Origin of the sequence: Dysgonomonas termitidis, from assembly GCF_042654545.1 — a bacterium.
In the GTDB taxonomy this organism is placed as follows: domain Bacteria; phylum Bacteroidota; class Bacteroidia; order Bacteroidales; family Dysgonomonadaceae; genus Dysgonomonas; species Dysgonomonas termitidis.
Map to the genome: position 1 here is coordinate 57,672 of NZ_JBHSGN010000050.1, position 86,984 is coordinate 144,655.

Sequence of the window (86,984 nt, forward strand, 5' to 3'; positions counted from 1 at the left end):
AAGGGCTATCTTATCACCTTTTTTTATCTGAGCTTCTTCCAAAATAATGTGTATACGGGCTATTTCGCAGGCTAGGTCCTTATAATACAGTGTTTTTTGTTCCGAGTAATCGGATAATCCTTTCAGTTCCCAGTTATTTTTGAAGCTGTTGGCATATAAATCGATCAGGTTTTCTTTAATCATGAAAATTGCTCATTTTAGGTGAATTTGTGCAAAAATAAATAGTCTCCTTATATTCTACAAGTATTTTATCGCTAAAATTGCGACAATTGTTGTAATTTTGTACTCTTTTAAAATGCGGGTTCATTCGAATTTGGCGCTATATGGTTTAATGCCAGATGGATGTATGATTTTCCCGGAATTTTATCTGTATGGTAAACAGCCTGATATTTTCGGATGTTTAATTTATGGTTCTTTGAAAGTTGGAAAAAGTAATAATATAAAGTCTGTATTTCGTGTTACTTTTGTTACTTTTTGATATAGTTACGAGTTACTTCGCCCTTCGGGCAGTTACAAGATACGAGTAGACAAGATACGAGATACAAGATACGAGTTGTTAACTGATGACTGTTCACTGTTTTCTGTAAAGTCGCTTCCTGCCATTGGCACACCGGCATATTATTAGTTAATCAGTGCATCGATTTCTGTTACTTTTGTTACCTTTTAACTATATATTGCAAAAGAAGGTTAATTTAATGAAGGTTTTGGCAGGTTGATAGTTAACATACAGGTAGCTCGTAATTTGAACCTGTTACCTTGTTTATATAAGATTTTTATGGTTTTTTAGATATACAATACTGGAGTTGACAATGGAAACTTGTCAGCTAAAAGCTAAATACAATGATAGATAATTCGATATTTGAAAATAAAAAGGCAGCCTATCTCACATTAGGATGTAAATTGAACTTTGCCGAGACCTCGGCCATCGGGAAACAGCTTTCGCAGGTTGGTGTCCGTCGGGCAAGAGAGGGGGAAACAGCGGAGATATGTGTAATAAATACCTGTTCGGTTACTGAATTTGCAGATAAAAAATGCCGTCAGGCCGTTCGGAAATTAATTAAAGAGAATCCCGGGGCATATGTGATCGTGACGGGCTGTTATGCTCAGCTCAAGCCTGAAGATATAGCCGGGATCGAGGGCGTCGATATCGTGTTGGGTTCTGAACAGAAGCTTGACGTAGTTGCTTATCTGGATGAATTGAAGAAGAAAGATAAAGGAGTAGTCCATACGTCGAAAACGAATAAAATAAAATCTTTTGTACCTTCCTGCTCGCAGGACGACCGTACCCGCTATTTTCTGAAAGTGCAGGATGGCTGTGATTATTTCTGTTCTTTCTGTACCATACCTTTTGCCCGTGGGCGTAGCCGTAATGGTACAATTGAGAGTATGGTAAAACAGGCTCAGGAAGTGGCGGCAAAAGGAGGAAAAGAAATTGTGCTTACGGGGGTGAATATCGGTGATTTCGGACGTACGACCGGAGAAACGTTTTTCGACCTGGTTAAAGCGTTAGATGAGGTGGATGGCATTGAGCGTTATCGTATATCTTCTATTGAACCTAATTTGCTGACGGATGAAATTATAGATTTTGTGTCAAAATCGAAGCGTTTTGCGCCACATTTCCATATTCCGCTGCAATCAGGCTCCGATGCTGTATTGAAATTGATGCGCCGCCGGTATGATACAGCACTGTTTCGTCACAAAGTGGAAAAAATTAAAGAGATTATGCCCGATGCATTTATCGGGGTGGATGTAATTGTAGGTACAAGGGGAGAAACGGATGAATATTTCGAAGAAACCAGACGGTTTCTGGAAGGTCTTGATTTTTCTCAGCTACATGTTTTTACATATTCTGAACGCCCGAATACACAAGCCTTGAAGATAGAGCACGAGGTAGACCCCAGGACAAAACATGCCCGATGCAAGGTTTTGCTGGATCTATCGGATAATAAACTGGAAGCGTTTTACCAGTCGCAGCAGGGCACACAGCGTAAGGTGTTGTTTGAGCATGCACAACATGATAATATGATGTATGGATTTACCGAGAATTATGTGAAAATAGAGACGCCGTATCAGGCGGGTAAGGCAAATGAAATAAAAATAGTTACCTTAGGGGACTTTAATAAAGTAAAAACAGCACTGGTAGAAAATTAAGGAATGAACAGACTGTTATATTATATACTATATATATGGATGTATTTACATGCCCTTCTGCCATTCAGGGTATTGTATATATTATCCGACATGCTTTATTTTTTCGTCTATAAAATAGCCGGTTATCGCTTGAAGGTAGTCAGGCTCAATCTGGAAGCCAGTTTTCCGGAGAAAACAAAACAGGAAAGATTGGCCATAGAGCAGGAGTTCTATCATCACTTTTGTGATTATTTTGTTGAAACATTGAAGATGCTGCATATATCTGATGAAGAAATGCAAGCGCGGATGCAGTTTGAGAATGTGGAGCAAATAAAAGAGTTGATGAAAGATGGAAATTCTGTTTTGATGTATCTTGGACATTATTGCAACTGGGAATGGGTCACATCTATAAATCTGGTCTTTAGGCAAGAAGGTAAAATCCTGGGTGAGATTTATAAGACATTGAAAAATAAAGCGATGGATGATTTGTTTCTCAAAATACGTAGTCGCTTCGGATCTCTGGCTATTGCCAAACAAGATACATTCCGGGTTATTGTAAAACTCAGGAACGAAGGAAAACAGATCTTGATCGGTTTTATGGCAGATCAAACACCTGCATGGCGGAATATTCACTACTGGACTCCTTTTCTAAATCAGGAAACCCCTGTATTTACAGGAGTGGAGCGTATTGCAAAGCAAACCGGTTTTGCGGTTGTTTATCTGGATATGGAGAAAATAAAGAGAGGGCATTATAAGGCTACCGTTCGTCTGATTACAGATGATCCTAGGGAAGAACCGGAAAATAATATTACAGAGACATATATCAGGGCTATGGAAAAGACCATCCTTCGCAATCCGGCTTACTGGCTCTGGACTCATAAGCGTTGGAAACGTACACGTGAAGAAGTGGAAGCAATGCAGCAACAAAAATGAATAAAGTAGCAGTTGTTATTCTTAACTGGAACGGCAGGGCGCTTTTAGAGCAATTCCTGCCTTCCGTGGTACAATATACTACATATGCCGATGTGGAGCTCATGGTGGCTGATAATGGTTCTACAGACGGTTCTATTGCATTTCTTCAATCTGTATATCCTCAGATTACCCGGATAGTCTTGCCCGGGAATTACGGCTTCGCCGGTGGATATAACAAGGCTTTACAGGAGGTGAATGCCGAATACTATGTCCTGCTCAATTCGGATGTAGAAGTAACTGAAGGCTGGCTGTTGCCGATAATAAATCATTTGGATAATAATAAAGATATCGTTGCGGCCCAACCCAAAATTCTTGCCCAGAGAAATAAAGCGTACTTCGAATATGCAGGGGCATCGGGGGGATTTCTCGATAAATACGGTTATCCTTTTTGCCGTGGGCGTATCTTTATGCATGTGGAGGAAGATAAGGGGCAATATGATGAGCCTGTTGACGTGCTTTGGGCTACAGGTGCCTGTTTGTTTATCCGCTCTAAAGATTTTTTTGAGGCAGGAGGCTTTGATGCTTCGTTTTTCGCTCATATGGAAGAAATAGATCTTTGCTGGCGTTTGAATTGCCGTGGAAAACGGATTGTATGCCTGCCCTCATCGGTTGTTTACCACGTAGGTGCTGCTACATTGAAGAAAGAAAGTCCGCGCAAGACTTTTCTCAACTTTCGTAACAATCTGATTATGCTCTATAAGAACCTGCCGCAGGAAAAGTTGAAGAGAGTGATGGTAGCCCGTCTCATTCTTGATTATATAGCGGCTGTTCAATTTGCTATTACCGGAAAATATGCCAATGCCAAAGAGGTTATCCGCGCACACAAAGACTTTTATGATAACAGAAGGTCATATCGTCAGGCGCGTCTCGAGAATCTGCAAAAGAGGGTGACGGAGGAGATCGAAGCCATTTACCCGAAAAGTATTCTTTCTGCATATTACCTGAAATGGGTGAGAACTTTCTCTAAACTACAGGGTTTTTGATTAACTTATAATTATTCTGCATATCAGGATTGTTTATATGCACTTTTTCAGAGAATCTTTATCTATAGTTGTGAGCGTATGACTTTTATACAGGCTCCTCGTTCTTTGAAAAATTGATATACCATACATATGATGAAAAAAACGGTAATGATCTGCCTTCTGTTATATTCTGGAGGGAAATAATTCGCCTGCGCCCTTAATTTATTCTAAAATTGATATCTCTGTTTATTTTTCTTGTATATTTGAATGTTTTTATTAACTGAAATATGAAAAGGGTTTTCTCTGTACTATGTTTACTTCTGTTTCTTTCTGTATCGGTTAAGTCCCAGGAAGAGAAGCCCAAGACGTATATAGATATAGCCGCTATATATGAAGGTGATACCATTGCCGTGGTTCAGTTGAAGCCTGTTTATATTTTTGGACAGATCAAATTTAAAAATAATAAGGAAAGGCAGGAATACTCTAAATTGGTACGGGATGTAAAGATAGCATATCCTTATGCCAAAACAATAGCATACTCCATCGTTGAGACTTATGAATATATGGAGACCTTACCTACTGAAAAGGCTAAGCAAAAATATCTGGAAGATGTGCAAAAGTACATGATGGACGAGTATAAGCCTAAGATGAAAAAGATGACCAAGAATCAGGGTAAAATATTGGTAAAGCTTATCGACCGTGAATGCAATACTCCTTCTTACAATATTGTAAAAGCTCTTGTCGGCAGTTTCAAGGCGGGAGTATATAACGCTTTTGCGGGGCTTTTTGGTAATAGCCTGAAAACGAGGTATGACCCTAATGATAAGGATGCATCAATAGAAGCTATTGTTATCCAGATAGAACAGGGTACTATTGACTATAATTACGCCCGTAATTATCACGGATTCAGATAAAACTGCAAATAAGACAAAATAAAAGAGAGTAAGTTTCCTTGCTCTCCTTATCCATTGAACTTTCGGTTAAGAACCTTTTTAACCTAAGTAGCTTTTTAATAATTTGCTTCGTGAATTCTGACGCAGGCGCTTGATCGCTTTTTCCTTGATTTGACGTACACGTTCCCGTGTGAGTTGGAATTTATCACCAATTTCTTCCAGGGTCATTTCCTGATATCCGATACCGAAGAACATTTTGATAATTTCACTTTCTCTTTCTGTCAATGTTGATAATGCACGCTCGATTTCTTGTTGAAGCGATTCGTTTATCAACATACGGTCAGCAATTGGGGCGTCGTCATTTACAAGTACATCCAACAAGCTGTTGTCCTCACCTTCGACAAAAGGTGCGTCCATAGAAATGTGTCGTCCTGAAACTTTCAGCGAATCGGCGATTTTATCAACCGGTATGTCCAATTGCTCGGCAAGTTCTTCTGCTGACGGTTTGCGTTCGTTTTCCTGCTCGAATTTGGAGAAAGCCTTGCTGATTTTGTTCAGCGAACCCACCTGATTGAGAGGAAGGCGTACGATACGCGATTGTTCTGCTAATGCCTGCAATATAGATTGGCGAATCCACCATACTGCGTAACTGATAAATTTAAACCCTCTGGTTTCGTCGAATTTTTCTGCAGCTTTGATAAGTCCCAGATTTCCCTCGTTGATTAAGTCGGGTAAGCTTAACCCTTGATTTTGGTATTGTTTTGCAACAGATACAACAAATCTAAGGTTAGCCCTTGTGAGTTTTTCGAGTGCGGCCCTGTCACCTTTTTTTATGGCTTGAGCCAACTCTACTTCTTCCTCGACTGTAATCAGGTCTTCACGACCAATTTCTTGCAAATACTTATCCAGAGATGCACTCTCACGATTTGTAATTGACTTCGTAATCTTTAACTGCCTCATATATAAATATATATGTTAAAATGTCCCAAAAATGTTTGCAAATATAGTAAAAATAATGCTATATATGGCTATCTGTTTGGGCCGAATGTCAGATAGCTTTAGTTAATAATACTCAATTGTTGTTTTTGCTTACTTACTTAAAGTTTATATCTAAGTTATATACAAAATAAATAACGCTTAAGTAAGATGTTTAGTTTTTACTTAAGCGTTATTTGATATTTGTTAAGTTAATATTACTCGCTTAAGTCGACAGCGTAATATTTCCTTGATCCGTTAGCAGTTATTCCGGTTATGAATAGCGCCTTATCCTGGCTGTTGGCTGTTGTGGTGATAATGCGTTCCACTTCGCTGGCCGAAGATACTGGTTGATTGTTGATTTTCTGTATGATAAATCCTTTGGCAATACCTTCTTTATGGAATTTGCCGCTACTATCTACACCGGCCACTTCTACGCCGTAGCTAACACCCAAAGCTTTCTTCCTTTCGGCAGTAAGATCTTTGAATGCCGCCCCTACGATGGCTATGCCGTCTTCTTTCTTTACAACCGAAGTGCTGCCGGCACTGTTTTTGAGGGTTACATCGAATGTCTTGGTTGAAGCTCCGCGTACTATATCTACTTTAACTTTGTCTCCCGGACGGAACCTGTTTACTTGTTCCTGTAATTCGCTTACTGTTTTTACCTTCACGCCGTTCACTGCTGTGATAACATCACCTTCTTCTATTCCGGCCTGTTTGGCAGGGCTCATATCTGCAAATCCCCCAACATAAGCACCTTCGTTTATTTTCAGGTTCTTTGTTTTTTCAGGATCAGCTTCTTTTGCCGCAGCAACTTCGCCTATCTGTACGCCAAGAACAGCACGTTGGACGGCACCGTATTCTTTGATGTCGGCCACTACTTTTCCGGCAATCGAAATAGGTACGGCAAATCCATATCCGGAAAAGTCACCGGTCTGAGAGTAGATAGCAGTATTGATGCCTATCAGTTCACCATTGGTGTTGACTAATGCTCCACCGCTGTTACCCCTGTTGATGGCTGCGTCGGTTTGTATATACGACTGGATACTCATATCTACGCCGTTGCGGCTCCCTCCACTTATGTTGCCACGGCCTTTGGCACTAACAATTCCGGCTGTAACGGTAGATGTCAGGTTGAATGGATTTCCTACTGCCAATACCCACTCCCCAACTTTCAGATTGTCGGAGTTCCCGAATGGGATATATGGAAACTCTTTGCCTTCGATCTTCAGTAGTGCTATATCGGTCACAGGGTCTGTTCCTACCAGTTTTGCCGTATATTTACTGTTGTCGTTCAAAGTAACTTCTATCTCGTCGGCTTTATCGATAACGTGATTATTAGTGATTATAAACCCGTCGGCAGAGATTATAACACCCGATCCGAAGCCTACGCTTGGCTGAGGTTGTCCGTAACCCTGTTCCCCACGGTCACCGAATCCGAAGAAATATTCGAATGGGTCGATCATCCGTTGGCGTCCCTGACCTTGTGAAGCCTGAGCCTTCACTGTAGACTTGATGTGTACTACTGCATGAATAGAATTTTCTGCAGCTTTTGTAAAATCAGGATAGCCGTCAGCAGTCAGGCTTGCCAGATGTATGCCTTTCTGATCAAATTCGGTTCCGTAATTATAAGTATCAGCAGCGCTGTATCCTCTTTTGTAGTCCATGAAGCTATACATGCCATATGTAGCTCCTATACTCACTAATGCAACCACAACATAGGTTGAAATATTCTTCCAAAATTTTTTCATATGCAAGTATCGTTTAAATTGTTTATTAATTCACTTTATTTTTATTTCAAATGTAAACACAAAAAGTGTACACTTAGTGTGGGGTAACTCTATTTTTTAACACTTTTAACCGAGACGAAAATCTTTATTGCAATTTTAACAATTCGACCGGACTTTTTGTCAGTTTAACGTAAATGTTCTAAAGGAAAAGATGGCAATCTTTTGAAAAAACGTATCTTTGCGCCCAAAATAAGGATGCAGATTTTTTGTCTGACCTTAAGGGATAATTCATTCAGTTAATGAAATTTTTAAATGAGAAAAACTTTACATACTTTCCTTATATTGATAACGGTATTGCTCATATTATTCCTATTGTCAATAGTTTCTATAAAAATAGGCTTCTTTCCTCTGGAAAATCAGTCTTTCAAAGAACTTTTTCAGATAGCAAACGCACTGTCGGGAGTCAATTATATCATTTTCTTACTTATATTGGTCATCTCTATCTTTATCAGTGTTTACCATATAATAAAGATAAATTTATTTTATCTTCATATGGTATCTTTCTGTTCGTACATCGGCAGGGCGATAAAGAGTATATGGAACGATTTGAAGGACAGGTATGTGTTGTTGATATTGCTTCCGCCCCTTATCGCATCCATCTATTTCGCTATTGTATTGCCGATATCGTATGACGAGGCACTTACCTATGTCGATTTTACAAATAATCCTGTCTTATATTGTATATCGTCTTATCCGGCACCGAACAACCATGTCTTTCATTCTATAATAACGCATATAACCAAGCATATTCCGTTTTTTGATATCTTATTCCGCTTACGGATATCATCGGTTGTTGTCTCTATTCTGACATGGGTTATTGCTTATTCTTTTGTCAAAAGATACTATTCGAGGAAAGTGGCATTGTTTTCTGTTGCCATTTCTTCCATGTTATTCATGTCCATCTATTATAGTTATATGTCGAGGGGATATGCTTTGGTAGCTTTCTTCTTTGTCATATCTCTGTATGCTACATTTAATATAATAAAGTACGGCAGCCGGAATAAAGATTGGGCTATATTCTCTATATGCAGTGTTCTCGGATTTTATGCTGTGCCATCTTATCTTTATCCCTTTGTTACCCTTAACTTTGTTATTTTGCTCTATAACTATAGGAATATAAGGCAGCAATTTGTATTCAATGTATTTATAACATTGGCGACACTGCTTTGCTATATGCCGATTATATTGCATCAGGGTTTCGGAGTGTTATCCATTACTCCGGGAGACCGTATGGGGGTATTAAGCTTGTTTCCTCTTTTCTTTAGGAATACATTCAGTGAGATTTATGGCCTGCACCTCATATACACTTTTATTGCCATCGGTATACCGTTTATAGTTGCCCTGTTGAAAAAAAAGAAGGAAATTCTTAAACTTTGGATTATTTTTGGTTTGGCCCCGGTTGTCCTGTTGGCAATACATTCGGTGATCCCTTTCCCGCGTACGTTTATATACTATGGCTTTATCGTTGTTTTCCTGATGGGGATATCGGTGTCGGAATATATAGAAAAGATACCTGTAAAATGGCTTACTGTTATGCTTCTCGTATTGCAGGCAGGGTTGTTTTATAACTTCAAAAATAATATTGAAGAATACGAAAGTTTTAATATCGGCTTTCACGATGTAAGCGAGAAATTTATCGAAGAAGGTAAAACTTTTTATGTACTTAGCGGACTGAATATAGAGAGCCATAAATTTGAGATGATGCTGAGGGGATACGATTACAGTAAATCAAAATATGACAGGATATTCACAGACTTTGAAAACTTCAGGCTGGTGAATACAGATACCCTGAAGGGCAATTTTGATTATATCGTTATCGACAGGCCCTGGGATAAGACAGAGAAGAGAAAGCCTGTTTATTCCAATAAGACATTGAATGTATATATAATGGAATAATTAGATATATGGGGGCTTCTATCCTGTTTATTATAGCTGTATATTTTGCGGTACTTTTGCTGATATCCCACATTGTGAGCAGAAAAGACAGCAATAATGACGCGTTCTTCCTTGGGAACAAAAAATCTCCCTGGTATATCGTTGCTATAGGTATGCTGGGCGACTCTATTTCGGGAGTGACTTTTGTCTCTGTTCCCGGCATGGTGGGGCAATTCGACATGACATACATGCAGATGGTCTTAGGCTTTTTCCCCGGATATCTCATTGTGGCCTTTGTGTTATTACCCTTATATTACAAACTCAACCTGACTTCTATTTATGGCTACCTGCAACAGCGTTTTGGCTTGTTCTCATATAAAACAGGGGCGTCATTCTTTATATTATCGCGAATTGTAGGAGCGGCCTCTAAATTATATCTAATCGTATTGATCCTGCAGACATTGGTTTTCGACCAGTGGAATATTCCGTTTTATGTAACGGTTATCGTTATTGTAGCCCTGATATGGACTTACACGCACCGAAGCGGGATGAAGACAATCGTCTGGACCGATGCCTTGCAAACTATATGCCTGCTGGCGGCATTAGGCCTTATCATCTGGCAGGTGGCTTCGAAGATAGGATTCGATATTTCGCAGGTTGCTGATACTATTCAGAGTAGCAGACATAGCCGCATCTTTGTTTTTGATGACTGGGTGTCGAAGCAAAACTTTTTTAAGCAGTTCTTTAGCGGAATACTCATTGTGATAGTCATGACGGGTCTGGATCAGAATATGATGCAGAAAAATCTGACATGCAAGACCCTTAAAGATGCCCGGAAAAATATGGTCAGTTACGGATTTGGCTTTATTCCTATGAATTATCTGTTTCTGTCGCTGGGTATATTGTTGCTCGCATTTGCAACCCAATATGGGATTACACTTCCGGATAATCCGGACCAGATATTACCGATGTTAGCGACCGAATATTTAGGTATGCCTGTACTGATCTGTTTTACCATCGGTATTATCGCCGCGTCTTTTTCCAATGCAGATTCTGCGTTGACTTCTCTTACTACCTCAGTGTGTGTGGATCTGCTGAATGTGGAGAAGAAGGAGGCCGAAGAGGCTAAAAAGATAAGGGGTAGGGTGCATCTGCTTGTCTGTATTGTATTTTTACTGGCTATCTTCTTTATTGACCATATAAATCAGACGAGCATACTGGATACTATTTATAAAGCGGCGTCATATACTTACGGACCTTTGCTGGGACTATTCTTTTTCGGTCTGTTTACAAAGATAAATATAAAGGACAGGTTTGTCCCTGTTGTCTGTATTCTTGCCCCTCTGTTAAGTTATGCCTTAGAATATACTTTACTACATACTTTGGACTACAGGGTGGGATATGAGATACTTCTTCTGAATGGTTTACTGACCGCAGCCGGATTATTCCTCTTGTCAAAAAAGGGTAATGAGATCAAAATTGGGTTGAATTGAAAAAGTAACAAAGGTAACAGATATATCAGTGAACAGTGAACAGTAAACAGTAATGTAGCTTTCTCAACTTATGACTTACTACTTATTACTTAAAATTTACTACTTGTTAAAAGGTAACAAAAGTAACAGTCTTTTTAGCCTTTGTGCCCTTTGTGATTCCCTTCGTGTACTTAGTGGTTAAAACTCTTCCACAAGGGGCACAAAGATTTACACAAAGAGCACTATATAAAAAGTAACAAAAGTAACAGATATATCAGTGAACAGTGAACAGTCATCAGTCAACAACTTGTATCTCGTGTCTTGTCTACTCGTATCTCATATAACTTTCAACTTACTACTTGTTAAAAGGTAACAAAGGTAACACTTATTTCAGTTAACAGTCAGCAGTTAACAACTCGTATCTCGTATCTTGTCTACTCGTAACGCGTAACTGCCCTAGGGCGAAGTAACTTGTAACTATAAAAAAGGTAACAAAAGTAACACCTTTTTAGATATTTTTCCGGTGTTACTTTTCTGCAATCTTATAATTGATAATAAATAATTTCAAAGAACGACAAGATTATCGTTGTCTTTAATCTTATTATATAGATAAACCTTTTTACTTTTCTCAATGCAAATATAAAATAAGTAGGGACGGTAATTTACCGTCCCTAATAACTATTTAATAGAATAAATATCACTTTATCTTTTCCATTATCTCATGCAATGCATTCGACAAGCCTTCTATATTCTTTCCTCCTGCAGTAGCAAAATGAGGTTGCCCGCCTCCGCCGCCTTGGATATGTTTAGCTGCATCACGGATTATCTGAGAAGCATTTAGTTCGTGATCCTTCACCAGATCGTCACTAATCATCAATGTAAGCATCGGCTTATTTTCATATTGGGTAGCCCCAACGAAAACTGAATTGACAGGGAACTGGCTCCTGATCTGGAATGCTATATCTTTTGCAATATCAGCAGGGAATGGTCCGGCTAAAGAATATATATCTATACCGTTGATAACCTGTTTTTTCTTTATTAAAGCGTCCTTTACCTGAACGATTTTTTCCTTGACGTATTCATCCACCTGTTTTTTAAGTTCTGAATTTTCTTCGAGGAATTTCTGGAGAGCCTGAGTCAGATTAGGCGTATTGTTGAAGAATGATCTCACTTCGGTCAATATATCCTGTTGCGTATAGAAGTAGTTTTCACACGCCTCGGCTGTAATAGCCTCTATGCGGCGTACACCGGCGGCAATAGAGCTTTCATTCACAATACGGAATGATCCGATACGGCCCGTAGATGAAATATGTGTACCCCCGCAAAGCTCTACGGAGTCACCGAAGCGTATAACCCGTACGTCATCACCGTATTTTTCGCCAAACAGGGCCATCGCTCCCATTGCCCTGGCTTCGGAGATAGGGACATGGCGTTTCTCATCGCGGGTAATATCCTCGCGTATTTTTGCTGTTACAAACCGCTCCACTTTACGTATCTCCTTATCCGTCAGTTTCTGGAAATGTGAGAAGTCGAAACGCAGAACACCGGGAGATACATATGAACCTTTCTGTTCCACATGGTTTCCCAGTATTTCGCGAAGGCCTTCGTGCAATAAGTGTGTCGCGGTATGATTACACTCGGTAGCGGTACGGTTCTTCGTGTTGATGCGTGCAATAAATGTAGCTGTCACATCTTCGGGTAATTTAGCAGAGAGATGAACCGCCAGGTTGTTCTCACGTTTTGTATCAGTGATTTCTATTTTCTCATCATCATGTATCAACCAGCCGCTGTCGCCGACCTGTCCGCCCATTTCGGCATAGAAAGGTGTGCGGTTAAGCACTATCTGGTAAAATTCATGATTCTTTTGTTTTACTTTCCGGTAGCGGAGTATCTCCGTTTCACATTCCGTGAAATCGTATCCGAAGAATTCCGGGTCGCCTTCTTTCAGAACTACCCAGTCGCCTGTTTCCACAGCGGCGGCATTACGGGCACGGTCTTTTTGCTTCTGCATCTCCGCCTTAAAGCCGTCGTTGTCTACGGTCATACCGTTTTCGCGAAGGATAAGCTCTGTAAGGTCGAGCGGGAAGCCGAATGTATCATATAGTGTAAAAGCGTCGGCGCCATTCAGTTCCGTTTTATTTTTCGCTTTTGTATCGGATATTTGCTTGTCGAGTAATTTAATACCTGTCTCGAGTGTGCGCAGGAATGATTCTTCCTCCTCCTTTATCACTTTCTCTATCAGCGTTTGTTGTTGGATAAGTTCCGGATAAGCCCCGCCCATAGTCTCTATCAGGGCAGAAATGAGCTTGTACATAAATGCCTTATGCTGGTCGAGGAATGTATATCCGTAGCGAACGGCACGGCGGAGAATACGCCGGATTACATAACCTGCTTTAGCATTCGATGGTAATTGCCCGTCGGTAATTGAGAACGCGATGGTCCGGATATGGTCAGCAATGACACGCATAGCGATGTCTTGTTTTTCATCCTGTCCGTAAGTGCTTCCGGTTAATCCCCCGATAGCTTTTATAATGGTCTGGAATACATCAGTATCATAATTGGAAGTTTTCCCCTGTACTGCCATACATAGCCGTTCGAATCCCATACCGGTGTCGATTACTTTTGCAGGTAGCGGTTCCAGTGATTTGTCAGCTTTACGGTTAAATTGCATGAATACAAGATTCCATATTTCAATCACTTGCGGATGGCTTTCATTTACAAGGGTCAGTGCGTCAACCTTTGCGCGTTCTTCGTCGGGACGTAAATCTATATGTATTTCCGAACATGGACCACACGGTCCGGTATCTCCCATTTCCCAGAAATTGTCTTTCTTATTTCCGTTTATAATGCGGTCTTTGGATAGGTATTGCTCCCAGTATCCGGCAGCTTCGTCGTCGCGTGACAGGCCTTCTTCGGGACTGCCTTCGAATACCGTTACATATAAACGGTTCTTATCCAGCTTGATAACTTTAGTCAGATATTCCCATGCCCATTCTATAGCCTCTTTTTTGAAATAGTCGCCAAAAGACCAGTTGCCAAGCATTTCGAACATCGTATGGTGATATGTATCGTGGCCGACTTCTTCAAGGTCGTTATGCTTGCCGCTAACACGAAGGCATTTCTGTGAGTCCGCCACACGTGGATATTTAATAGGCGCATTTCCCAGAATAATGTCTTTGAACTGGTTCATACCCGCGTTTGTAAACATCAGAGTAGGGTCATCCTTGATAACCATCGGGGCTGACGATACTATCTGGTGTCCTTTGGAAGCAAAGAAAGATTTGAAAGAGTCACGAATTTCTTTAGAAGTCATCATAGTTTTAATGAGTCAATTTATAATATGCCGATGTGCCGATTTATTCTACCTGATAACTTATAATATTGGCATATTGGCACATTTTCACATTAGCATATTTATATTAGTAATTTCAATTTGCAAAAATAGTTCAAAAACTTTACTTTTGTCGAACTCTCTAAACAAAATATCGGAGAAGTACTAAAAATGAAGCGAAAAGTATACTATCGTTACAATCCGCAAACTCTCACATATGAACGGATTTATCCTGGCATGAAGGATAAAGTTATCACCGTTTTCCGTCATTTGATATCGGGCATAGTGGTTGGGATAGGAGCTTTGATAGCATTTGTTTATTTCTTTGGTACCCCTTGGGGAGAGGCTCAGAAAAAAGAAAATCAACTCATACTTACACAGTATGAAGTATTGTCGAGGCGGGCCGACGAGATGTCTAAAGTTTTGAGGGATATACAGCAGCGTGACGATAATCTGTACAGGGCTATTTTCCATGCCGATCCTATTCCTACATCTATAAGGACATCGGGAGTAGGTGCCCCGGGCAGATATGATTACCTGACGGAATTGTCCAGTCCGGAGCTTATTATTCAGACAACGAAGAAGATAGACTATATTTCAAAGCAGATCTATATCCAGTCGAATTCTTTCGATGAAGTACTGGGTATGGCAAAAAATCAGAAAGACCGTCTTAAACATATACCAAGCATTCAGCCGGTTCCTGATAAATTTCTGAAACAGATAGCGTCAGGATATGGTACGCGTATAGACCCTATTTACGGAACAGCCCGTTTCCATGCGGGAATGGACTTTGCATCCAATATAGGTACTCCCGTATATGTCACGGGTGACGGGGTGGTTACCCTTGCCGACTGGAAGCAAGGTTACGGTAAGTGTATTATAGTTGACCACGGTTACGGCTATGAGACTTTGTATGCGCATTTGAATGATTATAAAGTGCGTTATGGCCAGAAGGTTACACGTGGGGAGCAAATCGGTGAGGTAGGGAATACCGGAAAGTCTACCGGCCCGCATCTTCACTACGAGGTTCATGTAAGGGGTGTTCCCGACAATCCGGCAAAGTATTACTTTATGGACTTATCTCCGGAAGAGTATGACAAGATGTTGCAGATAGCCGCTAACCACGGACAGGTAATGGATTGATGTCAGTTAACAGTTAGCAGTAAACAGTAAAAAAAAGCTAAGAGCTATCGGCTAATAGCTAACGGCTAAAATATGAAAATTGATTTAGAAAATAGTAACCGTTTGTACTATTCCATCAAAGAGGTTGCAGTCCACTTTGGTGTAAATGAATCATTGCTTCGTTTTTGGGAGACCGAATTTGATATAATCAATCCACGGAAGACAGATGGCGGCGCCCGCCAATATACCAGGAAGAATATTGAAGATATTGCAGTCGTATATCATCTTGTAAAAGAAAAAGGGCTGACCCTGGAGGGCGCCCGTCAGACTTTGAAACAAAGAAAAGATGAGGAAACACGCAAGGTACAGGTCATACAGAAACTGGAACAGATAAAGAAGGAACTGGAAGACCTGGAGCGTGAGTTCGATAATACCCTTGACTGAAAACGTTCTATACCGGTTTTATAAAAGACCAGTGATTATGGATAATCTTCCATTCATTTGCTACTAACTTATAAACCTCAGTACAGTTCCACTTATATACCGTTTCCCCTGTGTATGATAGCAGATTATAAGTTAAGACCGCCATTTCATCTGTAGCCTGTACCACAGGTTCGATCATTTCATACTTATCTACCAGCACCTTACCTCTCATTTCCTCGTAAAGAGTTTCTATTTTATCGAAGCCATCCGATCTTTTCTCCAGAAAAGGGTCGAAATAAGTGAAGTCCGGAGTGTATAGCTCCAGATAGCCCGACGGATTACCGTTGTTCCATTTCTCTAATGCGGCTGTTTCCAGTGCGATAATCTTTGTTGCGATGTTTTTGTGATTCATGTTTGTAATGATTTAAATTATTTCATTACAAAGGTATTATCTCGCTGTAGAATGCTGGTAATGCATATGCTGGGGAAAATAGCACTTTTTATGGTTTATTGGTATTTCGGTATTGTAAAGGTGTATGGCCTGTTTGTTTCCTGAAAAAACGGATAAAGTATGATGTATTTTCGTAATTGAGAGACGCAGCTATGTCTGATATGGAATCGGATGTATATAAGAGCATTTTTTTTGCTTCTTGTATAAGCTTATTCTGAATAACTTGTTTGGCGCTAATCCCCATTGCCGATTTTATCAGTTCGTTCAGATAATTTGGAGTAATACAGAGTTTGTCTGCATAATGACGGATAGAATGGTTTTGCTTATATCCGATGTCTACAAGTTTTATAAAAGTGTCGGCATGTCTGTTTTTTACGTTTTCGGTATTACCGGAAGATGAATTTCTAAGGATATAAATTCTGTCCAGTGATTTCAGTATCTGATATAGTAACGCTCTTAGTATATGCTTATCTTTTTCTTTATAAGAGTCTATTTCCTGTTTGATCTCATTTATCAGCCGGATAATGTGCGCGGCTTCTTCTTTAAGGCTTAATTTATTAAAAGCATGCGAGCCTTTGAAATATGATAAGTGCTCCAGAAAATCAGGATCATTAAAGAAGGTGAGCAGAAATTCTTTTTCAAATATGAGGGCGTAACCGTCTGTAATATTATCGATGTCCCACCAGCGTATCTGATTGGGTGAGGAGAATATGATATCCCCTTTCCGGACATAATATTCCTTTTCATCAATTTTAAACTTGCCATAGCCATCTGTAATCAGGGTAATGTCATAGTATCCCAACCTATGGATTGCATCCTCTTTCAAATATTTCTTTATATTCTTTAGCCGGACAACATCAATTAACAGCTCTTCGCCATATTTGGTTTTATGGAAGGCGTATTGTTTGATCCGGTACATAAGATATACGTTTAATGGCTTTTGTAATGCCTTTTAAAATTGGAAATAGATAAACGGCTGAGGGCCGCTCGACATTGTAGCATACACCAGCCAGAATGCTAATCCGGCCAATCCTGCTTTGAATACCAACGGAGTACTGTTGAACCCGGCTTTTACCAGATTTACAAACTTCTCAGGTAAGAAATGCATAACATATCCTATGGCGACAAGGATAAATACATTCTTGTATCCTTCGAGAACAACCAGCCAGTCGTGTGGTGCGAATGTCAGGTTGCCGATACTCATAATCACGTCACCGGCCAGTTCGAAACTACCCGCGCGGAAGAATATCCAGCAGAAGGCCACGAAGTGGAATGTGAGCAATATGCAGATGATACGGGTAAAACGGTTGTCCGGTACTTTTATAAATTGTTTGAAGAAACGCTCTACCACCAATATTCCCCCATGTAATCCGCCCCACATGACGAATTTCCATGATGCCCCATGCCAAAGGCCACCGATAAGCATTGTGAGGAACAGATTTATATAGGTTCTTATTTTCCCCTTCCGGTTACCTCCCAAAGAAATGTACAGATAGTCGCGTAACCATGACGATAGAGATATATGCCAGCGGCGCCAGAATTCTGTGATGGATTGTGATTTATACGGAGTCAGGAAGTTGGGTGGAATGGTGAATCCCATCAGTAAGGCCAGCCCGATTGCCATATCTGAATACCCCGAAAAGTCACAATATATTTGCAATGTATAGCCATATACAGCCATTAGGTTTTCGAATGCCGTATAGCTCAATGGAGAATCAAATACACGGTCGACAAAGTTGGTAGATATATAGTCCGATATGACGGCCTTTTTTATCAGACCTATCAGTATAAGGAATATGGCTGTACTGGTTTCCTCTCTGGTCAAATGTAATTTTTTGTACATCTGCGGGAGAAAGTCCTTTGCCCTGATGATAGGCCCTGCTACCAGTTTAGGGAAAAAGCTGATATAGAAGCAGAAATCGAGGGTAGACCTGGCCGGTTCCATCTGCCTGCGGTAAAGATCTACGGCATAGCTGATGGCCTCGAATACGAAGAATGAAATACCGATGGGCAATATTATATTCCGGAAAGATAAATCACCGTGAAATATCGCGTTAATGTTATCAATCAGGAAGTTTGTGTATTTATAATACGACAGCATCCCCAGATTGGCTACAATGATGAGTGTAAGCAACAGTTTCCGTGAAGAAGGTTTCTCTACCTCATACATCTTTTTTGATAACAGATGGGTAACAACAGCGCAAACAAGCAGCAGTATATAGTAATTCCCTCCTGCTTTATAATAGAAGAATAGCGAGAAAACAATAATATATATCTTACGGAAAAGCTCATGCTTCTGAGACTTTGTGAGCACATATATAATATAGAATACAAGGAAAAGCCCAAGGAACAGCGCACTGTTGAATAACAGGGGATGCTCGGGGTTATATACAAACCACGAATAAATGTCCAGATTTCCAAATAGTTTAGATATGTAATCGGGAAGATATATGTCGGTTATATTTAATAGTGTTTTCAATTTATCTTTTTCTTCTTAAAATTATTATATGCGTCAATAAAGTCGGAAGCGAATAATTGACCTTGAGCCTGGTATCCACTGCTTGTGTAGTGGACCTTGTCCCGGGCAATCAGACGTGCATACTCTCCTTTGGGCGCGATACCTGATGCTCCCCCCATACGTGTATATAAATCCCATACAGGCAGGTTACTTAATCCCATAAGGGCATTGCTGTAGTCTGTGATATAGGTATTTACGCGACGGCGCCGAAACATGGATGGTGGCGGGGTCATAACCAACACCGTTGCGAAAGGATTCAACCTTTTTATATTTTCTGCGAACTCCTGTATCTGATAAATATACTCCGTATCGGATAGTTTTCCGAATGACTCATTTGTGCCAAAAGACAAGATCACCAGATCGGGGCGGAGGATAGGCAGCTGTTCAAAAAACAACGGATATTTATTATAATCCGATAGTTTTGCACCATTAACTCCTATCGAATGGTATATGACACCTGGCTTGTCATTTTCTATGACAAACCCGTTGAGGTTATACATCGGTTGCTTTTCAGCCGGTAAAATAGTTATACGGCTCATCAATGTATCGCTGGTATAGGATGAGTAATATGGTTTGGTTACCATATTCACATAGTCTATACTGTCTTTCGCTATATTGGATGTCTGGGCTTTGGTCTGTACAGGCCTGGTACTTCTGGCTCCTGCTTTTACCGGAATTTTAAGCCTCTGCTTTGGTCTTATCATATTCGACTTCATCCCGTTGGCATTCTTTATCTGCGCTACGGTAACTCCATATTTCCGTCCTATTACCGATAAGCTTTCCCCGCTTTTCACGGTGTGGTATCTCATCCCTATAGTAGATGCCGTGACGGTACCCGATGAAGAAACCTGTAATGGCTCGGCTGTTACGGACATTCTGTATTGGGGTTCTTTGGTCGGATATATGATTTTTACATTATTAAACTCGTATCCTTCCTGCGTAGACAGTTGCAGAACGAAGTCTTCGGCAGAAGTGTATAGGGCTATCCCGCTCAGTCCCACACCTACATCGGCAACAGGATATACATTCAACAGGCTCTGCCATGTGGCATTACATGCATATTTTACATAACGGGGACCGTTTGTCCTCACCAGACTGTAAGGGAATGTAAATCCGAACCCTCCGTTCCCGAACTTGATCTGTAGGGCTTCACGGATTGCATTGGTGAAAAAGTCAGCCTGAATATGTGAATCGCCTATATGCACTATATTAACTTTACCTTGCTTGTTTTTCTCTAAATTGTATAATTTCTCAAAAATGGCTGAGAGTAATGCCTGATTAGCAAAAATATTGTCACCGTTATCCTTTGTCTCCTTGCTGTCGTATCTGCCTTTGGCAGAGAGCATCAATGCAGGCAATAATAAAAACAGGAAGAATAGGGGTAGTATTTTCTTTGCAAACTTCATCGGCAGGTTATTTTCTTTATTGTTTCGCTTTAAATTTCGTGTATCCTTTATCTATTTCACTATATATCAGTTTGGCCACTTTCTTTGAGCCGGAGCCGTTGAAGTGGGTATAATCCTTATTGGCCAGTTTATTATCTACCCAGGTTACCATCGAACCTTTGCCTCCCATCACTTCATACAGGGATATAAAGCCGGAATTGGTCTTGCGTGCATAATTCCGTTGCGCATTGGCGAGAGGAACCACAGCTGGGTCGGTTTGCATAGTCCCGTCTATCTTCAATGCCCTGTCTGCTGTGGAAATGACTAATATATCGGCATTCGGGAAGCATTCATGCAGATTGTTCACTACTGTTGTCATATTCCGTTCGTACCAGTTGTAATTCAATGAACCATAGCCTAATACATTTGCTCCATAGTGAAGGATTATCAAATCATAATTCAGTACCTTATCGAAAGCATTCATCAATGCCGGGTTTAGGATGGACAGGGGCAGACCCGAATTTCCACGGGTAGAAAAATTATCCACATGCACACCTTCTCCGTTATCGAAATTGAATCCGTAGATAGGTATGGAATCTGCATTATGGAAATTGACCTGTATCGATTTGGCATTGTGAGACGAAAGGGACAGTGTATTTAGCAGATTTACAGGATTCAGGATCTTGCTGGATACCGAATCTTTATCTGCCGCAACCGTTACATAGGCTTTGCTGTTATTACCCCTGCCGTATAATAATACGGGATTATTCAGTTGGGTCGAATGTTTCTGTGACTGTGCTTTATATCTTACCCAATATGTTTGAGCAGGATCTTTTGCAAAGAAAACCTGCCCGTCTATACCAAATGGTTTCATCGGTTTCTTCACTTTTACAAATGATTGGGAAAACCAGTTTTTAGAATACTGGTGCGATATAGACCCTCTGGCCCCTGCCGAGAGTGAGGATACGGCCACATAGCCGACACCTTCTCCTCCATAATTTTCCTGAAACTCACTGCGGACGTCTTGCACTATGTAGTCCCCGTCGTTCATGGAGTCTCCAAAATAGGCGATTCTGACCTTACCTGTTTTTGTCTCTTGCAGTTCATGCAGCTTGGTGTAGAAACGATTGAGGTTTTGGTATCCGTCAGCTGTCAATGCAGGATTAAAGTTGGCATCTACTTCTTCATAAGCCTGAACTTTTGTACTATCCGGCTCTATAACCGGTATGTCATGTATTTCTGTTGTATCGCTCTGAGCCATAAGAGCCATGCTATCCATCAGGATATTTTCGTTCGCTTCCACATGTTCCGAAAACAAGCGTTCAGGCAAAACTTCCTTGAAAACTAAAAAGGCTGCTATGGATAAGGCTACGAATAAAATTGCCTTACCAAAATACGAATTATTAGATGTACTCACAATCAACAATTTAATCTAATGTTTTATTTGATTCTGAAACTGTTTTTCTAAAGTTGTGCAAAGCTACTTACTTTTCGCTAAAATATATTATGAGAGAAAATATTTTAGTGATATTTTACTTTTATGTCAACGTATCCGGTTCCGATGATCAGATAAAACAATAGCTGTTTACAGATACAAAAGTATATTCTATCTTTCGTATTTTGTCATTGTTTCAGTACGTTTGTACCAAATACGGCGTTTACTGTATGAAATTTGGATTTCTTATGGTGAAATAGAGCGGTTAATATTTTGCTTTTGCCGTAATGTGTTCTATTTCTATTTTGAATGTGGCTGTCCGGCTCCATGATTTATCCATATACTTTTCACCGAGTTCTTCATAGTCCGGTGAATATTTACGGACCAGCAGGCGCAAGGCCTTTCGCTTCTCATCATCTGACATATCTATGCCGGCTTTGCCGAATACGATAACACTTTCGAAGAGGGTTGTAAACTGTTCGGCAATAGGTTTGGTAACACCTACGACGCAGAATGAAACTTTATCGTTTTCTCTTAATATATCCAGTTTCTGCCCCTCCGGCGCACAATGGAAATAGAGGCTGTTACTTTCTTTGTCAAACGCATAGCTGATGGGTATCCCATAAGCATAACCATTCTCTGTTGTTCCTAAGCTCAGGAATCCGTATTCGGAAGTTTGCAGTAGTTCGGTAATGCGAACCTCATCTTCCAGTATTCTGTTTTGTCGTCTTACTTCTCTGAACATTTGGCCTCCCCAACCCCTCCAAAGGAGGGGCCTTTGGTTTATATTTATAAATTACCCACTCTGTTCACCTCCCTTTCGGAAGGTTGGGAGGGGGCTTAGTATCCGTTCCAATAATTATTCTTCGCCTTCTCTCTTGGTCTTTTCACGCTCTCGATAGGAAAGCCGATTACGAAACTATTGGTATAGTGGTGGGTTTGTATATCATGTACTTTCGTCTGATACCACGAACCAAGATAGCCTACGCGGATAGTATATTTATGTATCGGTACATCTACTGTCAGGTAATTGCGCAACGCCCGCTGATTATGCAATGAAGCGAAATTGACTACCCCGACGGAGTTACCTAACGAAATCTCATAATAAGATTGTCCGTATTTGGGAGAGAACAGCATACCCATAAAAGGCGTATCCATTTGCCAGCGTACGGCAAACCATTTGAATTTATAGGATGCTGTAAGCGACAGGTTCAGATTGGTATATCCACGTGCAGTGGCAGGATTATTCCCGTTGCGCTCATTATAAAGTACGCCTGCATTGATATCCCACAGCCCACCGACACCGAAGCGGAATGCATCGGTATTATACAGGCTGTAATGTCCGCCGATACGGTAATTTGCCAAAGCCCAGTATTCAGTGGCGTTCTTTGCCGGATTGTCCCCTTTGGAAAAGTCCAGTTCAAAGACCTGTTGTTTGTAGAATTTATAATTGAGCCACGTGGTACGGCGCATTTGCTCATACATCAGATGTATGGAAAATCCTTTGTATTCTAATGGTGACAAGTATGTGTCGTACATATTGGCAGAGCCAATGGATGCAGTGATGGTGTTGTTGGTGATAAGAGGTTTTGGAATACTTAGACCGGAGTCATCAATAATTATTGATACTTGTTTTATTGCATCAGCTTCAATGACTACAGTTTTCAGAGTATCTTCTTTAATTTGAGAAGAAATACTGCTGCAAAGAAGTAAGCAGCATGTCAAATACAGATATCTACTCTTCCTTATCTCCATCTTTAAACAATGATTGTTGCCCGGTTATTTCATCTATGATATCCGATATAGGCCGGTTGTCGATTTCGTCATCGTCGTCATCTATCTGTACTTCGAATTTCTTTTCTTCTTCCTCTGCTACTTCGGGGAAACGGATAGGTTCCAGTTCCCTGATCTCTCCGATTTCGAATGTCGACAGGCGTTTGCCTTTTGCTTTAAAGCCTTTTACTGCGATGAATTCATCGGCATCTATTTCCAATGCTTCACGGTAATTATCACGACCACCGAATGTAACCTGTATCCGCGGATAAACAATATCGGTCAGTATATGTAATTTCGATTCATGATTTTCTCCAAGGAAATTCTGTTTCTTTGCTGAGGCTTCGAATGCAAAACGTTTCAGATACATGAACTGCTGGTCAGCATCAAACAGTACGGCTGTCCAGGTCTTATTCGCGTCGAATTTCTCTATACGGATAATACCTGCTTCGTAGTGATTGGTTACATCAAAATTTGAAGTATAGAACTCCCCGTTTTGATTAACTACCAATATCAGGTCATCGCTCTGAAATTCTCCGAGGAATTTGCCGCGTCCGTCATAGTTAAGGCGTAATACATCCTGGTCGAACCAGACTTTGCGTCCTCCGAGGGTCGAGCCTCCTTTCTGTTTCAACGATATTTTATGCACTTCTGCTTTTGTGAGAATATTACCCATCGACTGGCGTCCTTTGATGGCTATATCGCTGAAGTCTTTTTCGAAAACGAGTATTTTCTGGCGTGGTTTGGGTTTCAGTATTACACGTATTGTTTCCGCCTCTCCGTTAGGATTCGCGCTGAAATATACAATCCGTGAGCCTTCCTTACCCTGTGTTACATCGTATTCCTTATCGCGGGTGATACCTGTTACAGCAAAGCGTTTAATATAATCGGGCCCATGCTTTCCATGACGGTATACCACATTGTAAATTGTACGGTTGTCGTTACGGCGGAAGACATAAAGATACAGTACGTTTTTGCCGACGAACATTTTATCACTGACTTTTACAATCTTATATTTCCCGTCCTTATAGAAAATAATAATATCGTCAATGTCGGAGCAATTACATACATATTCGTCTTTCTTTAGCCCTGTCCCGATAAAGCCTTCTTCGCGGTTGATGTAAAGCTTTTCGTTGGCTTCCACAACCTTTGTAGCCTCAATGGTATCGAAACTCCGTATCTCCGTTTTACGGGGATAGTTCTTGCCGTATTTCTCTTTCAACATCATATACCATGAAATGGTATAGTCTACGATGTTTTCGATATCATGCTTTATTTCTTCTATTTCTTCTTTATATCTGGCGATCAGTTCATCCGCCTTGTCGGAGTTGAATTTGAGGATACGGCCCATTCTTATTTCCATCAGTTTCATGATGTCTTCACGGGTTACCTCGCGGATAAACAGTTTGGCAAATTTAGACAGGCGTTTGTCGATATGTTCGACAGCGGCATCCATGTTCACGGCGTTTTCAAACTCTTTATCTTTATAGATGCGTTCTTCGATAAATATTTTTTCGAGAGACGAGAAATGGAGTGTTTCTTCCAGTTCGCTCTTTTGTATTTCCAACTCAAGTTTGAGTAACCTTTGTGTATTTTCGGTCGTATCTTTGAGTATTTTGCTGACAGCGAGGAAATACGGCTTGTTATCTTCAATTACGCAGCAGTTTGGAGAAATGCTGATCTCACAATCAGTGAAGGCATAGAGCGCGTCTATTGTTTTATCAGACGAAACACCGGCAGCCAAATGTACATGAATTTCTACATTCTGGGCTGTGATATCGTCTACCTTACGGATTTTTATCTTGCCTTTGTCATTTGCCTTCAGGATAGATTCTACGACCGAAGACGATGTCCTTCCATAAGGAATATCACTTATGACAAGTGTTTTATTGTCCAGTTTGGATATTTTGGCACGTACTTTTACCGAACCGCCGCGTTCTCCGTCATTATATTTGCTTATATCTATATATCCCCCTGTCTGAAAATCAGGATATAAAGTAAATTCTTCTCCTTGCAGATGCGCTACGGCAGCATCGCATAATTCGTTGAAGTTGTGAGGGAGTATTTTAGAAGATAACCCTACGGCAATACCTTCAGCACCCTGTGCCAGCAATAAAGGGAATTTTACGGGCAGGGTAATGGGTTCTTTGTTACGCCCGTCATACGATGGTTTCCATTCGGTTGTCTTAGGATTAAAAAGCACTTCCAGTGCAAATTTAGAGAGGCGGGCTTCTATATAACGGGGAGCGGCTGCACCATCCCCGGTGAAGACATTTCCCCAGTTTCCCTGACAATCGACCAGTAAATCTTTTTGGCCCAGCTGTACCAAAGCGTCACCTATAGATGCGTCTCCATGCGGGTGGAACTGCATGGTGTGGCCTATGATATTTGCCACCTTGTTGTAACGTCCGTCATCCATTCGCTTCATCGAATGCATGATTCGTCGTTGTACGGGTTTTAACCCGTCGGTAATATGCGGAACGGCACGTTCGAGTATAACATAAGAAGCATAGTCCAAAAACCAGTTTTGGAACATGCCTGACAAATGTAGCTGATTGTCGCCCGAGTCTTTCACTGGTACCTTATAATCGGAATGGCTGCTGTCATTCTCCGATTCCTCATCCATAACGGGTTCGTCGTTCTCTAAATTCTCTGGTTCGTCGATAATATCTTCGGGGAACATGTGTAATATCTGATTTTAAGTAAAAGATAGAATTTAATGATACATTCCGGATTGCAAGCTGTTTCTTTACTACCCAAAGTAATAAACAGGTCTGCGATCATAGCTATTTCAAAACTCGTTCAAAGATAGTTTTTTTTGCTGTGAAATCAAAATTGATAAATGAATATGGAGAGGGTAATTTATTATTATATTTCGCTCTCTTATCTTGTATGTTTTTTGATATTTTATATCCCGCAAAACAACTGCAGGAGATCTGTTAACTTACAATTGATACTATTAAAATCCTATATTTGTATTTGAATAGTATGAAGATTACAATGATACATATTAGACATATATATTTCATACAACAGATCGCCTGTTTAATACATAAAGTATCTTTGGATAGTGGATTATATCAGGAATAATCTATTTTTGTATTAAATTAATGAGGTAATGCAGAGATATCTTGTATTGGCAAACAGTAACGACCTGGTGAGGGTCTCTCCCGAGAGGATAGTCTATATATCTTCCGACGGGAATTATTCCACTATGGTGCTGGTCAATAAGGAAGAGCATCTGTTTTCGTTCAATCTGGGGACTTTCGAAAAGGTTATTGAGCAACAGCTGGCCAACGATGCAGGTACTTTTATACGTCTGGGTAAAAGCCTGATTATAAATGCACAATATATCTATTACGTGAACGTTTCCAAGCAGCAGATTATTCTTTCAGATATCAGCTTTCCTCATAAATTTGCACTTTCTGCTTCGAAAGAAGCTTTGAAAGCATTGAAGACAGTATTGGAAAATAGTATAAAAAGCAGGAGATCCGAACAATGAGCAAGAAAGATATACAAACAGAAAACGAAGTCTACTTTCTTGGCTCAAAAGAAAGTAGGGATAAAAAGCCCGCCTCCAAAAAGAGGTGGTGGCTCATAGCTGTGGCTTGTGTAGTGATAGCAATAATAGTAGCATTGTTGATATTGCTATTGCGCAAACCGGATGCCGATTATTATTTCGAACCTGAAACGGAAGAGGCTGTGCATACGGCTGGTATAACTCCTGATACGATAAAGGCTATATCCGGTGATACCATAAAAGGCTATGTGGAAATATTGGAAGAAACGGTTAACGATGTGCCTATGTTTGTTTACGTACCTCATCATGCAACACTGTCATTATCTGTAGGTATGCCGGATAAGTCAGATTCAACGATTGTTCTCATCACACAGGCTGCCGATATCAGGGGTGATAATTACGAGATAGTAGGCGATTTTGTCCTTGCCGGGGAAAAACTATCGCGGGGTGTTGCCAAAACAGGATTTTGCGCGGTCATTGACGGTGAAGTTACTATCGGGGTTTCGGATAATACTCCATTGTTGCAAAAGGCGATTGAATCGAAAGGCTATTTTTTCAGGCAATACCCATTGGTAGATAATGGTGTACTGATAGAAAACAATCCGAAGAATAAATCGATCCGCAGGGCGCTGGCTACACGTTCCGGTAAGGTGATAATGGTAGAAAGCCGCAGCGCCGAGTCATTCCATGATTTTGCGCAGGCGCTGGTCGATATAGGGGTAATTGATGCGATATATCTGGTTGGAAGCAATACTGCATTTGGCTGGTACTATGACAAATACCACGTAAAGACTGAATACGGAAGTACCCAGTCTGAAGAGCTTAAGAATATATCTTATATCGTTTGGCGTTCGCAATGAGATACCTGTACGGAAATCACTCCCATCCCTCGTATCCGCCATCGATGCTATACACATCTTCAAAACCCTGCTCTGTAAGGAATTGGGCTACCATTTGGCTGCTATTTCCATGATAGCACATGACTAATATGGGATAGGTCTTATTTGTCATTGACACAAATCCGGGTATGCTCAGGTGGGTAAGATGTGTCGCTCCTTTTACGTGTCCTTGCCGGAAGCTCTCTTCATCTCTGATATCTACCAGTATTGTTTCGGGATTCAATAGTTTTTCTTTGGCCTGATGCGGTGTAATTCTCTTTAACGGCATTCTTTTCTATTGTTATTAGTTTATTCTATATATTATTTGATGTTATAGATTGAACAAATTCAACTGGTTTTTGTTTTTAGTCTTAAAATCACAAATAAAGGACACTGACGTGCAAAAGAAACTATTACTTGCCTTATTGGCAATTATTCAATCATCCCTGATACTCGCTCAATCCGGACCTGCCTATAGGAAAGGAACATTCTTCGCCCTGTGGGGCTGGAACAGGGATGCCTATACGAACTCCGATATTCATTTCAAGGGTAATGATTATGACTTTACTCTCCATAAAGTGAAAGCATCAGATAAACAAAATAAGATCAGCTATTTCAATTACCTGCGTCTTGATCGGATAACCATTCCTCAAACAAACTTGCGCCTGGGGTATTTTATAAAAGATAATATGGCTATAACTTTAGGTGTAGATCATATGAAATACGTTATGGACCAGAATCAGACCGTAGATATAGACGGACATGTAAAGCCTGAATACCAGTCTCATGTGAATGACGACGGTTCTATAAAACTGACTGACGACTTCCTCACATTTGAGCATACCGACGGGCTTAACTATATAAATGCAGAACTGGAATATTATAAGAATTTCTTCCATAAAGGTATTCTTAACGTGAATGGTCTGATCGGCGGTGGAGCCGGATTTCTTATGCCCCGGAGTAATGTTATGATGATGGGGAACGAACGGCACGACGCTTTTCATCTCGCAGGATTCGGGTTGAATGCGAAAGCCGGGCTGGACCTAAATCTGTGGAACTTGTTTTTTATACGTTCCGAAGTGAAAGAGGGATATATTAATATGCCAAGTATAAGGACGACCGTATCGTCGGACGACAAAGCTCATCAGGCATTCTGGTTTGCAGAACTGACTTATGCATTTGGGTTTAACTGGCATTTTTAGAAGGATATAAGTGCCTGTAGAATAGATTTATATATACTCGGTGTAGTATTTAAAAAGTGTTTGTTGATTTTAGAGTAACCAGAAGTAAGTATTAATTAAGTGTCTGATAACCGGTTACTGTTAACAGCATCCCCCTTTCGGGCCCTGGGGGACTGTTAACTTAAAAAAATCATAACTCATAACCTATAACTCATAACTAAATCATAACTTTGCATACTTGATTTGTAAAAGCTATAGACCATGCCAGTTAATATACCTAACAATCTTCCGGCGATTGAGATTCTGAAGAAAGAGAACATCTTTGTAATGAACCAACTCAGGGCAAACGAACAGGATATCCGTCCTTTGCGTGTGCTCATTCTCAATCTGATGCCTATTAAGATAATGACGGAGACTGATTTGATAAGGTTACTGTCAAACAATCCGTTGCAGGTAGAAGTAGAGTTCCTGAAGCTGGAAACCCATACTTCTAAGAACACTTCGGAAGAGCACCTTGAAATGTTTTACAAGAACTTCAGTGAGGTGAAGGATGATTTCTATGATGGTATGATAATAACAGGTGCACCTGTGGAACTGTATGAATTTGAAGAAGTGACTTACTGGCCCGAAATATCTTCTATATTCGACTGGGCGCGTACTCATGTGACATCTACATTATATATATGCTGGGCGGCACAGGCTGCCATGTATCATTTCTACGGAGTGAAAAAATATCCGCTACCGGAGAAAATGTTCGGTGTATTCAAGCATATTGCCCATGATAAGAAGTTCCCGTTATTCAGGGGGTTCGACGACGAGTTTTATATACCTCATAGCCGCCATACAACCGTAACACGGGAAGATGTGCTTCGGCATCATGAGTTGAAAATACTGTCGGAGTCGGATGATTCCGGTGTCGGAATAGTTGCATCCCGCGGAGGACGTGAATTTTACCTGACAGGACATTCCGAATATGCACCATATACACTTCATAACGAATATATACGGGATGCGGAAAAAGGCTTACCTATAAAGATTCCGCTCAATTATTATAAAAATGATAATCCTGAGAACGGGCCGGTGGTACGATGGTCGGGGCATGGTAATCTTTTATTTAATAATTGGCTCAACTACTTTGTATATCAGGAAACTCCGTATGATAAAACGAGAATCAAAGACTTGGGTAATATAGACCCTATGAACGAGGGGTATATGTACCATATCTAAGTTCAATCAATAAACAAATATTATAAGAAAATAAGCTTTGCTGAAAGCGCGCAAAATAGAGCTGCTTGCTCCTGCTAAGAATCTGGAATGCGGTATTGAAGCCATCAATCACGGAGCGGACGCGGTGTACATCGGCGCACCGAGATTCAGTGCGCGTGCAGCTGCCGGAAATACACTTGATGATATCAGGTCGCTGGCGGAGTACGCACATCAGTTCGGAGCAAAAGTGTATGTCGCCCTGAATACCATATTGACAGATAGCGAATTGCAGGACGCCGAAAAACTCATCTGGCAGTTATATGCCGATGCCAAAATAGATGCGCTGATAATTCAGGATATGGGTATCACTATGCTTAATCTTCCACCGGTTGCATTGCATGCAAGCACACAAATGGATAACCGGAGCGCGGAGAAGGTGAAGTTTCTCGAAGATGCAGGATTTAAGCAAATCGTATTGCCCCGGGAATTGACAATAGATGAAATAGGCGAAATTGCCGCCCATGTAAAAACTCCTATCGAAGTCTTTGTGCATGGCGCATTGTGCGTATGTTACAGCGGGCAGTGTTATCTCAGTCAGGCTTTGTCGGGGCGAAGTGCGAACAAAGGAGCATGCGCCCAGTATTGCCGTTTACCGTACACGCTGGTTGACGCTGACGGAGAAGAGATAATGCAGAAGAAGCATTTTCTGTCGATGAAAGATCTCAATCTGTCGGATAATCTGGAAGAATTACTGGAGGCTGGCGTCAGTTCCCTGAAGATAGAAGGACGGTTGAAAGATGTTTCCTATGTAAAAAATATCGTTGCCTATTACCGTATGAAGCTGGCTGCAGTCATGGAGGGAAATCCCCAATATATAAGGGCCTCGTCGGGCAAATCTGTCTATACATTCGAACCCAGTCCGGAGAAAAGTTTCAACAGGGGCTTTACCAGATACTTTCTGCACGAACGCAGTCGTAATATGTGGTCGGTAGACTCACCCAAGTCGATAGGTGAACCGATCGGGAAGATTACTGAGATTACCACAAAATATATAAAGGTTAATGGTGCCAAAAAGATACACAACGGCGATGGCCTTTGCTATTTCAATAATAAAAAAGAGCTGGAGGGTATCCATGTTAACCGTGTAGAAGGAGAGCTTATTTTTCCGGCAACGATTCCCGATGTTAAGCGTGGTACTTTTGTGTACCGCAATTATGACCATGAGTTTGAAAAGTTGTTGTCGAAGAAATCGGCGGAACGCCGTATAAGCACGACTATTGAACTGAATGAAATTTCGTTCGGCTTTTCTTTAGAAATTACCGATGAAGACGACAATTATGCCATCCTCAATTTTGAAACAGAGAAGCAAACGGCTCTGAAAGACCAAACTGAAAATATCCGGAATAATCTGAGCAAGACGGGTAATACGATATTTAAAGTGGAACAGGTCAATATAAACTGGAACGATAGTTGGTTTGTCCCGGTGTCGCTGTTGTCGGAATGGAGAAGACAACTGACAGATAAACTATTATCCGTAAGGAAAATCAGATATCAACAGGAAGTTGTCCCTCATAAACGGACCTCGCATGCTTTTCCTGTTAAAGATATTACATATCTGGGGAATGTGATGAACGAAAAGAGCAGGCAATTTTATACGCAACATCAATCGTCGGTGATACAGCCTGCGTTTGAAAAACAGGGACAAAAAGATGTCCCTCTGATGTTTACTCGTCATTGTATCAAACAGTCATTAGGTTGGTGCCCGAAAGAAGGAAGCGAAAAACATCCTTACAAAGAACCTTTCTTTTTGATATATAACAATACGAAATTGCGTCTTTGGTTCGATTGCCGGAATTGTGAGATGAAAGTATTTAACGATTCGTACGCAGAATAATATATATATTGATATTTTCTGTATCTTTGAACCTGTATTGGAAATACCTGATATGAGTAATGCATGCAATTCAATGGGATACTCTCAAGTCTTAACCTGCTGTTGTTGTTTTACTTATCAATGTAATAAATAGGTCTGCGACCTTATTCATGCTATGCTGAAAAGAATTGTAAGATATACCTGGCCCCCTGCGGTCATTGCTGTTATCATTTTTTATCTATGTTGCCTTATCCCTACGGATGATATACCTGATGTCGGGTTTCAGTTCTTTATCCCTGCCGATAAGATTGTGCATTTCCTGATGTATTTCGGTCTGGCCGGAGTGGCATCTTTCAATTATATCTTTTACAAAAAAGGGCATATTATTATATTGAAGCTTGTTGTTTTCGCCATACTGGTCCCAATAATTTACGGGGGAGTAATAGAGATAATACAAGCGGAATATTTCCCGGGAAGGAGTGGGGATTGGTACGATTTTCTGGCTGATGCGCTGGGTGTACTGGCATCCTTACCTATTTCCCTTTGGTTTAGGCGTTTTATGTTAAACAGGCAATTACAGGAAGAAGACATATGAAAAAGTCAATCGTTATTTTGTTCGTGTTATTTTTCTCAATGAGCATATTTTCTCAGGAAGAAAATTACCAATATAAAGTAAAAGTGGGAGATATTGCTCCCGATTTTGAAATGAGTTTGCCTTCGGGGCAAAAGGTGAAATTATCCTCTCTGAGAGGTAAGGTTGTTATGTTACAGTTTACTGCCAGCTGGTGTGGAGTTTGCCGTAAGGAAATGCCTCATATAGAGAAAGAGATATGGCAGAAGCATAAGGATAATCCGAATTTTGCGTTATATGGCATAGACCGCGAAGAGCCTGCCGAAACAGTATTGAAATTTGCCAAAGCGACAGGAGTGACTTATCCTATCGGTTTAGACCCGCAAGCGGATATCTTTGGCACTTACGCGGAAAAAGAAGCGGGGATCACAAGGAATATCATCATTGATAAGAATGGAAAGATAGTAATGCTTACCCGGCTTTTCAAGATGGAGGAGTTCAACGAAATGGTTGCCCTGATTGATTCTTTACTTTAACAGTGAGCAGTAAACAGTAAACAGTTATCAACTTGTATCTCGTATCTTGTTTACTTGTAACTCGTAACTTTTTTATTAAAAAATGAGTATCGTTATTATAAAATATAATGCAGGGAATATCTTTTCGGTAGAACATGCTTTCAAACGTTTGGGCGTTGAAGCTATTGTATCTGCTGACAAAGAATTGATAAGGACTGCTGACAAAGTGATTTTCCCGGGGGTAGGAGAGGCCAGTTCTACGATGCATCATTTGCGTCAAACAGGATTGGATAAGCTTATTCCCGATTTGGAGCAGCCTGTGCTGGGTATTTGTCTGGGCATGCAGTTGATGTGCGCCCATTCCGAAGAAGGCGATGTGGATTGTTTGAATATATTTGGTGCGGAAGTAAAGCGCTTTGCATCCGAAAGACACGAAGATAAAGTGCCTCATATGGGATGGAATACAATTACAAATCTGAAAAGTGAGGTTTTTGACGATTCACTGGAGGGGGAATTTGTATATTTTGTACATAGCTATTATGTAGCCAGTTGCAAGCATACGGCAGCAACAACAGATTATATCCTTCCATTTAGCGCGGCCATCCATAAAGATAATTTTTATGCAACCCAGTTCCATCCCGAAAAGAGTGGGGGAGTGGGCGAAAAAATATTAAAGAACTTTTTGTTGAATACCTAATACCAATTTATCATGGATAAGTACGATGAATTAAGGAAGCTGGAGGAGCTTAGGGCTCAGGGAGCAATTTCGGAAGAAGAATTTCAGCAGGAAAAGCACCGGATATTGAACCCCGGCAGCTATGGAAACGATGGAAGGGGATTAGGTGGTATACAGAAAGATACATATATCGTGCTGATGCACCTGTCGCAGTTTGCAGGCTTCCTGGTTCCGGGATTAGGCTTTATCCTTCCCATTGTGCTGTGGCTGGTAAACGCAAAAGAATATCCGGAAGTAGACAGGCATGGAAAGAATATCGCGAATTTCATGATAAGTATGCTTATTTATGCGACAATAGCCGGTATCTTCTGTATCACGATCATAGGGATTATAATAGGGCTTCCGATGCTTATCATCATCGCGGTACTCGAAATCGTATTCATAATCATTGCAGCAATAAAGGCCAGTAACGGAGAATATTGGAAGTATCCGTTATCAATCACCTTTTTTTCTTAAATAAACAGAGCATGATAGAGATTATCCCTGCTATAGATATTATTGACGGTAAGTGTGTTCGCCTGTCGCAAGGCGATTATAATGCAAAGAAAGTATATAACGAAGATCCGCTGGAGGTAGCGAAAATGTTTGAAGGCGCGGGTATCCGCCGTCTTCATCTGGTGGACCTCGATGGCGCGAAGGCAAAGAGGGTCGTCAATCAGGCTGTTCTGGAAAAGATAGCGTCAAATACATCCCTCGTCATTGATTTTGGCGGAGGGGTACAAAGTGATTCCGATCTGGATATTGTTTTCGATTCGGGAGCTTCTATGGTTACCGGAGGGAGTATCGCAGTGAGGGATAGAGATTTATTTATCTCCTGGATAGCGAAATACGGCAGTGAAAAGATAATCTTGGGGGCTGATTGTAAGGACGGTAAAATCGCTGTTTCCGGTTGGCAGGAGTCTACATCGGTTGATATTATTCCTTTTATAAAAGATTATAAAGCGGAGGGTATAAAAAAAGTTGTCTGTACCGATATCAGCAAGGATGGCATGCTTCAAGGTCCGTCTATCGACTTGTATAAGGAAATCCTGAAATCTTTTCCGGATCTCTGTTTAATTGCAAGTGGCGGGGTCGGTAGCTTTCAGGATATACTCGATTTGGAGAGTGCGGGTGTGCCTGCTGTTATTTTAGGAAAAGCTATTTATGAGAAACGGGTGACGTTGGACGAATTAAGGGTTAAAAGTTATGAGTTATAAATTCTTAATCCTTCATTCTTAATTTTTCATTTTTAATTAAAATACGTGTTAGCGAAAAGAATAATACCTTGTCTTGATGTAAAAGACGGGATGACCGTGAAAGGAACCAATTTTGTGAACCTCCGGGAAGCCGGAGATCCGGTGGAACTCGGTGTGCGTTACAGCGAACAGGGAGCCGATGAACTGGTATTTCTTGATATTACGGCATCGCACGAGGAGCGTAAGACATTTACCGAATTGGTAAAACGTATTGCCGCAAATATAAATATACCTTTTACCATCGGTGGAGGTATCAATGAATTATCGGATGTAGACCGCTTGTTGAATGCCGGAGCGGATAAGGTTTCTGTAAATTCCACAGCCATAAGAAATCCGGAGATAATTGAGAAAATAGCCAAAAACTTCGGTTCACAGGTTTGTGTTTGCGCAATAGATGCTAACTTTGAAGACGGGATATGGTCATGTTACACCAGCGGTGGACGTAACAAAACAGATAAAGAACTTTTCTCCTGGGCTAAGGAAGCTGAAAATCTCGGCGCAGGTGAAATCCTTTTTACCAGTATGAATCATGACGGAGTGAAGACCGGATATGCGAATGAGGCATTACGCCGGTTGTCCGAAACATTGAATATCCCTGTTATTGCCTCCGGCGGGGCCGGGAATATGGAACATTTTCGCGATGTATTTGTTAATGGTAAAGCAGACGCAGCCTTGGCAGCCAGTGTTTTTCATTTTGGCGAGATAGCGATAAAAGATTTAAAGGATTATTTGAAAAAAGAAAATATAAACGTAAGATAGTTTACGTGAATCAGTATTTGAGAACTTTATCTATATAATAATAAGCTATTAGCTGTTAGCCGTTAGCTTATAGTTCTTTGAAAAGTTGAAAAGGCCCCCTGGCCTCCGAAGTGAAAAGAGAATGAACCCTTCAATCCTCCAAGGGGCAGGGCTGTTAAGTTCTCCACTTTGTTCTGTTATTTTCGGCTGTCATTGGCTCCGCTTCGCTCTGCCGAACGTTGTTTCTGAGTGGAACGAAGGATCTCTTTCGATTAAAGAGATGTTTCACTTCGTTCAACATGACAAAGAGGATATAAGAATGCAGAACTTAACAGCCCTCCCCCAAAGGGGACTTACAGAGAGGGGGAAAAAAACAGATAAAAAATAGTGGAAAAAGTGTAACTTTTGTAACTTTTTTGATATAGTTACGAGTTATTTCGCCCTGTGGGCAGTTACGAGTTACGAGTAGACAAGATACGAGATACGAGTTGTTAACTGTTTACTGATATATCTGTTACCTTTGTTACTTTTTGAAGGAGATGCTTCGCTCCACTCAAGCATGACAGGGTATAATAGTTCTCAAAAGCGAACGGTTAATAGCTATCAGCTAATAGCTAAAAACTGTTACTTCTGTTACCTTTTAACAATATATAGTTAATAAATATAAAAATAATAAGACAAAAACAGTAAAAAAAGTGTCAGATATGTCAGGTTTTAACTAAACGTAGTTAATAAACGTAAACAAGGTGATAAGTGATGAGTTAGACTTTGCATCTTTGCGAGAGAAACTTTTTAAGGAAGAGATGCTTCGTTCCGCTCAACATGGCAGAATATGAAGGTTCTCAAAAAGCTAACGGCTAAAAGCTATCAGCTAATAGCTAAAAAACTGTTACTTTTGTTACTTTTTAACTATGTATTGTCAATAAATGTGAAAATTAAACACGACTAAAATTAAAAATATGAATCTCGATTTTGACAAAGTAGGCGGACTGATACCAGCCATTATACAAGATAATGAGACAAATAAAGTGTTGATGCTTGGTTATATGAATGCTGAGGCTTTGCAGAAAACACAGGAAACGGGAAAGGTGACATTCTTTAGCCGTACAAAGCAGCGGCTTTGGACAAAAGGCGAAGAAAGCGGGAACTTTCTGAACGTAATCAGTATAAAAGAAGATTGCGATAAGGATACGCTCCTGATTAAAGTGAATCCGGTTGGCCCGGTTTGCCATACAGGAGCAGATACTTGCTTCGAAGAAGAGAATAAGGAAGATATCCTGTTTTTTAAATATCTTCAGCATTTTATTGAAAAACGTTACAAAGAGATGCCGGAAGGCTCTTATACGACATCACTTTTCGAGTCAGGAATAAACCGTATGGCTCAGAAAGTGGGCGAAGAGGCTCTGGAATCGGTAATAGAGGCATGTAATGGTACCGACGACCGTTTGATATATGAATCAGCAGATATGCTTTATCACCTGATTGTATTGTTAACATCAAAAGGTTTAAGTCTCGAAGACCTTGCAAGGGAGCTTCAAAAACGTCATAAGAAAAACTAAAAACTAAAGGTGAAAAGTGAAAAATGTTTATCAATCTTCATTTTTAATTTTTCACTTTTCGTTCTTCACTTTTCACTTTGTACTGACATAGTTATGGATAAGGATGTAATTATAAAATATGAAGGAGTTGATTTGGACAGGGATGGCAATAACATCCTCAGTGATATCAACATTTCTATAAATGAAGGTGAATTTATATACCTCATTGGGAAGGTCGGTTCGGGAAAAAGCACATTCCTGAAAAGTCTTTATCATGAAATACCTATCGAAAAAGGTCATGGCCGTATCTTCGATTATGAACTTGAAAGTATAAAGAAGAAGCAAATCCCTTTTTTAAGACGGAAAGTGGGAATTGTATTTCAGGATTTCCAATTGCTTATCGACCGTACAGCTGCCAAGAACCTTGAATTTGTTCTTCGCGCTACCGGATGGAAGAATAAAGATCTGATAGATATACGGATCGGGGAAGTTCTTACGCAGGTAGGCATGCAGAATAAAGGTTATAAGATGCCTCATGAATTATCGGGAGGAGAACAGCAACGTATCGTTATAGCGCGTGCCCTCCTTAATTCACCTGAAATTATACTTGCTGACGAGCCGACGGGGAATCTCGATCCCGAAACGGGAAACCAGATCGTACAACTTCTGCATACAATATCGCAAGGTGATACTGCTGTTATAATGTCGACACATAATTATGCTGTTGTGCAAAAATATCCTGGAAGAATCATCAAGTGCGAAGATGGATATTTGAAAGATGTGAAAATGGGGAACCAGATACAGTCACATAATAACCATGATAACTGAGTAATAATATAATAGAGGGAATTATGGAAATAAGAGAATTAGATCTGACAAGAGGTAACGAAGTTTCATTTATTGAAAACCTGTATATAGAATCCTTTCCACTAAGTGAACGCCGCCCGGTGGAAACAATGCTGGACCTATATAAAGGAGATTCGCCTTTTGTTATTGCCGTAACCCTCGAAGACAATAATATAGTGGGATTCCTCACTTACTGGGATCTAGATGAATTTATATTTGCCGAGCATTTTGCTATTTCGCCCGAGTTCCGCAATGGAGGATATGGGCGTGAAGTGATGGATTTATTTATAAAAGATATCGCCAAACCCATTATTCTTGAGGTGGAATTGCCCACCACTATACTGTCGGAGCGCCGTATCGGATTTTATCAGCGTATCGGATTCAGGTTGTGGGAAAATGTACAATATCAGCAGCCGGCATATCATAAAGATGGTATTGCCATTCCTATGAAGTTGATGACATACGGAAGTTTGGATGTAGAGAAGAATTTAATCGATATCAGAAGCAAGCTGTACAGCGTGGTGTATAATTGCTAAATAAGAGCAGATAGCAGGCCTATAGTGTAAAAAACCTTCTTTTCAATTGAAAATAATAAGCAAAAATTTTGAAAAATTAAAAATAGCCTATATATTTGCACTCTCAATTGCGAAAGTAGCTCAGTTGGTAGAGCACGACCTTGCCAAGGTCGGGGTCGCGGGTTCGAATCCCGTCTTTCGCTCAACCTCTGAAAGACATCAGAGAGAAAAATGAGGATAATAGCTTCCAAATCAACAGATTGGAAGCTATTTTTTTTGAATATCCATTCCAGTTAACAGACTAAGAAAAGCCACTAACAGACACCGAATCGGTACTCGCTGGGTACCTATTCGAATTCACCTAAAATTGGTACCGATTCGCCTACTTAAGTCATTGATTTGTCGCATAATGTCCGTCAATCTGTCCTTCTTTCAGGACAAATTGAAACTATTTTTGCAATTTTAAATTAATGAGTATGAAACGAAGCACTTTTAGAATCCTCTTTTATATAAAAAGAGGTAACCCAAAGAAAAATGGGAATGTTGTTATCATGGGACGTATCACTATCGATGGAGAGCGTTCTCAGTTCAGCACCAAGTTAGAAATCAATCCTACTGTCTGGGATAACAAATCCGGCAAAGTAAAAGGCAATAACGCAAAAGCTGTAAGCATAAATAATGCGTTAGACAATTTTCGGGGTAAAGCTACCATGCATTACAACAAACAGATGGATGTAAATGGGTATGCCCACCCCGAAAAGATTAAAAATGCCTTGTTCGGTTTGGAAGAAAAGAGTAAAACGATCATGTATTACTTCAACAAATTCAATGAACAGTACAAGTCAAAAGTAGGAGCAGTTGTAACACGAACCACTTATTTGAGATATGAACTGGCTCAAAAAAGGTTGGGTGAATTTATGGAAGAAACACGCAAGGTAAAAGATATGCCTTACCGTGAAATTACTACGGTTTTCCTTCAGGACTTTTATTTATTCCTGCGGAATAAATATAAATCAGGAAATAATAATGCAATGAAGACTATTCAACATGTCAGAGCAGTATTTTTTTATATCAAAAACACAGGGGAGCATTTTGCAGATCCATTCGCCAATTTTAAAATCAGTTTTGAAAAAATCGAACGCTCCTACCTGACTAAAGAAGAACTGGAAATATTATACAATAAAAAATTCGGCTCGGAACGACTTGAAAGAGTCCGGGATGTTTTTCTTTTTTGCTGCTACAGCGGTTTATCTTATTCTGATCTGTATAATCTGACAAAAGAAGAAATAAAGACAGGTATTGACGGTAACTTATGGATTATGGATACAAGGAATAAAACCGGAGTGCCCTATAAAGTACGCCTGTTGGATATACCTGTAGCTATCCTGAAAAAGTATGAGTATTTGCAGGAAGATGGCAAGTTGCTGCCTGTAATCAGCAATCAAAAGATGAACGAATATTTATTGGAAATTGCTAATCTTTGCGGTATAAATAAAAAAATCACCTGCCACGTAGCCCGACACTCGTTCGCAACCCTCTGTCTAACAGAAGGAATGTCTATTGAAAGCGTTTCAAAATTATTGGGCCATACAAAAATAAAAACGACACAAATCTATGCCCGAATAATTGATAGAAAACTAAGTGATGATATGGATCAACTGGCAAAGAGGCTTAAAGGTCCGGACCCAGATTGTTCTACCCTAGCTGTTTAAGCGAATCAATACAAATTCAATTTAAGAATAAAAGCTATGGACTTAGAAAATATAAAAGATAAAATTGTCATTGTCAGAGGACAACAAACCATTTTAGATAGTGATGTCGCAATGTTGTATGGCGTTGAAACAAAGCGTGTCAATGAAGCTGTAAAGAATAATCCGGATAAATTCCCTGAAGGATATATTATTTACCTGTCAAATGATGAAGCAGATTCTTTAAGGTCGAAATTTTCGACCTTAAAGAATCCGGGACGTGGAGGGCATTCTAAATATTCTCCGAAAGCATTTACAGAAAAGGCTCTATATATGATTGCCACAATCCTGAAATCGCCAAAGGCAACCGAAACAACAATATCTATCATTGAAACTTTTGCTAAAGTAAGAGAACTTTCAAGAAATATCTCTGAATTACATCAGCAGGAAGACAACAATACCCGTCAATCCATGTTGCAGAAAAGCGGAGAGATCATTGCTGATATAATTTCCAGCGACTTTGAAACAACGGACACGGAGACGACCGTAGAACTTAATCTTGCGATACTCTCTGTAAAACACACCATAAAACGAAAGCCGAAGAAATGAAAAATTGAGTAACTAAAATAAAAACAATATAGTATGAAACGAAGCATCATCACAATAGTCGAAAATTTGGCATCAACACCTACAGTCAGGATTATTTCTGATGCAGGCTCAGAGATATGGATGTCTAAACCTGAAATAGCCCGACTACTTATGGTTTATCAAAATACCATAAGCAATAATTTACGGGCAATTTTCAAGGCTGGTATTTTGAATGAAAAAGATGTTATCAGAGAGTACAGATACAAAAGGCAAAATACTGAATGCATTGCGGTTTATTATAATTTTGAAGTTATTATTGCATTATGTTACCGCATTTGTTCGTTTGGAGCACAGGTGATTCGGCAATACGTTAAAAGTAGGTTAAATGTTGAGGACGATAATAAAACAGCGTTTAATCAACTTCATAAATTATCCCTTTTCTCTTTAAATTAAAAGGTATGAAATCTAGCGATTCTGTTATTATGCCCGTTACTCCCAAAAGAGTAACGGGCATATTTATTTGTAATTTATTATTCTGGGAATAGCCTCTTTTTCATAATTGGTTGCAGAAATTTCTTGTTTTCATTGAGGTATAAGCTAAAAGTCACTTTTCTTCTTGATCTATTGCTATTAAAATAGCTTCCATATTTTCGTCTCCCTTCTTTTTATATTCCTCAAAGAACTGCTGCATTCTTTTGACTACCGGAATATGAATAAAGTTATCAAAGTATTTTTCCTTAAGACTAATGATGACCTTCTTGTTTATAAAATCGATATAGTCACATTCAAAAAAGAAAGGCAGATAGCTCTTATCAATCTCATTGACTTTTGAATCCACCGTGTATTTTAAGATAATACGCCCATCTTCACGTCTGGGAGGCATAAACAAATTTAGTTCCGGGAAAAAGCATACCTCAAATTCATAAAATATTTCAACATCTGTACAATCATCGAGAAAGCTGTAGTGTCCATTCCATCTGCTACGTAAATCAGAAGCAATAAGAGGCATTTGTATTTTCTTGTTAATTCTTTCCATAAGGCTTTATATTAGATTATTATAGGCTTATTACATTAATCACCAATCTATTTTCATAATTATTTTCCCAACAGTGCGGGATTGCTCCATCTCTTTGTGAGCTTCGATAACATCATTGATCGGATAAACTTTAGCAATATGGGTTTTGAGCTTTCCCGTTTCTGCCATCTGTACAATCTCTTGCAATACCTTTCGGTCAGGATGCACCGATACGAATTTTACCTGTTTGTGTATCAATAGGTCTTTTATAAGGCTCAAAGACATGTTCGTATCTATATAGATGCCATTGGGAGCCAATATTGGCTTTATCGCATGAAATGAAGAATTAGATACCACATCGAATATGATATTATACTGTTCCGCTTTTTCGGTAAATTTTTCGTTTTGGTAATTTACCGTATTGTCAGCACCCAATTCTCTACAGAAAGCCTCATTTTTCCCACTCGTTACAGCCGTAACTTCCGCTCCGTAGTATTTAGCTATCTGTACGGCATAATGACCGACTCCGCTACTTCCCCCATTAATCAAGACTTTATCCCCCTGTTTTATTTTACCGAGACTTACCAATGCCATCCAAGCGGTAGAGGCTGCCATTGGCAAGCCGGCGAAGATCGTTTCATCAGCAGAAGGATCTATCTTAATTGCATATCCAGCATTTATTATTACATACTGGCTGAATGCCCCTCCTTTAAGGGTTCCCAGCAATGAAAGAATCTTGTCTCCAATCTCCAGGTCATTAACATCATCCGATTTGTCCACTATACTTCCGACAATATCGAATCCCGGTTGAGAGCGAGGAGAAAACCATCCTGAGAATATACGGAACAAGCCTTTCCTGTTTTTCCAATCAATCGCATTCAGGGACGAATATTGTACTTTTACCAATACTTGTCGTTTGCTTGTTAACCGGGGTTTGTCACAATCTATAATTTTGAGAACAGAAGTATCCCCATATTGATTTTGTGTTACCTTTTTCATATCTGTATTATATTTTGTTGTTTGGCTGTGTTCTTGTTTATTTTCCATAGAAAGTAAATAAATCCCAACGATATACACAAATCTATAATGCCTATTATTACGAAAAGGAAAAGTAAATCAGCCGTTATGTGGTAATAGATGGTAAATATGGTAAATAATGTCCGTCCTATAGCATTCATAATAATAATCCCCTTATTGCGAAGTGGATCTTTCGATACGTAAAGGATGATAGCTCCTATCAGAACCAGATCAATGCCCGCCGTATTGATGAATAGTGCATGGAACGGATCGGTAGGAATTGTGATTAGTGCATTTTCAAATCCACATAAGGAGTTCAGCGTATTCCAAAATTGAAGGTAATGTTCGAAGAGAACCGGAAATATAAATAAACCCGCAGCGATGATATTAAATGAACCGCTAAATCTCAATAATGCTTTAAACTGATTTAAAGTCCTGAATTGTTCTTTCTCCATAATTTTGATATTTATAAATATAATTTAGTCAAATGACTAAATAGGATTAAATAAAATTATAACTTGATATTGTTTACTATAGTTTCTGTAATATGCTTCACACGTTCTTTCAGCATCCGGTTGTAAGAACGCTTATCTGAATAAATAGAATGAAGCAGGCAATTTCTTGCAATAAACGGATATAATGACAGGGATTGTATGTCGGTACATATATCGCTTGGGTTAATCTTCTTAATAAGTCCGTTGGCTATCGCTGTTTCGAGTTCAAGATAGAATAGCTCGAAATTGCTATTTAAAGTCGATTTATCCTTATGACTGTTTATGATTGACAGCATCAGGTCTGTATTTACGGACAATTCATGCATGACGAATGAAGGTAACTGCGGATATTTCATACCCATAGAAACATAACCTTCAACCATCATTTCTATTTTCTCAAATAGGCTTTTATCAGAAATAAGTGCTTTGTTAAGTTTGCCGAACAATAATGAAAGGGCTTCCTGAAAAACGATCTCAAAGATTTTGTCTTTTGTTCTGAAATAATAATGCAGCAAAGCTAAGTTTACCCCTGCTTTGCCCGCAATATCCCGCACAGTCGTACCCGAAAATCCTTTTTCATAAAAGAGTTCACGGGCAGCGTCTATCAGTTTCTGTTCTACTTCTTTATTCATGCTGAAAATTTTAGTCAACCGACTAAACCTATGCAAAGATAGAAAGACTATTTGAAATCGTAAAATATCAGTCTTCTAATTTTAAAATACAGTTTTTTACATTTTTATTATCCTGAAAAAGTAGATAAGGAGCTTGTTATTCGTATTTATATGAATGTATCCTGCGAAAATATTCTCCGCTTGCTATGCTTTCTCACAGCAGAAAGATATACTATTACTATATCTTCCGGCTGCATCCGCATAATCAATCACTACAAATACATTCTCGGATAAGAGAGCAAGAGTACATCCGGTAGGTGTACACTTGCCTATAGCCTGTTAATAAGGGTTGCTAATGCTTTTCGTATTTTTAATGATGCCGTGAAACTGAGCTACTTGTTTCACGGCCATTTTTTCCGCCCTTCTCTAATAACCATCTCCTCATTAGGCTAGGAACAGGCCAGTTGAGATTTCTATTTTTCATAGGCAAAGGTATTCCATATTCCCGGTACAACTAAAATTCTGAAGCCCTGAAGGGTTTTGTGAAAAATCTTCCTCTTCCTTCCCTCCGGGCGAGCGTATTTATTCCCAAAAAATTTTGTCATACCGCCAATCTGACCTTTTGCCGCCTATAAAACAATAGAAACCTCACTGGCTCCGTCCCGGCATAAAAAAAAAGTCGATGATTATGAGAAGAACAGAAAAAAATAAAGAAAACAATATTTCCTACTTTCCATCTAGCATAAAATTGGTGTTGGTGGTAGCGTTGGTAGGTGTCCTTGTGTGGGCTTTAGCTTCCGTTACAGTGTCTTTCGGGTGGGTGGTGGCTCTGTTTGCCTTTTATCTCCTATTCCGTCTGATATGGCATATAATAAAGCTGATTATCAAACTGATATTCTCTATCCTTTTTCTACTTCTTCTGATTTCATTGATCGCATTATTTATCCTTTAAAACCAACAGATATGTATTACACAGAACCATACAGGAAAATAGAATTTACTGCCAAATACCAACAGCAGGAGAAAGTATATCAACTATTTGTGACAGCACTAAAAGCCATTAAACCCATAATTGCCCAATATGACGGTAAAGTGGTAAATGTCAGGTTGGTAAAATCAGCAAAAGAAGTTATCAAAGGTGTGTATATCAGCTTGTCGGGTAACACGATCAGTATTAGTGTAGATAGCCTGACAAGGATGTACAAAAGTGGGAATACTCCGGGCAACGGTAATATAGATAAGTCCAACTGTGACTTTACCATCTCAACAGATGAAAACAAACGGTTGGATAGTGTCAAGACCATTGAAACCATTAACGAAGAAATAAACTACCTGATAAGCGAAATCACAGCTATTCTAAACGATATATCATTCAACTATGATAAGGAAGTCGAAGAATACAAGAAGCTAAAGCAAGCGATAAAAGACTATGAGCAAAGGTTTTCCAACAGACTAAAGAGATATATCAGAATAGATTAATTACCCCTTAAAAACTTAAAAAGCAAATTATCATGACAAAATTATATTCATTATTCGGTGGTACAACAACCGATACAAACATAAAAGCAGTAGAAGTAAACCAAGTCGTTCAGATGCAAGGCTACAGTTATGACCGCTATGTAATCCACAAGATTATCCACAACGATTACGGCTACCAATATCATTTGATAAACCTCCGCACCCTTGATATGCAACAGTCAAGAATCATCAAACCATTGAGCCAAAAGTTTGGTATCGGGATGTATTACGATGAAAACAATATCGAATTTATGCCCGAAGCAGAAGTAGCAGAACTTTATGCCAAAGCAGACGCAAAAAGAGAAGCGAAGAGGGATGCTCAGAAGAAAGAGGAGGAACGCAGGGAAGCAGTAAGGGTAATCGGTCGCAAATGGCTACAGGAGAATCTGCCCGATGATGCACAGGCACTCATTGTTGCCCGATTGAAGCAGGACGAAAGCGACAGCCAAAGCGATTACTATGCAAGCAGTACACAATGCACCGTCATTCTAGGCTTTTCCAAGCATAAAAGAGACAGCAATAAAGTCGGCAAGCCTTTGAAGTCATCTGTTTTCGGTAAAACAGTTGGCTTTGATGGTTTGGAAAAGCGTATGACAGAATCTTCTCTGAAGATAAAAGAGGGAAAGGTTCGGGATCAGACACGTAAAATAGTATCCGGTGCATTGACTACATCACAAGATGAATGGGAATTCAGACGAAAACTCCAATCCTCAAATATTGATCTGGTATTGAGGCGTAATGATGAAGGAAGAATATACGGTGCTACCTTTATCAATCATAACAACCGATGCGTACTCAATGGATCACGGCTCGGTAAGGAGTTTTCTGCCAATGTGTTGAATGAAAAATTCAGTAGCAATGAGTATATAGATAATACACAACCACAAACTATCCAACCGGCAGATGTGTCAACGATAAACAGTCCGGTCAATTTGGAGAGTATAGGAAGCCTGGTCGATTCGGTGTTGGATATTCCTGTATTTGACAACTCGGCTAACCCGGATGCCAATAATCGACAGTTGAAGAAGAGGAAGAAAAAAAGACGTTACGGCAGACAGATGTAAAGACTTGGAAGCCTATAATTTTCGCATGAAAATATTTGTTTACGATAGGTTCTACTCACCGGAACCTATCTTCTTCATACCATTTCCCTTCTTTGTTCTGATATAAGCTCCCGACAGCATAACCGCTATACTCTTTTCTATAAAAAGAATATCTTCCATCTCCATCATCAAATCCATAAAGGTCAACTTCGCTCATTCTGGCGATAATGGGAAAACCATAGCCGTTATTTTCATGACAGTGGCATTTCATTTGAGGGCGTTCGTTATTAAATGTACCAAATACAGTGCGAGCCAGAAAATCTTCATCCTGCACGGACCCGCAATGTTGGCATTTATTACTCCAATATTTAATCGGTCTTTTCGGGGACAGCAAATAATCCCATTGAGGAAATACTTTCTGGATAAGCCGGGCTGTGGGAAACGGTATAAAGCGGATATGATCGAAAGAATATAAGCCGTCGCCTTCATCCCAACGTTCTCCCTTTTTATTCTGTTCCTTCTTTATATGGAGGGATTGGGAAGCTAGAGATATTACAGAAGTTCTGTTACGGCATTGGTTGCATATTACCGGAGCTTCATGGATATAAAACCCTTCGCTAATAATGGCAACGGTATTTTCAGGGAGCCAATGATCAAAAGTTTCGGGAGTGTCATCGTCTGTAAAATAGAAACATTTGAAATCAGGGTCGAATTTTCCACCTTCTGAAAAGAACAACTTTTCTTTTCCTTTGGGGACACTTACAATTGTTCCTTTATATCCGGCTGTATACATGATAGGTTCTGTTAATGTAACTTTTGTAAAGATATAATTAAAATAAAGTAGTTGATTGCTTTTACTTTAACTTTTCAGTTTTTGTGCCACTAACTGCCATACTAACGCCACTTACTACAAGCGAGCTATAAGTAACTGCATAATAGCATGTTAATCCCTCATTTTTGCATTTTACCAATTAAAAGTACATAGTATGCAACAAGAAGATGATTTAAGAGGACTCGCAAAAGTCATGGACTTTATGCGGGCCATTAGTATTTTATTTGTCGTTATCCATATTTATTGGTTCTGTTATGAGTCAATAGTCGAATGGAAAATCAACATTGATGTAGTAGATAGAATTCTACTGAACTTTAACCGAACAACTGGATTATTTAAAGCATTATTGTTCACAAAGCTTTTCTCTGTTTTATTCCTTGCTCTTTCCTGTCTGGGAACCAAAGGAGTAAAAGAAGAAAAGATTACATGGAATAAGATTTATGTGCTGCTTGTGATCGGCTTCCTGTTATTTTTTGTGAACTGGTGGCTATTGGAACTACCTTTTCCATCCACTTCCGGTAGCCTTATTTATATTTTTACGCTTGCCTGTGGCTATTTGTGTTTACTGGTAGCAGGTACGTGGATGTCACGTCTTTTGAAAAACACGCTTATGGATGACGTTTTCAATTTAGAAAACGAATCATTTATGCAGGAAACCCGCTTGATGGAGAATGAGTATTCAGTTAATTTACCGACGAAATTCTGGTATAAAAAGAAAATATGGCGCGGATGGATAAATGTAGTTAATCCTTTCAGGGCGAGTATTGTGTTAGGTACTCCCGGTTCCGGTAAATCATACGCGATCGTTAATTCGTATATAAAACAGCAGATTGAAAAGGGATTTTCAATGTATTGTTATGACTTCAAGTTCCCGGATCTTTCCACTATTGCATATAACCATCTATTGAATAATCAGAAAGGATACAAGAAAGTGCCTAAATTCTATGTGATAAACTTTGATGACCCGTCCCGTTCACACAGATGCAATCCCATCAATCCCTCTTTTATGAATGATATTTCAGATGCCTACGAAAGTGCCTATACTATAATGCTTAACTTAAATAAAACGTGGGTCCAGAAGCAGGGAGATTTCTTTGTAGAGTCACCAATAATTTTATTTGCGGCTATTATTTGGTATCTACGAATTTATGAGGATGGAAAATATTGCACGTTTCCCCATGCAATAGAATTTTTGAACAAGCGATATGAAGATATTTTCCCGATACTGACATCTAAGCCCGATTTAGAAAATTACCTGAGCCCTTTCATGGATGCATGGCTTGGCGGTGCGATGGAACAGTTGCAGGGGCAGATCGCATCAGCTAAGATTCCACTCTCCAGAATGATCTCCCCCCAACTCTATTGGGTGATGTCGGGTGATGAGTTTACCCTCGATATTAATAATCCGGATGAACCCAAAATATTGGTGGTAGGCAATAATCCTGACAGGCAGAATATATATGGTGCGGCACTCGGTTTATATAACAGCCGTATTGTGAAACTCGTGAATAAAAAGGGGCAGCTAAAAAGTAGTATTGTAATTGATGAGTTGCCGACTATTTATTTTAAAGGCTTGGATAATTTAATTGCCACGGCTCGCAGTAATAAAGTAGCCGTTCTTCTAGGCTTTCAGGATTTCTCGCAGCTAAAGCGTGATTATGGTGATAGGGAAGCCGCTGTAGTCATGAATACGATTGGTAATGTTTTCAGTGGGCAGGTAGTTGGCGAAACCGCTAAAACATTGTCGGATCGCTTTGGTAAAGTATTACAAAAACGATCTTCGATGACAATTAACCGACAGGACAAATCAACTTCAATCAGTACACAAATGGATAGTCTGATACCAGCCTCAAAAATTAGTAACTTGACTCAGGGAATGTTTGTTGGAGCAGTCGCAGATAATTTTGATGAACGGATAGAGCAGAAAATATTCCATGCTGAAATTGTCGTCGATAATGAAAAAGTAACAGCAGAAACGAAAAACTATAAGAAGATTCCTGTTATTACCAGCTTTGTAGATGAGAATGGCGTGGATCGTATGAAGGAGCAAATACAAGAGAATTACAATCGCATTAAAGCCGAAACGAAACAAATCGTAGAAGACGAGCTAATTCGTATCAAAGCTGATCCGGAATTAAGTAAATTACTGCCGAAGGATGAATAGTAGATAAATAAATACTCAGGGTGATCAAACGATCACCCTGCTGTTAAGATGTAATAGCTAGTTACTTTAGATTGTTTTTCTCATCATCACGATCCATTCTTGCCTCTAATGCTTTTATTAATTTCTGTAGAAAGGCTGTCCGGCTACCGCTTTTTGTACGCATTTTATAGTAAAAATCGGAACATCGTTCGATTTTTATGTTGAATGTTTCTCCTAAGAATTCGACAAAAGCTATAACCTCGGCATCTCCATTATTAACACATTCTGCTTCTAGTATGGCATATGCAAGTTCAACAAGATTCGATATATCTGCTGTCCATCGATATTTTGAGTGTTTCTTCGAATTCTTCTTTTGTGGAATCGATCCATTTTCAGTTCTAGCCCAATTAATTACACAGTCCAGCATTTGGATAGCTTTGGCTATATAATCAAATATCTCATTTTTTCCCCGATTCGCATTCAGTTGCTTTTTTCTGTATGGATACAAATTCTATACGGGTATAATTTAATACAAAGCAAATAGACATATTGTCTCCCGATGATTTACAAAAAGCAAATAATGTTTTTATAAAATCTTCGTATACATCTTTTATTTGATTGGATTTAGAAATTTTATTTCCTTCCATATTCTCTTGAATATAAGAGAAGAATCCTGTATCTAATAATGTTTTCATCATATTGAATAAATTTAAATTGTCAATAATAGCCTATTTGTTTTTACCAGTATTTACTAAATAATGATATCATTTAGCAGATGCTTTTTTATCTCTTTTATTCCATGCCAATCCGGATAATGGACATTTGCATGGAGGACCGCCTTTATATGACATTCAACCGGGCTATCAGCTTCTATTGTGATTTCTATGGGATTATCCGTTATAAAAATCAACTTGTATGTTATTTTTACCTGAGAGGCTTTGCTCATCTGTTCCCTTGATCTATCTGTCAATGATATATTTACATTTATCCTTCCTTTCCGAATGAAAAGTCTTTATCGGCAAATAAGGCAGCAAGTCCCGTAAGCTGTTTCAGCCGGAGAATCTCGTCCATATCCATACCTACGTGTTTGGATATCCATGCCGGAGACCGCCCCATCGATACCAGTTCCCTGACAATGCCTGCCATCAGGTCGATGTCATGGGAGCCCCTTGCCCGGTTATGGCGGACGGTTGAAGCCATCCGGTCGTCCAGCTTGCGTTGTGATTCCCGGATAAAAGTTACCGGCAGGCGTCCGTAAGTATTTTGGGAGATTTTTTTCGAACATTTTTCCGCCTGCCTGCGGTGGAACCCGTCCACGATCCTGAACAGGTTTTCTTCGGGACTGGTAACAACCGGCATTGTATAGCCGTCTTCTTCAATGGAGGTAATCAATAATTTCATTTCGGGAGGGGCTACACTGTTCGGGTTATAATCATTCCCTTCTACATTTTCCGTTTTCTCCCAGGCAACAAAATCCACGGGCTGATGGCTGAGCGGACTAACCTTGTGCAACATCATACGCACATAATTCAGAGTGTCTATCTTATCCTCCGTATCAGGTATTTCCGCTACCAAACGGCAAAGCTCTGTAATTAAATTTTGTATAGTTTGATTTGCTTTCATAGTATATTCCTGTATTTATCCAGTAATTCTTTTTGTCTGAGTATCTGGCGCCTGGTGATGGAAAAGGAAAGCGTGTGGCAGGTGATATCGTTTTTCAATATGGCCATGCACATGCGTTTCCATGAGAGGAAATCCGTCTTGTTGTCTAATCCCGGCAATACATCGGGAATGGTTTTGAACTTTACCACATACTTATCCCCTTTTCCCCGGTTACTGAAAGTGCGGGTATTAACAATGGTGTCAGGGTCAAGCTCTCCAATGTCTTCGTCGGCAACCGGGCATCCCGTCCTGTTCCAGTAACGGATGAAGCGGATGAACTTGGTCACGTAAATATTCCGGGTTTCTTCCGGCAGGGTATCCAGCAGGAACTTGCAGTAGCTTTTCCATGTATGGCCTTCCGGTAGGGTGATCCTTCGCGCACCCGTGGCTTTGGTTCCACAATAGATATTCCCGAAATTAGCGCCGCTGACCCTGTCCACCACCCGAACCCATGTATCCGGCTCCAGTACCTTGAACAGGTTCAACCCCGCTTTCTGCTCATCCCCGTAAGGTTCGCATATACGCATTTTTGATAAGGGTACTCCCGCTTTGTAAAACAGGTCGTAAATACGGTTATACGGTTTGCGGAATTTCCCGTTATATACCCAGATATCGGAAGTTTTCCAATCGAATACCGGATAAAAATTGTAAACCGTATCCGATATGCGTGTGGAATATTTCTTGTCTTCGAATGTTACTTTATCATCCCTGCTGACAGCACGGTAGCGGTTCAGGCTCTCATCCGAGCGGATACCGACCAGGCAAGCTGTTCTCCCCGCACTTTTAAAACTATTGAGCCAGTCCCCGAAACGGGCGATAAACTCTTCGAAAGTCATATTTTGCTTATAGAAACCGAAAGGGTTGTTTTCTTCACCAATGACAAAAGGATGTTCCGGCATAGGGCGCACCCATTTCTCTTTCTTGTCCGGATCCCAGAATATCCAGTACGGTTCGTACATGGATACGGCATTGGTGGTTGTCATGGGTAGGCACACCCAGTACGGCTCGATCAGGTCGGCGTTTTCCATGTACATCTTTTCCACAAAATCCATCGTGGCTTTATAAGATGCTTCCACGTCGATATGCAGCAGCGATATTTTGCGGGTTATCCGGTGGCTCCGCATATAGTCCAGCACCAGGTTGAGAAGCACCCCGCTGTCTTTGCCGCCCGAAAACGATACGTATATGTTATCGAAACGGGAAAAGATATAGCCGATACGCTCCATTGCTTTCCTATACACGTCCTTTTCCTGCATCATGATCAGATAACTTTTACCATTTTGGCATACCGGACAGCCTTCCTTTCCAGTGTAAAGCCGAGTTTTTCCAATAGGGGGAACTCATGCTCTTCAGCCATGAAAGTTACGACTATTCCTTTTTCCATATCCGGAAGGGCTTTCTCCAGCAGCATTTCCAGCACCTCGTTATCCTGCCAGGTGAAATCATTACATATATGTCCGTTGCAAACAGACAGGAATCCGGTTACCAGGTTCCTGTTTTTCAGGGATACATACCACAGGTGGTCTTCCGTGTTCTTGAACGGATAGCCCCCGTTCATCCGTATCACCACCGGGTTCATTACAAAAGGGCCTATCAGGTTGTGCAACCGTATGTCCGTGCCCCATATTTTTTCAATGCGCTGTACCTCCTGAAGGGTTGCCTCTGCTGTATTTATCATTGTACTCATAGGCTTTTTATAAAATGAATAAGTTCTGATTTGTCTGAAAGCGATTGCTTCAGTTCATAGGCCAGCTTCCCTTTCCGTTGCAGGTTACTGACGATAGCCCGGTCTATACCGGAATTGGTAACAAACCGTTTGACCGGTACATTGCCGGCCATTCCGCAATCCTCAATATAAGTGAAGCACCGGCGGTAGTCGGCATAACGGAATGAGAGGCTGAAAAACAGGATCTGACTGAAATTCCGGATGTCGCTCAACCTGAAGTCCGGGAAATAGAGCGTGGATATCAGGTACTTTTTCCCTTCAAGCATAAATTGCTCTTTTTCCTTTGTGAAACAGCCCTTTCCCCTGTTACCGATGACCGCGCAATTATCCGCACCCAGAAACATCCGCAGCAGGTCAATCTCGAACAGGAATTTACAGAATATGATGCTTTTGTCTTCCAGATGCTCCTTTAACAGGGGGAGTTTGTTCGTGTCATAACTTTGCACATCACAACCCCTGGCTAAGGGAAAGCCGCACACGATCTTCTGTAACTGGATGAATATGCGGAACACATCATAAAGGCCCAGTTCGTTTTTCTCGATCATCGTGAGCAGTTCGTTTTTTTTCCGGGAATAATAATACCGCTGTTTTTCGGTCAGCTCGCAACAGATGGTTTTCACCGGCTGATCCGGCTGGCTTTCAGGCCGAATTTCGCGGTAATAGGTATATGGCTTCACTTTTTCGACCAGGTATGCAAGGTTTTTATATCCGAGTATCTGGGTTCCGCCATACCCGCCGTAAATAATATGCATTCGGGCGAAATCTTCCCAGCGGTAATAGCGGAGAATCAAACGGCTCAAGAGGTTGTATTGCATATACACGTCATGGATGTTGCCCACTATCATGGATTCGGTCATGATCAATTTATAATTGCACCTGTCCGTAATATCCTCCATTCGGCGGGAGCGCACGGACTGCGGGGATTTGAAGAGATGGCAACTGTCAATAATGACCATCGTCGCCGGATCGGCATCCGCAGCCAGGAGTTGATACCGCCGGATGTTATGGCTAAGGCTTTCGATCGGGACAAGAAACACCGGAAAGAAAAGGTCTTCCCAAAGACTGAAAAACTTTTCTTTAAAAGGCTCTATGTCGGCATGCGGAAGAAAGATAAATAACCGGCGTATTTGCCCGGCCCTGCGCCTGCTCCCGGCGAGTCCGATAGCGGCAGACCACCTGAAAGAACGGGATTCCGAGATCAGGGCTGCCGCTTTCCGTGTGCAGAGGAAACGGACTGCATCCCGTTCTTCCTGGGAAGCGCCGGACAAAAAGGGGGAGGTGTTATCCCTCAGGCGCAGGTGTAACGGAATATTGCGGCATTGCAATTCACAATCATGGAGGATCTCATACAACTGTTCATTCAGGTTCCCTTTTATCTGTTCGGCCTCCCGGTCGCACCAGCTTTCATTATAGACATCCGAACGTATCCTCACAAAAAGTTGCAACCTGGCATTTATAACCTCAAAGAATACTTTTATAGTAACCGGGTAAGGACAATCAAGGCTATACGGGATATATAGTCTTGTTCCTGACGGCGACTGGTATATGGCCGCCCCTTTGATACGGTGCCGGAGTTTTTCTAAAAGATATTCCATAAAGCACATGTATTAATTCATAAATACCGTTTTATAAGCAGCATAATTACATATGCTTGGGCCATATCATGCCTTATGGTATAACCACGGAAAGCATTACAGATACAAAAAAAAAGAAAAACAGTACGTATATACTGTTTGCAAAAATATAAAATTATTCGTTTATACAAGTACTTTGATAGATTTTTTAGTAAATTTACATCATAATCCCGGATTTATAACAGCCTTGCGGAGTTCGATAAAATCTGTTATCCTTTTTATTTTCAAGTCTATGTATATGTAAATCCGTTTATTTGAAAGACAAGTGATTGGTTAAACCCCGTTATTGGCCGGAATACATGCCGATTATAAAAAATATAAAATAAACAGTATATTTGTATCTTCTATTTTCAGTATACAACAAAATGACCAAAGGCAGGAATATCAAAGAAACAATCCAGGAAGAAGCTTTCAGGCTGTTCCTGTCAAAACCATACGATAAGGTAACTTATACGGATCTGGAAAAAGCCACCGGCTTCAGCAGGGGCGCCATACTGCACCACTTCAAGACAAAACTATCCCTTCTCGAACAGGTTGTTGACAAATACGTCTTCAAGAACAACTCGGTATTCGACCTCTACAATGAACAAATAGGGATGAGTTTCCTGAGTTTTATCCATATATATTGTGACTGGGTGGAAAACCGGAAAAGGGAATTCAGGAGTATGGGAGTGGAAAACTACAGTCTCGCCGTGGTTAACATAGCTATGCAGGCATCCTATTTCTATCCCGGCATGGTGCAAAAATTGTCCGAATTCTCTTTAAAAGAGAGGGAAATCTGGAGTTATATCCTAAGGCGCGGAATTGAATCGGGAGAGCTTCGCAAAGACATCGACATTCCTTTTATCGCCCATAATCTCCAGGACACATATTACGGAACCGCCTTCACGGGATTAGCCCGTCCCGATGGGGCTGATATCCCATTTTTAAGGAAGCGGTTCTTGCACATTTATGAATCGATAAAAGCCTGACCTGATTTAAGGTTCAGGTTTTCAATCCGGAGCGTGTAAATTTCACAAGACTGCATACCGTATCTTTTGATATACACAACAAGCAGCATAAGTATTTCATCACAAACTGCTTATAACGATATTAAGATGATAGCTTACTACTATATACTATTATAAGACTCTCCTTTTTCATCCCTTTCCATATTTTTGTCGGACAGTATGTGTATACTCTTTCGAAAATAATATCTGTTCAAAATATACATAACAGCATTTAGTACAAAAATAAGCACACAATAATCCCTAAGATCATTGAGATATTATATAAAAACATTTAAGAAGTTTGTTTTTATATGCAAACACTACTTTTTGAGACAAGGTTGATGGGATATCAGCCTTGTTTATTTTCATTAGATGCCACAGGGGATTTGTTAAATTTATTCATGTCTTACTCATTGCTGAGAATAATTTCTAAACGAGTAATCTTGCTGTCTTTTGTTTCCATATGATAGTCCAAAGCAACCGGGCTTCCGTCAAAATCTCCTGAGACAACAGCCGTAAGAATAGCCTTTGAATCGGTTCCTGAATATTTCGTTGGCTTCATTCTTGTCTTGAATTGTTGATTGGCGTCTTCAATCCAATTCTTTATGGCCTTTTGACCCTTATATTCTTTTTCTTCGTCAATGACAAGTGCTGTTTCTGAGAAACAGTCGGCATAGGCCTCGCTGTCATAATTTTTCTGTGCTGCTAATAAGTCTGATATGACTTTCGGTAATTTTAAATGCATTGTTCTTGTTTTTTTAAGTTATTATATAGTGGGAATAGTCCCTCCGTCAATTATATATTCTGTTCCTGTCAGGTATCCGGCTCGGGGCGAGACTAAAAAGCCGACAAATTCCGCAATATCTTCGGGTTGGGCAGGCCTTCCGATAGGTATTCCTCCCAATGCATCCATCACACTCTGTGTGGCTTGCTCTACCGTGATGTTTGAACTTTCTGCGATTCTTTCCATCATCCGGGTAGCAGAACCGGTCATAATCCAACCGGGGGAAACCGTCAATACACGCACTCCTTTGGAAGAAACCTCTTTGGACAGACCTTTGCTGTAATTAATCAACCCGGCTTTGGCTGCTGCATAAGGAAGAGTGGATTCATGCAGAGGTAATCTTCCCTGAATGGATGCGATATGAATGATAACGCCATTTTCCTGTTCTATCATTTGCGGTAAAAAGCCTCTGTCTAGACGGACGGGCGCAAGTAGATTGGTCTTGATCCCCGTTTCCCAATCTTCATCTGTTAGAGCGGCAAAGCCTCCTCCCGGAGTTTCTGAGGCACCAAGGTTATTTACTAAAATATCGAGTCTGCCGAATTTCAATAAAACCCCTTCCACCACTTTTTGAGTCCCTTCCGGCCTACTTAAATCAGCGGGAATAAAATACAGGTTGGAGTTTTCCTCTTCCGGTTCATTTCTTGCCGTAATGACAACGGTTGCCCCTGCTTTTAGCAACCGTTCCGCGATTGCTTTTCCTGCACCTTTGGTTCCACCTGTTACCAATGCTATTTTGCCAGACAACTCATTCTTAAAATTAAATTCCTGTTTCATACTTTGTTTTTTTTGATACAAAATTAGGATGTATGCCGAATTTATACAAGTACGGAAAAACGAATCGGATAGGGATAAATTATTCTCCTATTGTACAATTTTGGACATATGAATATATTTGTACCATGTATGAAAGAAAGATACCGTTAAGCTTGAATTGCGGGCTCGACCTGATTGGCGAAGTCCTCTACGGCAAATGGAAAATCCGCCTATTGTGGTTTATCCATGAAGGGTATAAACGTCCGAGTGAATTGCAACGTAAAATCCCTGATGCTTCCCGCAGAGTCCTCAATATACAGTTGAAAGAGCTGGAGGAACATGAACTGATTACGAAAACGATTTATCCGGTAGTCCCGCCAAAGGTTGAATACAGCCTGACTGAATTTGGCGAAACATTAATTCCCGTTCTTTCAGCGCTAGGGCAATGGGGAGATGAACATCAGGAACGTTTACGGTATCTGATATTAAAGCGATTAGAGCAGGTTCCCATTGACAAGGACGTAATTCTTTGATATTTTCTGTAAAAGCTTTTCATCCGGGCGATATGGTTTATTTCCTAAAACTTTTGAATAAAGTATGATCATACTAAAAAAGGATGTGTATAAATTTGATCAGGCCACAGCGACTGTTCCCTAATACATGAATAAATAAATCGAATAAGTATTTCATCACAAACTGATTACAACGATATTAAGATGATAGTTTACTACTATATACTATCATTAGACTTTCCTATATCATCCCTTTTACATACTTTTGCAAAACAGTATATTTGTACTTTTTATTGCATTTACTAAAGATATAAAACTTCACATAGGATGTTCAAGCAAACCGTATTGCTATTGGCAGTATCAGTTACCATTTTAACAAATCTGTATTCTCAGGAAATGCGCCGGGATGTTTTTCTGCCGGAAGGAACGGTACTGCCGGCAAGGCTACCCGTGTTGAGTATCAAGACCAACCTGCTGCATGATCTCGCAGCAACGATGAACCTGGGGGCTGAGGCACGCCTGTCGGACTACCTGACCCTGGATCTGTCGGCAAGCTACAATCCCTGGACATTCAGTGATAACCGCAAATGGAAGCATCTGCTGATCCAACCGGAGCTTCGCTACTGGATTCATGAACCGTTCAACGGGCATTATCTGGGAACACACCTGCTCTACAACAACTACAATATCGGCAACCTGGATTTGCCGCTTGATATATTTCCCGAACTGAAAGACTACCGTTTCCAGGGCCATGCCTGGGGCGCAGGCTTCTCCTACGGCTACCAGTGGATACTCTCCCGTCGTTGGAATCTGGAAGCCACCTTTGGTTTCGGGTATGTATATACCGATTACAGCAAATACGAATGCCACACCTGCGGACGTAAAACAAGTGAGGGAAGCAAACACTGGTTCGGCCCCACCAAAGCGGGTGTTTCACTAATCTATATCGTCAAATGAGGTCAGATAGCCTCGAAAACAGATAATAGCTTACTTAAAAGCATAGATTTATGAAGCAATATATTTTAACTGTTTTTTCGTTTTTGATTTCCTTATCCGGATTTTCCCAGGGTCTGATTATAGTAGATGCACGGGAGTTCGGAAAAAGGGATGACAGTCTTTCAGTCGATCTTCTGATCAGGATCAATCCCCTTTCGATAGAAGCAGGACAGGGGCTTTGTATCAGTCCGCAAATAGAAGCAGGCGATTCCTTACTTTCGTTGCCGCCGGTTATCGTACTGGGTGAGAATAAACGGAGGGTGATAGCCCGTTTTAACCGGGATGTGGCGGATAATTCCATATCTGCGCGTATAAGCAACGACACGGTATTGTCCTATGCGGCAAAAGTTCCCTACACCTCATGGATGGATTCGGCCCGCTTGCAGGTACTGCAGGAGACATCGGGCTACCGGGGCAGAAACACCCTGATCGCTTACCGCTTAAATAATGGAGTAAAACAACATGCGGTGTTCCACCCGGAAGATATACCACTTGCAGTCCATCCCACCTCTCACAAATATGCCATAAAACGCCGTCGAGACAAGGCGTATATGGATTTTCCGGCTGATAACTCTGTGATCCTGCCGGGATTCATGCGTAACGCCATAGAACTGGCAAAGATTGAATGTAATCTCCGCGAAGTTCAGGATAATCCGGATGCCCGTTTGCTGGGCCTGTATATAGAGGGTTATGCTTCCCCTGAAGGTTTGTATATCCACAATGAACGCCTTGCCGGGGAGAGAGCCCATGCTCTGAAAGAGTATATTAAAAGCCGATTTTCCATTGATGATAACCTTTTGCGGGTTACTTCCCATGGTGAAGACTGGGAAGGCCTGACGGAACAGGTCAGGGCAAGCAGTTTGCCGCAAAAAGACAGGATATTGGACATAATAGCTACTGTACCGGTTGCCGAAGGCAGGGAGTCGGCCTTAATGCGGTTAGACAAGGGCGTTCCTTACCTCAGGATGCTAAAAGAAATGTTTCCGGCTTTAAGACGGATCGAATACCGGATCGATTATGAAGTGAAGGTATATGGGGAAGGCAAAGAAGAAATAAATGAATAGTAAAAACTTATAAACGTTTGTAAAATAAAAATGAGATAAGACGGATATGATCAGGTGTTACCTTTAATATATTGAGAACCAGTTTTTTATTCTTAAAATTAAATAAAGAAAATGAAAATGAAAACTAAATTTAAGTATGCAACATTACTCACAGTAGCTTCGCTACTAGGTTTTACCGCTTGTTCAAGCGATGATGAAGTAACAGGCAAAACACCGGAAACCGGGACGCCTACCAATTTTTCACTGAGTATTTCACAGCCCGTGACTTATGCGGCCGATCCCAATGCCACTGCCGATGAGGTGACCATAAAGACCGTGGACGTGTATATCTACGATGCCTCCAATGCGTTTATCAAAAGGCAGTCTCTGGTTGTTGCGGATTTCGATGACCTGGGCGATAACAAATGGCAACTGAAAGATGCTAAAAAAATTGCCACCACTACCGGGGCTAAGAATATCTATGTGGGGGTTAACCTGCCGGCAACGCTGGCTACTGCGATTGTCAATACCGATCCAGGCGCTGTTGAGCAGGCTATTACCGCTGCAGCAACCGAACTGGGTAATACGACCACCGGCTTTGCCATGTTCAGCCGCCTGGTAAAAACGCCCACATTGGTAACGACCGGCGATCCGGATTATGCCACGGAAAATACGGTAACGGTAACGGTTGCCCGCCTCCTGGCAAAAGTGGTGGTGCAGGAAGGGAACCCATTCTCCTCATCCGTAACCGGAGGTACGGTATCCGGCCTTCAGTTTGCAGTGAGCAATGTCAACAAGAAATTCTTCCCCTATCCGTCGTCAACCTTCAGAGACCCGAACTGGACATCCCCCTGGAGTGTACTGACGGACTTTATCCCGGCACAAAGCAGTGACTATAAGACAATCAATCCCAATGCAACAGCCATCACTATTGCTGACGCCGTTTATACGACGGAGAATACTTCACAGGGAAATGCCCAGGGTGATCATACCTATGTTTCCGTGCGTGCAACATACACACCTTCCAGTATTGTCAAGCTGAACACTGCCGGAGATGCAGCTTCAGGGTTTACTGCTGATGATTCGTACAATGCAGGAGAGACATTCTATCTGGTAAATGCCGGTGGACAAAAGTATTTCTTTAAGAGCTCGACAGATGCTGCTGCCTATGCCACAGACAAAGGTACATCCGCAATAACATATACCAACGGATTGGCATATTACAATATATTCCTGAATCCGGCGCCTCAAAGCGGCCAGGAAAATAAGTTTGATGTTTTGCGTAATAACATCTATAAGGTGACCATTACCAAGATCAACGGGCTGGGAAAACCGGGAGACATCATCACAGACCCCACTGAAGAAATCGATGAGCCGACCGATATCTCAGTTACACTGGATATCGAACCCTGGACAATAGTTACTCAGGAGAACGAAATCTAAAGAACAAACAAATAATACTGTCCGGCCATCAGTCTTCCCCTGCTGACGGCGAACCTTGTAAAATGCAGGAGGCTGTTCGGGCCGGACGTTTTATTGATACGATTTTCTATTAATCCAATGCATGGCGGGCCAGACCTTGCCAGGTATATTTACCGCTGGAACCATATATGCCAGTAGATAACGAAATGAACAAACTGATGAAACGAGTATTCCGTTTTTTCTCTTATCTTACCACGGTACTCCTGTTGCTGCTGCATTCCTGTATCGGTGAAGATAATACGGACTGCCCTCCCCAAAACGTACGGGTGTATTTTGCTTACCGGACGACCTACTCTCCCGGATTGCTTGATCCGGCTGAAGTGAACCGCTTCAACCTGTTCGTCTTCGACGGGAATGGCAAATTCATCGGGGAATGGATAGACGAAAGCCCCTCGTTAAGTCCTCTGTATTATATGGAGCTTCCATTGGACTACGGAACATATTCTTTTGTCTGCTGGGGCGGATTCACCCAGGATTGCTACCAGGCAAATCCGGAAGCATTCATTCCGGGCCAGACCGATATTAATGAGTGTATGCTGCGCCTGAAAAGGACGGAAAGCAACATCATAGACCATCATCCGAACCATCTTTTCTACGCCAGGCTGGACATTGCGGAAGTAATCAGGCCGGGCATGAACTTTACACTCGACCTGAAACAAATTACCAACACGATCAACGTGACCACCGAGGGAATCGATTTCCCGGAACATACTTACAGCCTGTATATCGAAGACGATAACGGCGACCATACATTCGACAATTCCTGTGCTTCGCTTACGAAGCTACGCTATATATCACCTTGCTCGAAAGATAAGGACGGGCAACCCTACGGCTCTCTGCGCGTACTCTCCCTGAACGAGCAGCGGCCCACGCCGGAGTTGGTACTGACAAACGAAATTACCGGTAAAATATTCTTTTCGGCAAATTTGGTGGAACTGATCCTCAAGCTCAGGGAGCAAGGGATAACCGTCGATCTGGAGGATATTCATACCTACGACATCCACCTGAAATTCATGAAAGTATCGGATACGGACATGGATGTGCAGGTTTCCATCAACGGATGGATAATTAACGAAACACTGAATGAAATATAAAAAGAAAGCATTATAAGTAAAAGTGTGTGTATGTATAAAACCAGGCGGGACGAGATAATCTGCGTGGTTAATAAGCAAACGGGCGACGTACGGTCTGGGAATATAAACACACAGGATATAATACTGTAAAATAATGAAAAGATTAAAAATGATATCTTTTTTGCATACTCTGACATTTCTGATGCTGGGGTGCATGCTGTTTTCATGTTCGGAAGAACGGGAAACTTTCCACCCTTCCGCCGGAAACAATACGGAGCTGGCTTTCGGTGTGAATCTTCCCGCTTCCTCACCCGGGACGTATGCCCTGACGGCAACGGACGAAAACAAACTTGCACACGTATACGTGCTGGCCTTCAAAGCCGAAAGTGGCCAATACAAGCTTTACGACTGGGCTGAAACCGGCACGATACAGGACAACGGAGAGATCAGCAAAAAGAAATTTACGGTAACCTTCACACGCCTGAAACAGAACGAGGCTTACAGGTTTGTCCTCCTGGGCAATGCGAAGCCGGAAGTTAACGCCCTGTTTGATGGCGGTACCGGAGAGGGAGCGGAAAAAAATGCGATGCTTGCGCAGTTGCAACTGTCGGGCATTGCCCGCTGGAATAATGATCCGGACAGCAACGGTTACCGCGACATCCCGATGTGGGGTGAAGCTTCGGACGACAAGACAATTACCCCGGGGCTGACCGTCGCAGGCCTGAAACTCCTGCGTATGGCAGCCAGGATAGATGTCACGGTGGGTGAGCCGGCCCAACCGGATTTCAAACTAAAAACTGTACACTTGTATAACAGCCATCAAAAGGCGCGTATCGCACCCGATCCGGCTAACCTGGCGGCAGGTTCTTTGTCGAAAGTGGAAAAACCCACGCTTGCTGCGGGCAGCAATGTCGTCAAAGGACCCTTGGACTATACCGTTTCGAATGATATATCGCTCGAAAGCAGCATCTATACCTTTGAATCGGAGGTTCCTTATGAAAACAGTATTCCCGTAACCGATAAAATGACCTGCCTGGTGGTCGGCGGAGTTTACGGCAACGACGCCACCCCGACTTATTACAGGATAGACCTTGTGAAACAAGAGGATGACAACACCCTCTCGTACCGGGACATCCTGCGCAACCACCGGTATACCGTCAGGATCACCAAAGTGAAAGGACAGGGATACCAAACGGCCGAAGAGGCCTTTAACGCCAAAGCCGTGAATATAGAAGCAGAAGTCATTGCTTTGGATGAGGCGGATATTACCGGAATCGTATCCGACGGGCAATACTGGCTGGCCGTATCCCAGGAAACCTTCACTTTTTCGCGTGACAGCCGTACGGCTTTGAGCAAAGACAATACGTTGACGGTGAAAACAGATTACCCCGGCGGGTGGAGTGCAAAGCAAATCGCAGATGGCGGCAATAACCCCGTAAGCTGGCTTTCGGTTAGTTCTGCCGGGGGGTATTCCGGTTCCACGGATATAAAACTGATCCTGGAGGAAAATACGGGATCAGACCGTACGGCGTATATCTACCTGAAAGCAGGACGCCTGGTTTACAAAGTAACCGTGACGCAGACCATTACGTCAGGTATTGAGCTGTATATTAAAGATGCCGGGGGAAATGAAATTTCCGAACTGTTCTTCCGGGAACCGATCGGCGTACAGCCTGCCGCACAGAAATTCGGTTTGTTCTGGTTCCCGGCAACATCGGATGTAACGGTGAGTAGCCAGATGGCAGGAACGACGCCCTTTACCTTTGACATTACCGGAGGATCGGATAAACCGGTCACATTCAATAATGGTTCCGGTGAAATATGGTACAACACAATCCTTCCTCCCGCTATCTCCGGTGCGGATGTGGCGGATGATCCTTTTAAGGAATGTATTTCGAGATTCGATTTCACGATATATAACGGTCAACGCTATATGACAAAGAGCCTCTTCTTACGCCAGGCAACTTACAACCTGGTCGTAACTGTAATCGACGGGTTTTACCACCTCGACGGCAGCAATTATATGTTTGCAGTAGAAAGTAACACCGGATGGCGGATCAAGTCGGTAACGGATAACAGCAGCTTGCTTAACCTGCAAGGGCAGGACAATTTAATACCGGGAGTCGGTGACGGGAATAATACCTCCGTGACCTACACTCCGATACGTTTTACAGTAAAAAACAGGCCCACTGATGCTGTATCCGACATGGTAACCATCGTGCTCGAAAGCACGGAAACCCAAAAAAAGTTTAATGACGTAACCCTCAACTTTAACCTGATGGGGCAAATCATATCTCCACCGGCACACAAAGGCTGGGCAGGCAGTAATATCTACTATGACCAGACATTGGGACACCTGACCTTTGATGACGTAGGTGTAACCGATCACATGTACTACAACGGCGTTATCTTCAAGTGGGGCAGCCTGTATGGCATTTCACCTATCCAAAATTATACTGTTCTCACAAAAAGATACCCGCCTGACGGAGGAACAACGACAGGAGGATCATATGATGATATACCTTTTATCTCCGATGCAACGAATGTACCCTCAAACAGGGACAGGGCTTATCTGTATGAAGTTACGGATGGGAACTCAGGGAAAGGAGACATATGCAGGTGGCTGACGAAGAAAGGCTATGCGCCTGCCGGAAAGAAATGGCGCATGCCCACATCGCGGGAGTTCGACGGTAGTTATACATATCAAACCGGAACTTTCGGTAATCATGAATATGGAACAGGCGCTGTGAGAAGTGGTGTGAGCAAAACGGGCACTGCTGCATTCTTCCCCATGTCTCACTATCGCCATTGTACCGGAGCTCTACAGGAGAGCGCCAGTACGGGTAACGGTTATTACTGGACGGCTTCCCCGGGAGGTACAAACGCATACTTAATGAAATATTCCAATAAGTTTGCAGGTATATTCAACGGCGCTGATATCTACCATGAAACAGAAGGCCGGTGCAGGGCTCACCCCGTGCGCTGTGTGGTGGAATAAGTATCAAGATTCAATACAAAGAAATCACTCGTATAACGATGAAAAGAAAAAGAAGAATTCATATTTTATATATATTGGCATTCCTGTTGGCGGGGTGCATGCTGCCTTCATGCTCGGAAGAGCAGGACATCACCCCTATTTCCGGCAGGAACAATACAGAACTGGCTTTCAGCGTGAATCTTCCCGCTTCCTCACCCGGGACGTATGCCCTGACGGCAACGGACGAAAACAAACTTGCACACGTATACGTGCTGGCCTTCAAACCGGAGGGTGGTCAATACAAGCTGTATGACTGGGCTGAAACCGGCACGATACAGGATAACGGAGAGATCAGCAAAAAGAAATTTACGGTAACATTCACCCGCCTGAAACAGAATGAGGCTTACAGGTTCGTCCTCCTGGGCAATGCGAAACCGGAAGTCGACGCCCTGTTTGAAGGCGGTACCGGAGAGGGTGTGGAAAAAAACACCATGCTTGCGCAGTTGCAGTTGTCGGGCATTACCCGCTGGAACAACGATCCGGGCAGCAACGGTTACCGCGACATCCCGATGTGGGGTGAAGCTTCGGGCGACAAGACAATTACCCCGGGGCTGACCGTCACAGGCCTGAAGCTATTGCGTATGGTAGCCGGGATAGAGGTAATGGTGGGCGATCAGGCCCAGCCGGATTTCAAACTTAAAACGGTACACTTATACAACAGCCATCAAAAGGCGCGTATCGCACCCGATCCGGTTAACCTGGCGGCAGGTTCTTTGTCGAAAGTGGAAAAGCCCACGCTTGCTGCGGGCAGCAATGTCGTCAAAGGGCCCCTGGATTATACCGTGTCGAATGACGTATCGCTCGAAAGCAGCATCTATACTTTTGAATCGGAGGTTCCTTATGAAAACAGTATTCCCGTAACCAATCAAATGACCTGCCTGGTGGTCGGTGGTGTTTACGGCACTGACGCCACCCCGACTTATTACAGGATAGACTTTGTGAAACAAGAGGACAACAACGTTCCCCGGGACATCCTGCGCAATCACAGGTATACCGTCAGGATTACCAAAGTAAAAGGACAGGGATGCCAAACGGCCGAGGAAGCCTTTAACGCCAAAGCCGTGAATATGGAAGCCGAAGTCATTGCCTGGGATGAGGCGGAAATCACGGGGATCGCATCCGACGGGCAATACAGGCTGGCCGTATCCCGGGAAACCTTCACTTTTTCGCGTGACAACCGTACGGCTTTGGGCAAAGACAATACGTTGACGGTGAAAACCGATTACCCCGGGGGGTGGAGTGTAGAGCAAATCACAGATGGCGGCAATCCGGTAAGCTGGCTTTCGGTCAGTTCTGCCGGGGGGAATTCCGGTTCCACGGATATAAAACTGATCCTGGAGGAAAATACGGGATCAGACCGGACGGCGTATATCTACCTGAAAGCAGGACGTCTGGTTTACAAAGTAACCGTGACGCAGACCACTGAGGCGGGTATCGACCTCTATATTAAAGATGCCGGTGGAAATGAAATTTCCGAGCTGTTCTTCCGGGAACCGATCGGCGTACAGCCTGATGCGCAGAAATTCGCGTTGTTCTGGTTCCCGGCAACATCGGATGTAACGGTGAGTAGCCAGATGGTAGGAACGACGTCCTTTCCCCTTGCCCCGGAATCGGATGTACCGGCCACATTCAGTAATGCTTCCGGTGAAATATGGTACAACACAATCTTTCCTACCGCTATCACCAGTGCGGATGTGGCGGATGATCCTTTTATGGAAAAGATCTCGAGGTTCGATTTCACGATAACCAACGGGCAACGCTATATGATGAAGAGCCTCTTCCTGCGCCAGGCAACTTACAACCTGATCGTAACTGCAGCCGACGGGTTTTACCACCTCGACGGCAGCAATTATATGTTTGCAATAGAAAGTAATACCGGATGGCGGATCAAGTCGGTGACGGATAACAGCGGCTTGCTTGCCCTGCAAGGGCAGGATAATTTAATACCGGGAACCGTCGGCGGGAATAATATCTCCCTGACCTATACTCCGATACGTTTTACAGTAAAAAACAGACCCACTGATGCTGTATCCGGCACGGTAACCGTCGTGCTCGAAAGCTCGGAAACCCAAAAAAAGTTCAATGATGTAACCGTCAACTTTAACCTGATGGGACAAATCATATCTCCACCGGCACACAAAGGCTGGGCAGGCAGCAATATCTATTACGACGAGGGATTGGGACGCCTGACCTTCGATGACGTAGGCGTAACCGACCACCAGTATTACAATGGCGTCGTTTTCAAGTGGGGTAGCCTATGGGGCATTTCTCCAAACGGCAGTTATTCTACCAATACTTCTTCCGGCACAAGGCTTTACCCGCCTGAAGGAGGAACAACAACAGGAGGATATGCATATGGTGATATACCTTTTATCTCCGATGCAACGAATATATCTGATAACAGGGACAGGGCTTATCTGTACGAAGTTACGGATGGGAACTCAGGGAAAGGAGACATATGCAGGTGGCTAACGAAGAAGGGCTACGCACCTGCCGGAAAAAAATGGCGCATGCCCACTTCACGTGAATTCAACGGCGATTATTCCCTGCAAACCGGGGATGCCGCTAATAATGCCTATGGAACAAGTCTTGTGGAGAGAGGTGTCAATAAAACAGGCGCAGCTTTTTTCCCTTCTTCTTACTGGCGTAATTGTAGCAGTAGTGTTCAGAGTAATACTACTAATGATGGCAGCTATTACTGGACGGCTTCTCCGGGAGTTACGAACTCATATTTAATGAGTTTTACCCCGAACTTGGGAGGCTGGATCGGCGGTATTAATATCTACCATAATACAGAAGGGCGGTGCAGGGCTCACGCCGTGCGCTGTGTGGTGGAATAAAGAAGTAAAAAAATACAAGTGTAGTTTTGTAAAGTTTGTGTTAAGGGGCAGCCCTGTGAGTTGCGATAATTCGCCCGGCTGCCATTTTTTAGCATAAAGGAATAACAAGATAAAGCAAACAGTAACCCCAGCGGATACTATACAGAATATAAGAAACGATAAACCAATGATAAAAGCGAAAAGAAACGATATATCTGATTCATGGTACGATTTAAATTATATGCCGAAAATATTTTGCAGGTTCTCGCCGGATCGGGTGCATCCTACCTATGTGCAGCGAGGGATGAAGAAACAACAGGCAGCAGCCTTGAATTGTTTACCGGTGAATGAATGGATAATGGGAAAGGAGCAGAGAGAGAAATACCCACACAAGTCGAAAAAATATCAACAGTATGAATTCGGCTATGAGGAATATATATTTCCCCAATATATACTTTTTGATTTTCCTTAAGGACCATGTTGGCTGGGAAGCCGGCCTGGCCCGTTTTTTTATTTATTCAAGCAAATACAGAAAAATATATGGACAGGGAAATTATAACATACAGGGTAATAGCTGATAACGAGCCGGGTGATGCACCAGTTTCCTCATGCAGAAAGCATATTGCCCTGTTATGCGGAGGACAAGTAAGGATGCATGGAAAAGATAGCCTTACAAAAGCAATGCTCCGGGTGGCGTTTCTTTCGTTAGCCTTATTGTTTGTTTCGTGCGGGAAAGAACAGGAACCGGATATTGTAACCCGGGTATTGCTGGTTTACCTGGGTGGCGACAATAGCTTGTCCGGCGAAAGTAATGAAAAACTTGAAGCCATTAAACAAGGCTATGACGGCCGGTATGGAACGAAAGTGCTGGTTTATCACGATATGCGGAACTCAGCTCCCCGACTGCTTGAAATAAGCGGTAATACAACCGCCGTGCCTCTGAGGGAATACGAAGCGGAAAACTCGGCAGACCCGACTGTTTTCCGGCGTGTGGTCGCCGAAGCAAAAGCGATGTATCCCGGAGCGGTTTTCAACCTGCTGGTTTTTTCCCATGCTTCGGGCTGGCTGCCTGCGGGTATGCTGATTAATCCCCGGTCGGCGGTGCAACCCCGGTCTGTAATTACTGACGGCAGTAACGAGATGGAACTGGTCGATTTTGCCGGGGCCATACCCGACGGGGCTTTCAGGCATATCATTTTCGAAACCTGTTTCATGGCGGGCGTGGAAGTGGCTTACCAGCTCAGGGATAAAGCGGAGTACGTATTGGCTTCGTCGGCAGAGATCGTCTCACCCGGTTTTACGGATATTTACCGGCAGCATACAAACGAACTGGTATATGGCGACCCCGTAAAGTTTATCCAAGCGGCATTCGACTATTTCGATAAACAGGAAGGCTACATGCGTTCTGCCACATTTTCGGTAATAAAAACGGATGCTCTTGACGTCCTGGCTGATTATATCAGGAAAAATTGCAATTCAGAGAAAGAAATTAATGCAATGGATATTCAGCATTTCGACCGGAGCAGTTACCGCTTGTTTTCCGATTTCGGGGAATACTATACGGGCCTGCTTGAAACGGAAATGCAAAAAGAATATCTTTTGCGGCTGATAGGCGGATGTGTGGTGTGGAAAGCATCCACGCCTTCTTTTATGGATGGATATAACGGCTTCACCATCCGGAAACATTCGGGAATGACCGCCTATATCGTGCAGGAACGGTTTCCGGCGCTCAACGAAGCCTATCGGAGACTGGATTGGTACAAGGCTATAACCGTGGATAAGGAATAAGAACGTAAATCGTTATCATTTATGAATATATTAAAAAGATTAGATTGGGTTAAAGTTTTGATATGGGTGGTTTATCCGTGCGTTTTCTTTGTGGGTTTTATTTATACACTTTCCACATGCTGCGGCTGTAACGAAAAAAAACGGGAAGAAACATACCTGAAGGAGGCAGGAAATACTCCCGTAAAAAAAGAATTTCAAATGGTTACTGTTCCCGACGGATTGAAAACTTCAGCTGAAAGGGCAGATTATCTGGTCGCACATTACTGGGATCATTTCGATTTCGGTGATACTGCTTATATCCACCTGCCGGAAGTTACCGAACAGGCGTTTGCCGATTATGTGGACATACTGCCCCGTGCCGGTAAAGAGAAAGCATATGCGTCCATTACCGCTATGCTTGACAGGGCGGTGAAAGAGGATGCCGGCGGAAAGGTATATCCTTATTTCCTTTCATTATACAGGCACTACCTGTATGATCCAAACTCCCCGCTGCGCGATGAAGAGTATTATATTCCGGTGACGGAATATCTTACGACTGATATTGTCAGTGATATGGTGGCAAAAGAGCGGGCTAAGTTCGACCTGTCGATGATGCTTAAAAACCGTAAAGGAAACATTGCAGCCGATATCGTTTATACCTTTGCAGACGGGAGCAGCGGCAACCTGCAGGCATTGAAAAACGAATATACCCTGCTTTACTTTTATGACCCGGATTGCCCCAATTGCAGGGAGACAACGGCTTACCTGCGTGAGTCCTCCCTGATAAATGATTTGCTCTTTACCGGGAAACTGGATATACTGGCTTTGTACACGGACAGCGACAACCTGCTATGGCGGAAACATTTGCAGGGAATGCCCCTTTCCTGGATCAACGGCTATGACAAGGAGTATGCGGTAAGGAGTAAATCCCTTTACGACCTGAAAGCCATTCCAAATCTGTACCTGCTGGATAAGGAAAAACGGATACTGCTCAAGGATGCAGATGCAGCCACCGTAGAGCGTCATTTTGAGATGTTAGTGGCCAGATTATCCGATTTACGATGAGATGATTTAAGGATTAGATATTGATATACATATTGCTTTATTTTTTTAATTGATACTATTTATTTTCAATGTATTGATGAAGCAAAGGATGGAAGAATGAAGAAGCAGAAAAAGGGGAGTAGTTAACTACTCCCCTGAAAGTTTTTGATAACGACCTATTATTTAGTTTGTTGCAAAAAGATTATTTTTCATCTTGTTTATTCTTACCCTCTTTATCCTTTCGGATTATGAGATTTCGTAAGAAGTCAAGGGCTTTCATTCGATTGAACGGTTTACGGTCGAATACTTTTTCTTGATGGTCGTAAATACTCCCAAAACAACAATTGAATATTTTTTCAAAAGCATCTGCAATTTGGTTCAGGTGTCCGGGTTTACTGTTCCGTTGGAATACTTTTTTTGAAAAGAAAAGAGCTATTACAATTTTCGCCAAAGCAACAATCCCCAAATCTTTGGACTTAGGGAGAATATAAAGGTCGGATTGAAATGTTTGTAGCTCAAATTGTTCGAACTGTTCAGGATAGCGAATTTTTAGGTTCAGAAGTTCTAATTCAGCATTAATAAGGGATAACGCTTTTTTATGATAGGCAAATTCTAGGGCATTTTTCCCCTTGCCCATATCGATAAAGCGGTTCCATACCGACTAACTCAACACGAGTAATATTCAGCATCCGAAAGGTTTCCGAAAGGCTATTTTCGGATTGACTGACAGTTCTTAACCCTTCCATAAAGCACCCATAGGCATTTTGCATTTGTTCGTTTGTGACTTGTTTAGATCCAGACAATAAACTGAATAAACTCCCTTTCAAGCACGATAATGATTAAACGCCACTTCCTACCATTTCGAAGCCACTCACTACCACCAAATTAATATATCGGATAAGCCCCATCCGATCTGACTATTTTCGTCCTGCATTTATATTGATGCAATAATTTAACAATTAAATTATGGACGAAAAATTAAAAAACAAAGAAACACTTTTGGTCGTCAATAAAAGTGACGGCAATAAAGTAAAAGCAGTCAAGGGAGTAGATAATCAGGGTAATCTCGAATCTGTTGATCCAAAAGCAACGAATCAAGGTGAATTTATTCAAATTGATGAGAAAGCAGGTATTCTGGAAAACTTTTTCTCTAACCTCAAAAGGGAATTTCAAGACCCGACTCATTTCAATTTCTTCCGTTCTCCTATCGAGAAAATTGAGAATATCGCTTCTGCTTTAAAGGAAATGTTTAAAGATGAAGATGGTAATTCCGTTTTTTTATCCCAAAGCCGTGTCAATCCGGAGGACTTCAACAAACAGCAAAAGACACAAGATCAGTCCCAAGAGTACAAACCTGTGGATGAAAGCCGTATCAATTGGGGACAGTTGGAAAAACTCGGCGTTACCCGCGAGATGCTGGAAGAGCAGGGAAATCTTAAAGCTATGCTTAACTGGCATAAATCACCGAACCTGATACAGGTAAACCCAACTTACGAAGGGATTGCATTTCAGGTACAGGTACGATTATCCTTTGAGGAAAATCCCGATGGCAGTATCCGTTTGAAAGCGGACAGTTATCAACCTGCTCCTACTTTGGATATTCCCTTTCACGGAGCGACATTGACCGACCAAGACAAAAAGAACCTGCTTGAAACCTCCAATGCCGGAAGAATCATTGAGCTTACAGGAGAGAAAGGTGAGCAAATTCCATCCTTCGTTTCTCTGGATAAGTTAACAAACCAACTTGAAGCAATACCTGTGGCTAACGTTGCTTTTAAGGATACTCTGAAAGAAGCCCCTCTTTCTAAAGAACAATTACAATCACTGTATGAAGGCAAAAAGACATTAGTGGAAGGCATGACATCCAGAAACGACAGGCCCTTCGATGGCTATGTCCAGTTTAATGCGGCAAAAGGATCTCTTGATTTCTCCTATGACGGACTGGACCGGAATAAATATAGGCAGAATAATAAACCGGAACAGCAGGAACCAAAGCAGCAAGTACGTATCCCTGACAAACTACTGGGGGTGAATCTGGATGAAAAACAACAAAACTCACTTCGTGAAGGAAAAGCCGTATATGTTCAGGGTATGATGAAAGACGGGCAGGATCAACCCTTCAATGCCTATGTAAAAGTAAATGATGAAAAGGGCAAGCTCGACTTTTTCAGATGGAATCCGGATAAAGCTCAGAAACAGGGAGCCGAGGTTAAACCTGCCGAAGAAAGCAAAACACAAGTCGCTGTCAATTCACAGGGTAAGACCAGCGAGAGTCTGAAAAATGTAAAAGAACCGATAAAGCAGGGCCAAACTTCTCCGACACAACAGCAGGCTGAGAAGCAAAAGGAAACGCAACGTCCTACCCGCACTGTAAAAAAGAGCGGCGGAGTAAAGATGTAGATTTCAACCTTCTTAATAAATCCATTTATAACAAAACGGTCTATCGGTCGTAGTGACCAAAGTATAAATAAATGAGGCTGTGCCTCCCACTAAAAATCCATAATAAAAAAATGAAAGTAATCATCGCAGAAAAACCATCTGTAGCCCGTGACATTGCGGCTATTGTTGGAGCAACCAGCCGTAAGGACGGCTATCTGGAAGGTAACGGTTATGCTATTACCTGGGCTTTCGGCCATCTGGTCGGGTTAGCCATGCCCGAAGAGTATGGGATCAAAGGTTTTCAAAAGGAGAACCTGCCCATATTGCCGGACGACTTTAAGCTAATCCCCCGCCATATAAAAGAGGGTAAAGAATATAAACCCGATCCGGGGACAATGAAACAGCTCAAAGTCATTCGTGAATTATTTGATAAGTGCGAACGTATCATTGTCGCTACCGATGCGGGACGAGAAGGCGAGTTGATATTCAGGTATATTTATAATTATTTGTCATGCAGCAAGCCCTTCGACCGCCTTTGGATCAGCTCACTCACCGATCAGGCTATCCGGGGTGGTCTGGAAAGCCTACGGGCGGGATCGGAATATGATCATTTATATTACTCAGCCAAAGCCCGTAGCCAGGCGGATTGGCTTGTCGGTATTAATGCCTCACAAGCTTTATCCATATCAGCCGGATCAGGTGTCTGGTCTTTAGGCCGTGTCCAAACCCCGACATTGGCAATGGTCTGTTCACGCTATCTTGAAAATAAAGATTTTGTATCGCAGAAATACTGGCAGCACAAACTCAATCTATCAAAAGAAGGGAATGTATTAGGTCCTGTTTCCGAGGATAAATATAATGACCGTATGGAAGCGGACAATATAGCCGGACAGATATCTCAGAATGGAATAGCAACAGTAAAGTCCGTAGAGAAAAAGACGGTAAAACAAGAACCGCCACTTCTCTATGACCTGACGGCTTTGCAGAAAGAAGCCAACAGTAAACATGCCTTCTCTGCCGATAAGACCCTATCTATTGCCCAGAAGCTATATGAGGGAAAGCTAATCACTTATCCCCGTACCGGAAGCCGTTATCTATCTGTGGATGTATTTGAAACCGTCCCTGAATTACTTTCCGGTTTCAAAGAACATAGCTTGTATGGTGAAACGGTAAAACAACTAAAAGACCTGAATAACCGCAGTGTCAACGATGCAAAAGTAACCGATCATCATGCCATTATCCTGACGGGAAACAAGCCCGGCAATTTATCCGGCGATGAAAACTTAATTTTCGACATGATTTTCTGTCGCATGCTGGAAGCATTTTCTACCACTTGTATTAAAGAACAGACAACTGTCCGTTTTGAGGTGCAGGAAAAGATATTTTTAACCAGAGGAGCAATCATTAATCAGGCGGGCTGGAGATCGGTAAGCGGCGTAATGGCTGACGAGAACGAAAAAGATGACAACAATACCTTGCCACCACTTGAAGAAGGCGACCAGTGGAATATCGATTCAACCGACACGCTCGAAAAGCAAACTAAGCCCCGACCGTTACACACGGAGGCCAGTTTACTCTCGGTAATGGAAACCTGCGGAAAAGAACTTACGGATGAAGCCGAACGCGAAGCTCTTAAAGAATCAGGCATTGGCACACCCGCTACCCGTGCGGCTATCATTGAAACGCTTTTCTCCCGTGAATATATTGTCAGGGATAAAAAATCCCTTGTTCCGACCAATAAAGGATTGGTCGTCTATCTGGCTGTCAAAGACAAGAAGATTGCCGATGTCGCCATGACCGGATCATGGGAGAATGCGTTGAACAAAATAGCTACAGGGGAAATGAATGCTGCCGACTTCCACAAAGGGATTGAAGTCTATGCCGGACAGATCACAGCCGAACTTTTGACTATGCATCTGGAGCATAAAGACGAAAAAGTCAAATACATCTGTCCCAAATGTAAAAATGAGAGTGTCGTATTACTGCAAAAAGTGGCTAAATGTAAGAATGAAGAGTGCGGCTATGTCATTTTCCGTAATAAGAGCGGCAAAGACCTGAGTGATAAACATCTCATCGACCTGCTGACCAAAGGTAAAACCTCCCTGATTAAAGGCTTTATGAGCAAAGCCGAAAAAACCTTTGATGCCTGTTTACGGCTGGATGATACGTTAAAACCCGTATTTGAATTTGATAATACGGGTAAAAAGAAGAGCGGGAAAAGATAAACCGATGTGCATATTGTTATCAACTATTTGTAAATAACATTATCTTTGCCACTAAGAATCATAGTCATTACGAAATTGTTTTTTGTTTTAACTATGGATTTTTAGTGGTGCACTCGGAGAGGGATCTCCGGGTGCTTTGCATTTCACCCTCTTCTCTTTGTCGTAAATTACAATTATCTCCTCCTACATTTTTTGTAATCGTAAATTTTGTATAACAAAAGAGGCTGTGCCTCCCACTAAAATCCATAAACATATGAAACAAGAACAATCTCAGGGCTTGTCTTATTACAGGCTGTCCCTACTTTCCTTTTTAAAAGAGTCACATCCTGAATTATTATCCGATATTGATTTTATCTCAGCTCGAAGCGATTCGGCTGCCGAAGCTTACAGCCAGGCTATAAAATCCGGACTCGATCACATCTATGCGGAAGAAACGGCCAATCATATCCTCTATGAAGGTTTACATTTCTCCCTGCTCGATACATTAATAACTATCCTGTGGAATGAATTTTCCGTCGAAATCCCTGAAGGTGAAGCCAGGGACTTCGCCCTGTTGCTATTGCCACGCTGTTCTGACCTACAGGAAAAGTATGCCTTACCCGATGACTTCCTAAACTCTCCCGATTTTGATCTGCTGTACACCGAGTTAACCGGTTTTATCTCACTCTATATCGAAGAAAATGGCTTACAATAAGAAAGAACGCCTGCGAGCCAATATAGATGCGATCAAAACCGTGTTTATGCTGGAAAAAGAAGGCCGTGAGCCTACACCGATGGAGGCTGGAATCATTCTCAAACAATATGCGGGATTCGGAGGACTTAAATGTGTCCTTAATCCTGCAAACTCTCTGGCTGATACAGCATATTGGGCAAAGTCGGAACTGGAGCTGTTCCCTTTAGTGGCAGAATTGCACCGTGTTCTTAAAGAGAACACCGCAAACGAGAATGAGTATAAACGGTATATGAACAGTATAAAAAATTCTGTGCTGACAGCGTTCTATACTCCTCCTGAAATTGTTACAGCTTTATCTGAAACGTTACGGGATAGTGGTATCACCCCGATACGTGTACTTGATCCATCGGCAGGGACAGGTGAATTTGCCCATTCTTTTTTTGAAACGGCAGACCATAAGAATGAGTTGGTCTGCTTTGAAAAAGATCTTCTGACAGGTAAGATGCTATCAGCACTCACTCCGGGGCATAAAGTAAATATCGAAGGCTTTGAAACCATCGAAAACCGTTATAACAACTACTTCGATGTGGTATCAAGTAACATACCCTTTGGGGATATGAATGTTTTCGATGCTGCCTTTATGAAACAAGACCAGTTGCATAAAGATTCTACCCGTGCCATCCATAATTATTTTTTCATCAAAGGCGTTGAAACATTACGTGAAGGAGGTATTCTTGCCTTTATCACGTCACAGGGAGTCATGAACTCCCCGAACAATATGCCCATACGTGAGTGGCTGATGCAAAATACAAACCTGGTATCTGCCATCCGTTTACCCAATAATCTCTTTACGGATTATGCCGGTACGGAAGTTGGCAGTGACCTGATCATATTGCAAAAGAATACGGGGAAAGATTCGAAACTAAGCTTCTGGGAAAACCTCTTTGTGGGCACAAGCCAGTCCGAACTGACAGGCATTTATACGAATGATTACTTCTATAATCATGGAAGAGTAGTACAGACCAAAGCAACCATCGGTACTGACCCATACGGCGAGCCTGCACAGGTTTTTATCCATGAGGGCGGAGTAGAAGGTATGGCTGCCGATATGCGAAAAATGCTCGAAAGTGATTTTAAAAGTTACCTGAATTTGGATTTGTACAATGGCCGTGCCGTTATACAAAAACAACCGGAACCCAAAGCTGCTATATTATTCAATGAGGAAGTAAAGAAAGAGATTGTAGAAAATAATTTAGAAACTTCCGGGCAAGATAAATCTACCTATCCTGATGACCTTGATCCATTCTGGCAGGCTGTTGAAGATCACTGGTTTCGAAATGAGAAGGAATCATCAAATAAAGAAGAGGAAAACATCAGTAAAGTACAACCTCCCGAAAATAGATCGAATGAGGAATCCCGAAATACTCTTTTTGATGATAAACCCCAATCCGTGAAGCAGGAGGCATTGGAGATCGATGTCTCCTCTCAACCTGTTATGAGCCTGTATGACTTGTTCGGGTTTACACAGGAAGAACGCTCACAGGTGAAACCTGTACGGGGAGGCAAGAAAAAGGCTGCACCACCCAAAGGAAAACCCGTGCAACTCAGTATGTTTTCATCCAACGGGCAAGCTCCCCCCAATAATAACAAAGCGGCTTATCCCGTTTCCGATGCACGGAAGGACGAACAGCAGGAAGCCCTGCGACAGGAAGAAAAGAAACTATCATTTGAACCACGCCCGTATTCAGGTGAATTGAAGGAATTTCATAAAAAAGGCTCATTGGTTGCAGAAAATAATGGGCAGATAGGTTTTTTAAGCGAACGTTATAAAAACGATGCTGTATTCCAACCATTGGCTTTATCATCTAGTGAATGTGGAAAAATAAGACGGTACGTTAATGTTCGTGATGCCTATCATGAGTTATATAATTATGAAGCTGTAAACCTTCAAATTGGTTCAGAACTACGGGAACAATTAAATCTCAAGTATCACTTTTTTGTATCTAATTATGGTAACCTGAACGACAAGAAAAATCTGGATGTCATCAAGATGGATACGGGAGGAAAAGAAATTCTATCCATAGAACGCTCCATCGACGGCAAACTGCAAAAAGCGGATATCTTTCACGGGCCTGTCGCTTTCAATCCGAACGAATTGAAGGTAGCGGGAACTTCAGACGAAGCCCTGGTCGCATCCCTGAATAAGTACGGAGAAGTCCGTTTGGACTATATGGAATCCCTGATGACTGATAAAAGCCGGGAAGATATGGTAGCCGACCTGCACGGACGTCTCTTTTTCAATCCGCTTATTCAGAATTATGAGGTACAAGACCGCTTTATAGCAGGAAATGTTGTCGAAAAAGCGGAAGCCGTTGAACGGTATCTACAGAACCATCCCGATGACCTTCCGGCGCAGGAATCGCTGAAAGCCTTACAGGAAGCTACGCCTGAACCTATCAGGTACGAGCAACTTGATTTCAATTTCGGAGAAAGGTGGATCGATATGTCCCTTTATGAGGACTATATCAGCAAACTGTTCGAAGCCAATGTTACGATAGATTATTATGCAGCCCGTGATGATTTTACGGTAAAGGCAGATAAAAGTAACCTGATCATCAACGAAAAGTTTGCCGTTCAGGGAGAAAGCAAGCTCTATACGGGGATGCACCTGTTAAAGCATGCTTTGCTTAATACAACTCCCAATATTACCAAAACAATTACTGTAAGCGATCCTGAGACAGGAGAACCCAAAGACGTTAAAGTACCCGACGGACAAGCCATACAAATGGCGAATACCAAAATCGATGAAATCCGAAACGGCTTTAGCGACTGGTTAGATCAGCAATCCCCCGGATTTAAAAACGATCTGGCGGATAGATACAACCGTAGATTCAACTGCTTTGTACGTCCGCAGTATGACGGATCACACCAGGCTTTCCCCGGGCTGGATTTAAAGGCGCTCGGTATCCCTGATCTGTACCAGTCACAGAAAGATTGTGTCTGGATGATTAAGCAAAACGGAGGCGGGATCGGAGATCATGAGGTGGGAGCAGGCAAAACCCTTATTATGTGTTGTGCAGCCTATGAGATGAAACGTCTGGGAATGGCAAACAAGCCGATGATTGTCGGGCTAAAGGCGAATGTACATGAAATAGCGGCAACATTCAGGACGGCATACCCCAATGCAAAGATACTTTATCCCGGCAAAGAAGATTTTACACCATCCAAACGGGTGAAAATCTTCAATGATATTAAAAACAACTCCTGGGATGCCGTTATCCTGACACACGACCAGTTCGGCAAGATACCGCAATCACCCGAAATGCAGCAACAGATATTCGAAGCAGAACTCGAATCAGTGGAAGCAAATCTCGATGTATTGCGCAGTCAGGGTAAGGAAGTATCCAGAAGGATGCTCCGGGGATTGGAAATTCGCAAACAAAATCTGGAAGTCAAGTTAGATAACCTTGCCGATACGATTAAAAATCGTACCGATGATGTAGTGGATTTTAAGATGATGGGCATCGACCATTTGCTCGTAGACGAGTCACATTCGTTCAAAAATTTAACATTTACCACCCGTCACGACCGTGTGGCAGGGCTTGGAAACCCCGAAGGAAGCCAACGGGCACTCAATATGCTCTTTGCTGTACGCACCATTCAGGAACGTAGCGGCAAAGATCTGGGAGCAACATTTTTATCCGGTACAACGATCAGTAATTCACTGACGGAATTATACCTCTTATTCAAATACCTGCGTCCAAAAGCGTTGGAAAATCAGGGTATTAACACCTTTGACGCATGGGCAGCCGTTTTTGCAAAGAAGAGTACCGACTATGAGTTTTCCGTGACCAACCAGATCGTACAGAAAGAACGTTTCCGATACTTTATCAAAGTGCCGGAGTTGAGTTCCTTCTACTCCGAAATAACGGACTTTCGCACAGCGAAGGATATCGGTATAGACCGTCCCGAAAAGAATGAGATACTGTATAATATCCCACCGACACCGCAGCAGGAAGTGTTTATTGAAAAGTTGATGCGGTTTGCTGAGACGGGAGATGCTACCCTGTTGGGTAGAGCAAAACTGACAGACAAAGAGGAAAAGGCAAAGATGCTGATCGCAACCGACTATGCCCGTAAGATGTCGCTCGATATGCGGATGATCGACATGGCATATGGCGACCATGTCGATAACAAAGCCTCTCATTGTGCTGCTAAAATAGCGGAATACTACAATAAATATGATTTTCAGAAAGGGACACAGTTCGTGTTCTCAGACTTGGGGACCTACAAACCCGGAGAATGGAATCCGTACTCGGAAATTAAACGTAAGCTGGTGGAGGATCACAAGATACCCGCCCATGAAATACGCTTTATACAAGAGGCTAAAACCGATAATGCGAGAAAGGCTCTGATTGCAGGGATGAATGAAGGACGCATACGGGTAATATTCGGTTCTACCAGTATGTTGGGAACAGGAGTCAATGCACAAAAGAGAGCTGTGGCGATTCATCATATTGATCTGCCCTGGAGACCGAGCGATTTGGAACAGCGGGATGGAAGAGCCATTCGAAAGGGGAATGAAATAGCTAAGTTATATGCTGATAATAAGGTAGATGTGTTGATATATGCTGTCGAAAAAAGTCTTGACTCGTATAAATTCAACCTGCTTCAAAACAAGCAGTTATTTATCAATCAGCTAAAGACCAATAATATGGCGACACGGACGATTGACGAGGGTAGTATGGACGAAGGATCGGGTATGAATTTTTCGGAGTATGTAGCTATTCTTTCGGGTAATACCGACCTGTTGGAGAAGGCTAAGCTGGAAAAGAAGATTACCGCCTTGGAGAGCGAACGGCAAGCGTTCAACCGAAGTAAATCATCTGCTATCTATAAATACGAAGATGCTACCCGCTCGATTGACAGCAATAACGAGATGATCTCCCGGATGACAAAAGACCTTACAACGTTTAATGATAAGGTACAGGTCGATAAGGATGGAAGTAAGTTGAACCCAATCATCTTGGATAATTTCAAGAGTGACGATCCGAAAGCTATCGGAGAAAAACTAAATCAACTATCGGATAACGCACGTACCAATGGTGAATATTTCAAGATCGGAGAACTTTACGGCTTTAGAATCCTTGTTAAGACGGAAGAAAGCCAGAAAGAAGGCTCTGTGTTCAAAGATAACCGTTTCTTCATTGAAGGGGAGGGCAATATCAAGTACAGCTATAACAATGGGCATATTGCCCTTGATCCGCTGCTGGCATCGAAGAATTTCATCAATGCATTGGAGAAAATACCGAACCTGATGGAGAAATATCAGGCGGATAATCAAAAGCTGGAAAAAGATATTCCCGTACTAAAAGAAGTAGTTAATTCGGTTTTCCGTAAAGAACCGGAGCTAAGGGAACTCAAATCTCAATTGGATTCTTTAAACAGGCAGATTAACTTAACGTTGTCCAATAAGGATAAGCAGCCGGAGGAAGTACTAAACAAAGAGACTGGTTCTGTAGAAGTAAATCCACCTCAGAATAAAATGCCTCCTTTAGAAACAATATCGAATGAACGCTCCGGACAACCTATGAGTCTAAAAGAGATTATCGATGCGAATAAGGACCGTATTATAATTGCTTCGGTAAGTAAACCAAAGGATAATGAGGATACAGGTGATATAAAAAAGAAGGTATCTAAGGGAATAAAAATGTAATAAGAAAATCCCGCCTTGTTATCACAACAAAACGGGATGAAAGAATGTAAAACCTAAAAAAAAGAATAATGAACAAACCAAATCAACCAATATTAATTAACTATCAACAATCTCTTCTTCTAAATTATCTGAATCGTTTCCTTTATCCTTCCCAAAATTCAGGCGTATAAAATTACTGACATCCGACTCCTTGTAAAAAGTTTTCTGGTATAGAGTATGATAGGGTAGCTCTCCCGAAGAGCGATACCGCTGCAATGTCCGTTTAGAAATATTCAACAACTTACATAAGTCGTAATTGTCATATAAAAGCTCGCCGTCAAGGTAGCATCGCTGCTTTGCCATACTAACGAGTGTCTTATCTATTTTATCCAGGCGCTTGATTATGTATTGCATCTTTTTTTCAAAAAGTTCTCTTTCTATAAACATAATATTAGGCTTTAAAATGCGAAGTAATATCTCTATTCCCGGAATCTCAATGAATAGTTCCTTTTAAAATCATCTATCGTAACGGGATCGGATTTGATAATCCGTTCATCCAAACAACGCTCTATTTCTGAGAGCCTATATAAACATCGGCCACGAAGCATAGAATAGTTTATTATATTCTCCTTTCGTAAACGTTGTAATGTGCGGGTACTGATGCGTAATAACTCAGCCACCTCATTACTATCCATCCAGATGTCACTAGCAGAATCTTTGCCTTTGGATTGTTCTGCTTTTACAACGAAATTTGCAATCCGGTCTATTTTTGCTACCAGCTTTTTGAAAGCTTCATTGTCAATTGTTATAACTTCCATATTTGATTAATTTTGTTTTCATACTGCAAATATGGGATGATTAAAACAGGTAGTTTTCATACTCGCCAGCGACTCGCCTGATTTCTTTTGAAATATATTGATTCTCTCAGGAAGAAAGTCTCTTTATTCAATTTATTCTGTAATAAAAATTGTTAGATTTGTCATAAGAAAATAAGCTTTTAATATTAAGCTTCCTTTTATAGGATTCCGAAGGGCACAAATACAAGTAACTGAAAATATAATATATACAAAATACATTTATATAGTCCGATACATATGGATAATACTACAAAGAAAGCAATAGCTTATAGCTTATTAGCACATGTTAAAACATCAGGAACCTTATCTGATGGTCCTATAGATATATTCATCCCTCTAGTAAAGAAAGGATTACACTTTATGAATATTAATAAAGGACAATATAAAGGTGAAAGTATTGCCGAAATTAGAGAGATTATTGAAAAACATTACTCTATTGATATTCCCATCCCAGTATTGAAAAGCATCTTAAAAAAAATAGCAAATGATATAAATAAGGAAGAAAAAATATTTAAACTATATCAGGATAATAGTTTTTGGATAAAAGATTATGTTTTTGAGGATTTTGATGAACATATCGAGAAAAGTAAAAAAGAGATATTTGTACTTCAGGACATGTTTAAAGAATTCTGTAAAATCAATAATGTAGAATACAATGAGAATAGCTGTATTATAAAATTTATAGAGAAAAATAAAGCTTCTATTTCTTATTATTTGGCTAATACGAAGAAATCCAATGGGAATGATTTTACTGTAGCCGCTTCATTTGTCGATTATTTCAGAAAATACCCTCAAATCTATGCTCAAATCAGAAACTTGTATTTAGGATCAATACTTACCTGTTATTTAGATTATGAACCAGTAAATGCAAATATGGAGGTGACTCTATTACTTGATACAAATTTTATTGTCAGCCTATTAGATTTAAATACGCAGGAATCGACTCATACTTGTAACAAATTATTAGATATTTGTTTAAAATTGGGGTATAAATTTAGGGTATTAAAGGATACTATTGAAGAGACAAGGGCCTTATTGGCATTTAAATCATATAATTATGATAAAGAGGTTATCACCAAATATATTAATAGAGAAGACATATACAATGCCTGTGAGAGAAAAAAATTAAGCAGTGTTGACTTAGACAGGATATCAGATAATTTGGAGAGTACTTTGCTTGATAAGAACGTGATTACCATTCCGAATACAGATAAATTAAGAAATAAGGCAAAAATAAGTAACGAATATTCTATCTTAAAAAAATACAGGAATACAGATAAGGCCGCTCTTCACGATGCTATGGCTCTTATTTATGTAAAAGACTTGAGGGGAAAAAGAATTCGTGATTTTGAAAAGATAAATTGTTGGTTTGTTAATAATGCAATATCCCACGATATAGATAATGAAGGTATAGATGCTCTTTTAAATTCTGAAGATAATGGATTTCAACCAGAAGTAATAAAGGCTGACGATTTATTAAATATATTGTGGTTAAGTAAACCCAGTGTGAACTTAGAACTGGCAAATAACGATTTAGTAGATATGGGATTGACTTCTTTGGTTGCTTTTACACTAAATGAATCTTTACCTAAGGCAAGAATAATAAAAGAACTCGACGAGAATATACAAAAATATAGGAAAACTAATTTTTCTGATAGAGATGTATTACTACTTGCAACTCGTATTGCAAACAGACAAGTTCAGAATGTTGAGAATTTAAATGATTTAGCAAAAAAAGATTCGAACAAATTCGCTGATAAGATAAAGGACGAAGCTAGAAAACAAGAAGCTATAGAAAAAGAACGTGCGGCTAAATTTGATAAATTATTTAAAGATCTGAATGATAGAATAGTAGAACTCGGAGAAAGAAGAAAAAGAGTTGAGGAAAATCTGACTATTCAAAAAGATGAGGAGGTCAAACAAAAAATAACTGAATCCCAGAAAATTATAGACGAAAAAGATAGGAAAATAGTTCAATTAAGAAAAGAAAATATTCAGATAGAAAATAAACGACGAAAAAAGCTAAGTGATGATTATATAAATAAAGAACTTAGCATATGGAGAAGGAAAGCTTGTATCTGGGCTGGAATTTGTTTGTTCATATTTATAGCCGCTATTATATGGTTGGTCTTAGAGTGCCGTAGAAATTTATCTGAAGTTGATAGTAAAATTAAAGAATTCTCACAAAATAGTAGTATTGCAGGTTCTATAGCTATTTTTATGTTTATAGTGAATTCATTTGTGGCCAAAGCATTGTATGACAGATATCATAATTACTCAAATATAGAGAATTATAAGAAATCTATTCTAATCCCAGATGACTATAAACCTTTAAAAGATAACTAATTATTATAAATGTCATATATATGCATACATAATATAGTTGCAGATTTAGAATAAATATGACTTTGAAATTTGTGTAATTTTAAAAAAAAGAGGCTGCTTTTTTTACTCCTAAACAAAAAATCTCCAAGGGGTCAATTAAGATTGGCGGATGGGGTCTCTTTTAGTGTTATTTCCACCTATCTCCGGAAAGAAAATAAAGCTGACTCAGAGTATAAGGGAGCCTGGAATGCTTTGGGAATACCCTAGGAAGAAAAAGGGGTAAAGAATCGGTAGGCGGTTACGATTTAATACACGAATCAGGGAAAGAGAAAGTCAGAAGGAAAGCAGAGGAAACGGTGGGTATTTATGGAGGGGTACGACCAATCTGTCCGAACCGGCTCACAGGATGTGTAGATCTAACTGTATCAAATCCCCCTTCTAAAATTTAGGAAATCCGCTTGTCTGTCTTACCTTTGTGCTTAAGCACGTAAGTGGCGCCGGTAAGCGGGCCACAAATGGGCTCATTGAATTCCCGGACTGTGCGCCAGTCTTCAGGGACAAATTACAGAGAGGTTCACAAATAATATATGATACCAATAACGCATTAAATTATGGCCACATTAAAATTTATCCTGCGCAAGTCCGTCAGCGGAGCGCGCTGCAAGGGCAGCCTGTGCCTTCGCCTGATCCATAACCGCAAGGTCAAAGTCATCACCAGCCCTTTCCGGCTTTACCCCCACGAATGGGACGGGGCCGGGCAAAGGGTACATCTTCCTGAAGAGGGCTCCCCGCGCTACCCTTACCTGTGCAAGGTAACCGAAAGCCTTTGCGCTTACGGCGAACAATTCGAAGAAGCGGCCGGGCGGCTGGAGAAATCGGGGCGTTATACCGTTGATGACATCCTTTGCAGTTACCATAGGGAGCATAACCCGGCCAACCTTTCCGGCTTTGCCGGGCTGCAGGAGCGCAACCTGCTGCGTGCCGGCCAGGAACGTACCGCCCGTGCTTACCGCACCGTCAGCCGCGGGCTCATCACATTCAATAAGGGGCGTGATATCCCCTTGAGCCATATCAATGCCTGTATGATGAAAGAGTTCGAGGCCTACCTCAAGGAGCGTGGAAAGGCCATGAATACGATCTCTTATTATATGCGTATGCTGCGTGCCATCTATTGGAAGGCCGTCAAGGAGAAACTGATCGATGCCCGGCGTGAGAATCCTTTTGACCATGTTTTCACGGGCTTCCAGAAAACCCGTAAACGGGCATTGGATATCGAAAGCCTCCGCGCGCTGAACAGCCTTGATTTTTCGGCTTTACTGGAACGGCAAACCCAGCCGCCTGTAAATGCGCATAAGCAGCTTAAAGAAGCCCCGCGGGAGGATAAAACTACAGACAGGGCCCTTTATACTTCGTGGCGCTACTTTTTCTTTTGCTTCCATGCCCGGGGGATGAGTTTTGTGGATATGGCCTACCTGCGCAAGGAGAATATCCGCCAGGGGGTGATCAGCTACTACCGCAAGAAGACGGGCCAGAAGATCGAGGTGACGGTCACCCCTTCTTTACAGCGCATCATCGACAGCTTCAGCGGCGAAGTCCGTTACAGCCCCTACCTTTTCCCCGTCATCCGGGATGCGGATAAATCCCCGCGCCTGCAATACGAGAACGGCCTGCGCCTCCAGAATAAGCGCCTGAAAAAAT

Annotated in this window: 75 protein-coding genes and 1 tRNA gene (1 of these 76 only partly in view); 47 read left to right on the forward strand and 29 right to left on the reverse strand. The window is 41.4% G+C overall.

Annotated features, from left to right (window positions below):
* On the reverse strand, positions 1-183 hold the 5' end (the start) of the coding sequence (locus ACFO6W_RS05920) for an AMP-binding protein (protein ID WP_379994461.1). The gene continues 1,485 nt to the left of window position 1, outside the view; 183 of the gene's 1,668 nt are visible here — the first part of the coding sequence; the start codon lies at positions 181-183; its stop codon lies beyond the left edge, outside the window.
* 657 nt (positions 184-840) lie between these two features.
* Between ACFO6W_RS05920 and mtaB the strand changes: the two genes are divergently transcribed.
* The 4 genes from mtaB (at position 841) to ACFO6W_RS05940 (ending at position 4,978) form a co-directional block, all read left to right on the forward strand.
* Positions 841-2,151 (forward strand): tRNA (N(6)-L-threonylcarbamoyladenosine(37)-C(2))-methylthiotransferase MtaB, encoded by a 1,311-nt coding sequence (gene mtaB / locus ACFO6W_RS05925; RefSeq protein ID WP_379994462.1) that lies wholly within the window; start codon positions 841-843, stop codon positions 2,149-2,151.
* Positions 2,152-2,154: 3 nt separating this feature from the next.
* Complete coding sequence (locus tag ACFO6W_RS05930) at positions 2,155-3,063, forward strand: lysophospholipid acyltransferase family protein (protein ID WP_379994463.1); 909 nt, start codon at positions 2,155-2,157, stop codon at positions 3,061-3,063.
* Positions 3,060-4,085: a glycosyltransferase family 2 protein gene (locus ACFO6W_RS05935; protein ID WP_379994464.1), complete on the forward strand. Its 1,026-nt coding sequence runs from the start codon at positions 3,060-3,062 to the stop codon at positions 4,083-4,085. The genes ACFO6W_RS05930 and ACFO6W_RS05935 overlap by 4 nt, the downstream gene beginning before the upstream one ends.
* A gap of 266 nt (positions 4,086-4,351) precedes the next feature.
* On the forward strand, positions 4,352-4,978 hold the full coding sequence (locus ACFO6W_RS05940; protein WP_379994465.1) for a DUF4294 domain-containing protein: 627 nt from the start codon (positions 4,352-4,354) through the stop codon (positions 4,976-4,978).
* Between the two features lie 78 nt (positions 4,979-5,056).
* Here ACFO6W_RS05940 and ACFO6W_RS05945 read toward each other — a convergent pair whose 3' ends face one another.
* Together ACFO6W_RS05945 and ACFO6W_RS05950 are read right to left on the reverse strand one after the other, a co-directional pair.
* A complete protein-coding gene (locus tag ACFO6W_RS05945) occupies positions 5,057-5,917 on the reverse strand; it encodes a sigma-70 family RNA polymerase sigma factor (RefSeq protein ID WP_379994466.1) in 861 nt (286 codons plus the stop codon).
* A gap of 233 nt (positions 5,918-6,150) precedes the next feature.
* A complete protein-coding gene (locus ACFO6W_RS05950; RefSeq protein ID WP_379994468.1) occupies positions 6,151-7,683 on the reverse strand; it encodes a Do family serine endopeptidase in 1,533 nt (510 codons plus the stop codon).
* A 291-nt stretch (positions 7,684-7,974) separates the two neighbouring features.
* Between ACFO6W_RS05950 and ACFO6W_RS05955 the strand changes: the two genes are divergently transcribed.
* Both ACFO6W_RS05955 and ACFO6W_RS05960 read left to right on the forward strand, forming a co-directional pair.
* On the forward strand, positions 7,975-9,618 hold the full coding sequence (locus tag ACFO6W_RS05955; protein WP_379994469.1) for a hypothetical protein: 1,644 nt from the start codon (positions 7,975-7,977) through the stop codon (positions 9,616-9,618).
* 8 nt (positions 9,619-9,626) lie between these two features.
* The gene (locus ACFO6W_RS05960) at positions 9,627-11,090 is read left to right on the forward strand and encodes a sodium:solute symporter (RefSeq protein WP_379994471.1); all 1,464 of its coding nucleotides are present in this window, start codon (positions 9,627-9,629) and stop codon (positions 11,088-11,090) included.
* 676 nt (positions 11,091-11,766) lie between these two features.
* Here ACFO6W_RS05960 and alaS read toward each other — a convergent pair.
* Complete coding sequence (gene alaS, locus ACFO6W_RS05965; RefSeq protein ID WP_379994472.1) at positions 11,767-14,385, reverse strand: alanine--tRNA ligase; 2,619 nt, start codon at positions 14,383-14,385, stop codon at positions 11,767-11,769.
* Between the two features lie 186 nt (positions 14,386-14,571).
* Between alaS and ACFO6W_RS05970 the strand changes: the two genes are divergently transcribed.
* Entirely contained in the window at positions 14,572-15,543 is a 972-nt protein-coding gene (locus ACFO6W_RS05970; protein WP_379994473.1) for a M23 family metallopeptidase, read from the forward strand.
* A gap of 72 nt (positions 15,544-15,615) precedes the next feature.
* Positions 15,616-15,966 (forward strand): MerR family transcriptional regulator, encoded by a 351-nt coding sequence (locus ACFO6W_RS05975; RefSeq protein WP_379994474.1) that lies wholly within the window; start codon positions 15,616-15,618, stop codon positions 15,964-15,966.
* A gap of 7 nt (positions 15,967-15,973) precedes the next feature.
* Here ACFO6W_RS05975 and ACFO6W_RS05980 read toward each other — a convergent pair whose 3' ends face one another.
* From ACFO6W_RS05980 to ACFO6W_RS06015, 8 genes are all read right to left on the reverse strand, one after another.
* The gene (locus tag ACFO6W_RS05980) at positions 15,974-16,357 is read right to left on the reverse strand and encodes a YybH family protein (protein ID WP_379994475.1); all 384 of its coding nucleotides are present in this window, start codon (positions 16,355-16,357) and stop codon (positions 15,974-15,976) included.
* A gap of 88 nt (positions 16,358-16,445) precedes the next feature.
* On the reverse strand, positions 16,446-17,315 hold the full coding sequence (locus ACFO6W_RS05985) for an AraC family transcriptional regulator (RefSeq protein ID WP_379994476.1): 870 nt from the start codon (positions 17,313-17,315) through the stop codon (positions 16,446-16,448).
* 33 nt (positions 17,316-17,348) lie between these two features.
* The gene (locus tag ACFO6W_RS05990; RefSeq protein ID WP_379994544.1) at positions 17,349-18,830 is read right to left on the reverse strand and encodes an MBOAT family O-acyltransferase; all 1,482 of its coding nucleotides are present in this window, start codon (positions 18,828-18,830) and stop codon (positions 17,349-17,351) included.
* A 41-nt stretch (positions 18,831-18,871) separates the two neighbouring features.
* Complete coding sequence (locus ACFO6W_RS05995; RefSeq protein ID WP_379994477.1) at positions 18,872-20,320, reverse strand: LysM peptidoglycan-binding domain-containing protein; 1,449 nt, start codon at positions 20,318-20,320, stop codon at positions 18,872-18,874.
* 16 nt (positions 20,321-20,336) lie between these two features.
* Positions 20,337-21,716 (reverse strand): SGNH/GDSL hydrolase family protein, encoded by a 1,380-nt coding sequence (locus tag ACFO6W_RS06000; RefSeq protein WP_379994478.1) that lies wholly within the window; start codon positions 21,714-21,716, stop codon positions 20,337-20,339.
* Between the two features lie 283 nt (positions 21,717-21,999).
* Positions 22,000-22,479, reverse strand: a complete 480-nt coding sequence (locus ACFO6W_RS06005; RefSeq protein WP_379994479.1) for a pyridoxamine 5'-phosphate oxidase family protein — start codon at positions 22,477-22,479, stop codon at positions 22,000-22,002.
* Between the two features lie 95 nt (positions 22,480-22,574).
* Positions 22,575-23,489: a DUF3316 domain-containing protein gene (locus ACFO6W_RS06010; RefSeq protein WP_379994480.1), complete on the reverse strand. Its 915-nt coding sequence runs from the start codon at positions 23,487-23,489 to the stop codon at positions 22,575-22,577.
* Positions 23,470-26,133, reverse strand: coding sequence for a DNA gyrase/topoisomerase IV subunit A (locus ACFO6W_RS06015; RefSeq protein WP_379994546.1), 2,664 nt, complete (start codon positions 26,131-26,133; stop codon positions 23,470-23,472). The genes ACFO6W_RS06010 and ACFO6W_RS06015 overlap by 20 nt, the downstream gene beginning before the upstream one ends.
* A gap of 492 nt (positions 26,134-26,625) precedes the next feature.
* On the opposite strand from ACFO6W_RS06015, the gene ACFO6W_RS06020 reads away from it, so the two are divergent.
* Positions 26,626-27,009 carry a LytTR family transcriptional regulator DNA-binding domain-containing protein gene (locus ACFO6W_RS06020; protein ID WP_379994481.1) on the forward strand — a complete coding sequence of 128 codons (384 nt, stop codon included), beginning with the start codon at positions 26,626-26,628 and terminating at the stop codon, positions 27,007-27,009.
* Positions 27,006-27,887 (forward strand): hypothetical protein, encoded by an 882-nt coding sequence (locus ACFO6W_RS06025; RefSeq protein WP_379994482.1) that lies wholly within the window; start codon positions 27,006-27,008, stop codon positions 27,885-27,887. The genes ACFO6W_RS06020 and ACFO6W_RS06025 overlap by 4 nt, the downstream gene beginning before the upstream one ends.
* 16 nt (positions 27,888-27,903) lie before the next feature.
* On the opposite strand, the gene glpE is transcribed toward ACFO6W_RS06025, so the two are convergent.
* Positions 27,904-28,194 (reverse strand): thiosulfate sulfurtransferase GlpE, encoded by a 291-nt coding sequence (glpE, locus tag ACFO6W_RS06030; RefSeq protein ID WP_379994483.1) that lies wholly within the window; start codon positions 28,192-28,194, stop codon positions 27,904-27,906.
* A gap of 109 nt (positions 28,195-28,303) precedes the next feature.
* On the opposite strand from glpE, the gene ACFO6W_RS06035 reads away from it, so the two are divergent.
* The 16 genes from ACFO6W_RS06035 (at position 28,304) to ACFO6W_RS06110 (ending at position 41,588) form a co-directional block, all read left to right on the forward strand.
* The gene (locus tag ACFO6W_RS06035) at positions 28,304-29,107 is read left to right on the forward strand and encodes a hypothetical protein (RefSeq protein ID WP_379994484.1); all 804 of its coding nucleotides are present in this window, start codon (positions 28,304-28,306) and stop codon (positions 29,105-29,107) included.
* Between the two features lie 240 nt (positions 29,108-29,347).
* Positions 29,348-30,313 carry a homoserine O-acetyltransferase MetA gene (gene metA, locus ACFO6W_RS06040; protein WP_379994486.1) on the forward strand — a complete coding sequence of 322 codons (966 nt, stop codon included), beginning with the start codon at positions 29,348-29,350 and terminating at the stop codon, positions 30,311-30,313.
* 37 nt (positions 30,314-30,350) lie between these two features.
* Entirely contained in the window at positions 30,351-32,186 is a 1,836-nt protein-coding gene (locus tag ACFO6W_RS06045) for a peptidase U32 family protein (protein ID WP_379994488.1), read from the forward strand.
* A 154-nt stretch (positions 32,187-32,340) separates the two neighbouring features.
* Positions 32,341-32,760, forward strand: coding sequence for a VanZ family protein (locus tag ACFO6W_RS06050; RefSeq protein ID WP_006797597.1), 420 nt, complete (start codon positions 32,341-32,343; stop codon positions 32,758-32,760).
* A gap of 38 nt (positions 32,761-32,798) precedes the next feature.
* Complete coding sequence (locus ACFO6W_RS06055; RefSeq protein WP_379994547.1) at positions 32,799-33,272, forward strand: TlpA family protein disulfide reductase; 474 nt, start codon at positions 32,799-32,801, stop codon at positions 33,270-33,272.
* A gap of 82 nt (positions 33,273-33,354) precedes the next feature.
* On the forward strand, positions 33,355-33,948 hold the full coding sequence (hisH, locus tag ACFO6W_RS06060; protein ID WP_291112840.1) for an imidazole glycerol phosphate synthase subunit HisH: 594 nt from the start codon (positions 33,355-33,357) through the stop codon (positions 33,946-33,948).
* Positions 33,949-33,960: 12 nt separating this feature from the next.
* Positions 33,961-34,443 (forward strand): magnetosome magnetite crystal formation protein family, encoded by a 483-nt coding sequence (locus tag ACFO6W_RS06065; protein ID WP_379994489.1) that lies wholly within the window; start codon positions 33,961-33,963, stop codon positions 34,441-34,443.
* 11 nt (positions 34,444-34,454) lie between these two features.
* Positions 34,455-35,183 carry a 1-(5-phosphoribosyl)-5-[(5-phosphoribosylamino)methylideneamino]imidazole-4-carboxamide isomerase gene (hisA, locus tag ACFO6W_RS06070; protein WP_379994490.1) on the forward strand — a complete coding sequence of 243 codons (729 nt, stop codon included), beginning with the start codon at positions 34,455-34,457 and terminating at the stop codon, positions 35,181-35,183.
* A 45-nt stretch (positions 35,184-35,228) separates the two neighbouring features.
* A complete protein-coding gene (hisF, locus tag ACFO6W_RS06075; protein ID WP_379994491.1) occupies positions 35,229-35,981 on the forward strand; it encodes an imidazole glycerol phosphate synthase subunit HisF in 753 nt (250 codons plus the stop codon).
* 929 nt (positions 35,982-36,910) lie between these two features.
* Positions 36,911-37,519 carry a bifunctional phosphoribosyl-AMP cyclohydrolase/phosphoribosyl-ATP diphosphatase HisIE gene (hisIE, locus tag ACFO6W_RS06080; protein WP_379994548.1) on the forward strand — a complete coding sequence of 203 codons (609 nt, stop codon included), beginning with the start codon at positions 36,911-36,913 and terminating at the stop codon, positions 37,517-37,519.
* A gap of 93 nt (positions 37,520-37,612) precedes the next feature.
* Positions 37,613-38,326: a cell division ATP-binding protein FtsE gene (locus ACFO6W_RS06085; protein WP_379994493.1), complete on the forward strand. Its 714-nt coding sequence runs from the start codon at positions 37,613-37,615 to the stop codon at positions 38,324-38,326.
* Between the two features lie 23 nt (positions 38,327-38,349).
* Positions 38,350-38,880 carry a GNAT family N-acetyltransferase gene (locus ACFO6W_RS06090; protein WP_379994494.1) on the forward strand — a complete coding sequence of 177 codons (531 nt, stop codon included), beginning with the start codon at positions 38,350-38,352 and terminating at the stop codon, positions 38,878-38,880.
* 109 nt (positions 38,881-38,989) lie between these two features.
* Positions 38,990-39,062, forward strand: a tRNA-Gly gene (locus ACFO6W_RS06095).
* 273 nt (positions 39,063-39,335) lie between these two features.
* Positions 39,336-40,571 (forward strand): site-specific integrase, encoded by a 1,236-nt coding sequence (locus tag ACFO6W_RS06100; protein WP_379994495.1) that lies wholly within the window; start codon positions 39,336-39,338, stop codon positions 40,569-40,571.
* Between the two features lie 36 nt (positions 40,572-40,607).
* Positions 40,608-41,156, forward strand: a complete 549-nt coding sequence (locus ACFO6W_RS06105; protein WP_379994496.1) for an ORF6N domain-containing protein — start codon at positions 40,608-40,610, stop codon at positions 41,154-41,156.
* A gap of 33 nt (positions 41,157-41,189) precedes the next feature.
* Positions 41,190-41,588, forward strand: a complete 399-nt coding sequence (locus ACFO6W_RS06110) for a hypothetical protein (protein ID WP_379994497.1) — start codon at positions 41,190-41,192, stop codon at positions 41,586-41,588.
* 151 nt (positions 41,589-41,739) lie between these two features.
* Here the strand turns inward: ACFO6W_RS06110 and ACFO6W_RS06115 are convergent, their stop codons facing one another.
* The 4 genes from ACFO6W_RS06115 to ACFO6W_RS06130 are packed head-to-tail and all read right to left on the reverse strand — an operon-like array spanning position 41,740 to position 44,293.
* Positions 41,740-42,171, reverse strand: coding sequence for a hypothetical protein (locus tag ACFO6W_RS06115; protein WP_379994499.1), 432 nt, complete (start codon positions 42,169-42,171; stop codon positions 41,740-41,742).
* Positions 42,172-42,210: 39 nt separating this feature from the next.
* Positions 42,211-43,149: an NAD(P)-dependent alcohol dehydrogenase gene (locus ACFO6W_RS06120; RefSeq protein WP_379994500.1), complete on the reverse strand. Its 939-nt coding sequence runs from the start codon at positions 43,147-43,149 to the stop codon at positions 42,211-42,213.
* Positions 43,146-43,622, reverse strand: a complete 477-nt coding sequence (locus ACFO6W_RS06125; protein ID WP_379994502.1) for a hypothetical protein — start codon at positions 43,620-43,622, stop codon at positions 43,146-43,148. Before ACFO6W_RS06125 ends, ACFO6W_RS06120 begins: the two co-directional genes overlap by 4 nt.
* A gap of 56 nt (positions 43,623-43,678) precedes the next feature.
* Entirely contained in the window at positions 43,679-44,293 is a 615-nt protein-coding gene (locus ACFO6W_RS06130; RefSeq protein ID WP_379994503.1) for a TetR/AcrR family transcriptional regulator, read from the reverse strand.
* Positions 44,294-44,960: 667 nt separating this feature from the next.
* Here ACFO6W_RS06130 and ACFO6W_RS06135 point away from each other — a divergent pair.
* From ACFO6W_RS06135 to ACFO6W_RS06145, 3 genes are read left to right on the forward strand one after another with little or no spacing between them, the layout of a single operon-like run.
* Positions 44,961-45,224: a hypothetical protein gene (locus tag ACFO6W_RS06135; RefSeq protein WP_379994504.1), complete on the forward strand. Its 264-nt coding sequence runs from the start codon at positions 44,961-44,963 to the stop codon at positions 45,222-45,224.
* A gap of 11 nt (positions 45,225-45,235) precedes the next feature.
* Positions 45,236-45,751, forward strand: a complete 516-nt coding sequence (locus ACFO6W_RS06140) for a hypothetical protein (protein WP_379994505.1) — start codon at positions 45,236-45,238, stop codon at positions 45,749-45,751.
* Between the two features lie 32 nt (positions 45,752-45,783).
* A complete protein-coding gene (locus tag ACFO6W_RS06145; protein WP_379994506.1) occupies positions 45,784-46,854 on the forward strand; it encodes a hypothetical protein in 1,071 nt (356 codons plus the stop codon).
* A gap of 55 nt (positions 46,855-46,909) precedes the next feature.
* Here the strand turns inward: ACFO6W_RS06145 and ACFO6W_RS06150 are convergent, their stop codons facing one another.
* On the reverse strand, positions 46,910-47,626 hold the full coding sequence (locus ACFO6W_RS06150) for a hypothetical protein (protein WP_379994507.1): 717 nt from the start codon (positions 47,624-47,626) through the stop codon (positions 46,910-46,912).
* Between the two features lie 193 nt (positions 47,627-47,819).
* Here ACFO6W_RS06150 and mobC point away from each other — a divergent pair, with 193 nt between their 5' ends.
* Positions 47,820-49,829, forward strand: a complete 2,010-nt coding sequence (gene mobC, locus ACFO6W_RS06155) for a conjugal transfer protein MobC (protein ID WP_379994508.1) — start codon at positions 47,820-47,822, stop codon at positions 49,827-49,829.
* Positions 49,830-49,890: 61 nt separating this feature from the next.
* Here mobC and ACFO6W_RS06160 read toward each other — a convergent pair whose 3' ends face one another.
* From ACFO6W_RS06160 to ACFO6W_RS06185, 6 genes are all read right to left on the reverse strand, one after another.
* Positions 49,891-50,316, reverse strand: a complete 426-nt coding sequence (locus ACFO6W_RS06160) for an RteC domain-containing protein (RefSeq protein ID WP_379994509.1) — start codon at positions 50,314-50,316, stop codon at positions 49,891-49,893.
* Positions 50,267-50,506, reverse strand: coding sequence for a hypothetical protein (locus ACFO6W_RS06165; RefSeq protein WP_379994510.1), 240 nt, complete (start codon positions 50,504-50,506; stop codon positions 50,267-50,269). The genes ACFO6W_RS06160 and ACFO6W_RS06165 overlap by 50 nt, the downstream gene beginning before the upstream one ends.
* Positions 50,507-50,792: 286 nt before the next feature.
* Entirely contained in the window at positions 50,793-51,323 is a 531-nt protein-coding gene (locus tag ACFO6W_RS06170) for a ParB N-terminal domain-containing protein (RefSeq protein ID WP_459952548.1), read from the reverse strand.
* Positions 51,324-51,427: 104 nt separating this feature from the next.
* Positions 51,428-52,729 (reverse strand): DUF3440 domain-containing protein, encoded by a 1,302-nt coding sequence (locus ACFO6W_RS06175; protein ID WP_379994512.1) that lies wholly within the window; start codon positions 52,727-52,729, stop codon positions 51,428-51,430.
* A gap of 2 nt (positions 52,730-52,731) precedes the next feature.
* Entirely contained in the window at positions 52,732-53,157 is a 426-nt protein-coding gene (locus ACFO6W_RS06180; RefSeq protein ID WP_379994513.1) for a hypothetical protein, read from the reverse strand.
* Entirely contained in the window at positions 53,154-54,791 is a 1,638-nt protein-coding gene (locus tag ACFO6W_RS06185; RefSeq protein WP_379994514.1) for a DEAD/DEAH box helicase, read from the reverse strand. Before ACFO6W_RS06185 ends, ACFO6W_RS06180 begins: the two co-directional genes overlap by 4 nt.
* Before the next feature lie 404 nt (positions 54,792-55,195).
* On the opposite strand from ACFO6W_RS06185, the gene ACFO6W_RS06190 reads away from it, so the two are divergent.
* A complete protein-coding gene (locus ACFO6W_RS06190) occupies positions 55,196-55,801 on the forward strand; it encodes a TetR/AcrR family transcriptional regulator (RefSeq protein WP_379994515.1) in 606 nt (201 codons plus the stop codon).
* 424 nt (positions 55,802-56,225) lie between these two features.
* On the opposite strand, the gene ACFO6W_RS06195 is transcribed toward ACFO6W_RS06190, so the two are convergent.
* Positions 56,226-56,564: a nuclear transport factor 2 family protein gene (locus ACFO6W_RS06195; protein ID WP_379994516.1), complete on the reverse strand. Its 339-nt coding sequence runs from the start codon at positions 56,562-56,564 to the stop codon at positions 56,226-56,228.
* 21 nt (positions 56,565-56,585) lie between these two features.
* Complete coding sequence (locus ACFO6W_RS06200; protein ID WP_379994517.1) at positions 56,586-57,380, reverse strand: SDR family oxidoreductase; 795 nt, start codon at positions 57,378-57,380, stop codon at positions 56,586-56,588.
* Between the two features lie 32 nt (positions 57,381-57,412).
* On the opposite strand from ACFO6W_RS06200, the gene ACFO6W_RS06205 reads away from it, so the two are divergent.
* The 10 genes from ACFO6W_RS06205 (at position 57,413) to ACFO6W_RS06250 (ending at position 71,153) form a co-directional block, all read left to right on the forward strand.
* Complete coding sequence (locus ACFO6W_RS06205) at positions 57,413-57,892, forward strand: winged helix-turn-helix transcriptional regulator (RefSeq protein WP_379994518.1); 480 nt, start codon at positions 57,413-57,415, stop codon at positions 57,890-57,892.
* A 306-nt stretch (positions 57,893-58,198) separates the two neighbouring features.
* Positions 58,199-58,828: a DUF3575 domain-containing protein gene (locus tag ACFO6W_RS06210; protein ID WP_379994519.1), complete on the forward strand. Its 630-nt coding sequence runs from the start codon at positions 58,199-58,201 to the stop codon at positions 58,826-58,828.
* A gap of 50 nt (positions 58,829-58,878) precedes the next feature.
* A complete protein-coding gene (locus ACFO6W_RS06215; RefSeq protein ID WP_379994520.1) occupies positions 58,879-59,931 on the forward strand; it encodes an OmpA family protein in 1,053 nt (350 codons plus the stop codon).
* Between the two features lie 117 nt (positions 59,932-60,048).
* Positions 60,049-61,353 (forward strand): Mfa1 family fimbria major subunit, encoded by a 1,305-nt coding sequence (locus ACFO6W_RS06220; protein WP_379994521.1) that lies wholly within the window; start codon positions 60,049-60,051, stop codon positions 61,351-61,353.
* A 197-nt stretch (positions 61,354-61,550) separates the two neighbouring features.
* Positions 61,551-62,486 (forward strand): FimB/Mfa2 family fimbrial subunit, encoded by a 936-nt coding sequence (locus ACFO6W_RS06225; protein WP_379994522.1) that lies wholly within the window; start codon positions 61,551-61,553, stop codon positions 62,484-62,486.
* A gap of 133 nt (positions 62,487-62,619) precedes the next feature.
* On the forward strand, positions 62,620-65,463 hold the full coding sequence (locus ACFO6W_RS06230) for a BACON domain-containing protein (protein ID WP_379994524.1): 2,844 nt from the start codon (positions 62,620-62,622) through the stop codon (positions 65,461-65,463).
* A gap of 38 nt (positions 65,464-65,501) precedes the next feature.
* Positions 65,502-68,342, forward strand: a complete 2,841-nt coding sequence (locus tag ACFO6W_RS06235) for a BACON domain-containing protein (RefSeq protein WP_379994525.1) — start codon at positions 65,502-65,504, stop codon at positions 68,340-68,342.
* A gap of 166 nt (positions 68,343-68,508) precedes the next feature.
* On the forward strand, positions 68,509-68,793 hold the full coding sequence (locus ACFO6W_RS06240; protein ID WP_379994526.1) for a hypothetical protein: 285 nt from the start codon (positions 68,509-68,511) through the stop codon (positions 68,791-68,793).
* Positions 68,794-68,861: 68 nt separating this feature from the next.
* The gene (locus ACFO6W_RS06245) at positions 68,862-70,109 is read left to right on the forward strand and encodes a clostripain-related cysteine peptidase (protein ID WP_379994527.1); all 1,248 of its coding nucleotides are present in this window, start codon (positions 68,862-68,864) and stop codon (positions 70,107-70,109) included.
* A gap of 21 nt (positions 70,110-70,130) precedes the next feature.
* Entirely contained in the window at positions 70,131-71,153 is a 1,023-nt protein-coding gene (locus ACFO6W_RS06250) for a DUF5106 domain-containing protein (protein WP_379994528.1), read from the forward strand.
* 181 nt (positions 71,154-71,334) lie between these two features.
* Here the strand turns inward: ACFO6W_RS06250 and ACFO6W_RS06255 are convergent, their stop codons facing one another.
* Positions 71,335-71,769, reverse strand: a complete 435-nt coding sequence (locus ACFO6W_RS06255) for a hypothetical protein (RefSeq protein ID WP_379994529.1) — start codon at positions 71,767-71,769, stop codon at positions 71,335-71,337.
* Positions 71,770-72,098: 329 nt separating this feature from the next.
* On the opposite strand from ACFO6W_RS06255, the gene ACFO6W_RS06260 reads away from it, so the two are divergent.
* The 4 genes from ACFO6W_RS06260 to ACFO6W_RS06275 all read left to right on the forward strand — a co-directional run bounded on the left by ACFO6W_RS06260 (position 72,099) and on the right by ACFO6W_RS06275 (position 82,125).
* Entirely contained in the window at positions 72,099-73,532 is a 1,434-nt protein-coding gene (locus tag ACFO6W_RS06260) for a DUF3945 domain-containing protein (protein WP_379994531.1), read from the forward strand.
* Positions 73,533-73,642: 110 nt separating this feature from the next.
* Complete coding sequence (locus ACFO6W_RS06265; RefSeq protein ID WP_379994533.1) at positions 73,643-75,736, forward strand: type IA DNA topoisomerase; 2,094 nt, start codon at positions 73,643-73,645, stop codon at positions 75,734-75,736.
* Between the two features lie 253 nt (positions 75,737-75,989).
* The gene (locus ACFO6W_RS06270) at positions 75,990-76,430 is read left to right on the forward strand and encodes a DUF1896 family protein (RefSeq protein WP_379994534.1); all 441 of its coding nucleotides are present in this window, start codon (positions 75,990-75,992) and stop codon (positions 76,428-76,430) included.
* Positions 76,417-82,125, forward strand: coding sequence for a helicase-related protein (locus tag ACFO6W_RS06275; protein ID WP_379994535.1), 5,709 nt, complete (start codon positions 76,417-76,419; stop codon positions 82,123-82,125). The genes ACFO6W_RS06270 and ACFO6W_RS06275 overlap by 14 nt, the downstream gene beginning before the upstream one ends.
* A gap of 96 nt (positions 82,126-82,221) precedes the next feature.
* On the opposite strand, the gene ACFO6W_RS06280 is transcribed toward ACFO6W_RS06275, so the two are convergent.
* Positions 82,222-82,551: a helix-turn-helix domain-containing protein gene (locus ACFO6W_RS06280; RefSeq protein ID WP_379994537.1), complete on the reverse strand. Its 330-nt coding sequence runs from the start codon at positions 82,549-82,551 to the stop codon at positions 82,222-82,224.
* Positions 82,552-82,583: 32 nt separating this feature from the next.
* Positions 82,584-82,922, reverse strand: a complete 339-nt coding sequence (locus ACFO6W_RS06285; protein ID WP_379994539.1) for a helix-turn-helix domain-containing protein — start codon at positions 82,920-82,922, stop codon at positions 82,584-82,586.
* A gap of 276 nt (positions 82,923-83,198) precedes the next feature.
* Between ACFO6W_RS06285 and ACFO6W_RS06290 the strand changes: the two genes are divergently transcribed.
* Both ACFO6W_RS06290 and ACFO6W_RS06295 read left to right on the forward strand, forming a co-directional pair.
* Entirely contained in the window at positions 83,199-85,307 is a 2,109-nt protein-coding gene (locus tag ACFO6W_RS06290; RefSeq protein WP_379994541.1) for a hypothetical protein, read from the forward strand.
* 590 nt (positions 85,308-85,897) lie between these two features.
* Positions 85,898-86,984: site-specific integrase (locus ACFO6W_RS06295; protein WP_379994542.1), on the forward strand; the 1,087-nt coding region annotated here is incomplete at its 3' end.

What these genes read in the sequence shown, in the direction of transcription:
- mtaB (WP_379994462.1), top strand. Translation starts at nt 841, where the DNA reads ATGATAGATAATTCGATATTTGAAAATAAAAAGGCAGCCTATCTCACA.
- ACFO6W_RS05930 (WP_379994463.1), top strand. Translation starts at nt 2,155, where the DNA reads ATGAACAGACTGTTATATTATATACTATATATATGGATGTATTTACAT.
- ACFO6W_RS05935 (WP_379994464.1), top strand. Translation starts at nt 3,060, where the DNA reads ATGAATAAAGTAGCAGTTGTTATTCTTAACTGGAACGGCAGGGCGCTT.
- ACFO6W_RS05940 (WP_379994465.1), top strand. Translation starts at nt 4,352, where the DNA reads ATGAAAAGGGTTTTCTCTGTACTATGTTTACTTCTGTTTCTTTCTGTA.
- ACFO6W_RS05945 (WP_379994466.1), bottom strand. Translation starts at nt 5,917, where the DNA reads ATGAGGCAGTTAAAGATTACGAAGTCAATTACAAATCGTGAGAGTGCA.
- ACFO6W_RS05950 (WP_379994468.1), bottom strand. Translation starts at nt 7,683, where the DNA reads ATGAAAAAATTTTGGAAGAATATTTCAACCTATGTTGTGGTTGCATTA.
- ACFO6W_RS05955 (WP_379994469.1), top strand. Translation starts at nt 7,975, where the DNA reads ATGAGAAAAACTTTACATACTTTCCTTATATTGATAACGGTATTGCTC.
- ACFO6W_RS05960 (WP_379994471.1), top strand. Translation starts at nt 9,627, where the DNA reads ATGGGGGCTTCTATCCTGTTTATTATAGCTGTATATTTTGCGGTACTT.
- alaS (WP_379994472.1), bottom strand. Translation starts at nt 14,385, where the DNA reads ATGATGACTTCTAAAGAAATTCGTGACTCTTTCAAATCTTTCTTTGCT.
- ACFO6W_RS05970 (WP_379994473.1), top strand. Translation starts at nt 14,572, where the DNA reads ATGAAGCGAAAAGTATACTATCGTTACAATCCGCAAACTCTCACATAT.
- ACFO6W_RS05975 (WP_379994474.1), top strand. Translation starts at nt 15,616, where the DNA reads ATGAAAATTGATTTAGAAAATAGTAACCGTTTGTACTATTCCATCAAA.
- ACFO6W_RS05980 (WP_379994475.1), bottom strand. Translation starts at nt 16,357, where the DNA reads ATGAATCACAAAAACATCGCAACAAAGATTATCGCACTGGAAACAGCC.
- ACFO6W_RS05985 (WP_379994476.1), bottom strand. Translation starts at nt 17,315, where the DNA reads ATGTACCGGATCAAACAATACGCCTTCCATAAAACCAAATATGGCGAA.
- ACFO6W_RS05995 (WP_379994477.1), bottom strand. Translation starts at nt 20,320, where the DNA reads ATGAAGTTTGCAAAGAAAATACTACCCCTATTCTTCCTGTTTTTATTA.
- ACFO6W_RS06005 (WP_379994479.1), bottom strand. Translation starts at nt 22,479, where the DNA reads ATGTTCAGAGAAGTAAGACGACAAAACAGAATACTGGAAGATGAGGTT.
- ACFO6W_RS06010 (WP_379994480.1), bottom strand. Translation starts at nt 23,489, where the DNA reads ATGGAGATAAGGAAGAGTAGATATCTGTATTTGACATGCTGCTTACTT.
- ACFO6W_RS06015 (WP_379994546.1), bottom strand. Translation starts at nt 26,133, where the DNA reads ATGGATGAGGAATCGGAGAATGACAGCAGCCATTCCGATTATAAGGTA.
- ACFO6W_RS06020 (WP_379994481.1), top strand. Translation starts at nt 26,626, where the DNA reads ATGCAGAGATATCTTGTATTGGCAAACAGTAACGACCTGGTGAGGGTC.
- ACFO6W_RS06025 (WP_379994482.1), top strand. Translation starts at nt 27,006, where the DNA reads ATGAGCAAGAAAGATATACAAACAGAAAACGAAGTCTACTTTCTTGGC.
- glpE (WP_379994483.1), bottom strand. Translation starts at nt 28,194, where the DNA reads ATGCCGTTAAAGAGAATTACACCGCATCAGGCCAAAGAAAAACTATTG.
- metA (WP_379994486.1), top strand. Translation starts at nt 29,348, where the DNA reads ATGCCAGTTAATATACCTAACAATCTTCCGGCGATTGAGATTCTGAAG.
- ACFO6W_RS06050 (WP_006797597.1), top strand. Translation starts at nt 32,341, where the DNA reads ATGCTGAAAAGAATTGTAAGATATACCTGGCCCCCTGCGGTCATTGCT.
- ACFO6W_RS06055 (WP_379994547.1), top strand. Translation starts at nt 32,799, where the DNA reads ATGAGCATATTTTCTCAGGAAGAAAATTACCAATATAAAGTAAAAGTG.
- hisH (WP_291112840.1), top strand. Translation starts at nt 33,355, where the DNA reads ATGAGTATCGTTATTATAAAATATAATGCAGGGAATATCTTTTCGGTA.
- ACFO6W_RS06065 (WP_379994489.1), top strand. Translation starts at nt 33,961, where the DNA reads ATGGATAAGTACGATGAATTAAGGAAGCTGGAGGAGCTTAGGGCTCAG.
- hisA (WP_379994490.1), top strand. Translation starts at nt 34,455, where the DNA reads ATGATAGAGATTATCCCTGCTATAGATATTATTGACGGTAAGTGTGTT.
- ACFO6W_RS06085 (WP_379994493.1), top strand. Translation starts at nt 37,613, where the DNA reads ATGGATAAGGATGTAATTATAAAATATGAAGGAGTTGATTTGGACAGG.
- ACFO6W_RS06090 (WP_379994494.1), top strand. Translation starts at nt 38,350, where the DNA reads ATGGAAATAAGAGAATTAGATCTGACAAGAGGTAACGAAGTTTCATTT.
- ACFO6W_RS06100 (WP_379994495.1), top strand. Translation starts at nt 39,336, where the DNA reads ATGAAACGAAGCACTTTTAGAATCCTCTTTTATATAAAAAGAGGTAAC.
- ACFO6W_RS06105 (WP_379994496.1), top strand. Translation starts at nt 40,608, where the DNA reads ATGGACTTAGAAAATATAAAAGATAAAATTGTCATTGTCAGAGGACAA.
- ACFO6W_RS06110 (WP_379994497.1), top strand. Translation starts at nt 41,190, where the DNA reads ATGAAACGAAGCATCATCACAATAGTCGAAAATTTGGCATCAACACCT.
- ACFO6W_RS06115 (WP_379994499.1), bottom strand. Translation starts at nt 42,171, where the DNA reads ATGGAAAGAATTAACAAGAAAATACAAATGCCTCTTATTGCTTCTGAT.
- ACFO6W_RS06120 (WP_379994500.1), bottom strand. Translation starts at nt 43,149, where the DNA reads ATGAAAAAGGTAACACAAAATCAATATGGGGATACTTCTGTTCTCAAA.
- ACFO6W_RS06125 (WP_379994502.1), bottom strand. Translation starts at nt 43,622, where the DNA reads ATGGAGAAAGAACAATTCAGGACTTTAAATCAGTTTAAAGCATTATTG.
- ACFO6W_RS06130 (WP_379994503.1), bottom strand. Translation starts at nt 44,293, where the DNA reads ATGAATAAAGAAGTAGAACAGAAACTGATAGACGCTGCCCGTGAACTC.
- ACFO6W_RS06135 (WP_379994504.1), top strand. Translation starts at nt 44,961, where the DNA reads ATGAGAAGAACAGAAAAAAATAAAGAAAACAATATTTCCTACTTTCCA.
- ACFO6W_RS06140 (WP_379994505.1), top strand. Translation starts at nt 45,236, where the DNA reads ATGTATTACACAGAACCATACAGGAAAATAGAATTTACTGCCAAATAC.
- ACFO6W_RS06145 (WP_379994506.1), top strand. Translation starts at nt 45,784, where the DNA reads ATGACAAAATTATATTCATTATTCGGTGGTACAACAACCGATACAAAC.
- ACFO6W_RS06150 (WP_379994507.1), bottom strand. Translation starts at nt 47,626, where the DNA reads ATGTATACAGCCGGATATAAAGGAACAATTGTAAGTGTCCCCAAAGGA.
- mobC (WP_379994508.1), top strand. Translation starts at nt 47,820, where the DNA reads ATGCAACAAGAAGATGATTTAAGAGGACTCGCAAAAGTCATGGACTTT.
- ACFO6W_RS06165 (WP_379994510.1), bottom strand. Translation starts at nt 50,506, where the DNA reads ATGATGAAAACATTATTAGATACAGGATTCTTCTCTTATATTCAAGAG.
- ACFO6W_RS06170 (WP_459952548.1), bottom strand. Translation starts at nt 51,323, where the DNA reads ATGTTGCACAAGGTTAGTCCGCTCAGCCATCAGCCCGTGGATTTTGTT.
- ACFO6W_RS06175 (WP_379994512.1), bottom strand. Translation starts at nt 52,729, where the DNA reads ATGATGCAGGAAAAGGACGTGTATAGGAAAGCAATGGAGCGTATCGGC.
- ACFO6W_RS06180 (WP_379994513.1), bottom strand. Translation starts at nt 53,157, where the DNA reads ATGAGTACAATGATAAATACAGCAGAGGCAACCCTTCAGGAGGTACAG.
- ACFO6W_RS06185 (WP_379994514.1), bottom strand. Translation starts at nt 54,791, where the DNA reads ATGGAATATCTTTTAGAAAAACTCCGGCACCGTATCAAAGGGGCGGCC.
- ACFO6W_RS06190 (WP_379994515.1), top strand. Translation starts at nt 55,196, where the DNA reads ATGACCAAAGGCAGGAATATCAAAGAAACAATCCAGGAAGAAGCTTTC.
- ACFO6W_RS06195 (WP_379994516.1), bottom strand. Translation starts at nt 56,564, where the DNA reads ATGCATTTAAAATTACCGAAAGTCATATCAGACTTATTAGCAGCACAG.
- ACFO6W_RS06200 (WP_379994517.1), bottom strand. Translation starts at nt 57,380, where the DNA reads ATGAAACAGGAATTTAATTTTAAGAATGAGTTGTCTGGCAAAATAGCA.
- ACFO6W_RS06205 (WP_379994518.1), top strand. Translation starts at nt 57,413, where the DNA reads ATGCCGAATTTATACAAGTACGGAAAAACGAATCGGATAGGGATAAAT.
- ACFO6W_RS06210 (WP_379994519.1), top strand. Translation starts at nt 58,199, where the DNA reads ATGTTCAAGCAAACCGTATTGCTATTGGCAGTATCAGTTACCATTTTA.
- ACFO6W_RS06215 (WP_379994520.1), top strand. Translation starts at nt 58,879, where the DNA reads ATGAAGCAATATATTTTAACTGTTTTTTCGTTTTTGATTTCCTTATCC.
- ACFO6W_RS06220 (WP_379994521.1), top strand. Translation starts at nt 60,049, where the DNA reads ATGAAAACTAAATTTAAGTATGCAACATTACTCACAGTAGCTTCGCTA.
- ACFO6W_RS06225 (WP_379994522.1), top strand. Translation starts at nt 61,551, where the DNA reads ATGAAACGAGTATTCCGTTTTTTCTCTTATCTTACCACGGTACTCCTG.
- ACFO6W_RS06230 (WP_379994524.1), top strand. Translation starts at nt 62,620, where the DNA reads ATGAAAAGATTAAAAATGATATCTTTTTTGCATACTCTGACATTTCTG.
- ACFO6W_RS06235 (WP_379994525.1), top strand. Translation starts at nt 65,502, where the DNA reads ATGAAAAGAAAAAGAAGAATTCATATTTTATATATATTGGCATTCCTG.
- ACFO6W_RS06240 (WP_379994526.1), top strand. Translation starts at nt 68,509, where the DNA reads ATGATAAAAGCGAAAAGAAACGATATATCTGATTCATGGTACGATTTA.
- ACFO6W_RS06245 (WP_379994527.1), top strand. Translation starts at nt 68,862, where the DNA reads ATGGACAGGGAAATTATAACATACAGGGTAATAGCTGATAACGAGCCG.
- ACFO6W_RS06250 (WP_379994528.1), top strand. Translation starts at nt 70,131, where the DNA reads ATGAATATATTAAAAAGATTAGATTGGGTTAAAGTTTTGATATGGGTG.
- ACFO6W_RS06255 (WP_379994529.1), bottom strand. Translation starts at nt 71,769, where the DNA reads ATGGGCAAGGGGAAAAATGCCCTAGAATTTGCCTATCATAAAAAAGCG.
- ACFO6W_RS06260 (WP_379994531.1), top strand. Translation starts at nt 72,099, where the DNA reads ATGGACGAAAAATTAAAAAACAAAGAAACACTTTTGGTCGTCAATAAA.
- ACFO6W_RS06265 (WP_379994533.1), top strand. Translation starts at nt 73,643, where the DNA reads ATGAAAGTAATCATCGCAGAAAAACCATCTGTAGCCCGTGACATTGCG.
- ACFO6W_RS06270 (WP_379994534.1), top strand. Translation starts at nt 75,990, where the DNA reads ATGAAACAAGAACAATCTCAGGGCTTGTCTTATTACAGGCTGTCCCTA.
- ACFO6W_RS06275 (WP_379994535.1), top strand. Translation starts at nt 76,417, where the DNA reads ATGGCTTACAATAAGAAAGAACGCCTGCGAGCCAATATAGATGCGATC.
- ACFO6W_RS06280 (WP_379994537.1), bottom strand. Translation starts at nt 82,551, where the DNA reads ATGTTTATAGAAAGAGAACTTTTTGAAAAAAAGATGCAATACATAATC.
- ACFO6W_RS06285 (WP_379994539.1), bottom strand. Translation starts at nt 82,922, where the DNA reads ATGGAAGTTATAACAATTGACAATGAAGCTTTCAAAAAGCTGGTAGCA.
- ACFO6W_RS06290 (WP_379994541.1), top strand. Translation starts at nt 83,199, where the DNA reads ATGGATAATACTACAAAGAAAGCAATAGCTTATAGCTTATTAGCACAT.